This window comes from Rhodobacteraceae bacterium M385 (assembly GCA_025141835.1).
In the GTDB taxonomy this organism is placed as follows: domain Bacteria; phylum Pseudomonadota; class Alphaproteobacteria; order Rhodobacterales; family Rhodobacteraceae; genus Gymnodinialimonas.
In genome coordinates this window covers 170,235-285,577 of the sequence record CP081102.1, presented here as the reverse complement: position 1 = coordinate 285,577, position 115,343 = coordinate 170,235, and the positions used below count along the sequence as shown (strand labels likewise).

Annotated in this window: 102 protein-coding genes, 2 tRNA genes and 2 pseudogenes (1 of these 106 only partly in view); 52 read left to right on the top strand and 54 right to left on the bottom strand. The window is 59.7% G+C overall.

Annotated elements, in window-relative coordinates:
- A protein-coding gene (locus K3728_01360) for a thiamine/thiamine pyrophosphate ABC transporter permease ThiP (protein UWQ95920.1) crosses the window boundary here: on the top strand, window positions 1-1,002 show its 3' portion. It extends 564 nt beyond the left edge of the window; 1,002 of the gene's 1,566 nt are visible here — the last part of the coding sequence; its start codon lies beyond the left edge, outside the window; it ends in the stop codon at window positions 1,000-1,002.
- Window positions 989-1,678, top strand: a complete 690-nt coding sequence (locus tag K3728_01355) for an ATP-binding cassette domain-containing protein (protein UWQ95919.1) — start codon at window positions 989-991, stop codon at window positions 1,676-1,678. The genes K3728_01360 and K3728_01355 overlap by 14 nt, the downstream gene beginning before the upstream one ends.
- A gap of 104 nt (window positions 1,679-1,782) precedes the next feature.
- On the opposite strand, the gene K3728_01350 is transcribed toward K3728_01355, so the two are convergent.
- From K3728_01350 to dapF, 10 genes are all read right to left on the bottom strand, one after another.
- Window positions 1,783-2,580: a cytochrome c1 gene (locus K3728_01350; protein ID UWQ95918.1), complete on the bottom strand. Its 798-nt coding sequence runs from the start codon at window positions 2,578-2,580 to the stop codon at window positions 1,783-1,785.
- A gap of 14 nt (window positions 2,581-2,594) precedes the next feature.
- Window positions 2,595-3,944, bottom strand: a complete 1,350-nt coding sequence (locus tag K3728_01345; GenBank protein ID UWQ95917.1) for a cytochrome b N-terminal domain-containing protein — start codon at window positions 3,942-3,944, stop codon at window positions 2,595-2,597.
- Between the two features lie 14 nt (window positions 3,945-3,958).
- Window positions 3,959-4,534 carry a ubiquinol-cytochrome c reductase iron-sulfur subunit gene (gene petA, locus K3728_01340; protein ID UWQ95916.1) on the bottom strand — a complete coding sequence of 192 codons (576 nt, stop codon included), beginning with the start codon at window positions 4,532-4,534 and terminating at the stop codon, window positions 3,959-3,961.
- A gap of 232 nt (window positions 4,535-4,766) precedes the next feature.
- Complete coding sequence (locus K3728_01335) at window positions 4,767-5,315, bottom strand: pyridoxamine 5'-phosphate oxidase family protein (GenBank protein ID UWQ95915.1); 549 nt, start codon at window positions 5,313-5,315, stop codon at window positions 4,767-4,769.
- Window positions 5,316-5,393: 78 nt separating this feature from the next.
- Window positions 5,394-5,810, bottom strand: coding sequence for a GNAT family N-acetyltransferase (locus tag K3728_01330; GenBank protein UWQ95914.1), 417 nt, complete (start codon window positions 5,808-5,810; stop codon window positions 5,394-5,396).
- Complete coding sequence (locus K3728_01325) at window positions 5,807-6,406, bottom strand: glutathione S-transferase (GenBank protein UWQ97404.1); 600 nt, start codon at window positions 6,404-6,406, stop codon at window positions 5,807-5,809. The genes K3728_01330 and K3728_01325 overlap by 4 nt, the downstream gene beginning before the upstream one ends.
- Complete coding sequence (locus K3728_01320; protein UWQ95913.1) at window positions 6,406-6,687, bottom strand: hypothetical protein; 282 nt, start codon at window positions 6,685-6,687, stop codon at window positions 6,406-6,408. The genes K3728_01325 and K3728_01320 overlap by 1 nt, the downstream gene beginning before the upstream one ends.
- A gap of 30 nt (window positions 6,688-6,717) precedes the next feature.
- Window positions 6,718-7,371 carry an FMN-binding negative transcriptional regulator gene (locus tag K3728_01315; GenBank protein UWQ95912.1) on the bottom strand — a complete coding sequence of 218 codons (654 nt, stop codon included), beginning with the start codon at window positions 7,369-7,371 and terminating at the stop codon, window positions 6,718-6,720.
- 278 nt (window positions 7,372-7,649) lie between these two features.
- On the bottom strand, window positions 7,650-8,924 hold the full coding sequence (mtaB, locus tag K3728_01310) for a tRNA (N(6)-L-threonylcarbamoyladenosine(37)-C(2))-methylthiotransferase MtaB (protein ID UWQ95911.1): 1,275 nt from the start codon (window positions 8,922-8,924) through the stop codon (window positions 7,650-7,652).
- Complete coding sequence (gene dapF, locus K3728_01305; protein UWQ95910.1) at window positions 8,921-9,769, bottom strand: diaminopimelate epimerase; 849 nt, start codon at window positions 9,767-9,769, stop codon at window positions 8,921-8,923. The genes mtaB and dapF overlap by 4 nt, the downstream gene beginning before the upstream one ends.
- 88 nt (window positions 9,770-9,857) lie before the next feature.
- On the opposite strand from dapF, the gene K3728_01300 reads away from it, so the two are divergent.
- Together K3728_01300 and K3728_01295 are read left to right on the top strand one after the other, a co-directional pair.
- Window positions 9,858-9,933: transfer RNA gene (locus K3728_01300), tRNA-Lys, on the top strand.
- A 583-nt stretch (window positions 9,934-10,516) separates the two neighbouring features.
- Window positions 10,517-10,762, top strand: coding sequence for an HNH endonuclease (locus K3728_01295; GenBank protein UWQ95909.1), 246 nt, complete (start codon window positions 10,517-10,519; stop codon window positions 10,760-10,762).
- A gap of 109 nt (window positions 10,763-10,871) precedes the next feature.
- Here the strand turns inward: K3728_01295 and K3728_01290 are convergent, their stop codons facing one another.
- The 3 genes from K3728_01290 to K3728_01280 all read right to left on the bottom strand — a co-directional run bounded on the left by K3728_01290 (window position 10,872) and on the right by K3728_01280 (window position 13,751).
- Window positions 10,872-11,705 (bottom strand): sulfotransferase domain-containing protein, encoded by an 834-nt coding sequence (locus K3728_01290; GenBank protein ID UWQ95908.1) that lies wholly within the window; start codon window positions 11,703-11,705, stop codon window positions 10,872-10,874.
- Between the two features lie 134 nt (window positions 11,706-11,839).
- A complete protein-coding gene (locus K3728_01285) occupies window positions 11,840-12,646 on the bottom strand; it encodes a putative rhamnosyl transferase (GenBank protein ID UWQ95907.1) in 807 nt (268 codons plus the stop codon).
- Between the two features lie 97 nt (window positions 12,647-12,743).
- Window positions 12,744-13,751, bottom strand: coding sequence for a tyrosine-type recombinase/integrase (locus K3728_01280; GenBank protein UWQ95906.1), 1,008 nt, complete (start codon window positions 13,749-13,751; stop codon window positions 12,744-12,746).
- A gap of 103 nt (window positions 13,752-13,854) precedes the next feature.
- Between K3728_01280 and K3728_01275 the strand changes: the two genes are divergently transcribed.
- A complete protein-coding gene (locus K3728_01275) occupies window positions 13,855-14,046 on the top strand; it encodes a hypothetical protein (protein UWQ95905.1) in 192 nt (63 codons plus the stop codon).
- Window positions 14,047-14,143: 97 nt separating this feature from the next.
- On the opposite strand, the gene K3728_01270 is transcribed toward K3728_01275, so the two are convergent.
- From K3728_01270 to K3728_01260, 3 genes are all read right to left on the bottom strand, one after another.
- Complete coding sequence (locus K3728_01270) at window positions 14,144-15,298, bottom strand: hypothetical protein (GenBank protein ID UWQ95904.1); 1,155 nt, start codon at window positions 15,296-15,298, stop codon at window positions 14,144-14,146.
- A 468-nt stretch (window positions 15,299-15,766) separates the two neighbouring features.
- Window positions 15,767-16,522 carry a hypothetical protein gene (locus tag K3728_01265; protein UWQ95903.1) on the bottom strand — a complete coding sequence of 252 codons (756 nt, stop codon included), beginning with the start codon at window positions 16,520-16,522 and terminating at the stop codon, window positions 15,767-15,769.
- Window positions 16,519-17,703, bottom strand: a complete 1,185-nt coding sequence (locus K3728_01260) for an integrase arm-type DNA-binding domain-containing protein (GenBank protein UWQ95902.1) — start codon at window positions 17,701-17,703, stop codon at window positions 16,519-16,521. The genes K3728_01265 and K3728_01260 overlap by 4 nt, the downstream gene beginning before the upstream one ends.
- A 368-nt stretch (window positions 17,704-18,071) precedes the next feature.
- On the opposite strand from K3728_01260, the gene K3728_01255 reads away from it, so the two are divergent.
- Both K3728_01255 and K3728_01250 read left to right on the top strand, forming a co-directional pair.
- Window positions 18,072-19,484 (top strand): L-serine ammonia-lyase, encoded by a 1,413-nt coding sequence (locus tag K3728_01255; protein ID UWQ95901.1) that lies wholly within the window; start codon window positions 18,072-18,074, stop codon window positions 19,482-19,484.
- A gap of 115 nt (window positions 19,485-19,599) precedes the next feature.
- Window positions 19,600-20,172, top strand: coding sequence for a YdeI/OmpD-associated family protein (locus tag K3728_01250; GenBank protein UWQ95900.1), 573 nt, complete (start codon window positions 19,600-19,602; stop codon window positions 20,170-20,172).
- Here the strand turns inward: K3728_01250 and K3728_01245 are convergent.
- The gene (locus tag K3728_01245) at window positions 20,169-21,155 is read right to left on the bottom strand and encodes a LacI family DNA-binding transcriptional regulator (protein UWQ95899.1); all 987 of its coding nucleotides are present in this window, start codon (window positions 21,153-21,155) and stop codon (window positions 20,169-20,171) included. The two genes, K3728_01250 and K3728_01245, sit on opposite strands and share 4 nt — an antisense overlap.
- A gap of 142 nt (window positions 21,156-21,297) precedes the next feature.
- On the opposite strand from K3728_01245, the gene K3728_01240 reads away from it, so the two are divergent.
- A tRNA-Arg gene (locus K3728_01240) sits at window positions 21,298-21,374 on the top strand.
- A 919-nt stretch (window positions 21,375-22,293) separates the two neighbouring features.
- Here K3728_01240 and K3728_01235 read toward each other — a convergent pair.
- Both K3728_01235 and K3728_01230 read right to left on the bottom strand, forming a co-directional pair.
- Window positions 22,294-22,443, bottom strand: a pseudogene (locus K3728_01235) (IS5/IS1182 family transposase).
- A gap of 935 nt (window positions 22,444-23,378) precedes the next feature.
- Entirely contained in the window at window positions 23,379-24,638 is a 1,260-nt protein-coding gene (locus tag K3728_01230; protein UWQ95898.1) for a glycosyltransferase family 4 protein, read from the bottom strand.
- A gap of 117 nt (window positions 24,639-24,755) precedes the next feature.
- Between K3728_01230 and K3728_01225 the strand changes: the two genes are divergently transcribed.
- Complete coding sequence (locus K3728_01225) at window positions 24,756-25,601, top strand: NAD(P)H-binding protein (GenBank protein UWQ95897.1); 846 nt, start codon at window positions 24,756-24,758, stop codon at window positions 25,599-25,601.
- 25 nt (window positions 25,602-25,626) lie between these two features.
- Here K3728_01225 and K3728_01220 read toward each other — a convergent pair whose 3' ends face one another.
- Window positions 25,627-26,181 carry a sugar transferase gene (locus K3728_01220; protein UWQ95896.1) on the bottom strand — a complete coding sequence of 185 codons (555 nt, stop codon included), beginning with the start codon at window positions 26,179-26,181 and terminating at the stop codon, window positions 25,627-25,629.
- Window positions 26,182-26,552: 371 nt separating this feature from the next.
- On the opposite strand from K3728_01220, the gene K3728_01215 reads away from it, so the two are divergent.
- The 16 genes and pseudogenes from K3728_01215 (at window position 26,553) to K3728_01140 (ending at window position 42,868) form a co-directional block, all read left to right on the top strand.
- Window positions 26,553-27,407 carry an aldo/keto reductase gene (locus K3728_01215; GenBank protein UWQ95895.1) on the top strand — a complete coding sequence of 285 codons (855 nt, stop codon included), beginning with the start codon at window positions 26,553-26,555 and terminating at the stop codon, window positions 27,405-27,407.
- A complete protein-coding gene (locus K3728_01210) occupies window positions 27,404-28,300 on the top strand; it encodes a Gfo/Idh/MocA family oxidoreductase (protein ID UWQ95894.1) in 897 nt (298 codons plus the stop codon). The genes K3728_01215 and K3728_01210 overlap by 4 nt, the downstream gene beginning before the upstream one ends.
- Window positions 28,300-29,058 (top strand): SDR family oxidoreductase, encoded by a 759-nt coding sequence (locus K3728_01205; protein UWQ95893.1) that lies wholly within the window; start codon window positions 28,300-28,302, stop codon window positions 29,056-29,058. Before K3728_01210 ends, K3728_01205 begins: the two co-directional genes overlap by 1 nt.
- Window positions 29,052-29,765, top strand: coding sequence for an acylneuraminate cytidylyltransferase family protein (locus tag K3728_01200; protein ID UWQ95892.1), 714 nt, complete (start codon window positions 29,052-29,054; stop codon window positions 29,763-29,765). The genes K3728_01205 and K3728_01200 overlap by 7 nt, the downstream gene beginning before the upstream one ends.
- Before the next feature lie 2 nt (window positions 29,766-29,767).
- Window positions 29,768-30,853, top strand: coding sequence for a UDP-2,4-diacetamido-2,4,6-trideoxy-beta-L-altropyranose hydrolase (gene pseG, locus K3728_01195; GenBank protein UWQ95891.1), 1,086 nt, complete (start codon window positions 29,768-29,770; stop codon window positions 30,851-30,853).
- Window position 30,854: 1 nt separating this feature from the next.
- A complete protein-coding gene (locus tag K3728_01190) occupies window positions 30,855-31,394 on the top strand; it encodes a GNAT family N-acetyltransferase (GenBank protein ID UWQ95890.1) in 540 nt (179 codons plus the stop codon).
- A complete protein-coding gene (gene pseI / locus K3728_01185) occupies window positions 31,381-32,427 on the top strand; it encodes a pseudaminic acid synthase (GenBank protein UWQ95889.1) in 1,047 nt (348 codons plus the stop codon). Before K3728_01190 ends, pseI begins: the two co-directional genes overlap by 14 nt.
- Before the next feature lie 83 nt (window positions 32,428-32,510).
- Window positions 32,511-33,710 (top strand): hypothetical protein, encoded by a 1,200-nt coding sequence (locus K3728_01180; protein ID UWQ95888.1) that lies wholly within the window; start codon window positions 32,511-32,513, stop codon window positions 33,708-33,710.
- An 81-nt stretch (window positions 33,711-33,791) separates the two neighbouring features.
- On the top strand, window positions 33,792-35,180 hold the full coding sequence (locus K3728_01175; GenBank protein UWQ95887.1) for a capsular biosynthesis protein: 1,389 nt from the start codon (window positions 33,792-33,794) through the stop codon (window positions 35,178-35,180).
- A gap of 11 nt (window positions 35,181-35,191) precedes the next feature.
- Window positions 35,192-36,364 carry a UDP-4-amino-4,6-dideoxy-N-acetyl-beta-L-altrosamine transaminase gene (pseC, locus tag K3728_01170; protein ID UWQ95886.1) on the top strand — a complete coding sequence of 391 codons (1,173 nt, stop codon included), beginning with the start codon at window positions 35,192-35,194 and terminating at the stop codon, window positions 36,362-36,364.
- A gap of 13 nt (window positions 36,365-36,377) precedes the next feature.
- A complete protein-coding gene (locus K3728_01165; protein ID UWQ95885.1) occupies window positions 36,378-37,385 on the top strand; it encodes a polysaccharide biosynthesis protein in 1,008 nt (335 codons plus the stop codon).
- Between the two features lie 3 nt (window positions 37,386-37,388).
- A complete protein-coding gene (locus K3728_01160) occupies window positions 37,389-38,504 on the top strand; it encodes an NAD-dependent epimerase/dehydratase family protein (protein ID UWQ95884.1) in 1,116 nt (371 codons plus the stop codon).
- Window positions 38,501-39,832, top strand: a complete 1,332-nt coding sequence (locus K3728_01155; protein UWQ95883.1) for a hypothetical protein — start codon at window positions 38,501-38,503, stop codon at window positions 39,830-39,832. Before K3728_01160 ends, K3728_01155 begins: the two co-directional genes overlap by 4 nt.
- Before the next feature lie 80 nt (window positions 39,833-39,912).
- Window positions 39,913-41,067: a UDP-N-acetylglucosamine 2-epimerase (non-hydrolyzing) gene (wecB, locus tag K3728_01150; protein UWQ95882.1), complete on the top strand. Its 1,155-nt coding sequence runs from the start codon at window positions 39,913-39,915 to the stop codon at window positions 41,065-41,067.
- Between the two features lie 77 nt (window positions 41,068-41,144).
- Window positions 41,145-41,444 (top strand): transposase, encoded by a 300-nt coding sequence (locus K3728_01145; protein UWQ95881.1) that lies wholly within the window; start codon window positions 41,145-41,147, stop codon window positions 41,442-41,444.
- 378 nt (window positions 41,445-41,822) lie between these two features.
- Window positions 41,823-42,868, top strand: a pseudogene (locus K3728_01140) (site-specific integrase).
- A gap of 77 nt (window positions 42,869-42,945) precedes the next feature.
- Here the strand turns inward: K3728_01140 and K3728_01135 are convergent.
- The 8 genes from K3728_01135 to K3728_01100 all read right to left on the bottom strand — a co-directional run bounded on the left by K3728_01135 (window position 42,946) and on the right by K3728_01100 (window position 51,387).
- Window positions 42,946-43,686 (bottom strand): FkbM family methyltransferase, encoded by a 741-nt coding sequence (locus tag K3728_01135; protein ID UWQ95880.1) that lies wholly within the window; start codon window positions 43,684-43,686, stop codon window positions 42,946-42,948.
- On the bottom strand, window positions 43,679-44,725 hold the full coding sequence (locus K3728_01130; protein UWQ95879.1) for a glycosyltransferase family 4 protein: 1,047 nt from the start codon (window positions 44,723-44,725) through the stop codon (window positions 43,679-43,681). The genes K3728_01135 and K3728_01130 overlap by 8 nt, the downstream gene beginning before the upstream one ends.
- Window positions 44,722-46,245, bottom strand: coding sequence for an ABC transporter permease subunit (locus K3728_01125; protein ID UWQ97403.1), 1,524 nt, complete (start codon window positions 46,243-46,245; stop codon window positions 44,722-44,724). Before K3728_01125 ends, K3728_01130 begins: the two co-directional genes overlap by 4 nt.
- A 29-nt stretch (window positions 46,246-46,274) precedes the next feature.
- Window positions 46,275-47,054, bottom strand: coding sequence for an ABC transporter ATP-binding protein (locus tag K3728_01120; GenBank protein UWQ95878.1), 780 nt, complete (start codon window positions 47,052-47,054; stop codon window positions 46,275-46,277).
- Between the two features lie 3 nt (window positions 47,055-47,057).
- Window positions 47,058-48,047, bottom strand: coding sequence for an ABC transporter substrate-binding protein (locus K3728_01115; protein ID UWQ95877.1), 990 nt, complete (start codon window positions 48,045-48,047; stop codon window positions 47,058-47,060).
- A gap of 63 nt (window positions 48,048-48,110) precedes the next feature.
- A complete protein-coding gene (locus K3728_01110; protein ID UWQ97402.1) occupies window positions 48,111-49,043 on the bottom strand; it encodes a flippase-like domain-containing protein in 933 nt (310 codons plus the stop codon).
- Window positions 49,043-50,662 (bottom strand): sulfatase, encoded by a 1,620-nt coding sequence (locus K3728_01105; protein UWQ95876.1) that lies wholly within the window; start codon window positions 50,660-50,662, stop codon window positions 49,043-49,045. Before K3728_01105 ends, K3728_01110 begins: the two co-directional genes overlap by 1 nt.
- Entirely contained in the window at window positions 50,659-51,387 is a 729-nt protein-coding gene (locus tag K3728_01100) for a CDP-alcohol phosphatidyltransferase family protein (protein ID UWQ95875.1), read from the bottom strand. The genes K3728_01105 and K3728_01100 overlap by 4 nt, the downstream gene beginning before the upstream one ends.
- Before the next feature lie 105 nt (window positions 51,388-51,492).
- Between K3728_01100 and K3728_01095 the strand changes: the two genes are divergently transcribed.
- Window positions 51,493-52,038 (top strand): cytochrome b, encoded by a 546-nt coding sequence (locus tag K3728_01095; protein UWQ95874.1) that lies wholly within the window; start codon window positions 51,493-51,495, stop codon window positions 52,036-52,038.
- Between the two features lie 199 nt (window positions 52,039-52,237).
- Window positions 52,238-55,186 carry an error-prone DNA polymerase gene (locus tag K3728_01090; GenBank protein ID UWQ95873.1) on the top strand — a complete coding sequence of 983 codons (2,949 nt, stop codon included), beginning with the start codon at window positions 52,238-52,240 and terminating at the stop codon, window positions 55,184-55,186.
- Between the two features lie 48 nt (window positions 55,187-55,234).
- Here K3728_01090 and pip read toward each other — a convergent pair whose 3' ends face one another.
- A complete protein-coding gene (gene pip / locus K3728_01085) occupies window positions 55,235-56,224 on the bottom strand; it encodes a prolyl aminopeptidase (protein ID UWQ95872.1) in 990 nt (329 codons plus the stop codon).
- Between the two features lie 97 nt (window positions 56,225-56,321).
- On the opposite strand from pip, the gene ubiG reads away from it, so the two are divergent.
- Window positions 56,322-57,074: a bifunctional 2-polyprenyl-6-hydroxyphenol methylase/3-demethylubiquinol 3-O-methyltransferase UbiG gene (ubiG, locus tag K3728_01080; protein UWQ95871.1), complete on the top strand. Its 753-nt coding sequence runs from the start codon at window positions 56,322-56,324 to the stop codon at window positions 57,072-57,074.
- Between the two features lie 9 nt (window positions 57,075-57,083).
- On the opposite strand, the gene K3728_01075 is transcribed toward ubiG, so the two are convergent.
- From K3728_01075 to K3728_01065, 3 genes are read right to left on the bottom strand one after another with little or no spacing between them, the layout of a single operon-like run.
- A complete protein-coding gene (locus K3728_01075; protein UWQ95870.1) occupies window positions 57,084-57,530 on the bottom strand; it encodes a MarR family transcriptional regulator in 447 nt (148 codons plus the stop codon).
- 57 nt (window positions 57,531-57,587) lie between these two features.
- Window positions 57,588-57,848, bottom strand: coding sequence for a glutaredoxin 3 (gene grxC, locus K3728_01070; GenBank protein ID UWQ95869.1), 261 nt, complete (start codon window positions 57,846-57,848; stop codon window positions 57,588-57,590).
- 38 nt (window positions 57,849-57,886) lie between these two features.
- On the bottom strand, window positions 57,887-58,615 hold the full coding sequence (locus tag K3728_01065; GenBank protein ID UWQ95868.1) for a ComF family protein: 729 nt from the start codon (window positions 58,613-58,615) through the stop codon (window positions 57,887-57,889).
- Between the two features lie 48 nt (window positions 58,616-58,663).
- Between K3728_01065 and K3728_01060 the strand changes: the two genes are divergently transcribed.
- Together K3728_01060 and hemH are read left to right on the top strand one after the other, a co-directional pair.
- Window positions 58,664-59,539, top strand: coding sequence for an SAM-dependent methyltransferase (locus tag K3728_01060; GenBank protein UWQ95867.1), 876 nt, complete (start codon window positions 58,664-58,666; stop codon window positions 59,537-59,539).
- Window positions 59,540-59,549: 10 nt separating this feature from the next.
- Window positions 59,550-60,605, top strand: coding sequence for a ferrochelatase (gene hemH, locus K3728_01055; GenBank protein ID UWQ95866.1), 1,056 nt, complete (start codon window positions 59,550-59,552; stop codon window positions 60,603-60,605).
- A gap of 76 nt (window positions 60,606-60,681) precedes the next feature.
- On the opposite strand, the gene K3728_01050 is transcribed toward hemH, so the two are convergent.
- From K3728_01050 to K3728_01035, 4 genes are all read right to left on the bottom strand, one after another.
- Entirely contained in the window at window positions 60,682-60,822 is a 141-nt protein-coding gene (locus K3728_01050) for a hypothetical protein (protein ID UWQ95865.1), read from the bottom strand.
- A gap of 119 nt (window positions 60,823-60,941) precedes the next feature.
- Window positions 60,942-61,340 carry an 8-oxo-dGTP diphosphatase MutT gene (mutT, locus tag K3728_01045; GenBank protein UWQ95864.1) on the bottom strand — a complete coding sequence of 133 codons (399 nt, stop codon included), beginning with the start codon at window positions 61,338-61,340 and terminating at the stop codon, window positions 60,942-60,944.
- On the bottom strand, window positions 61,337-62,584 hold the full coding sequence (argJ, locus tag K3728_01040) for a bifunctional glutamate N-acetyltransferase/amino-acid acetyltransferase ArgJ (GenBank protein ID UWQ95863.1): 1,248 nt from the start codon (window positions 62,582-62,584) through the stop codon (window positions 61,337-61,339). The genes mutT and argJ overlap by 4 nt, the downstream gene beginning before the upstream one ends.
- Before the next feature lie 21 nt (window positions 62,585-62,605).
- Window positions 62,606-63,445, bottom strand: a complete 840-nt coding sequence (locus tag K3728_01035; protein ID UWQ95862.1) for a peptidylprolyl isomerase — start codon at window positions 63,443-63,445, stop codon at window positions 62,606-62,608.
- A gap of 224 nt (window positions 63,446-63,669) precedes the next feature.
- On the opposite strand from K3728_01035, the gene secA reads away from it, so the two are divergent.
- The 3 genes from secA to K3728_01020 all read left to right on the top strand — a co-directional run bounded on the left by secA (window position 63,670) and on the right by K3728_01020 (window position 69,092).
- Complete coding sequence (secA, locus tag K3728_01030) at window positions 63,670-66,369, top strand: preprotein translocase subunit SecA (protein UWQ97401.1); 2,700 nt, start codon at window positions 63,670-63,672, stop codon at window positions 66,367-66,369.
- Window positions 66,370-66,526: 157 nt separating this feature from the next.
- Window positions 66,527-67,528 carry a hypothetical protein gene (locus K3728_01025; GenBank protein UWQ95861.1) on the top strand — a complete coding sequence of 334 codons (1,002 nt, stop codon included), beginning with the start codon at window positions 66,527-66,529 and terminating at the stop codon, window positions 67,526-67,528.
- A 22-nt stretch (window positions 67,529-67,550) separates the two neighbouring features.
- Window positions 67,551-69,092: a substrate-binding domain-containing protein gene (locus K3728_01020; protein ID UWQ95860.1), complete on the top strand. Its 1,542-nt coding sequence runs from the start codon at window positions 67,551-67,553 to the stop codon at window positions 69,090-69,092.
- 89 nt (window positions 69,093-69,181) lie between these two features.
- On the opposite strand, the gene radC is transcribed toward K3728_01020, so the two are convergent.
- From radC to sfsA, 4 genes are all read right to left on the bottom strand, one after another.
- Entirely contained in the window at window positions 69,182-69,955 is a 774-nt protein-coding gene (gene radC / locus K3728_01015; GenBank protein ID UWQ95859.1) for a DNA repair protein RadC, read from the bottom strand.
- Window positions 69,956-70,007: 52 nt separating this feature from the next.
- Window positions 70,008-70,703, bottom strand: a complete 696-nt coding sequence (locus K3728_01010) for a hypothetical protein (GenBank protein UWQ95858.1) — start codon at window positions 70,701-70,703, stop codon at window positions 70,008-70,010.
- Between the two features lie 61 nt (window positions 70,704-70,764).
- Window positions 70,765-71,574: a type I methionyl aminopeptidase gene (gene map, locus K3728_01005; protein UWQ95857.1), complete on the bottom strand. Its 810-nt coding sequence runs from the start codon at window positions 71,572-71,574 to the stop codon at window positions 70,765-70,767.
- A 91-nt stretch (window positions 71,575-71,665) separates the two neighbouring features.
- Window positions 71,666-72,391 carry a DNA/RNA nuclease SfsA gene (sfsA, locus tag K3728_01000; GenBank protein ID UWQ95856.1) on the bottom strand — a complete coding sequence of 242 codons (726 nt, stop codon included), beginning with the start codon at window positions 72,389-72,391 and terminating at the stop codon, window positions 71,666-71,668.
- Between the two features lie 48 nt (window positions 72,392-72,439).
- On the opposite strand from sfsA, the gene K3728_00995 reads away from it, so the two are divergent.
- The 3 genes from K3728_00995 to K3728_00985 are packed head-to-tail and all read left to right on the top strand — an operon-like array spanning window position 72,440 to window position 74,871.
- A complete protein-coding gene (locus K3728_00995) occupies window positions 72,440-73,168 on the top strand; it encodes a competence/damage-inducible protein A (protein ID UWQ95855.1) in 729 nt (242 codons plus the stop codon).
- A gap of 9 nt (window positions 73,169-73,177) precedes the next feature.
- Window positions 73,178-73,915: a GNAT family N-acetyltransferase gene (locus K3728_00990; GenBank protein UWQ95854.1), complete on the top strand. Its 738-nt coding sequence runs from the start codon at window positions 73,178-73,180 to the stop codon at window positions 73,913-73,915.
- Window positions 73,912-74,871: an OmpA family protein gene (locus K3728_00985; protein ID UWQ95853.1), complete on the top strand. Its 960-nt coding sequence runs from the start codon at window positions 73,912-73,914 to the stop codon at window positions 74,869-74,871. The genes K3728_00990 and K3728_00985 overlap by 4 nt, the downstream gene beginning before the upstream one ends.
- A gap of 196 nt (window positions 74,872-75,067) precedes the next feature.
- Here the strand turns inward: K3728_00985 and K3728_00980 are convergent, their stop codons facing one another.
- Window positions 75,068-75,973 carry a LysR family transcriptional regulator gene (locus K3728_00980; protein UWQ95852.1) on the bottom strand — a complete coding sequence of 302 codons (906 nt, stop codon included), beginning with the start codon at window positions 75,971-75,973 and terminating at the stop codon, window positions 75,068-75,070.
- 206 nt (window positions 75,974-76,179) lie between these two features.
- Here K3728_00980 and K3728_00975 point away from each other — a divergent pair, with 206 nt between their 5' ends.
- The 8 genes from K3728_00975 (at window position 76,180) to K3728_00940 (ending at window position 81,763) form a co-directional block, all read left to right on the top strand.
- Window positions 76,180-76,905 (top strand): class II aldolase/adducin family protein, encoded by a 726-nt coding sequence (locus K3728_00975; GenBank protein UWQ95851.1) that lies wholly within the window; start codon window positions 76,180-76,182, stop codon window positions 76,903-76,905.
- Window positions 76,906-77,021: 116 nt separating this feature from the next.
- Window positions 77,022-77,753 (top strand): monofunctional biosynthetic peptidoglycan transglycosylase, encoded by a 732-nt coding sequence (gene mtgA / locus K3728_00970; GenBank protein UWQ95850.1) that lies wholly within the window; start codon window positions 77,022-77,024, stop codon window positions 77,751-77,753.
- Window positions 77,754-77,808: 55 nt separating this feature from the next.
- Complete coding sequence (locus K3728_00965; protein UWQ95849.1) at window positions 77,809-78,474, top strand: glutathione S-transferase family protein; 666 nt, start codon at window positions 77,809-77,811, stop codon at window positions 78,472-78,474.
- Window positions 78,471-79,502, top strand: coding sequence for a tRNA epoxyqueuosine(34) reductase QueG (queG, locus tag K3728_00960; GenBank protein ID UWQ95848.1), 1,032 nt, complete (start codon window positions 78,471-78,473; stop codon window positions 79,500-79,502). The genes K3728_00965 and queG overlap by 4 nt, the downstream gene beginning before the upstream one ends.
- Entirely contained in the window at window positions 79,499-80,347 is an 849-nt protein-coding gene (locus tag K3728_00955) for an SDR family oxidoreductase (GenBank protein ID UWQ95847.1), read from the top strand. The genes queG and K3728_00955 overlap by 4 nt, the downstream gene beginning before the upstream one ends.
- Before the next feature lie 60 nt (window positions 80,348-80,407).
- Window positions 80,408-80,890, top strand: coding sequence for a L,D-transpeptidase family protein (locus tag K3728_00950; protein UWQ95846.1), 483 nt, complete (start codon window positions 80,408-80,410; stop codon window positions 80,888-80,890).
- A gap of 296 nt (window positions 80,891-81,186) precedes the next feature.
- Window positions 81,187-81,372 (top strand): hypothetical protein, encoded by a 186-nt coding sequence (locus K3728_00945; GenBank protein UWQ95845.1) that lies wholly within the window; start codon window positions 81,187-81,189, stop codon window positions 81,370-81,372.
- Between the two features lie 205 nt (window positions 81,373-81,577).
- Window positions 81,578-81,763: a hypothetical protein gene (locus tag K3728_00940; GenBank protein ID UWQ95844.1), complete on the top strand. Its 186-nt coding sequence runs from the start codon at window positions 81,578-81,580 to the stop codon at window positions 81,761-81,763.
- Between the two features lie 100 nt (window positions 81,764-81,863).
- Here K3728_00940 and rlmN read toward each other — a convergent pair whose 3' ends face one another.
- The 3 genes from rlmN to K3728_00925 form a co-directional block, all read right to left on the bottom strand.
- The gene (gene rlmN, locus K3728_00935; protein ID UWQ95843.1) at window positions 81,864-83,054 is read right to left on the bottom strand and encodes a 23S rRNA (adenine(2503)-C(2))-methyltransferase RlmN; all 1,191 of its coding nucleotides are present in this window, start codon (window positions 83,052-83,054) and stop codon (window positions 81,864-81,866) included.
- A gap of 84 nt (window positions 83,055-83,138) precedes the next feature.
- Window positions 83,139-83,660 (bottom strand): invasion associated locus B family protein, encoded by a 522-nt coding sequence (locus K3728_00930; protein UWQ95842.1) that lies wholly within the window; start codon window positions 83,658-83,660, stop codon window positions 83,139-83,141.
- 7 nt (window positions 83,661-83,667) lie between these two features.
- Complete coding sequence (locus K3728_00925; protein UWQ95841.1) at window positions 83,668-84,195, bottom strand: invasion associated locus B family protein; 528 nt, start codon at window positions 84,193-84,195, stop codon at window positions 83,668-83,670.
- Between the two features lie 174 nt (window positions 84,196-84,369).
- On the opposite strand from K3728_00925, the gene K3728_00920 reads away from it, so the two are divergent.
- Complete coding sequence (locus tag K3728_00920) at window positions 84,370-85,383, top strand: asparaginase (protein ID UWQ95840.1); 1,014 nt, start codon at window positions 84,370-84,372, stop codon at window positions 85,381-85,383.
- Here K3728_00920 and K3728_00915 read toward each other — a convergent pair.
- Window positions 85,344-87,509 carry a response regulator gene (locus tag K3728_00915; protein UWQ95839.1) on the bottom strand — a complete coding sequence of 722 codons (2,166 nt, stop codon included), beginning with the start codon at window positions 87,507-87,509 and terminating at the stop codon, window positions 85,344-85,346. The genes K3728_00920 and K3728_00915 overlap by 40 nt on opposite strands.
- A 167-nt stretch (window positions 87,510-87,676) precedes the next feature.
- On the opposite strand from K3728_00915, the gene K3728_00910 reads away from it, so the two are divergent.
- On the top strand, window positions 87,677-93,085 hold the full coding sequence (locus K3728_00910) for an alpha-2-macroglobulin family protein (GenBank protein ID UWQ95838.1): 5,409 nt from the start codon (window positions 87,677-87,679) through the stop codon (window positions 93,083-93,085).
- Complete coding sequence (gene pbpC / locus K3728_00905; protein ID UWQ95837.1) at window positions 93,082-95,121, top strand: penicillin-binding protein 1C; 2,040 nt, start codon at window positions 93,082-93,084, stop codon at window positions 95,119-95,121. The genes K3728_00910 and pbpC overlap by 4 nt, the downstream gene beginning before the upstream one ends.
- A 90-nt stretch (window positions 95,122-95,211) precedes the next feature.
- On the opposite strand, the gene K3728_00900 is transcribed toward pbpC, so the two are convergent.
- The 4 genes from K3728_00900 to K3728_00885 all read right to left on the bottom strand — a co-directional run bounded on the left by K3728_00900 (window position 95,212) and on the right by K3728_00885 (window position 100,233).
- Window positions 95,212-96,387, bottom strand: a complete 1,176-nt coding sequence (locus K3728_00900) for an acetyl-CoA C-acyltransferase family protein (protein UWQ95836.1) — start codon at window positions 96,385-96,387, stop codon at window positions 95,212-95,214.
- Window positions 96,388-96,459: 72 nt separating this feature from the next.
- Window positions 96,460-98,055: a phosphoglycerate dehydrogenase gene (gene serA, locus K3728_00895; GenBank protein ID UWQ95835.1), complete on the bottom strand. Its 1,596-nt coding sequence runs from the start codon at window positions 98,053-98,055 to the stop codon at window positions 96,460-96,462.
- Window positions 98,056-98,142: 87 nt separating this feature from the next.
- Window positions 98,143-99,300, bottom strand: coding sequence for a phosphoserine transaminase (locus tag K3728_00890; protein ID UWQ95834.1), 1,158 nt, complete (start codon window positions 99,298-99,300; stop codon window positions 98,143-98,145).
- A gap of 162 nt (window positions 99,301-99,462) precedes the next feature.
- Window positions 99,463-100,233 carry an alpha/beta hydrolase gene (locus K3728_00885; GenBank protein UWQ95833.1) on the bottom strand — a complete coding sequence of 257 codons (771 nt, stop codon included), beginning with the start codon at window positions 100,231-100,233 and terminating at the stop codon, window positions 99,463-99,465.
- A 102-nt stretch (window positions 100,234-100,335) separates the two neighbouring features.
- Between K3728_00885 and K3728_00880 the strand changes: the two genes are divergently transcribed.
- The 4 genes from K3728_00880 to serB all read left to right on the top strand — a co-directional run bounded on the left by K3728_00880 (window position 100,336) and on the right by serB (window position 105,459).
- Complete coding sequence (locus tag K3728_00880) at window positions 100,336-101,004, top strand: ABC transporter ATP-binding protein (GenBank protein UWQ95832.1); 669 nt, start codon at window positions 100,336-100,338, stop codon at window positions 101,002-101,004.
- 3 nt (window positions 101,005-101,007) lie between these two features.
- Complete coding sequence (locus tag K3728_00875; protein UWQ95831.1) at window positions 101,008-103,398, top strand: ABC transporter permease; 2,391 nt, start codon at window positions 101,008-101,010, stop codon at window positions 103,396-103,398.
- A complete protein-coding gene (locus K3728_00870) occupies window positions 103,398-104,450 on the top strand; it encodes an iron ABC transporter permease (protein ID UWQ95830.1) in 1,053 nt (350 codons plus the stop codon). Before K3728_00875 ends, K3728_00870 begins: the two co-directional genes overlap by 1 nt.
- Before the next feature lie 133 nt (window positions 104,451-104,583).
- Window positions 104,584-105,459: a phosphoserine phosphatase SerB gene (serB, locus tag K3728_00865; GenBank protein ID UWQ95829.1), complete on the top strand. Its 876-nt coding sequence runs from the start codon at window positions 104,584-104,586 to the stop codon at window positions 105,457-105,459.
- A 349-nt stretch (window positions 105,460-105,808) separates the two neighbouring features.
- Here the strand turns inward: serB and gltB are convergent, their stop codons facing one another.
- The 4 genes from gltB to K3728_00845 all read right to left on the bottom strand — a co-directional run bounded on the left by gltB (window position 105,809) and on the right by K3728_00845 (window position 113,327).
- The gene (gltB, locus tag K3728_00860; protein UWQ95828.1) at window positions 105,809-110,344 is read right to left on the bottom strand and encodes a glutamate synthase large subunit; all 4,536 of its coding nucleotides are present in this window, start codon (window positions 110,342-110,344) and stop codon (window positions 105,809-105,811) included.
- A gap of 11 nt (window positions 110,345-110,355) precedes the next feature.
- Window positions 110,356-111,009 carry a DUF4328 domain-containing protein gene (locus K3728_00855; GenBank protein UWQ95827.1) on the bottom strand — a complete coding sequence of 218 codons (654 nt, stop codon included), beginning with the start codon at window positions 111,007-111,009 and terminating at the stop codon, window positions 110,356-110,358.
- Between the two features lie 3 nt (window positions 111,010-111,012).
- On the bottom strand, window positions 111,013-111,753 hold the full coding sequence (locus tag K3728_00850; protein ID UWQ95826.1) for a hypothetical protein: 741 nt from the start codon (window positions 111,751-111,753) through the stop codon (window positions 111,013-111,015).
- A 137-nt stretch (window positions 111,754-111,890) separates the two neighbouring features.
- Window positions 111,891-113,327, bottom strand: a complete 1,437-nt coding sequence (locus K3728_00845; protein UWQ95825.1) for an NAD(P)-dependent oxidoreductase — start codon at window positions 113,325-113,327, stop codon at window positions 111,891-111,893.
- Window positions 113,328-113,531: 204 nt separating this feature from the next.
- Between K3728_00845 and K3728_00840 the strand changes: the two genes are divergently transcribed.
- Window positions 113,532-114,335, top strand: a complete 804-nt coding sequence (locus tag K3728_00840; protein ID UWQ95824.1) for an undecaprenyl-diphosphate phosphatase — start codon at window positions 113,532-113,534, stop codon at window positions 114,333-114,335.
- Window positions 114,336-114,341: 6 nt separating this feature from the next.
- On the opposite strand, the gene K3728_00835 is transcribed toward K3728_00840, so the two are convergent.
- Window positions 114,342-115,325, bottom strand: coding sequence for a complex I NDUFA9 subunit family protein (locus tag K3728_00835; protein ID UWQ95823.1), 984 nt, complete (start codon window positions 115,323-115,325; stop codon window positions 114,342-114,344).
- Window positions 115,326-115,343 lie beyond the last annotated feature (18 nt).

Below are 115,343 nucleotides of genomic sequence, written 5' to 3'. Positions count from 1 at the left end.
ACCCTTCCCGGTGCGGCCTTGGTGATTTTTCTGATCTGCACCACCAGTTTCGCCGTCGCCCTGATCCTTGGCGGAGGCCCCGCCGCCACCACGATCGAGCTGGCGATTTACCAAGCCTTTCAATTCGACTTCGACCTTGGCCGCGCGGCCCTTCTGGGGATGGTCCAAGTGGCCATCTGCGTTGGCGCGGGGTTGATCGTGTGGCGTTTTGCCAATGCGACCGAATTCGGCGGCGGGCTGGATCGCCCGGCAATGCCGTGGCCCGGTGACAGGCCGCTGTCGCGCGGCATCGACGCAGCCGCGCTGATCCTTGCGGGCGCGTTCCTTCTGTTGCCGCTGGCCGCTGTCGCCGGGCAAGGCATCGGCGCGGTCACGGGCCTGCCAATCTCGACGTGGGAGGCGGCGCTGCGCTCGGTCCTGCTGGCGCTGGCCTCCACCGCTCTGGCGGTGACGCTGGCCCTGCCCATCGCGCTGTTGATCGCGGGCAAACCCACCCGCGCGGGGTTGGAGGGCGTGGGTCTTCTGTCCATCGCCGTGTCGCCCCTGGTGATCGGGACGGGCCTGTTCCTGATCGTCTTTCCCATCGCTAACCCGGTGACGCTATCGCTGCCCATCACCGGCCTTGTGAATGCGCTGGTGGCGCTGCCTTTCCTTTTGCGGGCCCTGATCCCTGCCGCAAAGCAGGCAGAGGCCACACAGGGCCGCCTTGCCGACGCCTTGGGGATGCGCGGCATGGCCCGCCTGCGCCACGCGATCCTGCCGCGTCTGCGCCGCCCCTTGGGCTTTGGCGCGGGGTTAGCCGCGGCGTTTTCCATGGGAGACCTCGGGGTGATCGCTTTGTTCTCGGCCCAAGGGCAAGAGACGCTTCCGCTGGAGATGTATCGCCTGTTCGGCTCCTACCGCACCAATGACGCGCAGGGGGCGGCGGTGCTGTTGATGGCTCTGTCCTTGGGCATGTTCTGGCTATTTGACCAAGGGGGTCGCGCCAATGCTGCATCTTGAGAACATCCGCGTGCGCCAAGGCAGCTTTACGCTATCGGCGCATCTTACAGTGCCCGAGGGGGCGCGGGTCGCATTGATGGGCGCGTCGGGCAGCGGCAAGTCCACGCTGCTGTCCATGTTGTCGGGGTTCCTCTGGCCCGATGAAGGGCGCGTGTCGATGAAGGGCACAGACGTGACCAGATTGCCGGTGGCGGATCGGCCCGTCTCGATCCTGTTCCAGGACGGCAATCTGTTCCCGCATCTGAACGCCTTTGACAACATCGCCCTTGGGATTGCTCCGAACCTGAACCTGAGCGCGGCGGACAAGGCGCGGGTGGAGGGGGCCTTGAAGAAGGTCGATCTGGATGGAATGGCGGGGCGTATGCCTGCGGAATTGTCCGGCGGTCAACAAAGCCGCGTCGCCCTTGCCCGGATGCTGCTGCGCGACAAACCTGTGGCGCTTCTGGATGAGCCGTTCTCGGCCCTCGACCCCGGCTTGCGGCGCGAGATGTTGGGGCTGGTGCGGACCCTGTGCGACGAGACCGGCCAAACGCTGATGATGGCGACACACGATTTGCGCGATGCGGAACGCCTGTGCGACCGGGTGCTGCTGCTGGAAGCGGGAGAGGTGGCGTTGAACGCTGATTTGGGCGAAGCGATCGCGGATAAGGCGCCGGCCTTGCAACCTTGGATGTAGGGCACCCTGTCACGAGCGGGTGGCGGGCAAATGCCCGCCCTACTGCCCAAACGCAAAACGCGCCCCGAAGGGCGCGTTGCAATCTTTCATCGACGCGAGGCGTCTTAGCTGGCTTTTGCCCGCGCCTTGACCGGTGCCCAGAGGCGCTTGTTGGTCAGGTACAGCAGGACCGAGAACAAGCCGAGGATGATGAACGCCACAAAGCCCAACTGTTTCCGGGCCATCAGGTGAGGTTCCGCCGTCCACATCAGGAACGCTGCCACATCTTCTGCCATCTGCTCTACCGTTGCAGGGGTGCCATCGGCATATTCCACTGCGTCGTCATAAAGCGGGGGCGCCATAGAGATGTAGCCGCCCTCAAACGTCTCATTCTCATAAAGAATGCTGCCGAACTGCTCCTGCTCTTCGCCGGTGTAGTGGGTCAGAAGCGACGCGATGTATTCAGGACCGCCGATGCCGTAGATGAACTGGTTGATGCCAAGGCCGTAGGGGCCATGGAAACCAGCCCGTGCCTTCGCCATCAGGCTCAGGTCGGGGGCGCCAACGCCGTCATTTGCGGGGAAGTTGTCGTTCGGGGTTGCCGCACGCCAGTCCTGCAAATCGTCGTCGAATACCTCGATGAAGTTCTCATCGATGTAGGCACGCACTTCGTCTTCGGTCCAACCGATGCCGCCGTGATCGGCCAGCGTCCGCAAAGGGATATACTGGAGACCGTGGCAGCCCGCGCAAACCTGCGTATAGACCTGAAGGCCGCGCTGAAGCTGGTCCTGATCGAAGGTGCCGAAGGGCCCCTCGAACGAGAACGCATAGTTTTCAACGTGACCACCTTCACCAGCCGCCATTGCGCCGCCGGTGGAGAGGGACAGAGCCGCGATGGCGCTGATTGTAAGTTTCCTGAGCATTGTCAGATCCTCTCTCATTCAGCCGGGGTCGACGCAGAGGTCGAACCGGATGCGCCATGGCCTTTGCCATAGTGCTCGTTGAAGTCATCCTCGATCGTCTCGGGCTGTGGCAGCGGTTTCTCGATCACGCCAAGAAGCGGCAGGATGACGAGGAAGTACGCGAACCAATAGGCCGACGCGATCAGGGCGATGTAGGGATAGATCCCCTCGGCCGGGCGTGCGCCCACCCACATCAGAACCATGAAGTTGAAGGCGAAGACCCAGAACCACCACTTGAACATGGGGCGATAGCGGCCCGACCGAACAGAGGACGTATCCAGCCAAGGTGCCAGAGCCATCACAAGGATAGCGCCGAACATGGCGATCACGCCGAAGAACTTCGCATCGACGATGCCGCCGGTCAGGAAGTTCGCCGCGATCACGACCCAAACCTCGCCGTCGAACGCCCGCAGGATCGCGTAGAACGGCAGGAAGTACCATTCAGGAACGATGTGCGCGGGGGTCACCAGCGGGTTCGCCTCGATATAGTTATCGGGGTGGCCCAGATAGTTTGGCATGAAGCCGACGACCGCAAAGAAGATCACCAGGATCACGGCAAGCGCGAACAGATCCTTGATGACGAAGTAGGGCCAGAACGGCAGCGTGTCCGCCTCGGCTTCTTTCTTCGAGGTGCGACGCACTTCAACACCCGATGGGTTGTTGTTGCCCGTGGTGTGGAAGGCCCAGACGTGGACGATCACCAGGCCCAGGATCAGGAAGGGCAGCAGGTAGTGCAGCGACAGGAAGCGGTTCAGCGTGGCGTTGTCCACGGCGGGTCCGCCCAGAAGCCAAGTCTGAATGCCTTCACCGATGAACGGGATGGCGCCAAACAGGCCGGTAATCACGGTCGCGCCCCAGAAGGACATCTGCCCCCAAGGAAGAACGTAACCCATGAACGCGGTGCCCATCATCAGCACGTAGATCAGCATGCCGATGATCCATGTGACTTCGCGGGGCGCCTTGTAGGAGCCGTAGTAAAGGCCGCGGAAGATGTGCAGGTAAACGGCCACGAAGAACAGCGATGCGCCGTTCATGTGGATGTAGCGGATAGCCCACCCGCCGTTCACGTTACGCATGATGTGTTCAACCGACGCGAACGCCAGATCAACGTGGGGCGTGTAGTGCATGACCAGCAGCACACCGGTCAGGATTTGCATCACCAGACAGAACACCAGCACAATGCCGAAAATCCACATCCAGTTGAGGTTCTTCGGCGTCGGGATCATCAATGTGTCGTACATCAAAGCAACGACGGGCAAGCGGCGGTGAAGCCACTTCTCTGGCCGAGACTTTGGTTCGTAATGGTCGTGGGGAATACCACCCATGGTTCAATCCTCCCTTAACCGAGCAAAATTGTGGAATCGTCGAGGAACTCTGCTGGCGGAACCGGCAGGTTTTCAGGCGCAGGACCGCGACGAATACGGCCGGCGGTGTCGTAGTGCGACCCGTGGCAGGGGCAGAACCACCCGCCGAAGTCACCAGCGCCGTCACCAATTGGCACGCAGCCAAGATGCGTACAAACGCCCTGCATCACCAGCCATTCACCGGTGTTCTCGCCATCGGGCGTGACCAGCGTACGGTTGATATCTGCGGCATCTTCACCGGCGGCGTTGGCGTTTCGCGCGTCGGTATCGACAAGCTCGCTCATCTCTACGGCGCGGCCAGCTTCAATTTCTTCTTCTGTGCGGCGACGGATGAAAATTGGCTTACCAAGGAACAGCACGGTCAGCTGAGTGCCCGGCTCTACCCCCGACACGTCAACGCGCAGCTGGCTGGCAGCCTGCACATCAGCGGAAGGGTTCATGGAGTTCACCAGCGGCCAAGCGGCCGCACCTGTAACAACAACACCAGTACCAGCGGTGGCGTAGTACAGAAAATCCCGGCGGTCGCCGGACGGATCCTGTGTATCTGACACGAGCTCTGCGTCCTTTCTCTCTGGGTCCAAACGTCTTCAGACCTGGAAACGTCTAGTTGCGGCGACGGAATCCCTCCGCCCCCAAGCTGCTGTTGCTGTTACTGTTTGACGGTTTACGCGTCCAGCGGACAAACGCGCACACGGGGGCCGAAATGTCGCATATTTTCGCTCCGATCGCCCCACTGACGGCGATTCCCTTAGAAATGTCTGGAAATCACCGTTGCGCGAAGGGCTAATCCTCAAACAAAGCAGTGTCGTGGCCGTCGATGGTTTCCAAGTTCTTGCGGCGCCAGAAATCCTTGGTGCCATCTTCCCCCAAATCTTCAAAAAACGGGATCATTTCAACGGCGGAACGGTCCGATTGGTACGCCATGAAGGGCACGCCCGACCCGCAAGACATGTTCACGGAGTCGATCTGCATATCGAAAATCTGCCGGGTTCCGGCCATCTTGGGGAAGCGTGCGGCGGCCTCTGACCAAGCGTCATCACGCGGATGGATCGCCTTGGCTGTGCCATAGAGCCGCAGAATGAGCGCATCGCCCTCAAACGCGCAAAACATCAGGGTCATGCGGTCCGATTGCAGCAGATGGCCTGCCGTCTCATTGCCGCTGCCCGAAAGATTGAGCCATTGCACATGGGTGTCGCTTAGAATGCGCAGGCTGTCGGCCCCTTTGGGCGACATGTTCACCCGCCCCGTGGGCGCGGCGGTGGCCACAAAGAACATCTGCTGGCGCTGAATGAAGGCACGCAGCGTTCCGTTCAGTTTCGTTCCAAGAGGCATGGCGCAGGCTCCTTTTGGCGGAACATAGCGCGAACGCCCGGCCCTGCATAGCCTGCGCTGTGACGAGAATCCCTGCGACTACAGACCCGCGCGCATCAAGCGGTGCAGGATGCCCGAGCCGTCGTCGTATTCCGGCCCCTCCGCCACAAAGCCCAAGCGTTCATAGAACGGGATCGCATAGACCTGTGATTCGAGCTCGGCGGCGGTGAAACCACGCCCCTTGGCGTCGTCCATCAACGCCTGCATGATCTGCGCCCCAAGGCCCGTGCCCCGGTGGGCTTTCATCACCGCGACGCGCCCGATCTTGGCGGTGTCGCCCCGCGCGATGATCCGAGCAGTTCCCGCGCCGTCCCCCGCCAGATAATGCAGGCAGGTCGCATCATGGGCGTCCCATTCCTCGGCCTCGGGGATTTGCTGTTCTTCGATGAAGACCGCGCGGCGGATGTCGAAACAAGCCTGCCGCGCGGCGTCGGTGTCAGCGAGAGCGATCTTCATTCGGGCGCGGTATCAGCCATTGAGGGGCGTTCCGCGAAGCCTTTGTACCACGCCGCCAAAGCGTCGCGCCCTGTCCGCCAATCGCGGTCCTTATGGCGCAGGTCCAGATAGCCAAGCGCACAGGCGACACTGATCTGGCCCATATCCACGGGACCATAAAGATGGCTCATCCACTGGCGTTCCAACGCATCCAGGGACCGTGTGACCTTTACCCATTGGGCGTCGAACCAGTCGTTCCACCACAGCTCTTCTGGACGCAGGCGCTTTTCGTAAACGATGCCCACGGCGGCTTCCATGATACCGTCGCCTGTGGCCTCAAGCGTCAGACACTCCCACAAACGGCCCGCGGGGTAGAGGCCCGCTTGCGCACGATCATCCAGAAAACGGCACACAACGTTGCTGTCATAAATCGTTGGCCCGTCTTCACGCACCAACGCGGGGATTTTGCCCAAGGGATTGGCCGAGTTCAGGCGGTCTTCCCCACCCATAGGCGTGGCCGTTACCTGCACATAGGGCACATCCGTGATGCCTGCCTCTGCCACCAAAACACGCGCTTTGCGCACGAACGGAGAGGCATCAGAGCCCAGAAGTTCAATCATATCAGTCGCCTTATTCTCAGACGCGCTAGCGCCGTTCCATCGACACGGAAACGCGGACCAAACCGCCCTACCCGCAGTATTCTTGTGATTTTCGCGGCCGCCGCCAATTGCCCCGGCGCCTTGCACATCTGCACGCCCTCGGGGGCGGCATTCATTTCAGCCTCTACCGCAGGCGACAACCGCCCACGGGGGGCAAAACGCGCGGCGGCAAAACCCGCAGCGGCGAAAGCGCCGTAACGTAGCGCGATGAACGCCATTGGTGGAATGTTCAAAGCCATCCAGGTCATCCCCTTTGAAAGAGTGATGTCCTAGATGTAGGTCAGCGGCGCGTCCTTATCAATCGACGGAACGCCACCGGTCATCAGCGCGCTGAGCGTTTCAACCTCATGCCCGATGGGAGATTGCTTGATCGCCTCAGCCGCATTCTGCCGGGCGCTGTCGGGTTTGTTCTGGTTCAGCTTCCACGTCCCCTCCACTTCTTGGACCTCAAACCGGAAGGAGATGATTTGCCGTTGCAATTTCTCCAACAGGTCTGCCGACATCTTTGCCGTCGTCCACGGCTTTTTGGGGGCAAGGCGGTCCTCAAAATGGCCAGAGAGCCTGTCCAGATGAACGCGCGTTTCTTCAGGGGCCATCGGATGCAACAGGCCGCGCATGTGGACGGCTACGTAGTTCCATGTCGGCACCTGATTGGGGATGCTGTACCAATCCGGGGAGACATAGCTATCGGGTCCATTCACGGCGATCACCGCAGCGGTCGCGTCCTTCACCGCCCGCGCAATCGGGTTGGAGCGCACCAGATGAAGCTCTGCCGTGTCGCCGGCGTCATTTAGGAAAAACGGTACATGGGCAATCATCGGCGCGGGGTCGCCGTTGAGGCAAAGCATCCCAAAGCCCCGCTTTCGGCAAAGGCCGATGTTGGTGAAAGCAGGTTCTTGGCGAAAAGCCGGATTCGGATGCATGGATAGTCCCCATAGAATGAGTATGCGGCGCCACAAGCGGGCACGCCGTCAGCTTAACGATACAAAAGTTAACGAACTCGCCAAGCGGTTGATCTCTGACAAAAAAGAGATCGATGCACCTGCTCGGTTGCTGCAACACCGGGCTTTAAATCCGACTGTTGTGCTTTTGACCTATCCCTTTCGACAGGTGCCAGAAGGATCGTGTGTGTTGTGCAAACAAAGGGGCCGGAGCAGGCCATCTGTTTACTTCAAGGTTCAATGAATAAGTCGCCCCGGAATCACCCTTGGGCGCACAGGCTGTTCCCTTCGACGCCCGCAATTCTTGCGGTCACGATCTGCCCTTCCGGCTGTTCGCTGGCAAAGCGAACCTCGGTAAATTGCTCGGTCCGGCCCATGTGCGGGTTTTCCATCAAGATGCGGTGAACCTGCCCGACCTGCTTTTCGAGATGCGCAGTTACGGCGGCTTCACCGGCATCGCGCAACTGCTTGGCCCGCGCCTTGATGGTCGGGCCATCGACGGCGGGCATCCGGGCGGCAGGCGTGCCTTCACGGGGCGAATAGGGGAAGACGTGCAGCCACGTCAGGTCACATTCTTCCACCAACTTCAGGGAATTGGCGAAATGGGCGTCAGTCTCGGTCGGGAAGCCCGCGATAATATCGGCGCCAAAGGTGATGTCGGGGCGCAGGCGACGGGCCTCTTGGCAGAAGACAATCGCATCGTCGCGCAGGTGACGGCGTTTCATGCGCTTCAGGATCAAGTCATCGCCGTGCTGCAACGATAAATGCAGATGAGGCATCAAGCGCGGCTCTGTCGCGATGGCCTGCATCAGGTTTTCGTCCACCTCGATACTATCAATCGAGCTGATCCGCAGGCGCGGAAGGTCCGGCACCAGCTTCAGGATACGCATCACCAGATCGCCTAGCTTCGGCTCCCCCGGCAGGTCCGCCCCCCAAGAGGTCATATCAACCCCGGTCAACACCACCTCGTTGAAGCCGCGATCCACGAGGCGCTTGATCTGATCCACCACAACGCCCGCTGGAACAGAACGAGAGTTTCCCCGACCGTAGGGGATAATGCAGAAAGTGCACCGATGGTCACAGCCATTTTGCACCTGCACATAGGCACGGGACCGGGTGCCGAAACCATCGATCAAGTGCTCGGCCGTCTCAGTGACCGACATGATGTCGTTGACGCGCACCTTCTCGGTCTCGCCGATAAAATCAGCGGCCATGCCGGTCCATGTTTCGGGGTTCATCTTCTCGGTATTGCCAAGGACAAGGTCCACCTCTCCCATTGCCTCGAACGTGGCGGGCTCGGTTTGGGCGGCGCAGCCGGTGACGATCAGCTTGGCATCGGGGTTGTCGCGCTTCAGCTTGCGAATCTCTTGGCGGGCCTTGCGCACAGCCTCGGCCGTGACGGCGCAGGTGTTGACGACCACAGCGTTCTGCAAGCCGGCGGCGTCGGTCATTTCGCGCATCGCCTCGGTCTCGTAGGCGTTCAGGCGACAGCCCAGCGTGTGGAACACGGGCGGCTTATGGTTGGGCAAGCTCATGTCAGCGCATCAAGGAACGCGGGCGTCAAAGTCGCCGTGAACACATGGGCCGTGGGGCCTGTCATCCAGACGCCATCCTCGCGCCAATCAATCGCGATCTCTCCGCCGTCCAGCGTCAGGCGCACGCGGCGCCCGGTCAGTCCGCGACGCGCCGCGGCCACAGCCACGGCGCAGGACGAAGAACCCGACGCCAGGGTAACCCCAACGCCCCGTTCCCACACCCGCATCCGCAGATGATCCGGCCCGATCACATGGGCGAACTGGACGTTCGTGCGCTCAGGGAAAAGTGGGTCATGTTCGAAGCGCGCGCCAAGGCCTTCCAGATCTACAGCGTTGGCATCGTCCACGAAGAAGGTGCAATGGGGGTTGCCCATGCCCGTCGCCACCGGCGTGCCGTCAATCGGCAAGTTCAACGTATCGCAGGCATGGGCCAGCGGCACATCCTGCCATTCCAGAAGCGGCGCGCCCATGTTGACCGAGGTCAGCCCATCGCCCGCATCAACCGCCTCCAACAGCCCCCGCTCGGTTCGGAGCGTGATGCGGTCGCGCCCCGTCAGCTCCATCTCGCGCCGGGCAACACAGCGGGTCGCGTTGCCGCAAGCCCCGGCAACGGAGCCGTCGGCGTTCCAGAACGTCAGCCGCAGGTCACTATCATCGCCCGTTTCAATCACCGCCAATTGGTCAAACCCGACGCCGCGATGACGATCCCCCAAGCCTTGCGCCAACGCAGGCGTCATCACGCGATCACCGTCGCGGGCATCAATGACCACAAAGTCATTGCCAAGGCCGTGCATCTTTAAAAACGTCAGACCGGAAGGAGAAACAGGATCAGGCATTCGCCGCATATACGAGAACCCGGCGACAGTTCAAAGACCCCACGGGGATTTTCGCTTGACGCGCCCCGGAAGCGACCCTAGTAAGCGCGACTTGAGCGGGCCCTTAGCTCAGTTGGTAGAGCAGTTGACTTTTAATCAATTTGTCGCAGGTTCGAATCCTGCAGGGCTCACCATTTCACCTTATTTATCAGATATTTAAGCGCGAGACTTGGTGCAAGTTGTGCGAGCTCCCAATTCTGGAAGCATGGCGGAAGCAGCAGCACACGGATTCAAAGCGTGGTGAGGCCGCAACATACAAGCGTTTCTCGTGATTCGATGCCAACACGTGAGCAGGCCGCACCTACCCTCACTCCGCTCGGCGCGTCTATCGCGCGGGATGTCGGCCCACCATCTAACGGGACACCATGAGGCAACCCCGAGGGGACCATTCGCCATGGCCCCCTTCTCGATCCCCCTAGGCACTGCCCGATAGGGTAAGGGCGACTATCCAGCTCTAGTTGACACAAGCGTGTCAAATTCGATACCGTAGACTTCACTATCCAAGCCGAGCCAAAGGCCGGTTTGTCCGAACTGCGTTGCCACGAAAATCGGGTCACGCGCGAGCTTTAGCTTCCTGTCGGGGGGTGCCGATTCCGGCATCGCGCATTCGCTTCTTATGAAAATGAGAGGAGACCTGAAACTATGAACTCTCTAGTCAGAATACGTCGTGCCAAGATGCTTTCCCAAGGTGGGAAGTGTTTCTATTGCGGCAAACGCATGTGGGACAAAGCGCTCGACGCAACGGATTGCACTACACAGAAACGACGAACAAAGGCTCTTCAGTGTACTGCAGAACACTTATGGGCGCGCTCGGATGGAGGGTCAAACAATCCCGAAAACATCGTTGCGGCTTGTCGCTACTGCAACACCACACGGCACAAATGCAAAAAACCGCGTTCGCCGGAGAGCCACCGCGCTCACGTAAGACGACGCCTGAACCAAGGACGCTGGTTCAGCAGCTAATTTTCACTTAACTGTGGCTTTCGGCCCAAACCAGACGTTCGTTAGAGTCACAATTGCTGCAATGCGGCTCATCCAATTGAACGTTTGTTCTCAGTAACGCTAAGCCTGATCATGTGTCGCGTAGGCGCTCTACCCAAGTCTGGTCAATTTCATATCCCAGTTTTACCAGCGCGTGACCGAACTGCTTTGCGTACAACTGTGCAAATTCATAAGGGAGTTCTGATTTCCAACGGTGCAATTGACCAGACAAAATGTGCTGTGACGACTGCGCCGTTCTGGATCTACTTCCGAAAAGGCTCTCTTCTCGAAAAGCTACACTCATGTCCTCTATAGCTTTTGCCTCGTATCCTAGTTGCTGGAGCATTCGTGCAAACCGTATCATTTCCACATCGTTCATCATGTCTTCGTATCGCCACGCGATGTTCCGATGGTCGGAGTAGTCCCAGGCCAGCATTTTCTTCACGGTACGACTGTGAATGTGGGTCATTTCGAAACGAAGCTGGGCGAGCCGATCAGGCAAACTCCGAAGCTTCTGTTGATAGGTTAACCCACCAAAGCGATCTCTCGGGGTGTGAATGATTGCTTCGGGCGATTTCGGCGTGGGAGAGTGCAGTAGGTGGTAATTTAATCCGGAAAGTAAGACATCTCGGGGATCACGCACCGAGTAAACAAATCGCATGGTTTCACAATCATCCAACACCTTCGGTCGAACGCCGTTTCCGGCGAATAGAAAACACGTTCCATCTTCAATCAACGCCCGTATGCTGTCAGCATCTTCAGGGCGCTGTGCAAGGTGCAGTTGCTTTCCTTGAGTGCGCGCAACCGCTTGAAACACCCGTCTGAGCCAAACTGTCCCGGTCTTATGATTGGTAATGACGCAAAGCGATTTTGCCGCCAATTTTCTGCCTTTCAAATCAATGCCACGCACGCTCAACCGGTCCATGAACCATGTCCAACGCTCAATTGGCACCGAACAGTCAACACGGCGACGTCAGCAGTCGGGTCAATCAAAACTTCGGGGAATACGCAACTTCCATTGATTGTCCGCGGCCTTCTCTTGCATGGTTTCGTTTCAACTCAGCACTCGATGTTCTCAAGGTTGATCGTAGGAAAGCGGTGGCCCATTAGGTCGATCTTTTCGTCTTCAGTTAATTTTCGAGCATTCGGCCTTGATGTCGCGTTACTTACATTGCTTTCGTGAAGGAGCCTCAGAAACGCGGGGCCGCCCCTATCGCAAATGGTGGGAAGATGCTGCGCGACATGGCGATGTGGTCCCAACTGGTAGACCGTGGGGAATCTAGCTGCGGCCAGGTCATCAACTGCTAGTAGCGCAAGTCCCGCACCTGAGAAGGGACGACCATCGACTGTCATTACGCCCTCAGAATCTTTCTGCAGCGAGTATTCTACTCCCCTGTTGAAAGTAAGCGCGGAGGTCTCATTGACTTTTTTGAGGTGCGACCGAACTCTGGCTATATAATCAGCCGCGAGCGCATCATCATCATCAATCCTGAATGTCGCCCACCTTCCTGCATCCGGGGAAATCGCCGTTTCCAATGCTACTTTACATCCGAACCGAAGCATTCGACTGGGTGGCACCGGAACAATAAAGGCTTGTGGGAAGCCGCTAAGCAGCCGTTTGAGTTGACGTAAATATGATTCAGGAATGTTCGTCGTGATCAAAACTGCAAGGCGAAAATCGAAATCAGTCTGTGCTCGCAGCGAGGGAAAAAGAAGCGTTTGAAGCAGGTGCAGTCGTTGCTCCATGCGCTCCTTTGCAAAGATGAGTTCGCACCGGTCCTCGTAAGACTGATCTACCAATGCAGGGAATCCTCTGTTGGTTTTAAGAACCATAGAGAAACGTAAGATACCTAGAACTTCCGGCATGACTGCCAAACCTTTCACAATGCTCCGCAAGCCAAGTGCCGTCTTAGGCAATACTTGGTTCGTGTGGGCACCACTGTCACTTTATCTGTCTATGAACTCAACCTATGTGACTTCCGTCAGCCATCGCAGCCTCTTGCTCAAACGCCTCTGCAACCTGCGCCGCAGCAGATTGGCTGGCAAGAATTCGGCGTCCATATCGGGCCGGCATCTCCGGGGACCGCCAGCGGCCTGCCACCATGATGGACGAAAGACTGCAATTTAACCGAAAGGCGTCGTGGACGCCCCCTACACGCATACTGTGCGACGACACATCCTTGCGATCAAAACGACGTTTCATAATCCGAGATACAGTTGCCGGAGACAACGGCTTCCGAATTGCATGGCATTGTGACTTGGTGAAGATGGGATCATCGGTCTTCAGCTCTGCCACTTCGATCCACTTTAGAACGGCACTTGATGCTCCCTTGGATAGGAAAGCGTAGTCCCCTTTTGCAAACTGATCTGTCTTCGAACGCCTCACAAATAGTAGACTCGAACCGTCATCTTGACGTTCTAGGTCGCACACTTTGAACGCTACAAGCTCTGAAACCCGGCACCATGTATCAGAAGCGGCCCAGATCAAGGCACGATCGCGCAATTCCTGCCTGCTCGTTCCCAAAGCGGCGACCACCTTTAGCACTTCTGCTTTTGCAAGTGGGGGCGCCTGTCGCGTAAAGGCTCCATACTTTCTCTTCACGGCTTTCAGAGCGAGTTCGACGAGCCTATGGCGGCACGGCGATGGAAGAAAAAGCGCTCGATGGTGCTCGCTGATTGCCCAAAGGCGAGTTGCAATCGTGTTCGCGCTTAACTTGCCACCCATCGCTTCGATGTACTCAGCGACAATCTGTGGCTGGACAGGAGGGGTAGCCTCGTAGCCCCGCTCGCTGCACCACTCCGAAAAAGCCTTTTTAATTTGCCTCAGATTTCTGAGCGTCTCAGGAGCGAAAGCTTCCAACGAACGACGCTCATACTCCTCTATAATCGCTTGGCGCTTTTGTTCAGACTGGCTTGTCAAAACTGTCAGCACTTCTGCTCTCTCAAACTCTCGATCAAACACGGTCGTCATTTGAACCCTCCTCCGTAGATGCATGGACGTTGCAAGGATGGGCATTAATCAATCGTTAATACATTGCTCCTATACTTTAATCATCGAATATATGGGTACCAGCATGTCGAAAGATGATGAGTTGAGTCGGGTCGAAAAATTAGAAAATGCACTGCTCGAGTATGTTGCTCGCTACGGCGCAACCGACCTAGCGGTCGATGCATTTACTGACGCAAAAGATCCTGAAAAGCGGATCAAATCGATTGAAACTCACCCTGAGAAGGGTGAGCTGAGATTTACCTTCAAAAGCAACTAAATGGTCATTGAGCCGCGTCTTAATGGTAGTGTTGATACGTTCTTGCTGGCTATCTTGCGTTTGCAGCGAACGGCAGTTCTCCGCCCTTCCTACCTTCCTACCTTCGAACCAACGCTCCATACTTCTCTGCGGCTTCGCTCATCCGTTTCCCTAGATCACGCTTATGTTGCGCCAAGAAATCTTCCACCCGCGACGGCATTTCTTCGAGGAATTCGGGCACGTCGGCCTCTTGCACGCCTTCAAGGTACGCCAAGGTCACGCTATGGGCAGCGATCGATCTAAGAAATTCAAGCTGCTTCTGTTGAAGGTCGGCAGCGTGAACGAGCTCAGGTGCCACTTGGACATCATGTGAAAACAGCCCTGCTTCGACCACGGCGTTCGCGGTTTTCCAAAGGGGATGCAGCGGCCAACGTGAGCGGTTTGTATCCCCGATTGGAACATGGAGCGAGACATCGTGTGAAAGACGCGCCATCTCAGCTTCTAACTCTTCGTAGAACGAGACCCAGCCACGAATGTTTGTTCGGTTGCGGAGCGCTGTTTTGGCAAGCCTTAGCTCGACACGCCAGACTTGGCTGGTTTCTCTTCGTGTCATGTCGAGCGGCGATAGTCCGAGACGAGTTGCGGCTTCCTGCCAGATCAGGGGCCATTCGTGTTTGTGCTCTTTCAGGACCTCTTCACGCTTGTCGTAAACAATCGCTTGGCGACCGGGCATCTTACCAATGGTCACGGAGGTGATGCGTCCTGAGCGGGATTGTGTAGTGCTGGCCGCAAGATCCATGTGTGTCTTGAGCATGGTCCGCGAATGCACAACGAAAGCGTTGGGGTCGAGCGAAAACGTCGGATCGAGGATATCAACGGCGAAATCTACGCGTCCGATGCTGATACCGTCAGGAGGAACACGAAAGCCCAATTTCTCACACGTAGCCTCAAGATCGTGCCGTACCTTTTCCAATCCGTACAGGGCCAGAGCGCGAGACCTGATCGAGACATGTACGCCCCACGGGTCGGAAGCGTTTGGTTTCTTGACCGCCCAGATCGCGCCCTCAGCCCCGGTATTAAACGTGTAGGTGTAACCGCCCTGTCGCCCCGACGAGCTGATGTAGATTTTGACACCGTTGAAGGTTGTGTAGGCTTCATGTTGACGTTCGGTGGCAAAGGTCTTGCCCGCTTCCAACTTTTCTACCAATTCAGGTGGGGCGTGAGCTTTGATTGCCAAATCGAGACCGTCGAAGCCAGAATAGAGGACATGCATAGTGTTTTCCTTTCGATGTATTTCTAGGAGGGGGTGCTACAAAGACCCCCTTTAGGAACCTTCAGAAGCACGCTCGCCCACACACCGCGCCCGCCGCCTGACGGCGGCCATGCACGGTAGCGCGGTCGAGTTGAGCTTGAATTGCATTCGTCATTGGGACGTGTGCGCCTTCCGACGCGCATCAACCCAATTCAAGACGTCGCAACGGCGATATCGCACAGAACGTCCGAGCTTAAAGTATTCGGGACCCTGCCCGGTCACGCGCCATTTCTGGATTGTGCGAACTGAGTGGCAGATCAAATCAGCCACTGCGTGTTCATCGAGAAGACCTTGCAGGTCCAAATTAGTATGTGAAACGGTGTTCCCATCCATGTAACGCTCCATTGCTTTTGCGATGGGACATTCCTAGTGGGTGCAATTTCGGAAATCGCTTGAATCCATAGACAGGGTTATTTGGCCAAGTGGCCACTAAATATGTAAGTCTTTGTTTTTACGATCGTATTCTAGAAAGCTTCGCAACTTCTTGATGGTCTCTTCTTCCGTATGCCTGGTATCTAGAGGCCCAAAAGCTGCCCAGCAGAACCGCGCTGCGTCAGAGACCGCCTTACCCTCGATCACATCATACGTGAATTCTCGATCAAACGTTCCGCACCAAATTATCCGGATCTGGCGGACCCAATCGTTAAAAGCCGCGTCTCTCTTTGGGCCGCGCTGGCCAAACAAATGTCCGTCCATTTGTTCGACTACAAAAGCGCGTTCCGACAGTGCGTCCAGCATTGCAACGATCTCTGAAATACTGGCCCTGCTAGGACAATGCCTTGGGCCGATCTCGGCAGAGATCGTGACTTCACTGTATGCCTCGTCTTCAAGTCTCGCGCGATGCACCAGATAATCGTTGGGAGCATTATCAGGCTCTTGGGGCGCTTCCCCAATATCGCGCCACACTTCATCCGGCATCGACCTCATCTTTTTGGTCGTGGCGCTTAAGCTTTTGCTCAGGTCTTTAAGTGCTGCTCTCGTATCACCAACATTAACTGGCCCACGTTGGCGACAGACAGACCATCTTCTTGCCGCATGCTCCAAATGCGCTGCGAACTGACCCAACAGTTCCGATCGCACACCGAATTCGGATGCAATTTCATGCACTTGCACCTCAGTATAGAACTCTCTTTTGCTCGCCTTTTCTTCCGCACTGGCGGTCCTGTCTAGGTACTGTCCAATCATTGCACGACCCGCAGTTTAGTCATCGTAGACCGCCGCCCCAGAGCACCCGCCAGCTTACCCGCGACCGACCCTGCCGCCTGTTGCACGGCTTCATCCGCAAAGTGCGAATATCTCAGCGTCGTCTGCAAATTTTTATGGCCCATGATTTCTTTAAGCAGGAACGGATCAATCCCACTCATAACCGCAACGCTGGCATAAGTGTGGCGCAGGTCGTGCATTCGAACGTCTTCTAACCCTGCCAGCTTTCTGATGCGCAGCCACGGGCTGTTGAGGTTCACCAAATGCCCGTGATCCGTCACGCCGAGGATCACATAGGGGTTCCCAGCCCTACGCGGCAGCGATGTGATGATGTCATAGGCCTCGCGCGGCAGAGGGATGCGGCGACGCCCTGTCTTGCTGTCTGGCAGCTCGAGGTGCCGTGGTGTGACGTACTCCCACTTGAGGGACAGGATTTCGCCCAACCGGCAACCCGTAAGAACCAGCAGAGAAATAGCCGCCACCGCGTATTCCGTTTCTTGCCCCGTCGCCAATACATCTTCCAAGACCTGCCCCAACCGGGCTTGTTCGTCATCTGACAGATACCGCTTCTTTTCTTCCTCTCGGTACTTCTTGATCCGACGCGCCGGGTTTGAACCTTCGTTACGCAACCCCCAATCTTCCGCGAGGTTAAACATGCGCGAGAGCATCGCGACAGCCCGGTTCGCGGTATAAGGACGGTCGCGCAGGTCGTGATGGAAGGCGACCACATCGGCACGGGTCAGATCCCCAATCTTGCGGCTTCCCAAGCGGGGCCGAACGCAAGTTTCGATATAGGTGCTGTACCCGTTAAACGTCGAAGGCTTGCAGTGGAGAGACACATACTCGCTCAGAAACCGATCACATAACGAGGAAATCGTCGGCTCTCTAAGTCTGCGCTGGCGGTCCTCAGCTGGGTTTTCGCCGCGAGCTACATCACCTAACAGTTTACGTGCTTCTACCCGCGCTTGATCCGCCGTTAAAACACCGTGCTGACCAATGGTCTTCCGCCGAGACCGTCCACCTGCGCGGTACTGAATGAGGTAGGACTTCCGGCCAGATGGCATCACGCGAACGCCGAACCCAGAGAGTTCACTGTCCCAAACAAAGTAATCTTTGTCGGAAATCGCAAGCTGATCGATAGAACGTTTCGTTAACTTCAACATGTTCAAGACCTCCTCTAAACCGTCCATTTTCTGGAAGCACTGCGGCAGCACCAGAACCGAAAACATGGCGTAACAGGTGCAACAGCAGCGTAGAGAAGATCAAAGAAAATCGTTTCGTTGCATGAATTTACCGCAACACAGCGCAATTGAGCGAAGACCGAAGAAATCGCACTTTCACAGCTTTTAATCAATTTGTCGCAGGTTCGAATCCTGCAGGGCTCACCATTTCCCCTCAGGATATTGCTGTTCCCCCCGATCCGCCGGGGTTGAGGCTTTGTGGACTGAGGTTTCTTTCCAGCGTCGCTATTGGTGTGTAGCAAGTCGGTGCTATCGCGTTGGAATCGCGTAGATCACGTTAGTTGGGGCCCATGTTTCTAAGTATCTTTGACATCTTCAAGGTCGGCATCGGCCCGTCTTCGTCGCACACGATGGGGCCTATGACGGCGGCTGCGCGGTTTTTGGACGACCTGCGCTCGGGCCGCGAGAAAGAGCCCGGCGCGGGAGAGCTTGGCGGTTTGGGATGCTCTCTCCATGGATCGCTCGCCTTTACCGGCAAAGGTCACGCGACGGATCGAGCGGCGATTCTGGGGTTTGCCGGGTTTGAACCTGCCACCCTTGATCCTGACCGAGCCGAACCGCTGGAGGCTGAGATTCGCGCCTCGGGCACGGTGGCCCCCGATGGTCTGCCACCCCTGAAATTCGCGCCCGACACCGACCTGATCTTTGACTACGACACCATCTTGCCCGGCCACGCCAACGGGATGGTGCTGCGCGCCTTTGACACCAACGGACACCTCTATCTGGAAGAGACCTACTATTCTGTCGGCGGTGGCTTTGTGGTCACGGCCAAAGAGTTGGACGCCCAGAACGATGGCCCCGACGCGCTTCACGCCGAAAAAGCCGACGCGGGCTTTCCGCATCCCTTCGGGTCAGCCATTGAGATGCTGGAGATGGGCAAAAAATCTGGCAAGACCATCGCCCAGATGAAGTGGGAGAATGAATCAGCGCTGGCCCCTCGTGCCGATGTCCGCCAACGGCTCGACACGATCTGGGCCGCGATGAACGATTGCATCGACCGGGGCCTGCGGATGGAAGGGGAATTGCCCGGCGGTCTGGCCGTCAAGCGCCGCGCGAAACACATCCACACGCAGTTGAAGGCCGAAGCGGGCACCAATCAGGCGCAACCTCACGTGGCGAACGATTGGCTGTCTGTCTATGCGATGGCCGTGAACGAGGAAAACGCCGCGGGGGGCCGCGTTGTCACCTCGCCCACCAATGGGGCGGCGGGCGTTGTTCCGGCGGTGCTGCGCTACTATCGCGACCATTGCATCGGCGCGACAGAAGACGGCCTGCGCGACTTCATGATGACTGCCGCCGCGATCGGCGGGCTGATCAAGCACAACGCCAGTATTTCCGGCGCAGAGGTCGGCTGCCAAGGCGAAGTGGGCAGTGCTTCGGCCATGGCGGCGGCGGGGCTGTGTGCCGCCCTTGGCGGCAACAACGCACAGATTGAGAACGCCGCAGAGATTGCCTTGGAACATCACATGGGCATGACCTGTGATCCCGTGGCGGGCCTTGTGCAAGTGCCCTGCATCGAGCGCAACGGCCTAGGCGCGATCAAGGCGGTATCGGCGGCGTCCCTTGCCCTGCGTGGCGACGGCAACCACTACATGCCGCTGGATAATTGCATCGAGGCGATGCGCCAAACCGGCATCGACATGAGCACCAAGTACAAAGAAACCTCGATGGGTGGTTTGGCGGTCAACTTACCGCAATGCTGAACCGCGCCGCGCAGTTGACGACAATGTGAGGCGCGCTTTCGATATGGGGGCCGCACCCCTCGCCCTTTGCGGCAAGGGCGCTATAGTCGCCCCGGCGATCGGGGGAGGATACGGAATGGCTGACCTAAAACGCGAAAGCGAGACCCACCAAAGTTTCGCCACCGCCGCCGAGTTGGAAAGCTGGCTGGCCGCACACTACGCGACAGAAACCGCGCTGTGGGTGCGTATCTACAAGAAGGGCTCTGGCGTCGCGTCGGTCACGTGGGACGATTGCGTGGTGGCCTGCCTGATCTGGGGCTGGATCGACGGCCAGAAGCGATCCTTGGATAATGAGTCCTACCTGCAACGGATCTCCCCACGCCGAGCGCGGTCCGGCTGGTCCCAGCGCAACGTGAAACATGTCGAGCGGCTGATGGCCGAAGGACGCATGAGGCCCGAAGGGTTGGCGCAGGTTCAAGCTGCCAAAGACAGTGGGCAATGGGAAAAGGCCTATGCCGGATCTGCGGACATGGAATTCTCGGCCGATTTTCTGGCGGCCCTGGCAGCGCAACCTGTGGCGGAGGAACGGTTCGAGAAGCTGACACGATCCAGAAAATTCGCGATTTACGCGGCGCTCACCTCGGCTCGGAAAGAGGAAACACGCCAAAGACGCATGGCCAAGATCATCGCAGAACTGGCGGCGCCTTAACCTTTGCGTACCGTATCGCCGGGCAGGAACTCTGGCTCTAGTCGCACGACTTCCTCGGTCAGCTCATTGGCGACCATCAGCTCCGCCGCCCGGCGGCCAATCGCTTCCCGCTGGCTATCCATCGTGGCGATGCGCATCGGTAATCCGTCCAGAACTTCAAAGGAATTGAACCCGGCCAGACCGATCTGGTTCGGAATATCCATCCCCTTTTCAAGGCAATAGAGCAACCCACCGGCGGCATTCATATCCGTGTTATAGTACAGAAAATCTAAATCGGGCGCCCGTTCCAGCAGAGCCTGAGTCATGTTGCGACCGGTCCCAAACCCCGAGGCCCCGTCGTAGAAAATGCTGTCCGTCAGGCTGACGCCTGCCTCGTTCAACCCGGCCTCAAACCCGCGAAACCGCTTCTGTGCGCGGGCATCGGCGATGGAACTGGACCCCAGGTAGCCGATTTTCTTGTAGCCCCGCGCGACGATCTCAGCCGCCATGGCGCGGCCTGCCGCCTTGTGGCTGATCCCCACGGCCGCCGCGACAGGGTCACCGTCCACGTCCATGACCTCTACCACCGGAACGCCCGCGTTGCGCATCATCGCACGGGCCGCTTCCGTATGCTCTAACCCCGCCACGATCAGCCCCGACGGCCGCCAGCTGAGCATCTCATAGATGACTTTTTCCTCTTGCTGCTGATCGTACTTCGACGACCCGATCACCGGTTGCAGCTCTGTCTCTTCCAGGGCGGCACCGATGCCGTGAAGCACATCCGGAAACACCATGTTGGACAGCGAAGGGATCACCACGCCCACCAGATTGACCCGATTGGACGCCAAGGCCCCCGCGATCTTGTTGGGCACATAGCCCAATGTCCGCGCCGCCTCGAACACCCGCTCGCGCGTTTTGTCCGACACATCCCCGCGGTTCCGCAACACCCGGCTGACCGTCATTTCACTCACCGAAGCGGCATCCGCCACGTCACGCAGAGTCATCTGCGGCTTGCCATCAAATGGATTCCGTCCGCGCAAGGGAATGTCCTTCAGTCGTGAGCGCTACCATTTCTTGATACGCCCCCGACCCGCCCCTGCGCAAGCGCTTGCAGGACCGGGCTAAATCGCCGAAAACAACGCTTCCGGCCCCGTGGCTCAACTGGATAGAGCAGCCCCCTCCTAAGGGGCAGGTTGCAGGTTCGAATCCTGCCGGGGTCACCAAAAACATTAAAAAAATATGGCTTATTTACAGGGCTTTGTGCAGGAGCTTGCAGAAAGTCCCGCGAGATCACGCATTATTTCTGTAGGAATGTCGAAAACCCAGCACAGGACTCAGAACTCTGCTGCAGCTTCCGGGAGCGACCTCCGGAATGCCTCGGCACGCCATTGGGCATTTGGCGCGCCAAGCAGAAGTGCGTAAATCATTATTATATATTCTAATCAAGATCTTACGTGGCACTTTTCTTCAACTAGTACCGTTCGGGCGAAATCTGGCTTTGATTCAGGAAATGGCGAATTCTAGGCCACCATCTCTTCTCCACCACTGGCGACAAGCCAGGCCGAAAGCGTTTTGCGCCGTTGTGCACGTGCATCACCCAAATAGCGCTTCAGCAACCTCTGCCCTCGCTCTGCCGCCTAATATTCCATTCTTTTTAACCGAATGAACCGACCAACTTCACTTTGCGTCATATTCCTATCGTTGCGTTCAAGTTCTCCAGACGCCCAGCCGTCAACAAAATCCTTGTTAGTAAGCATTACGCCCTTTCGCAAAGTCAATGGCATTCCCGCTTCGAAGTCGCGCAGAGACCTCTCTGCGGCGACCTATCGTGCTTCAGTTTGTGCAAGCAAGACCGCTCGGAAGCCGAGCTCATCACTCAGGATCAGGGCTTTCGGTGCGATCTCAGGTTCATCCAGGATAATCCTGAGCCAGGTAATGACGAGTGTTGGATCTGGACATGCCGTTGCACCTTGTCAACGCGCATTGCTCGCGACAATGGCCTTGCCGCGCGCCGTTTTTGGCCCAGTGCTCTTCGGCTTCTTTCTCATGGTCCACTCCTCAGTGGTTGCGATGAGCGACAAACCCTCTCTTAGAAAATAACCCTATTTGGACCCATAGGCGCTGACGTCAGACATTCAGGACTCATAACCAGAAGAGGACAGTTGCGGCGAGAGCGATGCCGGAGAGGAGGACGGTGGGTGATCTATCGTAGCGGGTTGCGACCCGTCGCCAGTCTTTGAGCTTGCCGAACATTCTTTCAACCCAGTTTCGCCTTTTGTAGCGCCGCTTGTCCACTGCCCGGCAATCGCTGTTTAACGCGATGAGAGGGTGTGACCGCATGCAGTTTGGTCCTTCTCGGCAGCATGGTTTGCATGCGCTTGCCAGGCAGTGGTTCATGCTCCCTTTGGTTTGACCCCTCTCGGGACATTGCTGTGCAATGCCCTGCCGGGCAAAGGATCAGGCGCTTGCTTCCTCCTTTTTAAACCGCCGGCTGGAAGCCGGACCCCTCTCACACATGCAAGCATGTGTTGCCGGGCAGCGGGTGCGCCTTGAGGGAAGTCGCGTCCATGGAGGTGGTCTTATGGTCCGGCGCCTCGTTGGCCAACTCCATCATGACCCGGGCAAAAAAATGTCGCTCCACCCTTTCTATTGGTGGTACAGGGTCTTTGGGGATCCCTACTCAGCGGGTGTGTAGCACCATCGTAACTCATTGCGGTTGATGAAGATAATCCCGCTCAGAACGCGTCGATTATCTACACGGCTGCGTCCTCTGCTCCTCGGGAAATACGGGCGAAGGCGCTCCATTTTCGCCTCGCTCAGCCAGTAAAGGTTGCTCATGATGTCGCCCAAACGATTGAGCTTTGGATCATGCGGTCAGGGGACGAGCAAACCAATTAATAGGTCCGGACCCTAGAGACGGTAATCGAAGCGGCCTGCTCAGGCTACCTATCGCTCAACACTGAGCTTGCTTGGAGATGATGGGCAACCGCCGGTCGCATGATCGAGCAAAGAAGGCTAGTAGTATCGTGCAAATACTAGTCACAGGCGCAAATGGCGTGAAACCAATTCACTTGACAGGCTTGTTCAAGGAACAAGTTGTAAAGCTCCGTTTAAGTGGCTGGGGCGAGAATTTAGTGGACAACTTGGCCTTGAAGGCTTCGACGTAACGAACAAGGCCACCGCGTACTGTTAATCGGCGGAGTCGCACACTTCAGCCTAAAGTGTGACTATTCTTTCAGCGTTGTCTTTTCCTGGGATTGCTGAGTCTGAGTCATATCCTGCAGCCACGTCTGGAGATTATCATAGACCTTATCGGCGGCATAGGTCTTCTCGAAAAAGTCTCGCCCTGCCTGGGCCATTCTCTGACGGGTTTGCGGCGACGCATCAACCATCTGCGTAATCGCGGAGACGAGTGCTTCGGGGCTCTGGGCTGGTGCACAGATCCCTGCACCAGACTGCGCGATGATACGGGCCCCTTCGCCAGAGAGCGATCCAACGATAGGTTTGCCGCAAGCCATATAACATTGCACTTTATAGGGCACCGTCATGCCGAAGATCGGGGTGTCCTTCAGCCCAACCAACATGGCATCTGCATGGGAGAAAAACTCGGGCATATCGGGTTCTGGGTGGCGGCCCAGGAAGTGAAACCGGCTCATCAAGCCGCGGCGCGCCACTTCCGATTCGACGCGAGAAAGGTCGCGGCCCGATCCGACGATCAACCAAGCTACATTGTATCCTTTCACTTCAAGGATACTGGCAGCATCCAGATAGGTGTCAAAGTCCTGACTTTCGCCGATGTTTCCCGCGAACATCAGCCGAAACCCCTCGTTTGGCATCATCCGACCGATGGTGCTTTCGGGATCGGCGGCCATTGGAAAATATGTGCCGGGGGCCGTATTGGGCAGCACACGGATCACCTCAGGATCAATTCCGAAGCGTTCAATCATCGGCGGGAAGGCCGAACTTTGCACCATTATCAGATCGGCGCGGCGGTAGATCCAGCCGCAAAACGCCATTAGCACCCAAACGACAAAGCGATTGCGGATATTGAGCGTCAGCAGCAAGCTTTCCGGCCAAATATCCTGGACCCAATAGACCAGTGGCGTCTTGTGCCGGTGCTTCTGGTATATCCCCGCGAGTGCCTGGGTCAGGGGGGACGGCATCGACACGAAACTGACATCTGCCCGGCCACCGACATGGCGTCTCATGGTATGGATTGCAGCTACCGGATAAGTGAGAAAGTTCTGGAGCAGCGTCCAGGCCGACTTGCCACGCGGCCTTGTCCAGGCGCGGTGGATGCGGACGCCGTTCCAACATTCCTCACGCCGTTCGGTGTTTGAATGGCCCTCCGAAAACACCCCTTCGGGATAGTTCGGCACGGCACAAACGACATCGACCTCATGACCCTGTTTAACCAGCCACGATGCAATTTCGTTGTTCGAGAACTGCTCGGGGTAGAAATACTGGCTAATGAATAGGATGCGCATGAATCTTATGGACCTTAAAAGTCGACTACTGCATTAGTGGCGCGTCTATTACTAGAGAACCGGTTCATGTCCAAGCTAATCGCAGTAACCGGAGCAACCGGATTCATCGGGTCCGTGTTGACGAAAGAATTGACCGAACACGGGCACCGCGTCGTTGCGATCAGCAGGGCAAAAAGCCTGCTGGCAGACACGGAATCCGTTCTTTGGCGCAGCGTTGCCGACTATGGCGACGTCGATGCCTTGCAGTCGGCTCTGGCAGGCGCTGACATCGTCATTCATCTGGCAGATAATCCAAGCCGTGAAGTCTACACACAAGGGTCAACCGCGTCCGGGGGCATCATCAACGCCGTGCTTGCAGCGATGGCGTCGTGCAAGATCACGCGCTTGATTGTGGCGTCCAGCGTGTATGCGCGGGCTCATGAGGCGGGTAATGAAACCGCTTACGGGTTCCACAAACATCAGATTGAGCAACTCGCGCTCAACCACGACGACGTCAGGGCGGTATGCGTCCAGTTTCCGCCGATTTATGGCCCCGGGTGCAAGGGGGGATTAGCGACGTTGGAGAAGCTGGTCCGCACAGGCCTGCCAATCCCGCTGGGGCGCGCAACCACGCCCAGATCCTACATATCGGTTGCGAATGCCGCACAAGCCCTGGGTGCCTTGGCCGCCGCCACACCGGACGCGTTCAGCAAGGTGTCCGGGCGGGCATTGTCAGTCACCGACGGAAAACAGTTTTCAACACGCGATGTGATCGAGATGATCGCTGAGACGATTGGCACACGTCCGAAATTGGTATCCGTTCCGACCGGGCTTTTGCGCCTGTTGGGCAAGGCCGCCAGAAAAGCGGAACTCGTCACTGGCGCATTGGATGCTTTGCCCGCTCCACATGATCCGGCGTGGTTGGACGACCTCGGGTGGGCGCCGACCGCAACGATGCCAGAGACGCTTTCCTATATGGCCTGACAGAACAGAGGGGCCAAACGATCCCTCAGTTCTTGGCGGCGTCTCCGCGTCCGCCGCCGATGGCAGTTTTCATCAGCAACGACATATCCTCGCCGAACGATTGCGTCTTGATATAGTCGGCGTCCGCCTGCGCTAGTTTGCGCGGTGTGGACATGTCGATCCCCAAAAGCTGCGCCGGGCCAGTCACGCCCGGCCGCACCAGGAAAACATCGCGCTCGGCGCGCTCGAAAATCAACTCGTGCTGGTTGGGTAGGCAGGGGCGCGGGCCGACAAAGCTCATGTCGCCCAACAGCACGTTCAGAATCTGCGGCAGCTCATCGATCTTGGTACGCCGCATGACGCGGCCCAGGGGTGTAATCTGTGCTGTCGAAATCTCGTGGCTAGCCTTTTGTGCCGTTCCGGGCAGCATTGTGCGCAGCTTATACAGCGTGAAGGGAATCTGATCCTTTCCCACGCGTGTCTGAGTGAAAATGCCTGTGCCCTCGCCCCGGATCCGGCAAAGGCATTCGTAGATCAAGGTGACAATCAAGGCGAGCGGTAGCAACAGGAGCGAGAGGATGATGTCGAAGAGTCTTTTCATTAGCTATGCTCCGGCAGGTGCGTTGACCTACCCTGTCTTGAAACCGTCGCAAGTGATACCGCGTCTTGGGGCAGCCTGTAGCTCTAATCGTAGGTCGCGCACAATCGCGAATGGCCTGAAGCGTTGATTAATCTAGTTGTAATTCGGGCTCGATCGTGAAAATCCCCACAACGGCATCGCTGCGGGGTATGATGATACTTGCCGTCATTCAGATAGGTCCTCTGCGATATTGGACCAATCTTGGGTCCGACGCGAAGTAGAAGCCTCAGAGACGACCATGACGCGATCACGCACAGCCACAAATATGCCAGGTGACGGATTTGCCCTCTGAAATTTCAACGAAGCCTCTATCATCTCTTGTTTTGGGGACGGTGCAATTCGGTCTAGCATACGGGGTCGCTAACCGTACGGGTAGGCCTGATATTGGGCGCACGCGCGACATCCTCGACCTGGCTTACACGTCGGGCCTGCGCACGCTCGACACTGCAGCGATGTACGGCGATAGTGAGCGTGTGCTTGGTGAGTGTGGCGTCAATCAGTGGTCGATCATTACCAAAGCACCCTCCCTTGAACGGATTGATGACGCGGAAATCGAGCGTAGCGTGCGCACGTCGGTTCACCGCTCGTTGGACCTGTTGCGTGTGGACGCCTTACATGCAGTTCTGGCGCATGACAGCCGTGATATGGTCGGCGATCGCGGACGACGCTTCCGTGATGCGCTGGCCGCCATGCGGGCTGACGGGTTGATCGGACGGATCGGCGTGTCGGTTTATCGCCCAGAAGACATGGCAGAGATTGAAGATGATCGCTCTCAGATCGTTCAAGCGCCGTTCAACGTTCTTGATCAGGGCTTCATCCAGTCGGGTCGGGCCGATTCTCTGCGGCGCGGCGGTGGCGAGCTGCATGTGCGCTCCGTCTTTCTTCAGGGTCTTTTGCTGATGAATGCCTCGGACAGACCCGCGCGCTTTGCCCGTTGGGCACCTACTCTTTCGCGCTTCGATGAACGGGTGCGCGACAGCGGGCTTACCCCTGCGGCGTTCTGCCTTGGCTTTGCGGCTCGGCAAGCGGACGTGACGCACTGTGTCGTCGGTGTTGACAGTGCGCAGCAGTTGTCAGAGTTGGTTGCGGCATTCAACGCGGGCCAAAGCGCTGATATTGGCGCCAGCGATCTGGGGTCGGACGAGCTGGGTCTGATCGACCCGCGGCATTGGAAGGATGACGCATGACGGTGCGCTTGGGTATCATCGGGATGTCGCCTGGAAACGGACACCCCTATTCGTGGTCGGCGATCTGCAACGGATATGATCCGGACGCGATGGCCGATTGTGGGTTTCCCGCCATTCCCGAATATCTGGCGCGACAAACATGGCCTGACGACCAGCTTCCCGGCGCGCGCGTAACCCACGTTTGGACACAGGATGAGGCGACATCCCGCAAGATCGCACAAGCGACGCGGATCGATACTGTGGCCGCACGACCCGAGGATATGATCGGACAGATCGATGCTCTGTTGCTGGCGCGTGACGACGCGCAAAACCATTCTCGGTTTGCTGAACCTTTTCTGGCTGCGGGCGTGCCTGTTTATATCGACAAACCCATCGCTTTGTCTGAGGCAACGTTCGACGCGCTTCACGCGATGCAACAGCGCCCGGGCCAAATTTTCAGCTGCTCGGCGTTGCGCTTTGCTCCGGAACTGAAGTTGGACGCCGATACGATCACCCGAATTGGCAACATCCGGCTTGTTCAAGCCATGACACCGAAGTTCTGGAACACCTACGCCGTCCATCTGATTGATCCGCTTCTCGTGATGCTGGGGCACGAAGCCCAGCCCGAGCGTCTGTTTGCGGGCCCGGTCGGCGCCGACGGTCGTATGTTGGGCCTACGCTGGCCAAGCGATGGACCGGATGTGCACCTGATGGCCGCGGGGACCGGCGTTCCATCGCCTTTGACGCTGCGCGTCGTCGGGGACAGCGGAGAGACGACGCTGGCGTTCCATGGCAGCTTCAACGCCTTCCGCAGTGCCTTGGCTGAATTTGTCGCCGGTGTGAACGAAGGCTGCTCGCGGCTGCCTGAGGCGTTCAACCGGCGCGTGGTACAGATAATCGAGTTGGGATTGTAATGACGCGAACAGCATTGATCACGGGCGCAACCGGGAAACTGGGCAGTGCCATTGCGCGCCATCTTGCACCATTGGGGTGGGATCTGGTGCTCACGTCTCGCAATGTTACGCGTTGTGATCCGTTGGTCGAAGAATTGCGCGCGGTGGGAGCGGGGGTTCATGCAGTAGAACTTGACCTGCTGTCACAAGAAAGCGCTGAAAGTCTGGCTGCAAGGATCGCGAACACGGGTGTACGGATCACGCATGTCGTCAGCAATGCGCGGTCTCTCGACACGCTGGCGGTAGAGGCGGACGGGACAACCCAACATTATAATTTTGTGGACGAATTCGCGGTCGAAGTAGTCGCGCCCTATAGAATGCTGATGCGGATAGCCAACGATCCTCGGCACGCGCTGAGCAGCGTCGTAACCGTGGGATCTCAATATGGCGTCGTGGCACCAAATCCTCAATTGTATGAGGGGGATCTAAGCCGGTCGCCAATTCAATACGGCGTCTCAAAGGCTGCCCTACACCACATGACGCGCGAGTTGGCTGTGCGGATGGCACCGAATGTACGTGTGAACTGTGTGGCCTACGGCGGCTTTGAGGGCCGGACCGATGCGGCGTTTCTGGAACGCTACGCCCAACTCGCGCCGCTTGGACGAATGCTGACCGTGGAAGAGGCTGGGGGCCCGGTCGCCTTCTTGCTGGACGACGCCGCCGCGTCGTCAGTGACAGGTCATGTTCTGGTTGCCGATGCAGGGTGGAGCGTATGGTGAGCAATATCGCAATCATTCCCGCTCGGGGCGGCTCGAAACGGATCCCGCGCAAGAACATCATTTCGTTTCAGAACCGTCCGATGATTGGCTGGACGATCGAGGCCGCGCTGCAAAGCGGCGTGTTCGAGCGCGTGGTGGTGTCGACTGACGACGCGGAAATCGCGGAAATCTCTCTCGCGGAAGGGGCGGACGTGCCGTTTCTCCGCGAGGTCCATGCAGATGATCAAAGTCCGGTCAGCGATGCCGTCATTAGTGCGCTGAAGCAGGCCGAAACCCACTATGGGACGCGGTTCGAAACCGTCACACAGTTGATGGCGAACTGCCCTTTGCGTGGAGGACGCGAGATCCACGCAGCCTGGGAGAATTTCCAAGGTGGTGCCCACCGGTTCCAGATTAGCGCGTTTGAGTTCGGTTGGATGAACCCCTGGTGGGCCGCGCGCATCAAACCCGACGGCCAACCCGACTGGATGTTCACCAAGGAACGCCAGTCGCGGTCCCAGGATCTTGAGCGCCTCTACTGCCCGACGGGCGCCATCTGGATCGCCGATTCAGAGGCCCTGACTGACTACGGCAGCTTTTACGGACCAGGCCATGTTTTGTGCCCGATGCCTTGGCAGGCAGCGGTCGATATCGATGATTGGCACGATTTCCAAATGGCCGAGGCACTTGCGCTTGTCGCCGCTCAGAACGCCGGTGCGGACGTTTGACAATGCGGGTAGTCTTTCGAGCGGACGCGTCAGTCATGATCGGGACGGGCCATGTCATGCGGTGCCTGACACTGGCCGATGCATTGCGCGCGCGGGGCGCACACTGCCACTTCGTGACGCGAGCCTTGGCCGGACACCCCGGCGCTTTGATCGAGGCCCGAGGCTTTGCCGTTTCGCTTCTTCCTGAGCCTTCAGATGACACCGAAATTGCCGGGCCACCGGCCCATGCCAATTGGGCCGGAGTCACTTGGCAACAGGACCTCGAAGAGACCCTCGACGTGGTTTCCACGGCAGACTGGTTGATCGTCGACCACTATGCTTTCGACGCGCGCTGGCAACGCGGCTTCGCCGGCCGTATCGCGCGGGTCATGGTGATTGACGATCTAGCCGACCGGCCGCATCACGCGGCGTTGTTATTGGATCAGAACCTTGGCAGTGCGGCTAGCGATTACCGCGGTCTGTTGCCCGTAGACTGTAGCTGTTTGATCGGGCCACGCTTTGCCCTCTTGCGGCCCGAGTTTGCGGCGCAACGTGCGGAATCGCTGGCGCAGCGTAAAGACCGCAAGCCGTCACATCTGATGATCACAATGGGCGGAATGGATGCCAATGATGCAACGTCAAGTGTTCTGCGCGTGCTTGCCGGGATCGCCTTGCCGACGGAAGCACGACTGAGCATCGTCATGGGCAGCCGCGCACCGGCGCTGGAGCGTGTGCAGGCGCTGGCCGCCGAGATGCCCTGGCCGAGTGAGGTATTGGTTGATGTCCAGAACATGGCAGAGCTGATGACGGGTGCCGACCTAGCCATAGCTGCTGCCGGCAGCACCACATGGGAATTGTGCTGCCTGGGCGTGCCATCGGTCCTGGTTCAAACAGCCGACAACCAAGCCGGTGCCGTCACTGCAATGAGTAAGGCAGGCGCGGCGCTAAGCCCGGGTGATTTGAGTGATCCAACCTTTGGAAAACAGCTGGCCGAGACGGTAGGTGAGTTGCTCAATCGGGAGACTAACCTTAGAATTGCGGCGAACGCTGCAAAGCAATGCGATGGCAACGGCGCACAATGCGTTGCCGCAAGCCTTTGGGAGTACTGAAATGGACGTGAGTATCCAGCCGCTCAAGGTCTCTGACATCAACGATGAGTTCGTGTCGTGGCACCAGAATACGGATGGTCATCTGGACTACTACACGGGAAGCCAAAGAAGTATCTCAAAGGACGATCTGATCGCATGGGTATCGACCGCAAAGTCGAAGAACACCTTTTTTTACATGATCATGGTTGATGGAACGAACCCCGTGGGGACGGTAAAGATCGGTCCGGTTGACACGAAAAACAAGACATCAGATCTGGTCTGTCTGATAGGCAGTCGCAGCTACCTTGGCAAAGGTCTTGCATCGCGCGCGATCACTATCGCCAACAATGAAGCGTTCGAAAACCACGATATTCGTCGGCTACACGGCGGGATGTATGAGGACAACATCGCCTCTATCAAAGCCTATTGCCGCGCCGGATGGGTTATAGAAGGCCGCATGAGCGGCTTCTATTGGGTCGACGCAAAGCCGATGGACAGAGTCTGCGTCGCATGTTTCAACCCCAAGTACTTTCCCAGTAAGGCAGACCATGAAAATCAATAATAGAAGCATCGGCCGCGGTCATCCACCCTATATTATAGCGGAACTGTCGGCCAACCATAACGGCAACCTCGGCACTGCATTGAAAATCATCGAAAAGGCCGCCGAGTGCGGAGCGGATGCCGTAAAACTGCAAACCTACACCGCTGACACGATAACGCTCGACTGCGACAAGCCGGAATTTCAAATCAAGGGCGGGCTCTGGGACGGGCAGTCGCTCTATCAGCTCTATGAGGGCGCCCACACACCATGGGACTGGCACGAACCGCTGTTCGCCCATGCCCGTAAGGTTGGGATCACAATCTTTTCGTCCCCCTTCGACAACACAGCTGCGGATCTACTGGACGAGTTGGGAGCACCGGCGTTCAAGATTGCGTCGTTTGAGGCCATCGATCTGCCACTGATCCGATACGTGGCCGGCAAAGGCAAACCAATGATCATCTCGACCGGGATGGCCGATCAAGACGAGATCGCCGAAGCGGTGCAGGCCGCGCGCGACGGCGGGTGTGAGGATCTGGTGCTGTTGCATTGTGTTTCTGGCTACCCTGCCCCCTCGGCGGATTACAAACTGGCCACCATGGCGGATATGGAAACGCGTTATAACGTGCCCGTCGGGCTATCGGATCATACTTTGAACAATGTCAGCGCCATTACTTCAGTCGCTTTGGGGGCGTCCGTGGTCGAAAAGCACTTCACGCTCGACCGTAACGGCGGTGGACCGGATGACAGTTTTTCGCTTGAGCCCGCAGACCTCGAACAGTTGTGCCGCGATGCGCACATCGCTTGGGAATCCATCGGATCGGTGGACTACGGCCTCAAATCCAGCGAACGGTCCAACAAGGTATTTCGGCGGTCGATCTATGCCGTGCAGGACATCCCCAAAGGCAGCGTGATCACTACCGAGCATGTCCGGTCGATCCGGCCCGGCTATGGCCTGCCGCCCAAGCATCTGGATACGGTCATCGGATCGGTCGCGCGCGAGGATATCGCCCGCGCAACGGCAATACAGTGGGACCTGATCGAGACCAAGGCATAGCGGTGGGGCAGCAGGTCGGAGGCCACAGCAATAGGCTTCAACACCTTTTGTCCAGCTACCCCCTGCACCGCGCGTTGGTCGCAGTGATTAGCTTTGGTGTGGCGATCATTGGGGCGCGGGTTCTTCCGCCCGAACAGTTCTCGGCGCTGATAACTGCGGCCTTCCTGGCCAAGTTCATGCTGGTTCTCAATCTGGGCGCGACGGCCGGGTACTTTGTCAGCCGTTATTCCGCGCAGGGTCCGCTTGCCCAAAGTGATCCACGGTCCGAGCGGCAGTTTCTGAAGCTGTTTTTGGCGCAGATGAGCGGGCTTGGCCTGATTGTGCTCGGCGTGGCATCGATCTGGCTGCACGAATATATTGTCGGGGCGAGCGCATTTTTGTTGCTAGTGCCGCTCTTCGTGATCGAACCCGCATTGCGCTACCGACGCAATTTCTCGTTCTCTCTTGCACCGGAATTCATCTTGTCGCTTGCGTTGCTATCGGTGCTAGCGGCCTATTTTTGGGGCGTTGCCGTAAACATGTTGCCAGTGGTTTATCTGTTGGCGATCGGCCTTCTGACGGTCGCGCTCTCGGGTCTCGCCTTGGGCCCGCGCGTGAGCGAGTTTCAAGGCGGATCTGGCGCGTTCGGGCAACGCGAATTTGCTCGGGTCGTCGCACTCGGAGGACCGGTGTATCTGGGAACGGCCCTGTTTCTGGTCGCGTCATCGATCGACAGGTTGTTGCTACCGCTTTACGGCACTGACGAGCAGGTCGCGACATACTTTTTGGCACATCAGCTGACGGTCGGGTCGATGATCTTCGTTACGGCAATCAATTTCGTGAATACGGTCAATTTAGGCGAGGCCCGTTTGGAAAAAGCAAAAATTGACCGGCGCATGGTCGCCAGCAAGTTACGCATGGCAGCGCTGGTTGCACTAGGCAGCTACCTGGCCCTGATCCTAGGGGTGGCCGCTCTGGAGATCGGCTTTCTGCCGGATGATTTCAGCGGTATCACGCTCATTGTCAGCATTCTTGGGGCCGGTTTTTCCGTGTTCTATATCTCCAATGCCGTAACACCGCTTGTTGCATATTACCGCCGACAGATGCCGTTGACGGCTTTCATGGGGGGGGTGGCAATCGCCCTCCTGGCTAACAATGCCTTTGTTTACTTAAATGAACTAGGTGCCATATGGCTAGCGTCTGGCACCGCCGTTACCCTTACCGTCAATGCGGTTCTCGCAATCTGGTACACGTTTTTCGTCTTGAAAGAACAAGACCAAATCGACACCGAGCTTAACATTTGATCTCTAGGCCGTTGTGGGTGTAGAGGGTGCAATGCGCACAGGCATCTTGTATTGGCGAGCGAATGGGAAAGGCCGTTTTTGATGACCAACCCGAATTCTATTTTGGTGTATGTGCGGCCTTGGAACCTCTCCCAGATGGCGCATTTGGCGCGCGGAATCTGGGGCGAAGACGCGTCCCTATCCATAACCAGTGAACATCACACCGTCGATCAGTCTGGCTTGGTCGCGACCTTCAACGCGGCTCATTCTCAAGCGCGCGTTGACGCCCCGCTCCGCCACCTAAGTGAGGAAGAGGCCGCTGACATCACCCTACGCTGCCGACTGTTGCGCAGCATTGGCAAAGTGCGAGCACGTCACCTGCTGTGGGCGATGGAGCACGCGGTCGATCAGGTCCTGACGGAAACGAAGCCATCGGCCATGCTGTCGCTTACCGTCGACAGCTACGTGATGGATATCTTTGCAGCATTGTGCGCGAAGCGAGGGATTAGGTTCATTGGTTTGGTTCCTAGCTTCATCAATGAACATTTCCGCATCTCTACGCGTGGCGAACATAACGACAGTCGCGTTGTGTCGGACGCGGACATCGACGCTGCATTGTCTACCCTGATCGTCAAGGATTACCGGCCGGATTTCCTCGTCCAAACCGACACAGAAATGCGACGGCAAATGTGGCGCCTCTGGATGCGCAACTTGCCCAAGCCGCTATGGTTCGCGCTACGCCGGATGAAGCCAGCCAACCGGCTAAACTATCACTATTGGGCGTCTCAAATCATCGCCGCGCAGTACTGGGCCCTTTGGCCGCGTATGCCGAAAGGCATTAGTGGCCCCGCTCTGAAAGCGGTCGCGGAAGATGATGGCTTGCCGCGGATCTACCTGCCGTTGCAGATGTCGCCCGAGGCGACGATCGATTACTGGAGTTCGGACACGCGCTGGATCGACTACGAGCAGCATGTCCTCGACCTGATCCAGCGTTACCGCGTCAAGTGGCGCTTCTTCGTCAAGGAGCATCCCAACCTGCTCGGCTATCGTTCGCGTGGCTTCTACAAGCGGCTGGAGGCGGAGCCGAATTGCATCATGGTCGCGCCTAGCGTTCCGTCCAATGATCTGGTCACGCTTTGCCAAGGCGTGCTTGTATGCACGGGCACGGCTGGGTTCGAAGCCGCGCTGCGCGGTAAACCGGTTCTCAGTGACAGCGAGCCCTACTACGCCCCACCCGGCACGTTGCTGCCGATTGAGACCCTGACCGAAGATCTGCCCGACCAGATCGCGGTCAGGGAAAGACAAAACTTGCTGGCGGGCCATGTGCTGCGCGGGACATTATCGGGGCGCTTCCTAAACAATGGCAAGTGGTGCGCGGACAACCCGACGCACAGCGGCTGGAGTGACACCATGGCAGCATCGATCCGAAGCTATCTGGACTACGCCGACACCCAATATACCGCGACACCCAAGACAATGTCAGATAGGTAGACGAGTCAATAATGATACCCTACGGCAAACAGAATATCTCTGAGGAAGACATCAAGGCTGTTGTCACAGTCCTACGGTCCGACTTCATCACTCAGGGCCCTACGTTGCCCCGATTTGAGAAGGCGATTTCCGACCATGTCGGCGCGGCGCACTGCATTGCAGTCAATAGCGCCACGAGTGCGTTGCACATTGCGATGTTGAGCCTCGACGTGGGCCCCGGAGACACGGTGTGGACAACGCCAATAACCTTCGTCGCCACCGCGAACGCGGCGCTCTATTGTGGTGCAGATGTCGATTTCGTCGATATTTGTTCTAGCACGTTCAACATGGATATGGCGGCACTTGAAGCCAAACTGAAAACTGCCGAGGCAGAGGGGCGTTTGCCGAAGGTCGTGGCCCCCGTTCATTTGACGGGCCGCAGCTGCGATATGAAGGCGCTTGACATCCTGCGCAAGAAATATGGCTTTCGCGTCGTCGAGGACGCATCGCATGCAATTGGCGCGCAATATGGCGGTCAATTCGTCGGCTCCTGTCCCTACAGCGATCTGTGTGTGTTCAGCTTCCACCCGGTCAAGATCATCACCACTGGCGAGGGCGGCGCGATCACCACCAACGATCCGGCACTGGCCCGCAAGCTGGCGTCTTTTCGGAGCCACGGCATCACGCGCGATCCTGTAGAAATGGAAAGCAACGACGGACCTTGGTACTATGAGCAGCAAGAGCTTGGCTTCAATTACCGGATGACCGAATTGCAGGCGGCTTTGGGCCTTTCTCAAATGTCCCGCTTGGACGCCTTCGTCGCGCGTCGGCGTAAGCTAGCAGAGCGCTACGACCGGCTACTGAGCGGCAGTGACATTCTGCGCCCGGTGTTGGATAGCGACGAAAACCAGTCGTCGTGGCATCTTTATGTGATGCGCCTTGCCGAAGGCAGCACCCCCCTTGCGCGGCGCCACTTGTTCGAAAAATTGCGCTCCCACGGCATCGGAGTGAATGTGCATTACATCCCGGTTACGAGGCAGCCCTATTACCGCGCGCTGGGCTTCGATCCGTTGCAATTCCCTGTTGCCGAAGCCTACTATGATCGCTCAATCAGCCTGCCGCTCTACTTTGACATGACCGAGAGGGAGCAGGATACAGTGGTCAAATGCCTGCTTGAGCCCGCTGGATACCAAACTATTTTTTGAAGTGAGACACACGATGTTCGAGGGCAAAACCCTATTAATTACTGGTGGCACCGGTTCATTCGGATCAACGGTATTAGACCGATTCATTGACAGCGGCATCGGAGAAATCCGCGTGTTCAGCCGCGATGAGAAAAAACAAGAGGATCTTCGACTTAAGTACAACTCGGATAAGTTGCGATTCTATATCGGCGATGTGCGCGACATCAGCTCGGTTGCTTCGGCGATGTCGAGTGTCGATTATGTGTTTCATGCCGCGGCCCTTAAACAGGTGCCATCGTGCGAATTCTTTCCCATGGAAGCCGTCAAAACCAATGTTATGGGCACCGAGAACGTTTTGACCGCAGCGATCGCGGCGGGCGTGTCGCGTGTCGTTTGCCTAAGCACCGACAAGGCAGTCTATCCGATCAATGCCATGGGCATTTCGAAGGCGATGATGGAGAAAGTTGTCGTCGCAAAGGCGCGTGATAGCGCAGACACGCGTATCTCGATCACGCGGTATGGTAACGTTGTAGGCTCCCGCGGATCTGTGATCCCGCTGTTCATGCAGCAGATACTGGACGGCAAGCCCATGACTGTCACGAAGCCAACAATGACGCGCTTCATGATGACGCTGGAACAGTCGGTCGATCTAGTTCTTTTTGCATTCGAACACGGCTCGCGCGGTGACGTTTTCGTGCAGAAGGCTCCGGCTGCACCGCTTACCACGCTGACGGAGTCCGTCAGCAGGTTGATGAACCGCGCCGACGTCCCGGTGAAGGTGATCGGTAAGCGGCACGGGGAAAAGGACTATGAGGCTCTGCTTAGCGTCGAGGAGCTTGCGCGTGCCGAAGATCTCGGCGGGTTCTTCCGTGTTCGCCAGGACGGTCGCAACCTGAACTACGACAAGTTCACTGTAGATGGCGTGGATGGGGAGCAGGAAAGCGATCTGATGCGGGAAGGCTATCACTCCAGCAATACCGAGCAACTCGATGTCGATGGCGTGTGCGACCTGCTGCGTTCAACTGCGGCATTGGAATTCTGAACGATGGCGCGCGTCCTTATCACGGGTGCTTCCGGATTTGTGGGCCAAAACCTGGTTCTGGCGCTAGAAAACCGTACGGATCATGAGGTGATCCCCCTGACCCGCGAAAGTTCGCTCAAAGACTTTCACGGCACCCAGGTCGATCATATCATTCACCTCGCCGGGGCGAATAGGCCCGCGACGGATGACGGATTCACAATGGACAATGTCGACTATGTCGACGACATTTTGGCCTGTTTTCGTCCGCGTAGCCCATCGTCCAGCTTTCACTACGCCTCTAGCAGCCGGTACATGCGCGACGACCCCTATGGGCGCTCCAAAAAGGCGGGCGAGGAACGGGTCGTGCAACTTGCGCCACAGGCGGGTTGGTCCACGGCGATCTGGCGACTGCCCAACCTGTTCGGGAAATGGTGCAAGCCCAATTATAATTCCTTCATTGCGACTTTCATAGATCAAGCCATAAGGAATGAAGAGTTTAGCATTAATGACCCAGCAGCGAGCGTCGATCTTCTCTATGTCGACGACTTGATTGATCTGTACCTTGGGGCGCTTGCCACAGGCACGTCGCCGGGCGTCCAATTTGTTGAAACATTCGCGACCACCCGAACGACGGTGGGTGAAGTCGCTGAAATGATCGACAGCTTTCGCCGGGACAGCCAAACGACCCTCATACCGGATGTCGGCAATGACCTACGTAAACAGCTTCATGCCACCTATCTGAGCCATCTCGATCAGGACGCAAGGGTCTTCAACTTGAACCGGATCACCTCGGACACGGGCAGCTTTTGCGAGCTTTTCAAGGCCGATAGCTACGGTCAGGTGTCCGTCCTGACCATTGAGCCCGGTGCAAGCCGTGGAAATCATTTCCACGACACGAAATGCGAGAACTTCCATCTGGCGCAGGGCCGTGTCGAGTTGATCGAACGTGACGTCCGCGGCGGTGAGACCCTTACGCGGGTTGTCCAGACCGGTCAGTCCTTTTGGACAAGGCCCGGCTGGATACACACGCTCATCAACGTAGGAGATGGCACAGCGGTCTTATTGATCTGGGCCAATGAAGTGTTTGACGAGGAGCGGCCCGATACGTTCAGGCTTCGTGAGGCGCGCGAAAAGGAATGAAAGCAAAAGAGAATAGTGAATTCGCTTTAACCCATACGGTTGAAGTAAAGCATAGAGCATTGAAGTTAGTCATTCAAGCTTACTTCATGCCATTGTTGTGCTCAATATTCCTTCTTCAGATAACGCTGTTCTTCTCCTATCCGCCACTCGGAGCAGAAATGTGGATTATTACTATTCTTTTCTCACTCCCGATTTCATTTTTCGCTTTTATTTACCTTCTTCACCCAAGGCCCCAGCCTCTCGAGGTGGAACGAATGCAAAATAGAAATTTCTTTTTTGGCAATAGATCCTATCGGCTATTCATTGCCCTATCAATTGTCTATACCCTATCTATGGTATATCGTTACATTTTTGTTGGCGCAGTATTAACTGACGGGATTACTGGAGCGCGGTATGTCGAAATTGCAGAGGGTGCTGGGCAGGGTGGCGTTATTACTGGCGTTACCACACTGACATCTGGTGCACCTGCATTCTTGCTACTAGCAATAATTGAACGCCTTGGGTTGCAAAAAAAGGTTAATCCGATGGTTGTGGCGCTTACAATTCTTGGTATATTTTCTTCATTCCTAAGCGGAGGAAGAAATTCATTTCTTATTTGTCTTGTATTCATCTACATGGCTGGACTTATTTGGCCGACCCTCTCCGTGAAGGCTGCGTTAAGTGGGCGTAGCGCAAAGACAGTTATCGTGAAAACATTGCTCTATTCAGCTCTGGCTCTTGCAATTTTCTATTCTCTATACGTTTTTATTGAAAGGGGATTACTGAGAACCGATGACCTTATCTATCGAGCAATACTTACAGCAACTGAATCAGGGTACATTTTTGATAGTAGCAAGGTTCCTACATGGATGGGAGACGGAGTGTATTTTGCACTTGCCAATTTACACAACTATTTCACGCTAGGGTTAGTATATTTTGATCGATTGCTGGAAGTTGGACTGCCAAACGGGCATCTTGGTGGATCATATAACTTTTATGTATTTTTCTTGATATTTGAAAAACTAACCGGACTATCGATTGTTGCGGATCTTTCTACCGACCTTCCCATTAATGGCGCGTATTATACTCTTCCTGGCTCGATTTTTGTTGACTTTGGGATCCTCGGCGTTGCGATTTTTGCGATTTTTCTGCCAGTAGCGCTACTAATAGTTATAAGCAAGGCGCTTCGTGGGACTCGAAGAGTCTTGCCGCTTGCCAGCTTGGGCCTAACTATATTAGCGATGGCTCCCTTATACAATGCAGCTTCCGTAGGCGCCGGTCCCTCCTTGTTGTTCATATCTCTTCTTTTCATACTCGTTGGCGATCGAAAAATAAAAAAATGGGTGTAGTATTACTGGTTTTGTAAGGATTTACCTTGCCTCGTATAATTTACTCTTCCACAAATAGATCTCGAAAGTTCAATCTGAATATGACCAAACTCAAAGTACACACGATCCTTGGCACCCGTCCGGAGATCATTCGCCTGGCTCGGATCCTTCCTCGGCTTGACACTTTTTGCGACCATAAGATCGTCCATACCGGACAAAACTGGGACCATGCCCTGAACGAAGTCTTTTTTGACGATCTGGGTCTGCGTAAGCCCGACTATTTTCTTGGTACGGGCGGGGGCTCCCTAGGTGAGACACTAGGCAAAATCCTGATGGAAACAGAAAAAGTGCTGCTAGCTGACCGCCCCGACGCAGTTTTGATCCTTGGTGACACGAATTCGGCAATCTCAGCGATCATCGCGAGGCGGCTGAAAATCCCAGTCTATCACATGGAAGCGGGCAACCGTTCCTACGACCGCAATGTTCCGGAAGAGACGAACCGCAAGCTGGTCGACCATATCGCTGACTTCAACCTGGTCTATACCGAACACGCAAGGCGCCATCTTCTGTCAGAAGGCATTCAACATCGTCGGATCTATTTGACCGGGTCGCCGATGCGCGAAGTGCTGGATCATTTTCGGGACCGGATTGAGGCGTCCGACGTCCTTTCGCGTTTAGACCTGACGCCGCAGGGTTATTTTATCGTATCTCTGCATCGTGAAGAGAACGTGGATAATTCTGTTCGCTTGAAGGCGTTAGTCGATACGCTGAATGCGCTGACAAAAAAATACAACATGCCGGTGATCGTTTCGACCCATCCACGCACACGCAAGCGGCTGGATGCGCTTGAGGGCTGCACGCTTGATAGTCGGGTGCGTTGGATGACTCCATTCGGTTTCCACGACTACAACAAGTTGCAGAAGAACGCGTTCTGCGCGATCTCCGATAGCGGCACGATTTCCGAAGAAAGCTCCATCCTTGGCTTTCCAGCGGTTACTCCAAGGGATGCGTTTGAACGGCCCGAGGGGCTAGACGTCGGCTGCATCATCCTGACAGGGCTAGATCGCGACGCGATAATTAACGGTGTAGACGGTGCAACACAAATGTACGCCGAGCGTGTTGAGGCTGGCGTGGCAAACCCAATTCCGACCGATTATTGCATCAGCAATACGTCGGAACGAGTGGTTTCCTTAATCTTAGGAACCGCACGGTTGTCGAATGCTTGGGATGGCATTAGGAGCAACGACCTTTCTTGACTGAAGCGGTTCTTTTGCACAAATTAGCTGATTGCTGAGGTGTGAAGGGGTCCGGCAAAACTGGACAGCGTGCTAAGATGTATCCAAACTTGAAGTTAGGATACACAAATGACCAAGAGACGCAGTTTTCTGACAAGTTCAAAGCTACCGTAGCGCTAGAAGCGCTGCGTGGCGACAAGACGGCTCAAGAGATCGCGGCGAAGCACAAGATCCACCCGACGCAGGTCACAACTTGGATGCGGCAGGCTATTGATGGCCTTACGGGCGTATTTTCTGACAAGGTCAGGAAAGTCGAGGACAATGAAGCCGAGTTGAAAGAGCTTCCTGCAAAGATCGGGAAGTTGGCGGTCGAAACCGATTTTCGTCACAAGGGCTGAAGAGATGAACCCGAGCGAACGAAAATCGATGCTCAAGCTTGATCGCACAGAGCTGGATCAAAACTAAAAAGCTCTATCTTTTATTCAATCTCATCACTTCCGATGGTGCTGGACAAGCGACTTCACAAGGTTCGCTGATCGAGGCTCATTGTGAAAGGCAGTTCAAAAATGTCTGATTTCGGGACACCGGAAGGCTCTAAGATCCTGGGGTCGGGCAAGACACCGGCTCAGTGGGTTGAGTTCATGAAGGTCTGGGCGTCGATATTTCCGAACGCTCGTTGCGAGACCGCGCCAATGCAATGGGCGCATACTATCGCCTAGGGCGAACCATGCTCATCACGCACCACAGATCGATACTATTTTCGAAAGAGGTTCATCATGCCGCTCGAGACCTACAAACGTGGGAATTTTTTCTGGGCAAGGGGCTGAATCGAATACATCGGCAGGCCAATCGCCGGTCCATACCGGTGCAGCACTAAGTCATTTAAAGAGGCAAACGCGCGGGACTGGATAGCGTTCGAAACGGAGAATCAAGTTCGCCGGTATGTTGTTGGGGACGAGGCAAGTACGACGTTCGCAGATGCCATAATGTTGTATAACGCATCGCCGAAAGTCGCGAAGCAACTCATTCCGATCGTCGCAGAAATCGGACTTCTGTCACTTAGCAGCATAACCGGTGCACGACTAAAAGCGCTTGGCCCGAAACTAAAACCTAACGCTTGTACCGACACTTGGTGGCGCGAAATTGTAACGCCCGCGCAAGCAGTTATTAATAATGCCCACGAGCTGGAACGAACGCCGCTCATTCGAGTGAAAGCATATGACAAATTCGAACGGATCGCGCAGGACAAGGCGCGGGGCAAGCAAAGCCGTGTCGAAAGAAGGCCTTCGGACAAATCATGGGTAGAAGCGTTCTGCGGCGTCGCCGATCCCTATAATGCTTCGCTGCTGCGGTTTATATTCGAAACCGCATCCCGTATCGATCAGGCGGTGTCCCTCGAACCGAACGACCTGTGCCAGGCCGATAACCAAGTTCGGCTAAAGGCACAGAAGGGTCATCCGGATGACTGGATCACCGTCTCGCCGCAAATGATGCAGGAGATGTGCGCATTAGCGCCCAAACGTCCAAAAAACCGCAAGACAGGTCGCTATATGTCCGCCCGCGTGTTCGGCTACGGCAGCCCAACGGGGTACACGAAGCGTTGGCAGATATCTGTAAGCGCGCAGGTATACCATATTTGTCTGCGCACCGAGCAGGTCGGCATGGATTCTTTACCGAACTCGTGGTGCGCCAAGGCGTCGACCCAGTGACGGCCGCAAAGGCCGGGCGGTGGTCGGATCCCAATCTTCCCATGCGGATCTATGCCCACGCCGAGTCAGACGAGGCTGACGTACGCGCGCTATTTCGAACAGGTAATGTTTAAGGTGGCCCTCCTACCACTGTCCATTAACAGCTACTCTCAGAACCCTTTAGAGCAAGGTACACCGCAGACCCGAATTCTTACAAATCACCCACACGCAACCGCCCATACACATCCCCAGAATTTGCCGCATCGGGAAGCTGCGCGATCTCGGTGGTCATCGCTTCGGCGCTGATCCAGTCGGCGTGGCGCAAGGCATGTTCTTCTCCGAGGCTCAGGTTGAACTCATATGCGCCAAGCTTGGCAAGCCGCGACAGGCAGGCGAAAGCGACTGCGCGTTGGATTGTTGTCACCTCGAACGACAGCGCTTTCACGGGGGCAGATAGCCCTGCAAGAACCGCGGCCTCATGTCCCTCCACGTCAATCTTGATGAACGCGGGCGTGCCGTGGGTGGCAATCAAGTGGTCAAGCGTCACAACCGGTACTCGGATCGTCTCGTCCCAAACCTGCCCGGCCCATTCCCGCGCACTGGGGGCAGCCTCTATCAACTCGGTCGAGGCGGTGGAGACTGTAGGGTTGCGGGTGTTGAGGTGGAGGGCGACTTCTCCCATTGCGTCGCCCACGGCCTCGGGCCGAAGGGTCACTTGGGCATCGCGTCCGTGGATCAAGCGCAGCGCACGAAAGACGCGGGGCTGCGGCTCTAACGTGACCACTTTTGCGCTTAGGCGACGGAAACTGGCGGTCCGGTCCCCCACATGGGCGCCCACATCAAAGACGAGCTCGCCCGGCCTCACGAAGCACGCATTCAGGCGATCCATCCGCGACGTGCGGGCAGCGTCGCGGTAGTACACATCCAGCGAATGCCCAATCGCGCTACCCATCGAGTTGATCCAACACGCCCCCGGCCACGGCCGCTGTGTCCTGCCATGTGGGCAGCGCTGCCCCCGCTTTCAGGGCCGCGCGCGCCATGCGTTTGCGCAAGGGGACATCGGTCAACAGCCGGCCCAACGCCCCCGCAAATTCGCCTGCGCGCTGCGGGGTTACCAAGAGGCCAGCGACCTTGGGCACCGTGTCCGGCACCGCACCGGTCGCACATGAAACTATCGGCAATCCCCAAGACAAAGCCTCATCAAAGACCATGCCATAACCTTCATACCGCGTCGCCAGCGCGAAGATGGAGGCCGTTGCGTAAAGGCCATCCAAAACGTCTTGTGGCACGCGGCCCATCATGGTGACCCTGTCGGAGAGGTCCAAGTCCGTGACCAAGCGGGCCAAAGCCTCGGCATGGGGGGCGTCGTGGATCGACCCGACGATGGCCGCCCGCCACGGCAGGTCGCGCACCTCGGCCAAGGCGGTGATCAACACGTCATGGCCCTTGCGTGGGTGTTGCAGCCCCACCGACAGGATAAGCGGCGGATCAACGGGCGCAGGCGTGCCGCCGCTCACTTCCGTCCCCGGTTGCGCGATGGTGATCTTATCGCCGGGAACCGCATACTTGCCGCGCAAGGTCGCGGCGGTGTGGGGGCTTGGGACTAAGACCCTTTGTGCCATCGCCAGATTGGCCTTTTCAGTCGCAAACAGATGCTCACGCATGGCCGGATCAAGGCCGGTTTCCAGCGCCAAGGGGTGATGAATCATCGCCACAATCGGCGCCTTCACTTGGGCCAGACCTTTGGGATCAATCGCGCCATAGACCAACCCATCAAGGATCAGGGCGCGGTTTGGGTCCAACGCGGTCAATTGGGCAATGGCATCGTCCATATCGTCATGCGTGGGGTCAGGAAAAGACGCGCCCAACTCAATGTGGGTCACGTCATGGCCAAGGCGGCGAAGCTCCTCCAGCAAGCGGCGCTCGTAGATGTAGCCTCCGGTGACAGTGTTGATATCACCGGGAATGGCGAAGGCGGCAGATCGTTTCATTGCAATTGCTCCGGCGCATAGGTGGCCAATACGCGACGTTCCAGCCAGCCGACGCCTGCGTAACCTAGCGCAGATAGGATCGCGACCAGCACCACGGCGCTCCATAGCATGTCGTAATCCGATTGCGACGCAGACAGTGCCATCAGACTGCCGATGCCGTTACCCGTGGCCAGCCATTCCACCACCGTCACCGCAAGGACGGAAGCCGGGACATTCATGCGAGCCGCTGCAAAGAAGGCGGGCAACATGGCGGGCACCTGAACGCGGGTCAGCACGGTCAACGGGCGGGCGGCATAGCTTCGCATCACGTCGATCACCCGCCCCGGCGCTTGGCGCAATCCGTGAAGGCAGGCCACAAAGGTGGGAAAGAACACCATGATCGCGACAAGGGTGATGGTCCCCACCGCGCCGCGCCCCGTTACCAGAACCACAAGCGGCGCCGTTGTGATGATCGGCACCGAGCGGAGCGCGATGGCCAAGGGCATCGCCGTGCCTGCCGCCCTCGGCACCAAGACGATGAGCATAGCAAGCAACGCGCCCGCCCCGAGCCCGGCGACGTAGCCGGGAAAAAGGAACACCGCAGTCTCTGCCAGTGACGTCCCCAGCGTCGCCCGCACCAACGGCGCGTCAGGGGCAAGAAACAGCGCGTCAAAAACCTCGACCGGGCCTTTGGCGAAGAACGGGCTGATGCCCAGCACCTTCAACCCGCCCCACCAGATCAACAAAAGCACTGCCACGATCCCCAGAAGCGTCAAGAAGGCATTCCCGCGTTTGTCCGCCTGTGGCGGTGACAGGATCACCGGAGGCTCCCCTTGCATGAACTGCCGTGCGATCCAGCCGATAGCCCAGAACCCGGCGACAGCCACCGCCGTGGCCACCACGGCCAAGGCCCATGTCATCTCTACATTCATGTCGCGCATGGCGCGGATCGTCAGCACGCCCATGCCGCGTTCAGCCCCGGTGAACTCGCCTACCATGGCGCCCAAAAAGGCGGCGGGCGCGGCAATCTGCAATCCGGCGACAAAGTACGGCAAAGCCGCCATGGCCCGCACATGGACCAGCGTGGCCCAACCGCCGCGCCCATAGCTGCGCACAAGATCAAGCCACCCCGCAGGCACCGCCCGCAATCCCACCAACAGAGGGATCAGCGTTGTGTAATACACGGCCAACGCCGCCAGCACGATCTGCGGCCCGTCCCCCGGCCCGAAAGCGACCCGTAGGATTGGCCCCGTTGCCACCAGCGGCAAGCAGAACACCACCAAGGCCAAGCCCCGCACCATAGCGTCGCTACGCGGCCAAACCGTGGCGATTACGGCCAGCAGCACCGCCGCCAGGTTCCCGATGATGAACCCCGCCACCGCATTGCCCAAGGTCTCGGCCAAGGCGCGGCTAATCAGGCCTGCGTTGTCATAGAGGTAGCCGAGAATGGCCGTAGGCCCGGCCAGTACGAAGGTATCGGCAAGGACGTGGGCAAGCCCCTCCCACACCAGCACCGCTATGATCGGCCCGAGCCACGGCATGTTTGGCCAATGGGCCGCGCGGCTTCGCGTCATTGGGCGGCCTTGGGCATCGTTTCCGCCATGCCACCCGACAAGGCGTCATAGATTCTTTCGACGATCCTCGCAAAGGCCGGCGTGTGCCCCACGTCCAACGGGCGCGGGCGAGGCAGATCGACGGAAATGTCAGCCACCACACGGGCCGGGCGCGGCGACAGAACGATGACGCGGTCGCACAGGGTTACCGCCTCGCGCACGGAATGGGTGACCAGCACCGTGGTCGTCCCCCGCGCCTCCCAAATGCCGGGAAGGTCGTTGGCGAGTTGTTGCCTCGTCAGCTCATCTACTGCCCCAAAGGGCTCGTCCAGCAGCAACAAGTCTGGCCGCGTCGCCAGCGCCCTCGCCATCGCGGCTCTCTGGCGCATACCACCCGAAAGCTCTGCCGGGCGCGTGTCGGCAAAGCCGTTTAGACCCACAAGATTGATAAGTTGGTCCACCTCTCCCCGGTCCACGGGCTTGCGGGCCAACGTCAGGGCTAGCTCGATGTTCCCCCGCACCGACCGCCAAGGCAGCAGGGATGGATCTTGGAACGCCACCGACAGCCCCGCTTTTTGCAGCGTTTCAGCGGGCGGCGCGCCGCCGATGGTTACCGTTCCGGCAGAGGGCGGCTCTAACCCCGCAATGATCCGCAACACCGTGGACTTGCCGCACCCCGACGGGCCGACAAGGGCCGTGGTTTGGCCTGCCTTGAAGGACAGGTCTAACGGGCGCAGAGCCTCTACCCCGCCGGAGTAGGTCTTTGCCAGATCGGTGCAGATAACCTCGGTCGACATGGGTTAGCCGTGCACCTCTTCCAAGATCGATCGATCCCATAGGTCGGCTGTAACCTCTCGGTCCAACAACGCCAATGTCTCGATGTTCGCGGCGACGGTTTCCTCCGTCCACCAGCCAAAACCATTCGCGTCGGTCAGGTCCGAGAACATCAACGGCACCTGCCGCGCGGCCTGCAATAGCTGAGTTTCCCGGTCCAGCCCCGCATCGGGGAACATCCGCAAGGTCAGGTCAGTGGCCGCCTCGGTGTCGGCACGGTACGCGTCCCAACCGGCGACTTCGCCAGCCATCAAGGCCACGATATCAGCCCGGCGGTTGGCAATGCTGTCCTCGGTCGCGATGTAGGTTTGCGAATGCACCGCATAGCCGTGGTCGGCCAGCAACATCGTGGTATTGTCGATGCCCTGAACCGTCAGGGCGACGGGAAGATCGGTTTCCCAAGACAAAAGACAATCAACCTCTCCTGCCACAAGGGGTTGCGGCGAATACTGGGTAGGGATCACCTCAATCGCATCGAAATCCACATCGTTCAGGGTGCACAAAGCTCGCAGAACAGGCGTGTTCGCCAAGGCCATGCCAATGCGCTTGCCCTCCAGATCGGCGGGCACATTCACCGGGTTGGACGTCAGCGAGGTGATCGCGAAGGGGTTATTCTGCATCGCCACGCCGATGATCTTGAACGGCGCGCCCTCGGCCACGGCGGCAGCCGTGTAATCGGCGGCAGAAATCCCCACCAATGCGGTGCCGGCCACAACGGGCGGCTCTACCGGGGCGTTAGGTCCGCCGGGTAGCAGCGAAACCTCAAGCCCCGCATCGCGCCATAGGCCACGGTCAAGCGCGATATAGCTGCCTGCGAATTGCGTCGAATGCAGCCACGACAATTGCAAGCTCACCTGTGACTGCGCCATGGCCGCGCGAGGCAGAAAACCCATCGCGCCAGCCGCGGCACCAGAGGCAAGGATATGGCGGCGGGTCAGGCCGTTGAAAGGGGGCATCACAATCTCACTTTTCCAAATTCGGGCGGGGCGCTTGCCACACCGCATTGTTAACCATTTAGCTCATCGCCGACCAAGCACAGGCGCGATTGGTCGCAACCACGTCAGTAAGAGTCCGGGAATGACGGTGCACAGGAACACGAGGCCAAAGGCAACACTCGTCGCCAGCCCCGCGCTCATCGATGCACCGATCAGGGGGAACAGCACCGCCGCCGCCCCTTCCCGCAACCCCCAACCACTGATCGACAAGGGTAGGACCATCGCGAACAAAATCAACGGCACCAAAGAGATAGCTGCGAGAAGTGGCAAAGCCACGCCGAGGGCAACGGCACAAAAGCCGAAGGCGGCAATGTTGCACAATGCAGTGCCAAGACTAAGCGCCGCTTGCTGGCGCCAGACAGGCGGCGCGGTAACGGCGTAGCGGAAACTGCGCAGACCGCGCCCCAACGCCGTATCCGCCCGCGCCTGCCACAACAGCCCAAGCGCCGTGATGCAAAGCGCCGTCGCGCCTATTACAACGGGCACGATTAGCCACATGGGCCACGCCATGCCTGTCGGCACGATCAAGGCCACCAACAGCCCGACGCCTAAAACCGCCAGCAATCCCAGCTGTCCCGATAACCGCTCGAACACTACCGCTTGGCCCGAGGCAACGATACCCGCCTGCCCCCTTGCCCGCATTGCGCGGCTGGCGTCACCCACGACGCCGCCCGGCAGCGATTGGTTCACGACCTGCGATAGGTAATATTCGCCCAGAGCCTCGGTCACCGAGATTTCTATCCCCAACCGAGCCGCAGTGATCCGCCACCGCAAGGCCGACAATATCGTTTGCAGCGTAAGCGCCAACGCCGCCACCGCCAGCCATCCCGGCTGCGCACTTCGCATTAAGACAAGCGCCTCTGCCCAATCCACAGCGCGCCACAAGAGCCATAGGATCGCTGCCAAGATGGTCATTTTCAAGGCTCTAATCAGCCATTTAGAGCCTGTTTTTGTCATCATTCCGAAGGCCCAGCCTGCGCGGCGGCCTGAAAGGCGCTCAGCACAATATCGCGCAGCTCATCCATTGCCAAAGCCGGCGATCCGACGTCTGGCACCAAGCCTTCAAACGGGGCGATTTGTTCAAGTGCCGAGACTAAATGCCCGGGTCCGATCACATGGACCGGCACCTCGCGTCTGTCATCCAGACCAATGAAGCTCGCCGCTTGGTGATCCCCGATCACGATCATCAACGGCGGGTCTTCCGCATGTATTCGGGCGTAGTCGAACACCACTTGCAGGGCGTAATCCACGGCCAACCGGTATTGGAACCGCACCCTTTCCCGGTCTCTCCAAACGACCTCGGGCGTATCGCCAGAACTGGCCACCTCGTTGAAAACCGTACCGTCGCCGATGTCGTCCCATGCAATCAGCTCGGGCACAGGCACCCAGGGCGCGTGGGACGAAATCAGCGCTATTTGCGCGAACAGGTGCCGCGTGTCCCCCCTCTGTCGCAACCGACGGTCCATCATGGAAAGCGTGTACTGATCGGGCATGGTGACCCAGTTGAACGGCAACCCGGCGTAGCCCAGATCATCGGCGCTCAGGATCGTTTCGAACCCCATCGCGGCGGCCTCTGGCCAATCAAGGGTGATCGCAGGCATCACCGCAGCAGTACGCAGCCCGGCATTGCCCGCATAGTGAAATAACGTCTCTCTTCCGCTGGTTAGAGCCGCGCCGTAGCGCACCTGGTTGTCGATCCACATGCCGTTGGAAACTGTCGAATGCGCCAGCCAACTTTGTCCCCCATGGGTGGGAGAGGTCAGAAACCCCGACCGCATGGAAAGGCCCCGTTCACGCAGGATCGCTTCATAGGCCGCAAGGGTTTCGCCATGAACCTCCGCGTAATAGGGCGTGTCGAAACTGGTTCGCCCATAGCTTTCCACGAACAGGATCAACACATCCCGATCGATGAGCTCAAACAGACCCGACGCGCCCGCATAGGGATCGCTGGCGACCTCCTCTCGGAACTCGCGCAACTCGGCCAAGGTCTGGCGCACGGTGACCACACGCTCGACCCCGACGCGAGCCGTAAAGGCCGTTCCCGGCATGCGGACGGGGGCGTTCCAAACGGCCATGGTATCGCCGACTTCAGCCACGACAACCGCCGTCGCCACCAGCGCAGCGACCCCGGCCCCACGCGCCCAGAGGGGCCGCACCGCGATCCCGGCCCATACGCCCATCGCCCACCAAAGCGCCCACGCCAGCATCGCCACGCAAAGCACCACAACCACGAAGGCTCCCGCCGCCAGCAGCCCCCCAAGCGTGCCCGACACAAACCGGAACAAAGCCGCCACCAAAGGGAAATCCGCCACCGGGTTAAACCCCCGTGACAGCGTGTTGAAGCTGACGAAATCGGCGCCTTTAAGCACCACAATCACAGTCAGCAAAGCCGTCAAAACCGCCCTGACAACCAGCCCTACCCGGCCCCTCCCTAGGGCTACCATCGCCAAAACGATTGCAGGCAGCTCCAGCGGAAAAACCCGCAATGCGCCCCATGTCATCGCTTCGGGGTGGTTGGGCTGCACCAACACCAGATGCAGGATTGCCGTCGCAAGGATCAGCCGCAGGGCGCTCATCCCCTTGCGCCGGATAGGTTCCGGACATCCACCCAGAACGACCAGATCAAAGCAGCAGCAGCCACGCCCACGAAAACGCTCGCAACCTGCGCCGGCACCAAGGGGCATAGCGCCGCGATCAGGGCCGTGATTTGCACCACACATACGACCTTGCGGCTAAAGCGCTCCGGCAAGGTGCCGTTCAACCATGGGAAGGGAAATTGCGCGGCCCAAAAGGCGTAGCGAGGCAAACCGAGGATCACCACGTAAGCGCCAACTGTGCCGCTCTGCCATGCCAACAATGCCAGAACCAGCGCAAGGAGAGAGTCGACCTCCATATCGAACCGCGCTCCGAAGGCCGAGGCGCGACCCTCTCGCCTTGCCAGCCACCCGTCCACACCATCGAGTGCGAAGGCAACCACGGCCAAGCCAAACACTGCCCACGAAAGCGCGTATCCCGACAAAAGGACAGCAACCAATACGGAAACCAACGCAAGCCGTGCAATCGTGGCCCCGTTGCACAGGCCAATGGTTCGGTGCGCAAACCCCTCTCGCACCCCGTTAAGGGCCAGCGCTATCACGACCCCATAAAGGCACATGCCCCCCAGAATGCTTGGGGAATTGCCAAGCAGAATCCACGCGGTACCAGCGGCGAAGCAGGCCCCGATCAGGCCCATCACAGTAAATTGCGCCACCACAGAAAACCGCGCCGGCCCCATGTCAGAGGATTTGTCCAAGTTAGCCATGAGTTGCTTTGTCGACACCGATCTGCTTCGCTTTAAGGCATTAAAGGTAATTTGGTCCGATTTCCGCGAACCACAATTGATAATGCAAAACAGGGTAAGGCGAAAATGACAACTCCGACAGATACATACCGTGCGCCCGCGCGGTGGCTCCACTGGCTGATGGCGCTTTTGATCATCCCGATGATCATCTGCGGCTTCACCATGATCCAAGAAGGCCTGCCCCGCTCCTTTCAGGACACGCTGTTCATCTCCCACAAAAACGTCGGCTCGCTCCTCCTGCTTCTCATCGTTGTGCGCCTGATCTACCGCTGGCGAAATACCCCCCCGGCAGAACCCGCCCACTTGCCCGCTTGGCAAATCAAGATCGCGGGCCTCACCCACTTCGCCCTCTATGCTTTGCTTCTGATCATGCCGCTCGCGGGCTACATCCGTGTGCGCGCCGGTGGTTTCCCAATCGAAGCCCTAGACGCCATGGGCATCCCTTCCCTCGTCCCCCGCTCTGATGCCTTGGCCGCCGTGGCAAAATCCATCCACTTCTATGGCGCTTGGGCCCTCGCAATCCTCTTGGCGATGCACATCGGCGCGGCGCTTCAACACGGCCTCATCAAACGTGATGGCGTCTTCTCCCGCATGTGGCCCCGATCCGGCTAAAGCGCCTCCCCGACGCCTCTCAAGGTATATCAATAGTATATCAATCCACCCCCTTCATCTTTTCAAAAATATCGTCAGGGGGGTCCGGGGGGATGAAATCCCCCCGCTTGCCCCTCCACTTAATCGCCGCGCAATGCGCGGCGATATCCCTCAACTTTCCAGACTCCCCAAAAAGAACAAAATATGAACATATACTCCCATGGGATTCGCAGAACTAACCATTACCTCCAACTTCACCTTCCTCACCGGCGGCTCCCACCCCGAGGAATACGCCCGCCGTGCCGCGATCCTTGGCATCGACGCCATCGCCATCGCCGATGAGAACTCCGTTGCCGGCATCGTTCGGGCGTGGTCCGAGCTGCAAAAGATCCAGGCCGAGATCGACGATGCCAAAATCGCGGCTCTCGACCCTATCGGGCCACCTAAACCTGCCCACATCCCGGCCGCGCCCCGTGCCAATATTGACCACGTCCCTCGCCTTCTGCCCGCGTCCCGCCTGATCTTCTCCGAAGGCCTCCAGATCACTGTCCTGCCCCGGGATCGTGCCGGTTGGGCCAGCCTTTGTCGCCTTCTCTCCACCGGGCGTCTGCGGGCCGAGAAGGGGGAATGCATCCTCCACCTCGAAGACCTTCTGGCGCGACATGAGGGGTTGGAGCTTCTCCTCCACGCCCCGCGCCGTGCCACCAAGGGCTGGCTCAATGCCGCCCACCGCATCACCCCCTTGTCCCCCTGGCTGTGCCTCTCGCCTCAATACGACGGGCAAGACAGCACCCGCTTCACCGCCCATGCGCGTCTGGCCGAAACCCTTGGCTTGCAGACCATCGCCTCGGCCCGTCCCCTGATGCACCACGGCACGCGGCGCAGGTTGACCGATGTACTCACCTGCATTCGCCAAGGCATCAAGGTCGAAGATCTTGGCACCGCCGCCCAAGCCAATGCCGAACAACGCCTGCGCGGTCTGGCTGAGATGCAGCGCATCTTCCAAGGCCACGAGGCGGCGCTGGCAAATACCCTTATCGTGGCCGATCGCTGCCAGTTCGACATCGCCAGCCTGCGTTACGAATACCCCTCGGAGATCGCCGATGGGGAAACCGCCGCCGACAGGTTGCGGCGCCTTGCCCAGGACGGTTTGAACTGGCGCTATCCCCAAGGCGTGCCGGAGAAAGCCACCAAACAGCTCAGTCACGAACTCTCTCTCATCGCCAAACTGGGGTACGAGCCTTATTTCCTGACCGTCAACGACATCGTCGCCTTCGCCCGGTCGCGCAATATCCTGTGCCAAGGACGAGGCTCTGCGGCCAATTCCATCACCTGTTACGCCCTTGGCGTCACCTCTGTCTCGCCCGAGATCGGCACCATGGTGTTCGAGCGTTTCGTGAGTGAGGCCCGTAATGAGCCCCCCGACATCGACGTCGATTTCGAACATGAGCGCCGCGAAGAGGTTATCCAACACATCTATGAACGCTACGGCCGCCACCGCGCGGGCCTTTGCGCCACGGTCATCCACTACCGCAGCAAACGTGCCGTGCGTGAAGTGGGCCGCGCCATGGGCCTGTCCGAGGATATCCTTTCAGCCCTGTCATCCCAAATCTGGGGATCATGGTCTAACGCGGGCCCCGAGGTTGCGCGCTTGCGGGAAATCGGGCTCGACCCCTCCAGCCCGCGCCTTGTTCAGACCCTTCAGCTGATCCAGGACATCATCGGCTTCCCCCGTCACCTGAGCCAGCACGTGGGCGGCTTCGTGATTACCGAAGGGCGGTTGGATGAACTGGTGCCGATTGAGAACGCCAGCATGGACGCGCGTACCGTGATTTGTTGGGACAAAGACGACATCGACGCCCTTGGCATCCTGAAGGTCGATGTCCTCGCACTGGGCATGTTGACCTGCATCCGAAAGGCGTTTGATCTTCTGCAAACCCACCACCAGACCGATTACACACTGGCCACCCTGCCGCCCGAAGACCCCGAAACGTACGATATGCTGTGCAAGGCCGATAGCCTTGGGGTGTTCCAAGTCGAAAGCCGCGCGCAGATGAACTTTCTGCCCCGGATGCGGCCCCGGTGCTTCTATGATCTGGTGATTCAGGTGGCCATCATCCGCCCCGGTCCCATTCAGGGCGATATGGTGCATCCTTTCATCCGGCGTCGGAACGGCGAGGAAGAGGTCAGCTTCCCCTCGGACGCCTTGGGTCAGGTCTTGGGCAAAACCCTTGGCGTGCCGCTGTTTCAGGAACAGGCGATGCAGATCGCCATTATCGGGGCGGGGTTCTCACCTGAAGAAGCCGATAAGCTGCGCCGCGCGCTTGCGACGTTCAAGAAGCACGGCAACGTCAGCGAGATGCGCACGCGCTTTCTGCGCGGGATGCGTGACAACGGCTATGACGATGACTTCGCCGAGCGGTGCTTTAGCCAGATTGAGGGGTTCGGCGCCTACGGTTTCCCGGAATCCCACGCCGCCAGCTTTGCTTTGCTGGTCTATGCCTCCAGTTGGCTGAAACGCCACCACCCCGGCATCTTCGCCTGCGCCCTGCTTAACGCGCAGCCCATGGGGTTCTACGCCCCCGCCCAAATCGTGCGCGACGCCCGTGAACATGGGGTAGAGGTGCGGCCGATCTGCGTGAACCGCTCCCATTGGGATAACGTGATGGAACGCACCGAGCGTGGCGATCTTGTCCTGCGCCTTGGGTTCCGACAGATCAAATCCATGCAGGAAGACGAGGCCGAATGGCTGATCGCCGCCCGTGGCAATGGCTATACGTCGGTGGAAGATGTCTGGCGTCTGGCCGGGGTGGAGGCCAAGATGCTTACGATCCTGGCCGAAGCCGATGCTTTCGCCGCCCTTGGGATCAGCCGCCGCGATGCCCTTTGGGCCGCCCGTGCCCTGACCCCGAAGCAGGAACTGCCCCTGTTCAAGGGCGATCTGGACGGAGAGGGGATTTTCGAGCCCGCCGTCGCCCTGCCGCAGATGACCGAGGGGGAAAACGTGGTGGAAGACTACGTCTCCATGCGGCTTACCCTGCGCACACACCCCGTAGCGCTGATCCGCGACCGCCTGAGCCCCGGCATCGACCCTCGGCTCCTGACAGCCCCCGCCCCGCGCGCCGCGCAAAAGCCTTGCAAGGCTTTTGACGCGCCTTCAGGCGCGTGACAGCTTTTTGCAAAAAGCTGCTAAGGCCCTTGCAAGGGCCTTCCCCCCTCACAATCCGTACTGCGTCGCTTTTCCGCCGACCATGCGCATCACGCGCACCAGTTCTTGGCTGATCCCCTGCTCGCTCAGGGCGTGGCCCGCGTTACGCACCATATGCAGCCGCCCTCCCGGCCATTTCGACGCCAGCGCATGGGCCGAAATCGGCGGGCAAATCATGTCATAGCGCCCCTGCACGATCGTACCGGGGATATGCGCGATCCGATGCGCATCTCGCAGGATTTGGCCGTCTTCCTCCAGAAAGCCCTTGTTGACGAAATAGTGGTTCTCAAGCCGGGCAAAAGCGCGGGCATATTCCGCCGGACTTTCGCCGCCATGCCCATCGCTATTCATCGACGCCAGGGCATTTTCCCACGCGGCCCAAGACCTGGCAAAGCGGGTTTCCAGCATCAGATCGCCCGAGAACAGGCGGCGGTTGTAGGCGGCAATGAAATCGCCCTGCTCCTCTTCCGGCACAAGGCTGACGAAGCGTTGCCATTGCTCGGGCCAGAACTGCCCGGCCCCGCCGCCGTAGAACCAGTCCAGCTCTCTCTGCATCGACAAGAACACGCCACGCAGCGCCAGATAAGCAACCGATTCCGGGTGCGTCTCGGCATAGACAAGCCCCAGCGTCGCGCCCCAGCTGCCGCCGAACACCGCCCATCGCTCAATCCCAAGGGTGTTCCTGATCTGCTCGATATCCGCCACAAGGTGCCAGGTCGTATTATCCGACGTCGAGGCATGGGGCCGCGACCGTCCACAGCCGCGCTGATCAAACAGGATGATACGCCAGACCTCAGGGTCAAAATACCGTCGCATCGCCGGACTACAGCCGCCACCGGGGCCGCCGTGCAACACCACCACGGGCGCGCCGCGGGGATTGCCGCATTGCTCCACATAAATGTGATGTCCATCGCCCACATTCAGAACCCGCTGATCGAACGGGTCAATCGGCGGAAACAAATGCGAAGCTGTGCTCTTTTGGCCCGAGAACTTATCCATATCCGTCCTATATAGAACGTGACGTTGGAAACGACACGACGAGATTTTTGCCGACCCCGGCTCGTGCCAAGATTTGCAAAGGATGTAGGGGATGTCCATGACAGCTGCGCCCGTGAACACCGTTGATGACAGCGAAGTCGCTAAATTTGAGGCCATGGCCGCTGAGTGGTGGGACCTGAACGGCAAATTCAAGCCGCTCCATATGCTCAACCCCACGCGGCTCGATTACATCACCCAGCAGATCGCGGCAGAGTTTGGTCGTGACCTGAAGACTGAGGCCCCATTTGCCGGGCTCCGTATCCTCGATATCGGCTGTGGCGGTGGCCTATTAGCCGAGCCGATGGCCCGTTTGGGCGCCGATGTGGTGGGCGCCGATGCGGCCGAAGGGAACATTCCCGTTGCCCAAGTCCATGCCGCGCAATCAGGGCTAGAGATCGACTATCGCCACACGACCGCCGAGGCGATGGCCGACGCGGGCGAGCAATTCGACGTGGTCCTGAACATGGAAGTGGTGGAGCATGTGGCCGATCCCTTGGGCTTCCTGACCGCCTGCCAACAGCTTCTGAAACCGGGCGGGCTGATGGTCTGTTCGACCCTGAACCGCAACCCCAAGAGCTTTCTGATGGCGATCATCGGGGCGGAACATGTGATGCGCTGGTTGCCCAAAGGCACCCACGAATGGTCCAAATTCATCACCCCGGACGAGCTTGTCGCGCTGATCGGCCAAGCGGGTCTCGACCCGGTGGATCGAAAGGGCTTCGTCTTCAATCCGGTGCTGTGGACTTGGGGGATCAGCGCCCGTGATCTGAGCGTGAACTACGTCACCGCCTCGGTCAAACGGGCCGCCTGAAGGTAGCGCCTAAGCGCCATCGCCTTCCAGCTTGCGGCGCACATCGCGCAGAAGCGGCAAGGCGTCGCGGACCTTTCCGGGGCCAATCTCGGCCACGGCTTCGGTCAGGATCGGCACAATCGCGGCAATCGCCACCTCTCGTGCCCGACGCCCGGCGGGACTGATGGAGATCATCTTGCGCCGCGCATCGTCCCAATCGGGCCGCACATGGATATGCCCGGCCCATTCCAGCTTGTTCAGCGTGTTGGTCATCGCCCCGCGCGTCAGGTGAAACGCCCGCGCCAGTTGCGCGGGTGATTTCTCATCCTGAGTAGCCGCCAGATGGTTCAGCACGGAAAAGTGGCTCAACTCCATCCCCTTGGGCAAGGCTTTCGACAGCCGAGCCCGTGCCAGCTGGTCGATCATGAAGACCTCGCTGAACAGCGCAACAGAGAGAGGATCGTCGTGCTTGGACATAGCGCGGAGTAAAGCGCCGCAGCGCAGCAATACGCAAGGGGAATAGCGCTAACCGGGTCAGTCTGCCGCGAGCAAGGCGTCCAGCTTACCGTTCCGCTCCAACGTAGCCATGTCGTCGTAGCCGCCCACATGGGTGCCGCCGATGAAAATCTGCGGCACGGTGTGGCGACCATTGGCGCGGCTCAACATCTCTTGCCGTTTGGCGGGCTCTGCTGCCACGTCGATCTCGGCGTAGCTCACGCCTTTGTCCGTCAGCATCCGCTTGGCGGCGTGGCAGAACCCGCAGAGCGGAGAGGTATAGAGCGTAACATTGGCCATGACAGAGCGCTTTCCTGGAAAACAGTAGAAGTCCCTATCTAGATGTCTCCCCCCACACGCGCTAGGGCCAAGACAGACACTTTTTCGGCACCGGCGCGGCGACAGGCCTCGGTCGCGATGGCAAGGGTCGCGCCAGAGGTCATGACATCGTCGATCAACAGCACATTGCGCCCCTCCAACGCGCTGCCTTTGCGGGGGTGGGGAATAATCGCCTCGTCCACATTCTGGAAACGGGCATCGCGCGACCGCCCCTCCTGCGAGGGGGTCGGGCGCAGGCGGAGCAGTGCCATCGGCTCAACCTCGGCCGTGCACTGGCGCGCCAATGACCACGCCAGCAGGGCCGCCTGATTAAAGCGGCGGCGGGCAAGGCGGGTCCAATGCAGGGGCACCGGGACAAGCAATGGATCATCCTCCAACAAATCCGCCGCCGTCCGCGCCATCCAGGGGCCCGCGGCCCGCGCGATATCGGTTCGGTCCCCGTGTTTCAGAGCCAAGACCAGCCTTCGGCCCACCCCTTCATAGGCAAACACCGCCCGCCCATGGTCCCAAGCGCGGGGCACGCGCTGGCACTCGCTGCAAATCAACGCTTCCCCCTCGGCCGCGGTTTGGCCGGGCAACCCGGTGCCGCAAAGATCGCAAGCTGCCCCCAGAATGAACGGCGTATCGCCCCAACAGGTGCCGCAAATCGCAAAGGCATCTTCAACCCGTGCCGAACAATTGAGGCATTCAGGCGGAAACACCGCATGCAGCATGGTTTGCAATCTCATACCTGTCCCCTAGATACCGCGCAGTGATCCCCTGCGCAGAGCCTCAACTTGCAACAGCCACAGCCCCGCCTGACCGACCAAAATGCGCTTGCCGAGCACCGCGCCCGTGCGACCCGAACCGCCCGTATTGCAGACGCGCGGTTTCTTCACGACGAGGCCATTGCTGAGCTTCAGGAAAGACTCGAGGACGTTAATAGAAGGTTTACGGACCCGGTAATTGTGAGCGATTTCCCCAAAATTTGGTGCGAATTGATTCCAGATGCCCCGATCATCCCCATGACCGAAGCGCTGGATCTGGAACCGGGTGCCCATGATCTGGTGGTTCATGCCATGGGCCTGCATTGGGCCGATGATCCTGTGGGCCAAGTGGTGCAATGCGCCCGAGCGCTGCGGCCCGACGGGTTGTTCCTGTCCGCGGCCTTTGGCGGCAGCACCCTGACGGAGCTGCGACAAGCCCTGGCACAGGCCGAAAGCCAAGTGATGGGGGGCCTATCGCCCCGCGTCGCGCCCATGGCCGAGGTCCGCGATATGGGAGCGCTGCTGCAACGGGCAGGCTTGGCCTTGCCCGTGGCAGATACGCTTAGAAAAACAGTGACTTACGGTAATGCCATCGCACTAATGCACGACCTGCGGGCGATGGGGGAAACCAACGCTTTGGCGGGCCGTCACAGGGCCACGCCGCCGCGCGCCCTGTTTCCCACCGCCGCCGCGATCTACGCGCAGATGTTTCCAGCAGATAGCGACCGCATCAGCGCCAGCTTCGAGCTGGTCTTCCTGACTGGATGGGCGCCCCACGATAGCCAGCAAAAACCCCTGCGCCCCGGTGCGGCCACGTCACGTCTGGCGGATGCGTTGAAAGTGCCCGAGTTTGACGAAGACGCAAAGCCCGTCCCCAGCCGCCCGCTAGATGATAGCCAAGATTGAGATAGCCCCGATGCAAGACACCCAAGCCCCCGCCCTGCCCCACGCGCCTGCCGACCACCCGAAGGTGAAGCGCGGCAAGGTTGGCGTGCTTCTGGCCAATCTTGGGACGCCGGACAACTACGATTACTGGTCGATGCGCCGCTACCTGAGCGAGTTCCTGAGCGATAAGCGCGTCATCGACTACCCGGCGTGGAAATGGCAGCCTTTGTTGCAGCTGATTATCCTGTCGAAAAGGCCCTTCACCTCGGGTGCGGCGTATAAATCCATCTGGAACCATGAGGCGGGCGAATCGCCATTGGCCACGATCACCAAGGATCAAACGGCGAAGATGAAGGCGCTGATGGCGGCGCGCTACGGCGATGATGTGATCGTCGATTACTGCATGCGCTACGGCAACCCTTCGACCCAATCCAAGGTTGATGCGCTGGTCGCCCAAGGCTGCACCAAGATCCTGTTTTTCCCGCTTTATCCGCAATATGCCGGGGCCACGTCGGCCACCGCTTGCGACCAGTTCTTCCGCGCCTTGGAGACGGTGAAATGGCAACCACAGGTGCGCACGACCGAAGCGTATTTCGACAACCCCCTCTATATCGACGCGCTGGCCCAAAGCATTGAGCGGGCCTATGCCGCGATGGAGAAAAAGCCCGATATCCTTGTCGCCAGCTATCACGGCGTGCCGCAACGCTACCTGACCGAGGGCGATCCCTACCATTGCCACTGCCAGAAAACGACGCGCCTGCTGAAAGAGCGTCTGGGGTGGGACGACACGCAGATCATCACCACCTTCCAGTCCAAATTCGGCCCCGAGGAATGGTTGCAGCCCTACACCGTGGAAGAGGTGGCGCGACTGGCGGAGCGCGGCAAGAAGTCCATCGCCGTATGTGCGCCTGCCTTCTCGGCCGACTGCATTGAAACGCTGGAAGAGATTAACGAAGAGATTCGTGAAAGTTTTGAGGAAGCGGGCGGCGAAAGCTTCACCTATATCCCCTGCCTCAACGACGATGACGCCCATATGGAGGCGCTGGCCAGCGTGGTGCACAACAACCTGCGCGGCTGGCTGGACTGAAAGCCGCGCCCAAGTACGACAAAAGCGGGCCCTAGGGCTCGCTTTTAATCATAAAGTCAGAGGTCTGGCGCTTCGCTTATGCGGCCTGCAATTCAGACACCGGACGGCCTGTAAACGTCTGCTCGCCCACGCGTACAGTGACCATGCCACTGGCCAGACGTTTCACGAAATTTCCCTGAATGGACACGCATGTCCCGATAATAACGGTGGTTAGCACAGTTCATCTCCCCAGATACTGTGCCCACACTTTAGACAAATAGGTTAACAAATCACTTAAAAAATCGCCATTGTTGAAAGATTTTCTAAAATTCGTCGAAAATCTCCGTAAATACTGGCCTAAAGCCAATCCCTCAGGATCGGGATCAGCGGGATATCGGCGGGCGGCATGGGGTAATTGCGCAGCTCAGTCGGGCGCACCCACTTCAAGGCTTGCCCTTCACGGGATTGGGGAATCCCCTCCCACTTGCGGCAGGCGAACAGCGGCATCAGCAGGTGGAACTTTTCATAGGCGTGGCTGGCGAAGGTCAGCGGCGCGAGGCAGGAGGCCCAGGTGTCGATGCCCAGTTCTTCCTGAAGTTCTCGGATCAGGGCCTGTTCCGGGGTTTCGCCGTCCTCGACCTTGCCGCCGGGAAACTCCCACAGGCCCGCCATCGACTTTCCTTCGGGGCGCTGCCCCAGAAGCACACGGCCATCGCGGTCGATCAGCGCGACAGCGGACACCAGAAGGACGCTCATGACCGGTAGTCGGCGTTGATCTGGATATAGCCGTGGGTCAAGTCGCAGGTCCAAACCGTGGCGGCCCCGTCGCCAAGGCCAAGGTCAACGTCCACCAGCAATTCCTGCTGCTTCATATAGGTCGCGCCTGCGTCCTCGGTATAGCTTTCCGCGACCCAGCCGTTTTCGGCCACAAGGATATCGCCGAAGCGGATTGTCAGAAGATCCCGGTCCGCCTTGGCGCCGGATTTGCCCACGGCCATGACGATCCGCCCCCAGTTCGGGTCCTCGCCCGCGATAGCGGTTTTCACCAACGGAGAATTTGCAATGGAACGCGCGACGCGGGTGGCGTCATCGTCGCTATCGGCCCCGCTCACGCGGACCTCCACGAACTTGGTGGCCCCTTCGCCGTCGCGCACGATTTGGTGGGCGAGGTCTTGCATAACCGTCAAAAGCGCGGCCTGAAAACCGGCGTGGGGGGCGATGAGCGCCGCGTTGCCAGCGCGGCCCGTGGCGGCCATCAATACGGTGTCAGAGGTGGAGGTATCGCTATCCACCGTCACCGCATTAAAGCTTTGCACGTTACAGGCCGACAGCATCGCTTGCAGCGCATCGGGCGCAATGGCGGCATCGGTGAAGATATAGCCCAACATCGTCGCCATATCCGGCGCAATCATGCCCGAGCCTTTGGCGAACCCCATGATGGTCACTGGCGTGCCATCAAGGTCGAGCGTGGCCACGGCACCTTTAGGGAAGGTGTCCGTTGTCATGATGGCACGGGCAGCGGGCTCGGTCGCGTTGGCATCAAGGCTGGCGGCAATCGTGGGCAAAGCGTCGGTGATCTTGGTGGCGGGAAGCGGCTCTCCGATCACACCGGTGGAGGATGTGAAGACGTGCGAGGCGGGAATGTTCAGCGCCTCGGCAGCAGCAGCGGCGATCAGGTCAACATCGGTGACGCCGCGCTTGCCGGTGAAGGTATTGGCGTTGCCGGAGTTCACGACGATGGCAAAGCCCTCATCGCCCGACAGTCCGGCCAGCTTCGCCTGACAGTCCAACACAGCGGCAGAGCGCGTGGCAGATCGGGTGAACACCCCCGCAATCGACGATCCCGGCGCGATTTCCGCCAGCATCACATCGACGCGGTTGGCTTTCTTGATGCCAACAGCGCCCGCCGCAAAGCGGACGCCGTCAATCTTGGGAAGTTCAGGAAAGCTGGCAGGCGCCAGTGGAGAGACGGTTGGCCCATCTGTTTTAGGGGTAGTCACGCGCGTCTCTCCTTGCTGAGCTTATTCCGCGATCAGGTCTAGGTTGCGGATCATGGCGGGGTCAATCTCCACTTCTGCGCGGGAGACATCGGCCGCCGCGGTCAGCTCTTCCAGTCGGGCATCGACGCGGGCGCGGCGCACGGCCTCTTCCAGCTCGGCGCGGACATCTTCAAGCGTTGGGGCAGCTTGTTCACGAGTCTCGTTCAGCAGCACGACGTGCCAGCCAAATTGTGTCTGCACAGGGGCGGAAACTTCGCCCGGCTCCAACTCAAACACGGCTGCTTCAAATTCGGGCACCATCATACCAGCGGTGAACCAACCCAACGCGCCGCCGTTCGGACCCGAGGGGCCAATGGAGTTTTCAGCCGCAAGTTCCGCGAAATCCGCGCCTGCTTCCAGCTCGGCCAGCATGTTTTCCGCATCTTCCTGACCTTCCAGAAGGATGTGGGCAGCGTTGTATTCGGTGGTAGGCTCAACCGAACCGTAGGCCTCATCATAGGCGGCTTGCAGTTCTTCGTCGCCCAGATCGGCCATGGCGACATCGTCCATATACATCGCAGCAAGGAAGGCACGGCGTTCGTTTTCCAGCCCCAACTCCATCGCGCGGGTGACATTGCCTTCGGCTTCATCGGCCAACACTTGTTGTTGGATCAGCTGTTCCAGCATGCCTTCAAACAGCACCTCATCGGGCAGTTGCTGGTATTCGGCTGGCAACATCTGACGCATGGCGATCAGGTGGCCCACGGTGATGTCATTGCCGTTCACGGTGGCCAAAACGGTCTCGGCGCTGTCATGACCATCGGCATAGGCCGGAGCGGCAAGAGCTGCGACAAGGCTGACCGAGGCTAAAAGCTTCTTCATAGACGAAATTCCTTTGTGTGGAGCGACCATCCCAAAAGGCAGGATCGCCTTACGTTGACTATCATCAGGCCGCCCCTTATCTCGCTTACGGGTTACACGAGCCCCGGGATTGACCGTTGGCGCTATAGGTAGACCGCGCCGCAGGGTCTAACAACCCGAGGGGCCACACGAATTGTTCAGACGGCGACGACCCGCCTTAGAGGTCGTGATAGAGGTTGATGACTATGCTCGGACTGGGAACGATTGCGAAAAAGGTGTTTGGATCGCCAAACGACCGCATGGTGAAAGCCGTCCGACCGATCATCGAGAAGATCAATGAGATGGAGCCCGAGTTCGAGGCGCTGGACGACGCCGGCATCATCGCCAAGACCGATGAGCTTCGTAACCGCGCCCTGAACGGCGAAAGCCTTGATGACCTGCTGCCCGAAGCCTTTGCCAATTGCCGCGAGGCTGCCAAGCGCGCCTTGGGTCTGCGGGCCTTTGACGTGCAGATGATGGGCGGTCTGTTCCTGCATCGTGGCAACATTGCCGAGATGAAAACCGGCGAGGGCAAGACTCTTGTGGCCACTTTCCCCGCCTATCTGAACGCGCTGACCGGCGAAGGCGTCCACGTGGTGACGGTGAACGATTACCTCGCCAAGCGTGACAGCGAATGGATGGGCAAGGTCTTTACCGCGCTCGGCATGACCACTGGCGTAGTGTACCCGCGCCAGCCCGATGCCGAGAAGCGCCAAGCCTATGCCTGCGATATTACCTATGCGACCAACAACGAGTTGGGCTTTGATTATCTGCGCGACAACATGCGCGGTTCGATCGCTGAAATGGCGCAGCGCGGTCACAACTTTGCGATTGTGGATGAGGTTGACAGTATCCTGATCGACGAGGCGCGGACGCCGCTGATTATTTCGGGCCCGACCCAGGACCGGAGCGATTTGTATCTGTCCATCGACAAGATCATCCCGCTAGTCCGCGAAGAACACTACACGCTGGACGAAAAGACCCGGCAAGCGACCTTCACCGACGAAGGCAACGACTTCCTTGAAGAAACGCTTTCCGCCGCAGGTATCCTGCCTGAAGGCCAGTCGCTTTATGATCCCGAAAGCACCACCATCGTCCACCACGTGACCAACGCCCTGCGGGCGCACAAGGTGTTCTCGAAAGACAAGGAATACATCGTCCGCGATGGCGAGGTTGTTCTGGTTGATGAATTCACCGGCCGCATGATGCCCGGACGCCGCATGTCCGAAGGCCTGCACCAAGCGATTGAGGCCAAGGAAGGCTGCAAGATCCAGCCCGAGAACGTGACGCTCGCCTCGGTGACGTTCCAGAACTACTTCCGCCTGTATAAGACCCTCGGCGGCATGACCGGCACGGCCACCACCGAGGCCGAAGAATTTGCCGACATCTACGGCCTTGGCGTTGTGGAAATTCCCACCAACCGCGGCGTTGCACGGATTGACGACGACGATGCCGTCTATCGCACCGGGGCCGAGAAATACGCCGCCATCGTGGAAACCATCCGCGAAGCCCACGCCAAGGGCCAGCCGGTTCTGGTCGGCACTACCTCGATCGAGAAATCCGAGATGTTGGGCCAGATGCTGACCGAAGCGGGCCTGCCCCATTCGATTCTGAACGCGCGTCAGCACGAACAGGAAGCCAAGATCGTTGCCGATGCAGGCAAACTGGGCGCGATCACCATCGCCACGAACATGGCCGGCCGCGGCACCGATATTAAACTGGGCGGGAACCTCGAATTCCAGATCATGGAAGCCATCGCCGCCAATCCCGATGCCGATCCCGAAGAAATCCGCGAGCGGATGGAAGCCGAACACGTGGCCGCCGAACAAGCGGTGAAAGACGCGGGCGGCCTCTATGTTCTGGCCACCGAGCGTCACGAAAGCCGCCGCATCGACAATCAGCTGCGCGGTCGTTCCGGTCGCCAGGGCGACCCCGGCCAATCCAGCTTCTTCCTGTCTTTGGAAGACGACCTGATGCGTATTTTCGGCTCGGAACGGTTGGACAAAATGCTCAACACGCTTGGCATGAAAGAGGGCGAGGCGATCGTTCACCCTTGGGTCAACAAATCGCTGGAGCGTGCGCAAGCGAAGGTCGAAGGCCGCAACTTCGATATCCGTAAGCAACTGCTGAAGTTCGACGACGTGATGAACGACCAGCGCAAGGTCGTGTTCGGCCAGCGCCGGGACATCATGGGTGCCGATGACATCGCCGAAGTCGCCAAGGACATGCGCGATCAGGTGATCGAAGACATGATCGACACCTACATGCCACCCAAATCCTATGCGGACCAATGGGACGTACAGGGCCTGAAAGAGGCCGCGCAAAAGGTGCTTGGGCTCGATCTGCCGATCGAGACCTGGGCCGACGAAGACGGCGTTGACCAAGAAGAAGCGATGGAGCGTTTGGAACGCGCGGCGGACGAATATATGGCCTCCAAGGCCGCGCAATTCGGCCCCGAGCAGATGCGTAACATCGAGAAGCAGATTCTGCTGCAAACCATCGACCAGAAGTGGCAGGAACATCTACTGGCGCTGGAACATCTGCGGTCGGTCGTGGGGTTCCGGGGCTATGCGCAACGTGATCCGCTGAACGAATACAAAACCGACAGCTTCACGCTGTTCGAATCCATGCTCGACGGTCTGCGTGCCGATGTGACGGAACGTCTGGCCCGCATTCAACCTCTGACGCCTGAGCAGCAAGAACAGTTGATGGCACAGCTTCGCCAACAACAGGCCACCGCCGCCGAGGCTGCCGCGGGTGCGGGGGCTGAACCTGCCGCTTCGCCCAATGCCAAGCCCGGTTTTGTTGAGGATGACCCGAGCACATGGGGCAACCCCGGCCGCAACGATGATTGCCCCTGCGGGTCTGGCAAAAAGTTCAAACATTGCCACGGACGGCTTTCATAGTCGCGAATCGGTGCCGCAGGGGGCTGTTCCGCCCTTTGCGGCAAAACTGAGAAGACTTCGGGCAATCCGCCCCGGATTCCGTGCAATTCCGGCACAATGATGCCCCAGTGATAAACGATACCCACCTCTGGAGATTTTGAGGTGGAGTGTCTTTGAGATGCTGAATTCCCTAGTTATTCGTGTGGCCGCAGGCGGCACTATGGTTCTTGGCGGTGCCTTATACGCGATGGAATCGGGCTGGATTGAAGGCCCTGATCCATCCCAAGAAATTAATCATTTTGTTGAAGAACAGACGTTAACCTCGTCTTCGCGCCCTGCCCGGTCGATGGCCCCGCAATTACCGGTGATCGAGCAAAGTGACGTGACCCTGCCGATGGCAGAGCAAACGCTTGCCCCCGAGGCGACGGTTATCCCGGCCTCTTTCGACGACCCATTGCCCACGCCCAGTGCCCCGATCACTGAAGAGACAGAGCTTAGCCCCCTCGGCCTGCCCTGCGATGTCTCGGTCAGTGCAACCGCAATGCCAGCGGCCATGGTGGCGTTGGATGTGATGGCCCCCTGCCGGACTGATGCAGCGGTCACGATTGAACACTCTGGCTTGCAGTTCATCGCCAACACCGATGCCCTTGGCCTGCTGACTCTTGATATCCCCGCCTTTGAGACGCCTGCCTTCTTCTCGGTCAGTTTTGAAGATGACCTGACAGAGACCGTCCTGGTCGGCCTGCCTGATCTGCGCGACTATGACCGGATCGGGCTAAGCTGGTTGGGCGACATGGGGTTGGAATTGCACGCGATGGAATTCGGCGCCGCCTTCGGAGAGCCGGGCCACGTTTGGCAAGATGCCCCCGCAAGCCCCGAGGCTGCGACTTCCGGCGATGGCGGCTTTCTGACCACGGTGGATACGGGCGTCAGTGTTGCGCAGATCTACACCCTGCCCCGCGCCACCCTGCGCGAAGGCGACAGCGTACGCTTGTCGATTGATGCGCCCGTGACGCAGGCCAATTGCACCCGCAACGTGCTGGCCCAGACCCTGCGGGCCGAGGCGGGCAATCCTGTTGATGTGACCGAGCTGACCTTCACCGTTCCCTCCTGCGACGCCGTCGGTGACGTTCTGGTCTTGCAAAACTTGCTGGACGACCTGAGACTCGCCTTGAATTGAGGCCATTGCACCGGGTTTTCGCATGTCGAAGCATCTTTGGGCGGTCCTTGGGGCCGCCCTTTTTTCATGCCTGATCGGGCCTGTCGCCGCACAGGATGTGGAATTGCGCTCGCTGGACGGGTCGGTAGAGCTTGAAGGCAACCTGATCTCTTACGACGGGGCGTTCTATCGCTTGGACACGGTCTATGGCGCGTTGACCGTATCGGCAGAAGGCGTGTCCTGCGCCGGACCGGGGTGCCCGGATTTGACCAACTTCGTGGCCGAAGCCCGCGTGGCAGGCACCGCAACGGTGGCCGAGGGGCTGTTGCCGGAGCTGTTAGAGGCCTTCGCGCAATCCCAAGGGATGCAGATAGTGGTGGAGGACGGGCCGATATACGTCTTGCACCGCGCCGATGGATCTGCGGCGGCGCGCTTCGCTGTGACGCCGGGCAGCACCGATGACGGGTTTCTGGCGCTGCTGAACGATGAGGCGGATATCGCGCTGGCCCTGCGCGAGCCTTCCCGCGCCGAAGTGGCCGCCTCCGAGGCCGCGAGCCCTGACGACCCGCCACTGGACGACCGGGTGCGCGTTTTGGCACTGGATGCGCTGGTGCCGGTGGTCTCTCCGCAGAACCCGATCGACGCGTTGTCACTGCCAGATGTGGCGCGGTTGTTTTCGGGAGAGGTGGTGAACTGGCAGGAATTAGGCGGCCCCGACGCGCCGGTCGCCTTGCATATGCTGGCCCCCGGCTTGGGCCTGTCGCAAGCCTTTGAGACACGGGTGCTGTTGCCCTCGGACGCCGAAGCGGGGCCAGAGATCATTCGCCACGACAGCGCCGAGGCCTTGGCGATTGCCGTCGCCCACGATGCCTATGCGGTGGGCATCACCGCGCGATCTGGCGTGGGCGCGGCCCGTGCGGTGCCGTTGGTCGGGCAATGTGGCTTCCCGCTCAGCGCCAGTGTCGATGCGGTAAAGGCCGAAGATTACCCCCTGACGGCACCGGTCTACATGTACCTTGCGCCCCGTCGCCTGCCGCTGCTGGTGCGGCAATTTCTGGCGTTTACGGAAACCGAACTGGCCGAAACCCATGTGGCGGAGGCGGGATTCGTGAACCAATTGCTGACCCGCACGCCGCTGGCATTGCAGGGAGAGAGGCTTGGCAACGCCATCCGCGCAGCGGGAGAGGATGTGGAACTGGACGATCTCCAGCATGTGATGGAGGTGTTGGGCACGGCTGAGCGCTTGTCCACGACACTGCGGTTCAACCCCGGCGGGGCGGAGTTGGACATTCAGTCCCGAGCCTCGGTCGGGCGGTTGGCTGCGGCGGTGGAGCGCGGGGTGTTTGACGGGCGTCAGCTGATTTTTGCGGGCTTCTCGGACAGTGACGGACCATCGGTGGTGAATGCACGGCTATCGCTGCGCAGGGCTGGGGTTGTGAGGGATGCTGTTGTGGCCGCAGGGATCGCGGGGAGCGAGCGGGTCGAGATGGTTTCCGTGGGCTTTGGGGAAGCGATGCCGATGGCCTGCGACGACACCGATTGGGGCCGAGCGGTGAATCGGAGGGTCGAAGTGTGGTTGGATTAGAGCGGGCGTTCCATGTGGTGTGAGCGGCGGACTGGGGCGCTGCCCCAGACCCCGGAGGTGTATTTGCCAAGATGAAGGAGGGAGCCGCGTTAGAGGTAACCTTCCGCCCGGAAGCTGAGTTCACGGGCTTTGCCGATAACGAGGTGATCGTGGATGGCGATGTTGAAGACACCGGCAGCATCGCGCATGGCGAAGGTCATTTGCACGTCAGCCTCGGAAGGAGTTGGGTCGCCTGAGGGGTGGTTGTGCACGAGGATCAGGGCCGTGGCGTTAAGTTCCAGGGCGCGTTTGACGACCTCACGGGGGTAGACGGGGACGTGATCAACGGTGCCGTTGGCTTGCGCCTCGTCCGCGACGAGGACGTTCTTACGATCCAGATAGAGGACGCGGAATTGTTCCAGATCGCGGTGGGCCATGGCGGTTTGGCAATAATCTAGCAGCGCATCCCAGGACGACAGGATTGGCTTCTGGATCACCTTGGCACGGGCCATGCGGTGGCCTGTCGCCTCGATCAGTTTGAGTTGGAAGATGACTTTGGCGCCGACGCCGTCCACCTCTTTCAGGCGAGCCTCGGGCGCGGCGAGGACGTGGTTGAGGTCGCCGAACTGGGCGATGAGGCGTTTGGCAAGCGGTTTGGTATCGCCCCGCAGGATTGCGCCGTAGAGGATCATTTCCAGCAATTCATAATCCGGCACGGCATCGGCGCCGCCTTCAGTAAAGCGCGCGCGCAGGCGATCGCGGTGTTTGAGGCGGTGATCTTCGGCCCCTTTAGAGGGGCCTGCGGCCTTGCGAGGCGCCACCGGGGCGGCGTCAACGAACCGAGGCGATGCCTCATCAAAGGAGAAGGTGGGTTGATCGGACATGGGCTTAGCTTGCAGCCAAATGGTTAACAGATCGTTAGCCCTACGAGTGCGCTTATTGGAACTGCCAACTGGACAACAACTGCCCGGTTAAGGTCTGAGCGAGAGACTCGGGGTTGGTGACGGGCACCAGATCGAGGTTGATGCTGGCAAGCGCCATGTACCCCGAGATGCGGTCCGGGTGCGGCAGGATGACCGCGCGCAGCATCATGTTATCGCCTGCGTCCTGATCATAATATCCCGCCACAAGCTGAAGCGCGCCCACCGCGTTACCCAGCTCAATCGCTTCAATCGCATAGATTTCAGCCTGCTCAAAGCGGCTTGCCCATTGCGGAAAGAGCTCTGTTTCCAAATAGCTGGCCGCGTAGATCCGACGCGCGTGGACCGGATTTTCGGCGTCTTCAAAAAGCGGCAGGCCGAACCCGGTGATCTGAATATCTTCCAGATAGGCACGAGGTTGCGACTGGGTCGCCTCTTGGTGGAAGCCAAAGACAACGGTGGCCCCAGTGCTTGGCGCGGCATCGCTGGCGACATGTAGACCGAAGTGCCCCGGCACGAGGAAGGTGACGGGCGTTCGCACGTCCACGCCGTGGGTCTCGGCGAAAAATTGATCGAGAGTGTAGGGCGCCATCTCGTCAAACGCCGCTATGGTCAGCGGGTTGAACGCGCTTCCCTCAGCACCCAATTGCACGGATTGGGCACTCGCAGGACCGGTGAGGCAAAGGGTGGCGAGCAGAACTGCAATGCGCATAAGAATATCCTAGGGTTTGAAGGCTCAAATCCTAGGGCAGGTCAGCGATCTGCGTCAAACCTTAGCCGTAGGTCGGGTGGAACCGGCCTGACGGAGAGAGGGTAAAGATCTCGAACCCGTCCGCTGTGACGCCGATGGAATGCTCGAACTGCGCGGACAGGGATTTGTCCCGTGTCACAGCCGTCCAATCATCGGACAGCACTTTGGTTTCCGGGCGCCCGAGGTTCAGCATCGGTTCAATGGTGAAGAACATGCCCTCTTCCAGCACGGGGCCCGTGCCGGGACGTCCGTAGTGCAGAACGTTGGGCGGAGAGTGGAACACCTGCCCCAGACCGTGGCCGCAGAAGTCACGCACAACGGACATGCGCTTGCCTTCGGCGAAGGACTGAATCGCGTAACCGATATCGCCAAAGGTCTTGCCGGGTTTCACCACTTCGATGCCTTTGAACAGCGCGTCATGGGTCACCTGGATCAACCGCTCGGCCTTGCGAGGCAAATTGCCCGCCACATACATCCGAGAGGTATCCCCGAACCAGCCATCCACAATCACCGTCACGTCGATATTCACGATATCGCCGTCCTTCAGCTTCTTTTCGCTAGGGATGCCGTGGCACACCACATGGTTGATGCTGATGCAGCTGGCATGCTTATAGCCACGATAGCCGATGGTGGCGGATTTGGCCCCGGCTTCATTCACCCAAGCCTCGATCTGCGCATCAAGGGCGGCGGTCGTGACACCGGGCACGACCAAAGGCGCGATCCGGTCCAGAATGTCAGCCGCCAGCGCACCCGCCTGGCGCATGCCGGCGAAATCTACGGTTTGGTGAATGCGGATGCCGTCCTTCGTCAGGCGGCCTTTGAAATCGTCCAAGGGAAGTCTCCATCGCCCGTGTCTTGGCCCTAAATAGGCCCGCTTTTCGCAAATTGCCAGTGATGGCTTAGGGCAAGCGCCCGCAGGTGCCTTAACCGGGGAATTGCCGGGCCGGATCAACGGGCATCGGGCCTGTCAGGGTGATGCCTTCGGTCGTGATATCGGTGCCGTGGCAGATAACCTCTACCCCCGCATCGCGGGCCGCGTCAAAGGCCTGCGCATAGGCCGGGTCCAAATCAGGGGCGAGGCGGAAGCGGCTGCAATCGGTGCGTTGCACCACATAAAGCATCACGGCCCGCCCCCCGGATTGTGCAATTTTCGTAAGCTCGCGCAGGTGTTTGGCCCCCCGCGCGGTCACGCAATCGGGAAACTCGGCCCAATCGCCCTCGCGCCGGAGGTGGCAATTCTTGACCTCCACATAGGCATCGGGGCGGCCCGGTTCCGACAAAAGGAAGTCGATCCGAGAGCTTTCATCCCCGTATTTCTGTTCCGGCTTAATGCTGGAGTAGCCAAGAAGCGCCTCAATCCGGCCCTCGGTCAGCGCTTCTTTCACCAAGGTGTTGGATAGGCCCGCATCGATGCCCGCAAAGTGCCCGTCGGGAAGCTCCACCAGCCGCCAGCCGTATTTCAGCTTCTTCTTTGAGTCGTCATTGGGCAGCAGCCAAATTCGCGCGCCGTCGTCCTTCAGGCCCAGCATTGCGCCGGGGTTGGGGCAATGGGCGGTGATCTCGGTCCCGTCGTCCAACACCGCATCAGACAGAAACCGTTTGTAACGGCGCAGAAGGCGGGCAGGAACAAGGGGGGATGGAAAGCGCATGAGGGGGGACGTATACCCACAGGCAACACAATCCAAGGGACTTGGAATATGGGCAACCCAACCGCCGCTATGCTTGTGATCGGGGATGAGATCCTTTCGGGCCGCACGCGCGATAGCAACATGCACCATCTGGCGCAGGCCTTGACGGATCACGGCATCACGCTGGCCGAGGCACGGATGATTAGTGACGATCACGCAGGCATTGTGCGCCATGTGGCCGAGCTGTCCGCCGCTTTCGACCATGTCTTCACCTCAGGCGGGATCGGGCCGACCCATGACGACATCACGGCAGAGGCTGTGGCCGAAGCAATGGGGGCCGCTTGCGGTATCCGCGACGATGCCCGTGCCATTCTGCAAGCCCATTACGACCGATCCGGGCAAGAGCTGAACGAGGCCCGCTTGCGCATGGCCCGTATCCCCGATGGGGCCAGCCTGATCGATAACCCGATCAGTGCCGCGCCGGGGTTCACCCTTGGCAATGTCCACGTCATGGCGGGCGTACCCACGATCTTCACCGCGATGCTGGCGGGGCTCTTGCCGTCGCTGACGGGCGGCGCGCCGATGGTCAGTGCCTCCTTGCGGGTTGAACGCGGCGAGGGCGACATCGCGGGGCCTCTGGGTGATTTGGCAGAGGCAAACCCGGACGTGTCCCTAGGCTCTTACCCCTTCACCCGGAACGGCATTCACGGCTCTAACGTGGTGGCCCGTAGCCAAGACGCGCAGGCCGTTGATCGTGTGATGGCATCCTTGCGTGCGCTGTTCCCCGAGGCGACCTGAGCAACCCCCATGAACATCACCGATATCCTTCCCGTTCTAGCCACCACTTGGCCGTCGGCCGAGACGCGCAGCGTTGGCCCTTTCACCGTTCCCTCCCCTGATCCTGGCGGCAACCGGGTCAGCGCCGCCCGCCTGACCGATCCAACTGCGAGGAGCGTCAGCGAGGAGGCGTTGGCCGACGCAGCCGCGGCGATGGTGGCCGAAGGCCGCGCGCCCTTGTTCCAAGTGCTCGATACGCAAGCCCCGCTGAACGCCATACTCGATGCGCAGGGCTATGCCGCCCGTGACCACACCGTCGCCATGGTCATCCCCGCCGCCGATCTTGCAGCCACACCGCCCCCCGTCACTGCATTTGATATCTGGCCGCCCCTCGCCATCCAGACCGAGATTTGGGACGCCGGTGGTGTTACGGCACCGCGCCGCGCCATCATGGAGCGCGCCGATTGCCCAAAGACGGCGCTGTTTGGCAGGGTGATCGACAAGCCGGCGGGCGTTGCCTACGTCGGCATCCATGGAGAAATCGCCATGCTTCACGCTCTAGAGGTCGCCCCCGTGGCGCGCCGCAAGGGAATGGGGGTTCACATGATGCGCACAGCGGCCAAATGGGCGGCAGACAATGGGGCGACGTGGCTTTCCATCCTCGTGACGCAACAAAACAAGGGTGCGCAACGGCTTTACACTTCCTTGGGGATGCAACCTGTGGGAACCTACGTCTATCGAGAGAAAGTAGGCGGAACAGCCCAGTGATATCTTCTCGCCCGTTCAACCGTCGCAACGCAGCTGTGCTGTGCATGGGGTTGGCTTGCCTACCGTCCTTGGCAAACGGGTTTGAGCTGGCATTTCCCGGCACCGCCGAGTTGATCACCTCCACCAGCGTGGCCGATGGGCGCCACCCCATCGCCTTGGGGCCTTGGTCCGAGGCCGGCTTGCCGTCCCACGATGCGCTTGGGGTCGTGCAACAGTTCACTTGGCAGGTGTCTGGCGCGGATATCACCACCGTTGCCCTGCTCTCTTCCCTCCGAGATCAGATCGAAACGCAGGGGTTTGAGACACAATTCACTTGCTTTGCCCGCGCCTGTGGCGGGTTCGATTTCCGCCATTCACTGCCCGTAGGGTCCGCCCCAGAAATGCATGTCGATCTGGGGGATTTCCACTACCTCTCGGCCACCTCCGATGATGGCGCATCCGAGGTTGCTTTGATGATCTCTCGTGGCGGATCAGTCGGGTTCGTGCATTTGGCCCTGATCCAGCCCCCGTCCGAGGCCGAAGACCCAGTTGTCCAATCCTCTCGTGGGCCTGATGTCGCCATCAGTGACGTCGCCCCCGACGCCCTGATTGCCCGCCTTTCCAGCGTCGGCTCTGCGCCATTGGACGATTTGCAGTTTGAAACCGGGGCCTCGCAGTTAAGCGGGGATGACTACGCCTCCCTGGCCGCGCTTGCGGTATATCTGGCCGAGAATCCCGCGCTTCATGTCGTACTTGTGGGACACACCGATGCGGCGGGCTCTTTGTCGGGCAACATCGCCCTGTCACGGGCCCGCGCGCTGGCGGTACGGACCTATCTGACCGAAGATCTCGGCGTTAACCCGGCGCAGGTCGAGGCGCAGGGCATCGGCTACCTCGCGCCCCGCGCCACCAATGCCACTCCAGACGGGCGCGAAGCCAATCGCCGCGTCGAAGTGGTCATCGCTGATCCTCAATAACAGGCTCTAACGTGCATGTTAGAGCCTGTTTTCAGACGCAAGCTCACCTGTCAGAACAGTCTCGATCCAAGTAGCCCTTCCCTTTCCCTTCCGAAACAAAAAATCCCGGAGGATGCACAGGGCATCCACCGGGATGAGTTGAGCTATCGGGGAGTAAGTTTGCAGAACGTCCCCAAACAGCGCGGCAAAAGGGGGATCACCAGTCTTCGGGGCCTTTGTCACGGAAGGCTTCGACGAGGTAATCAATGAAAGAGCGAACCTTTGGCTGGATGTAGCGGCCCGGTGGGTACACGGCGTAGACGCCTTGGACGTCCGTCGGCAGGTCCGGCATGGCGTCAACCAGCAGGCCCTGACGCATGGGTTCGGCATAGAGGAAACTGGGAAGGTAAGCGATGCCAAGCCCCCCCACAGCAGCATTCAACAGGCTTTGACCGTCGTTGACCGTCAACCACCCGGCGGTGCGCACCTGGCGCTGCTCACCCGAGGGGGCGGTCAGTTTCCAGACGTTGCCCGATGAGGCGTTGGAATAATGCAGCAGCTTGTGTTCGTTCAGGTCGTCGATCCGTTCGGGCCGGCCATATTCCTCGAAGTAGGAAGGGGCGGCGATCATGCGGCGCTGGGTCTCGCAAATCTTGCGGGCCATGAGCGAGCTGTCTTCCAACTCTCCCACGCGGATCGCCATGTCGAAGCCTTCTGAAATCAGCTCTACATAGCGGTTATTGAGGACCATGTTCACGGTAATTTCCGGGAAAGCATGGAGAAATTCGCCCAGAATAGGCGAGACATGATTAACGCCGAAATCTGTCGCAATAGAGACCCGCAGCGTGCCCGAAGGGGCGCTTTGCATGGCCGTCACAAGGGCATCTGCCTCACCTGCGTCGTTCAGAACACGGCGGGCGCGGTCATAGTAAGCCAGACCAATTTCCGTGGGACTAACCCGCCGGGTCGTGCGGTTCAACAGACGTGCGCCAAGGCGCGCCTCGAGAGAGGACACGTGTTTCGAAACAGCCGATTTAGAGATCCCCATTTTCTTGGCGGCATCTGTAAATCCACCTTGGTCCACCACGGTGGCGAAGGCTTCCATTTCTGTAAGACGATCCATACTCGTTCTGCCCTTATACTTGTTGTCAGACGTTCTGGCGTTGAATTGGGGCAAAAAAGGGATGGGGCTTTGTTCAAAGCGCGATTATTCCGCGGATCGTTCAAGGCACGGCAACAAAGGTTTACTCATTGTTTACGATTGCACCCGGATCACCGGTGGCATTAGCGTTCCGACAACAATCATCCGCAACAATCAGAGGGTTCACGATGAACTATGCTCTTGCCCGCGCTGAGATGGCCGCCGCTTTCCGCCTTACTGCCCGCGAAGATATGCACGAGGGGGTGGCGAACCACTTCTCCTTGGCGGTGAACGATTCGGGCACACAGTTCCTGATTAACCCTAAGAAACATTTCAGCGTGATGAAAGCGTCGGATCTTTGGGTGATAGATGCCGATGACCCCTCGACTATGGAAGGCGACGATGCGCCGGATCAGACGGCTTGGGGGCTGCATGCCTCCCTTCATCGGCGCGTGCCCCATGCACGCTGCGCGATGCATGTGCATTCGACCTATGCGACCGTCCTGGCGTCCTTACAGGATTCGCGGCTGCCCGCGATCGACCAGAACTCAGCCATTTTCCATAACCGACAGGTGGTGGATGAGAACTACGGCGGCCTGGCCCTGGAAGAAGAAGGGGAGCGCTGCGCAAGGTTGTTCCAAGACCCCAGCATCCGCACGATGATCATGGGCAACCACGGCGTGTTGTTCATCGGAGAGACCGTGGCCGAGACCTTTAGCCGGATGTATTACTTTGAACGCGCCGCAAGGAACTACATCATCGCGCTGTCAACCGGACGGGCGTTGAGAGAGTTGCCGGAAGAAGTGGCCGAGCTGACCGCACGCCAGATGGAGGCGGACGTGGGTGCGGACCAAGACGTGTTGGACGGGATGCGGGCCGTGCTGGACGCCGAAGGGTTGGACTACGCGGCTTAAAGGCGGCGAGTGCGGCGGATAGGGCGCGTATCAGAGCAGATGTTCCGGGCGGGGCTGGTGTTGGAGCCTCCGGCGGGAGTATTTTTGCCAAGGTGAATGAGGGAGCGTGGAGCACTTTGGCGAAACGGGCAGTGAAAAAGCGAACGGCGTCAAAGAAGACGGAGTCGCGCGCGCGTCGGTGGGCAAGGGTGTTTCGACGCTGGTTGCTGCGGGGCGCGTTCGGGCTGGCCGCGCTGATGTTGGTGTGGATCGTGCTATACGCCTTCGTGCCGGTGCCGACGACAATCTATATGCAGCAAGAGCGGGCGCGGTTGGGCGGGGTCGAGCGCGATTGGGTGGCGATGGAGGAAATCGCACCGGTTCTGGCGCGGTCCGTGGTGGCCGCGGAGGACGCGAATTTCTGTCTGCATTGGGGATTTGATATGTCCGCAATCCGCGATGCCATCGCCGAAGGTGCTGCCCGAGGCGGGTCTACGATCAGCCAGCAAACGGTGAAGAACGCGTTTCTGTGGCACGGGCGATCATGGGTGCGCAAAGCCTTGGAGGCGGCGATCACACCGGTGATGGAATTGCTTTGGCCTAAGCGGCGCGTGTTGGAAGTGTATCTGAACATCGCCGAATTCGCGCCCGGCGTATTCGGGGCAGAAGCTGGCGCACAACATCATTTCGGCGTCGCCGCAGCGGATTTAAGCGCCCGCCAAGCGGCATTGATGGCCGCGGTACTGCCGAACCCACAGCAGCGCAACGCCAGTGCCCCGTCGGACTTCGTGAGCCGCCGCGCGCGATCTATTGCAGACGGAGCGGCTACAATCCGCGCTGATGGCCGTGCCGATTGCTTTGCGAATTGATTTTTCCTGATCCAGATTGCAAAGACAGCAGGAACGCGAAAAAGAGCAGCCCCCCATGAACCGCCTCTATCATTTCCCATTGTCTCCGTTTTGCCGGAAGGTTCGTCTGATCCTTGCGGAGAAACGCATTGAGGTGGAGCTGGTGGATGAGAAGTATTGGGAGCCCTCCAACGAATTCCTGCGCCGCAATCCAGCAGGCAAGGTGCCGGTCCTGAAGATCGACGGGCTGACCTTGAGCGACAGTTCAGCCATCTGCGAATACATCGAGGAAACGGTGCCAGAGCCGTCTCTGATGCCGCGTGATCCGGTCGCAAGGGCCGAGGTGCGCAGGCTGGTGGCGTGGTTTGACGACAAGTTCTACAAGGAAGTCACCTGCAATCTGGTGCACGAGCGGGTCCACAAGAAGCTGATGCGGGGCGGGTATCCCGATGGCCGCGCGGTGAAGGCCGGGGCGCAGAACATCAAGTTTCACATTCACTATATGAATTGGTTGCTGGATCAGCGGCGCTGGCTGGCGGGCGACAAGATGACGATGGCGGATTTCACCGCTGCCGCGCATCTAAGCTGTCTCGACTACATATCCGATGTGGATTGGAGCCTGAGTGAGCCGGTGAAGGATTGGTACGCGACGATCAAATCTCGGCCCGCGTTCCGCTCGATCCTGGCGGACCAGATTTTTGGCTTCCCGCAGCCGCCCCACTACGCGAACCTCGACTTTTGAGCGCCTTGAAAGACGCCCTTCTGGCCGAATCCGTTGCGGCGGGTTTTGCCAAGATGGGTGTCTGTCGCCCCAATGCAGTGCCGGAAACCGCGGAACGCCTGAAGGCATTTGTGGACGCCGGATATCACGGGCAGATGGGCTGGATGGCAGAACGGATGCATTGGCGCGGCGATGCCAGCGCGCTTTGGCCCGAGGCGAAGTCGGTCATCATGCTGGCCGAGCCCTACGCGCCGGATATTGACCCGTTGGAGCCCCTGAAGGCGCAGGATTGCGCCACCATCAGCGTTTACGCTCAAGGGCGCGATTACCACGATCTGGTGAAGAAGCGCCTGAAGCGTGTGGGGCGCTGGCTGCTAGAGCAAGCGCCGGGGGAGCAGATTAAGGTGTTCGTGGACACCGCCCCCGTGATGGAAAAGCCGTTGGCACAGGCGGCGGGGCTTGGGTGGCAGGGAAAGCATACCAACCTGTTGGGGCGCGATTTGGGAAGCTGGTTCTTCTTGGGTGCGATCTTCACCACGATCGATCTGCCCGTCGACACGCCTGAGGCCGAGCATTGTGGCAGTTGCACGGCCTGCCTTGATATCTGCCCGACCGATGCCTTCCCCGCGCCCTTCCAACTGGATGCGCGCAAATGCATTTCCTATTTGACGATCGAACATAAAGGCCCCGTTGACGAGGACCTTCGCGCCAAGATGGGCAACCGGATATACGGCTGCGATGATTGCCTTGCCGCCTGCCCTTGGAACAAGTTCGCCCAGGCGGCGCGGGACATTCGCTATGCTCCGCGCGAGGGCATTCAATCGCCGCCACTGGCAGAATTGGCGACGCTGGATGATGCAGGCTTTCGGGAGCGATTCTCGGGCTCTCCGATCAAGCGGATTGGGCGGGATCGCTTTGTGCGCAATGTGCTTTATGCGATTGGCAACTCGGGCGATGCGGCGTTGGCGGCAGCGGCGAATCCCTTGGTGAATGATCCCGATGCGGCGGTGGCAGATGCCGCCCGGTGGGCAGTGGAGAGGTTACAATGAAGCTTCTGATATTCGGCTACGGGTTTTCGGCCAAAGCCTTCGCCAAGGCCGCGCCCGATGATTGGGAGATCATCGCCACCACGCGCTCGGCGGAAAAGGCGGCCCAAATGCAGGGCGTCACGCCGCGCATCTTCCCCGGCGATGACCTACGCCAGGATGTGGCAGAGGCGACCCATATCCTGATCTCTGCCGGGCCGCAGGACGGGCGTGATCCGGTGCTGGCCGAACTGCGTGATGCCTTCGCGGCGGCCAAGCCCGAATGGGTCGGCTACCTGTCCACTACGGGCGTCTACGGCGACCATCAGGGGGGCTGGGTGACGGAAGACACGCCGCTGACCCCCACCAGCGTCAGGGGTGAGGCTCGCGTCGCGACCGAGGGTGAATGGCTGGAGCTCTACCGAGACCACGGGTTGCCAGTGCATATCTTCCGCCTTGCGGGCATCTATGGGCCGGGGCGCGGGCCGTTTGCCAAGGTGCGCAGCGGCAATGCGCGGCGGGTCGTGAAAGAGAATCAGGTGTTCAGCCGCACCCATATCGACGACATCGCGCAGGTGCTTCTGGCCTCTATCGCGCGGCCCAACCCCGGTGCGGCCTATAACGTTTGTGACGACCAACCCGCCCCGCCCCAAGACGTGATCGCCCATGCGGCCAAACTACTGGGTCTGCCGATTCCCCCGGAGGTTGCCTTTGAAGACGCCGAAATGACGCCCATGGGCCGCAGCTTCTATTCCGAATCCAAGCGGGTCGATAACACCCGAATTAAGGAGGAATTGGGGGTAAAACTGCTCTACCCTGACTACGACACCGGACTAACTGCGCTTCTTTCCGCTGAACGCGAAGGCTAACCCTCGCATCGGGCGCGGACTTCGGGTTAACAGGGGCAAACCCCGATAGGTGAACAAACCATGCGTTTCATTTTGATTGCTATTCTCACTCTGGCCGCCCTGACGGGCTGTTCACGGTTCATCGAATATGATGGACCAGAGGTGACGCGCATTGTCGTCTATAAGAACGACCGCATCATGTTCCTGATGCACAACGACGAAATCCTTGAAACCTACGAGATCGAGTTGGGCTTTGCCCCCGAAGGTCACAAGCTGGAAGAAGGCGACGGCCGCACGCCTGAGGGTGAATACATCATCGACCGACGCAATCCGAACAGTCAGTGGTATCTGTCCATTGGGATCAGCTACCCCAATGCCGAAGACATCGCTCAAGCCCGTGCCCGTGGCGTCAGCCCCGGTGGGGATATCTTCATTCACGGCACGCCACGCCCGTTCCGGCGAACCGATGATTGGACCGTGGGCTGTATCGCCGTGACCAACGCCGAGATGCGCCAGATTTATGCGATGGTGGATAACGGAACACCGATCTCCATCTATCCGTAGATCTGCCGTAAGAATCACCCCCCAGCGGCTTGATTCGGCGGCCTTCTCCGGGCGTAAAAGCGCCATAGAATGCGCTCATTCGGGCAGAAATCGTGCCAAAAACGCCTTTAGTTAAAGGGCGATGGGTAGAAGTGTTGCTAATTTGACGACATGGCCCGTTTCCGATGGTGGCGGGAATTTCGCCAGCATTGCAATCAAACCGGGTTGCTGCTTAAAGAAAAGTACGAGGTACAGTCTTGGGTGCCCCAACCTGCGCATAGTGCGCAAAAGGGGCGTATCTTATAAGGATATTTACTATGAAAAAACTCGCTCTCGCTGCTGCACTGTCTGTTGTCGCCACTGGCGCATTCGCAGGCGGTTACGTTGCTCCTACGGTCGTTGAGCCCGTAGTCATCGTTGAAGACACTGGTTCTTCCGCTGGCGGCATCTTGGTTCCAGCCATCGCAGTTCTGCTGCTGGTTCTGGCACTGCACCACTCCTGATCCGCGGATCAGAACTTACGATTTGAATTGGCGCTGCCTTCGGGTGGCGCCTTTTCTTTTCTGCAACACCTTTAATTTCTGTTGCAGAGAATATTGAACAGCCTGTTGCAACACTGGGGGCCGAAAGGCTAATCATCTTGCCAAGGTCTTAAATATATCTGCCCAACCTACGCATACTGCGTGAAACCGGGCTAAGGAGAATACTATGAAAAAACTCGCTCTCGCAGCCGCTCTTTCCGTTGTCGCAACTGGCGCATTCGCTGGTGGTTATGTTGCCCCTACGGTTGTTGAGCCCGTAGTCATCGTTGAAGACACTGGTTCTTCCGCCGGCGGCATCCTGGTTCCAGCTATCGCAGTTCTGCTGCTGGTTCTGGCTCTGCACCACTCCTGATCCGCGGATCAGACACGAATTTGGAAAGGCGCGACCCGCAAAGGTCGCGCCTTTTCTTTTGCGATAACGGTATCTTAGGTGCGTTCAGCCGGGACGGTGCTTACAGACCGGCCTCGGCCTCAATCTGTTTACGAGACTTGCGCGCGCGCTCGGTCGCAGACTTCAACTGACCACAGGCGGCCATGATATCTTCCCCGCGCGGCGTGCGGATCGGAGAGGCATAGCCCGCCTTGTAGACGATATCGGCAAACGCCTCGATTCGGGCCCAATCGGACCGCTCGTAGGGGGCGCCGGGCCATTCGTTAAACGGAATCAGGTTGATCTTGGCGGGGATGCCCTTGATCAGCTTCACCAGACGCCGGGCATCTTCATCGGTGTCGTTCACGTCCTTCAACATCACATATTCAAAGGTGATCCGCTCACTGTTGGAGACCTTCGGATACTCCCGCAGAGCGCCCAAAAGCTCTTCAATATTCCAACGCTTGTTGATCGGCACCAGCTTGTCGCGGACCTCATCGGTGGTGGCATGGAACGACACGGCCAGTTGGCAGCCGATCTCCTGCGCCGTCTTGGCGATCTCGGGCACAACGCCCGAGGTGGAAAGGGTGATCCGGCGGCGGGACAGGGAAATCCCCTCGGGGTCCATCGCAATTTTCATCGCGTCGCGGACATTCTCGAAGTTATAAAGCGGCTCTCCCATGCCCATCAGCACGATGTTCGACACCAGACGCGGCTTGGCATCGCTGCCTTCGCCTGTGGGCACCCATTCGTCCAGATCATCGCGGGCCAGCATGACCTGACCAATGATCTCTCCAGCGGTCAGGTTACGCACCAACTTCTGGGTGCCTGTGTGGCAGAACGAGCACGTCAGGGTGCAGCCCACCTGGCTGGAAATACACAGCGTCCCCCGATCCACTTCGGGGATGTAGACCACCTCAACCTCATGCCCACCAGCGATGCGCACCAGGTACTTCCGTGTGCCGTCGGCGCTAACCTGCTTGGACACAACCTCGGGCACATCGGCCACAAAGGTCTCTGCCAGCATGGCGCGGTAATCTTTGGAAAGGTTGGTCATCTGCGCAAAGTCGCGCACGCCCTTCTGATAGAGCCACTGCCAAATCTGCCCCATCCGCATCTTTGCCTGCTTCTCTGGGGTTCCCGCCTCGATCAATGCGGCACGCAAGCCATCCCGGGTCAGTCCGATCAAGTTGACCGGCCCGTCGGGCAGTTTACGAGGGAACGTGCGAACGTCCTGCGTGATAGGGGCGTTGGCAGAAACAGGGGCAGTCATGACGACACTCCTTTGAGGAACGGTCTTTCAAGAAGCGCCTTCCATATAGGAGGCCGCCCCTCCGCGCAAATCAATCACGGCACGTCAGTTACTGGAGGCGCACCGAACCGAGGCGTCATCCATCGCGCGCGAAAAACCCTGAAGGTCGAAGGTATCCACAACCTCTGTGCCGCGGGTGGAGGTGGCGGTTAGCACCGCTTCCGCTCCGTCACGCATGGCGGCGATGATCCGCGCATCGTCGTCTGGCGACCCGGCCCAAGCCATCGGGCCTTCGGTGAACAGCGCAAACGTCTGATCGCCCACCACGACAGTCACATCGCTGCCGGCCGCGAATTGATACCCGCCAGTGTAGCTGATTTCACCCAGCCGCCCATCTTCAGGCCAATAGGAGACGAACATCAGAACCGTGTCACGGCTGATGTTGCCCGACACATCCGTCCCGTTGCGCGAGGCGGTCGTCCCCGAGGGAGGCGACACAACCCAGCAACGCGCCGGATCTTCCTGCACATAGACAGGCCAAGGGGTATCAGTGGTTTGCGCAAACCCGGGAATCGCCGTGCAAAGACCCAAGGCCAGCACGATCACGCCGCTCACTCCAGTTTTCATGGCGATGTCAGTTCCCGCAACGTGTCTCGGCGTCTTCTACCGCAGCCGTGAAGCCCAGCAGGCTAAACGTGTCCTGCGTCTGGGTGCCCCGCGACGAGCGTGCCGTCAGCACAGCCTCTGCGCCCCGCTTCATGGCGGTGATGATCCGGTCATCGTCCTGTGGCGACGCCGCCCAAGCCATTTCGCCATCGGTGAACAGCTCAAACGAGGTGCTGCCGATCGACATCGTCACGGTGGAGCCATCGGCGAATGGATAGCCGCCCGTGAAGCTGACTTCGCCCAAACGCTCTTGGCCGGGCCAGAACGACACGAACATCAGGATTTCGCCGCGCCGAACCGACACCACACGGCCGTCGCGTGTGTTCACTGTCTCAGACGGCGTGGAAACGACCCAGCACTGCGTTGGGTCATCTTCGACGAACACGGACCAATCGGTCTCGGCGTTCACCCGGTTAGTTGATTCGTCCTGCGCAAACGCGCCTGTGGCCGAAAGGGCCAGTGCGCCCGCCAGAATACCAGCAAGATATGTCTTCATGAGTAAGAGCCTCCAGCCCCTTCGCTGCCTCTGGTCGGCGCCCGTTTTTTAGGTCATCACAAAAGATGGGGCGTCCGACCGTAATTGCCCGTTAACGTAGACGAAAGACGCGGTTGAAAAAAGCCCCGTGTGCGGAAATTCGCCGGGATGTGAACGGAGTAGGAGCAAATGACGATGACAAAGAACGCAACCGAGGTGTTGGTCGAGGTTCACAGAGGCCCGATTCTAGAATGTTCGCACCAAGGACACGTCGCAATTTGGCGTCACGGAGAGGGTCTAATCGGGGGAATCGGTGACACGGAAGCCCGGATTCTCCCGCGTTCGTCCTCGAAAATGATCCAGGCCCTGCCGCTGGTGGAAAGCGGCGCTGCCGATGCGCGAGGATTGACCCCGGAACATCTGGCGCTGTCTTGCGCATCCCATCAGGGGGCCGCGATCCACACCGACCGCGTGAGCGCTTGGCTTGCCGATATTGGCATGTCCGAATCTGATTTTCGGTGTGGCGTGCAATGGCCCAACGATGTGCCCGCCCGCGACGCGCTGATTTGTTCCCAATGCGGGCCGGACCAACGGCACAACAATTGCTCGGGCAAACACACAGGGTTCCTGACCTATAGCCAGCATGTGGGCGCGGGGCCGGAATACATCGACCCGTCACACCCCCTTCAAGCCGCCATTAGCGAGGCTTGGGACGACCTGACCGATGAACCCAACCCCGAATTCGCCATCGACGGCTGTTCCGCCCCGAACTTTGCCACACGCCTGTCAGGCCTTGCCCGTGCCATGGCGGCATATGCCGCTGCCACCCCCGATGGCGGTACGCGCCAAGCGGCGATGGTGCGTCTGCGTGAAGCGATGATGTTGCACCCCGATCTGGTCGCCGGAGAGGGCCGCGCTTGCACCCGCCTGATGCGCGCCATGGGCAAGCGTGCCGCAATCAAGACCGGGGCCGAGGGCGTTTTCATCGCCATCATCCCCGAGCTGAAAATCGGCGTCGCCCTAAAGATTGCCGATGGTGCCACCCGTGGGTCCGAGGCGGCGATTGCCCACATTCTTGGCACGCTTGGGGTTCTGGACCCGCAACACCCCGAGGCGCTTGCCTTCACCCACGGTCCGATCCGCAACTGGAACGGGATTGAGACAGGTCACTACCGCATTGCCGACGCGCTGACTGGGTTGCAGCTGTAACCATCAGCAAAAGCCGCCTCGATCTTGCTGTGGATCACATCCTTTTTCAGGGGCTTGGTGATGTAGTCATCAAGCCCCGCGGCAAGTATACGCTCCCGGTCGCCCTCTACGGCATGGGCTGTCATGGCGATGATTTGCACCCTTGGTAGACCCTGTTCCGCCTCATAGGCTCTGATTTGTTGCGAAGCTTCCAGCCCGTCCAACTTGGGCATGGAGATATCGGTCATCACCAAATCCGGCACGTCGCGTTTGTAGGCATCAACCAGTTCAACGCCGTTGTTGGCGATTTCCAGGTCCAGTTCCAACCCCTTCAACATCGCTTTGAACACAAGCTGGTTGGTCTTGTTGTCTTCCGCTGCCAGAAGCCGCAGCGGCTTGGCTCGCCTTTGTTCTTTTCTGTCTGCCACGATATTTGCGGCGTCAGGCGGTTCCCACAATAGCTGCCTCCGAAACGCGGCAAGCCCTTCATGCATTGCGCAACTCTCGAATCCCTTGGGGGTGTTTTCTGCCGGTTGCACACATAGACGCGGGCCGTTGAAACCGCCCCCGTCCAAGGCGGCGCTGACCTGTTCTGCGCCGATGCTCTGGTCGCACAGCACCACCGCAGCCGTCCCTTCCAGATCGCGCGGTGTGGGCAGCCGCCTGATCTGCGTCGTTTCTGCGTGAAGCCGCCCAAGGGCGGCGAACAACTGCGCCTCAAGGTCAGCGCATTGCCCGATCAACAGCACCCGCGATTTTTCCAAGGGCAGGCCCGCAACTGGCCCTTCCTCCCCCTCCGGGTCGGCCTTCAACGCGATTTTGAACCCGAAGGCAGAGCCTTTTCCAAGCTCGGATTCCAACCACATCTCTCCGTTCATCAGATCAATGAGCCGCTTGGTAATCGCAAGGCCAAGCCCGGTGCCGTCGTGGCGGCGGTTCTGGTCATCTTCGACCTGATTAAACTCCCCAAACACATGGGCCTGCTTATCCGCTGCAATCCCCGCGCCCGTGTCTTCAACCACGACAGACACCTCCAGCGTGTCACCGGGGTCGAACGAGGGCATCGCCATAACATGGACCGTCACATGGCCCTTTTCGGTAAACTTCACGGCGTTCCCGATAAGGTTGATCAGAATCTGCCTGATCCGCCCCGGATCACCGATCAACCGTCGAGGCAGGAAAATGTCGTAGTCCAGCACAAGCTCCAGCTCCCTTTCGCCAATGCTGGGTTCCAACAGGCGGAAAATCTCACGCAGTAGGGCGTTGAGGTCGAAGCTTTCTTCCTGAAGCACGAGCTTACGTGCTTCGATCTTCGAGAAATCAAGGATGTCGTTGATGATCACCAACAACGCCTCCCCCGAACTGCGGATGGTATTGGCAAACATCTGCTGTTCTTCGTTCAACGGCGTTTCTTGCAGCAGTTCCGCCATCGAGACGACGCCGTTCATCGGCGTTCTGATTTCATGGCTCATGTTGGCGAGAAAATTGGATTTCGCCCGATTCGCCGCCAATGCGGCATCGCGCGCCTCGGCCAGTTCCCGTTCGCGGCGAATGTTGCCAGTAATATCGACCGCCAAAGACACGAAATCGCCTTGCGGGGTCTGTTTGTCGTTCAGCCGAATATAGGCGCCGTTCCACAGTTTAATATCGACCTTAGGGATCGGGTCCATTTCCCAACGGGCAATCATCTGGTCCACCCAGTCTTCCGGGTCTTCGCCTTGCAGATCAACGATCCCCTCTTCCACCCCGATGCGAAGAATCGCCTCGTAGGTGGCGCCCTCCGTCACATCGGCGACACCATCAAAAATCGAAAAGAAGGCCGAGTTTGCCGCGACCAGACGCCAATCGCGATCAAAGATCGCAAAGCCATCTTCCGTTGCTGTCAACGCATCCCACAATCGCCGCTGCGCCGTGACCGCCCGTTCAGTCGCCACCTCTAACTGCGCTTCGGTCTTTACCGACAAACCCTTGAGCGCTGCATTTTCTTCACGTTGTTCAATGACTTGCGTAGACAGCGCCGTGGCGTGTTCCGCCAGCTTTCGGTTTGCTGAATAAAGCTCCTCCGACCGTAGGGCGAGCAGTTGCTCGGCCTGTAGGCGGGCACGCCTTTCCTGCGCCATCTTGTCGTTGAAATCTCTCGCCGCCATCGGGTGAAGTCCTGCACGTTTCAGACCCGCCCGTTTTGCGGCAACTTGCTGAACATAGCGTTAATCCGCCATTGCGCGGGCCCTTGCTAGGGGAATCATCGACAGACTCCCCGGCCCCGTGCCACCCTTGCCCCATTCAATTTTGCATATTTTTGTTTGAGGTCCGTATGACGCGCTTATTCGCTGTTGCTGCCGGTATCTTTTTTCTTCTGACCGGGGCTGTGTTTGCTCAGGAAGTTTTGCCCGACCGGACGCTGATAATTGCCCGCGATACCGACCTTCCGGGCAACGATCTGCGCCCGATTCTCGACACCACGCTGACCGATTGCACCGCCGCTTGCCGCGCCGATCCTGAATGCGCGGCGTTCACCTTCAACAGCGCCAATAACCGCTGCTTCCCCAAGACCGCCGCGGGCGAGGGGCTGACCTACGCCGGCGCCATTTCTGGCATCTTTAGCGTCACGCCAGAGCCCGCCCACCGTCTTGCCGCACAACGGCGCATTGATCTTGCCTTCCTGCGGGACGCGGATTTCTCCGCTGCGCGCGACCAGGCCGCGGGGCTAGGGCTGGTCCATTACGCCGGGCAATTCCCCGCCAGCGATTGGCGACGTAGCGCTCAAAACGCTTTTGCGGAGGGGAACATTGAAGGCGCAATGCGCCGGATCGGGGCCGCTATCACAGCAGGAGACATGGCCGAGGATTGGGCGACCTATGCCACCTATCTGCTTGCGATAGAGCCTGAAAACCGCTCGGAAGGACAACGGCTAGAGGAACGCGCCATGCTGGCCGCCCTGAACGCCACCCTCAGGGCCAATGACGGGGCACCCCTTGCCGCCGCACTGGATACGCTGGCCGAGGCGTTGGAGCGGCGCGGGCGCGGGCGCGACACCATCCCCACCCTCCGCCTTGCCGTGTCCCATGAAGATACGCCCGCCCGAGACGAGGCGTTGAGCCGTGTGCTTGGCCTTTATGGCTTCCGCGTCACCGATACCCGTGTGGATATCGAGTCGGACTTTCCCCGCATCTGCGCCATCTTCTCGGAGCCCCTCGCGGCGGGGGGCGTGACCTATGGCGACTTCGTGCAAACCACGGCGTCAGACATCGCGGTCGAGGCCGATGGCCGCCAGCTTTGCCTGTCCGGCGTGCGCCATGGGGGGCGGTATGAATTCACCCTTCGCGCGGGTCTTCCCGCCGCCTCGGGCGAGGTGCTGCACGCCCCCATCTCTCTGCGCCAATACGTGCGCGATCGGGAGCCTTCGGTGCGTTTCGCCGGGCGTTCTTACATCCTTCCGGGGTCATCAAACGGCACTATTCCGCTAGTTGGGGTCAATACAGAGCTTGTGGATCTTCGCCTGTTCCACGTGGCGGACCGCAATATTCTGCGGACCTTGCAGCAGGATTACTTTGGCCGCCCGCTGGCTGAATGGCAGGTGGATCAATTCGCCGAAGAGATCGGCGAAGCCGTCTGGCAGGGGGAGGCAGAAGTCGCCCAAGAACAAAACCGTAGCGTCACCACGCGCCTGCCGATTGGCGAGGTCTTGGAGGGCCGAGCCCCCGGTCTTTATGCTCTGGAAGCCCGTGTGGGCGGCGCTGGCACGGCTGAAGGTGGCGCGACCCAGTGGTTCCTTGTCAGTGACCTAGGCATCAGCGCCATGAGCGGCACAGACGGCGTCCACGTCCTTGTGCGATCCCTTGCCACGACACAGGCCCATGCTGGCGCGACGGTTGAGTTGATCTCGGAATCGAACCGGGTTTTGGCCACGTTAGAGACAGATCAAGACGGCTACGCCCATTTCCCCGCGGCCCTTGCTGCTGGCGAACAGGGCGCTTCCCCGGCGCTTCTGACGGTGCGCCAAGGCGACAACGACCTCGCCTTTTTGTCCCTGCGCGATGCCGAATTTGACCTCTCGGATCGGGGGGTTGAAGGCCGCGCCCCCGCCGGGCCGATTGATGTGTTCCTGACCACCGATCGCGGCATCTACCGGGCGGGCGATACGATCCACCTGACCACCCTTGCCCGAGACCCTCAGGCGCAGGCGATCACCGGGTTGCCTCTCACCGCCATTCTCACGCGGCCCGATGGGGTCGAATACACGCGGCACCTGCTAGTGGAATCCGGCGCAGGCGGTTTCATCGCCTCCCTCCCACTTGGCGCGGATGTGCCGCGTGGCACCTGGCGGTTGGCGATCCACGCGGATCCCAACGCCCGCCCCCTGCGTGATACGCGGCTGTTGGTGGAAGATTTCCTGCCTGAACGCCTCGACCTCAGCATTGATTTAGACGCCGACGCAGGCACCGCGCAGTTTCAGGCCGATTACCTTTTCGGAGCGCCCGCCGCAGACCTTGCGATCACAGGCCGCCTCGCCCTGCGCCCCCGCAATACCCTGCCCGACTATCCGGGCTTCCGCTTTGGCCGTTACGATGCCCCGCCGGAACCCGCGTTCACCAGCCTCGACACTCTCACCACCGATGCCACCGGGGCCGCCTCTGCCATCCTGCGCCTGCCCCGCTTTGACGGCATAGACCATCCGGGTGAGCTGACCCTAACCGCAGAAATCACCGAAGGCTCTGGCCGCCCGGTGGAGCGTTCTGCAACGGCCACCATCCTACCCGACGCGCCCCTGATCGGCATTCGCCCCCTCTTTGATGGAGGCTTGCCCCAAGGGGTAGAGGCCCCCTTCCACCTGATCACGACGGGCGCTGATCCCATGGCAGTCCGATGGACCCTCAACCGGGTAGAGCGGCGCTATCAATGGTACCGGCAGAACGGCAATTGGACGTGGGAGCCGATTACGACGCGCCAGCAAATCGCCATTGGCAACGCGACACTGTCAGCAGAGCCCACCGCCCTTTCCCTTCCCGTAGAATGGGGCGAATTTGAACTGCGCATTGAAAGTGATGAAGGCGGGTTTGCCCTGTCCTCGGTCAGCTTCACCGCCGGGTGGTATGGGGCCAGTGACGGCACCGATACGCCCGACGCGCTAGAGGTGTCCTTGGATGCCGAAGCCTACCGCCCCGGCGACACCGCAACCTTGCGGATTGTGCCCCGCACCGGCGGCCTTGCCTTGGTGCAGGTGGTGACAGATCGGTTGATCGACCAGCAGATCATCGAGCTAGGCGATGACCCCACCGAAATCGCCCTGCCCGTGACCGATGACTGGGGGGCCGGAGCCTATGTTACTGCGACCCTAATCCGCCCGTTAGAGACTGTTTCTGGCCCCACACCTACCCGTGCCATTGGCCTTGCCCATGCTGCTGTCGCCCCCGGTGATCGGGCGCTGAGTGCCACGCTTGAAGTGCCAGAAACCATGCGCCCCCGTGGACCGCTCGACGTGGTGCTGCGGGTGGAAGGCGCGCGGGCGGGCGAGGTTGTGCACGCCACCATCGCCGCCGTTGATCTGGGTATCCTTAACCTCACCGGTTTCGATAGCCCCGATCCCCAAGGTCACTACTTCGGCCAACGCCGTCTCGGCATGGCGTTCCGTGATATCTATGGCCGCCTGATTGATAGCCGTGACGGCGCAGAAGGGCGCATTCGCCAAGGCGGCGACGCGGGTGCGGGGTTGCGGATGCAGGCTGATCCCACGTCCGAAGACCTCGTTGCGCTGTTTTCTGGCCCGCTGACCGTTGGCGCAGATGGCACCGCCCGCGCCAGTTTCGACATGCCCGCCTTCAACGGCACGATTCGCCTGATGGCCACCGCCTGGAGCGATACCGGCGTCGGGCAGGCCGAGGCGGACGTGATTGTTCGCGATCCGGTCGTTGTCACGGCCAGCCTGCCTCGCTTCCTCGCCCCCGGCGACAGTGCCGCGCTTATGCTGGAGATCACCCATGCCGAAGGACCGGTTGGAGAGATGCCGTTAACCATCTCTTCCTCACCCGAGTTCCAGATTTTCGGGCAGATTAGCCCCGCTGTCACGCTTGCCGAAGGGGAAGCGACCCGCCTGCGCATTCCCTTCATCATGGCCGACCGCTCCGGGTTGGCGGAACTGACCGTCACGCTGACCACACCGGACGGCATCGACATTGTTCAGACCCTGACGATCCCCGTGCAAGCCAATGACCCCGAAGTGGCGGAAACCACGCGCTTCACCCTCGCACCCGGCGAAAGCTTCACCCTTGATGCAACGGCCTTTACCGGATTCCATCCTCAAGGCACCCGCGCGATTCTGTCCGCCGGGCCTTTGGCCCGCTACGATGTGGCCGGGCTGTTGCAACGGTTGGACCGCTACCCCTACGGCTGCACCGAACAAACGGCGAGCCGCGCGATGCCGCTTTTGTATCTGTCAGCGGTTGCGCAGGCGCTGAATCTTGGCACCGCCGACGACTTGGCGACGCGGATCGAGGGGGCCATCGCCTCGGTCCTGACGAACCAATCGGCCAACGGCAGCTTTGGCCTATGGCGCGCCTCCTCTGGCGACCTGTGGCTGGATGCCTATGTGAGCGATTTCCTCTCTCGTGCGCGGGCCGAGGGGCACGAGGTGCCGGACATTCCTTTCCAGAACGCTTTGGACAACTTGGCGAACGCTGTCGCCTCTCATCCCGACTTCGAGAATGGCGGAGAGGGGCTGGCCTATGCCCTGATGGTGCTGGCCCGTGAGGGTCAGGCAAGCATGGGCGACCTGCGCTATTATGCGGATGTAAAGGCGCAGGATTTCGGCACCGCTCTGGCCCTTGGGCAATTGGGGGCGGCGCTGGCGATGTATGGCGACCAACCCCGCGCCGATGCGATGTTCATGGCAGGGTTTGCCCGGCTTTCCCTGCCCGCCCTGTCCGAGGACACGCGCCGCTGGCGCGTGGATTACGGCAGCCGCACCCGGGACGCCGCAGGACTTGTGGCCCTTGCCACCGCCGCCGGATCGCAAGCGGGGAACCTGAACGCTGCGGTGCTGGAGATCGCGCCGCCCGTCGCTGATGCCTCTACCCAAGAGGCCGTCTGGGCGCTTCTGGCCGCCCATGCCTTGATCGACAATCCCGCAACCAATGGCTTGCTTCTGGACGGGGCGCCGGTTGTTGGGCCATTGGTGCAGGTGCTAGAGGATGTGAGCCTAACCCGTAGGTTAGAGAATGTTGGGGAGCGCGATGAGGTCGTCACCCTCACCCGCTTTGGCCGCCCCGAAGGCGCGACAGAGGCGTTTGGCAATGGCTACCACATTGGCCGGGAGTACCTTTCACTGGAGGGTGAACCCATTGACCCGGCAAGCGTCGCCCAAGGCACGCGGCTGGTCACGATCTTGACCGTCACAAGTACCGGTGCGCCGGAAGGAAGGCTGATGGTGAATGACCCGCTCCCCGCCGGGTTCGAGATCGACAACCCCAACCTTCTGCAATCGGGCGATATCCGTGCGCTAGATGGGGTAAACGTGGCGATTGGCACCGAGATGACAGAATTCCGGGCCGAAAGGTTTCTGGCCGCCGTAGACATGCGCGGCGGGCAGGACAGAGTGCGCTTGGCCTATATCGTGCGGGCGGTGTCGCCGGGGGACTTCCACCATCCTGCGGCATCGGTCGAGGATATGTACCGTCCTACCTATCGGGCGCAGACGGCCTCTGGCCGGATAAGCATCCTAGAATGATACGCGCCCTCGCGATCACCTTCAGCCTGCTCCTCGCTGCGCTCCTCGCCGGCGGGCTGTTGTGGCTGGACCGTTGGGTTGATGAGACAGAGCTTCCGCCACTAACGCTGGAAACCGGGGTGGAGGTTCTGGACCGTAACGGCGACCTGTTGCGGGCCTATACCGTGGAAAATGGGCGCTGGCGCTTGCCGGTGTCCTATGACGCGGTCGATCCCGCCTATATCGACATGCTTGTTGCCTATGAAGATCGCCGATACTGGACCCACCCGGGCGTTGATCTGCGCAGCTTTCTGCGGGCCGGGTGGCAGCGGCTTACCACGGGGCGCATCGTCTCTGGCGGCTCGACCCTGACGATGCAGGTGGCGCGGTTGTTGGAGGATTCTGGCACCGGCGCATGGGGCGGAAAGATCCGGCAAATCCGCCTTGCTTTGGCGTTGGAGCGGCGGTTATCGAAGGAAGACATCCTTACGCTCTACCTCCACCTGGCTCCCTTTGGCGGAAATATCGAAGGGGTACGCGCCGCGACGCTCACGTGGTTTGGGACTGAGCCCCATCGTTTGACCGCCGCGCAGTCTGCCTTGCTTGTCGCCCTGCCCCAAGCGCCGAACTCTCGCCGCCCGGACCGCTTTCCAGAGGCCGCGGAAATCGCCCGCAACCGGGTGTTGACCCGCGCGGTGCAATTCACCGACCTGACCGAAGCGGAAATCGCTTGGGCGCGGGAGGAGCCTATTCCCACCGAACGGCGAGATTTCCCCGCCCTCGCCGCGCATCTGGCGGACCGGGCGATTACCGGCAGACCCACGCAGGGGACGCATCACCTGACGCTCGACGCGAGCCTGCAACGGCAGATGGAGCGTCTCGCGACGCGCGCGATCGGTGATCTGGGGCCACGCATGTCCGCCGCGATCATGGTGATGGACCACGGCAGCGGAGAGGTCTTGGCCTCTGTCGGATCGCCTGATTACACCGATACCGCGCGAGAGGGGTTCGTGGATATGACCCAAGCCGTACGCTCTCCGGGATCGACGCTAAAGCCGCTGATCTATGGTCTCGCCTTTGACGCAGGACTGCTGCATCCGCAAACCATGATCGAAGATCGCCCGATCTCTATCGCAGGCTACGCACCGCAGAATTTCGACGCCCTGTTTCGGGGAGAAGTCACGGCAACACAGGCTTTGCAAACGTCTCTGAACATACCCGCGGTGACACTTCTGGAGGCAATCGGTCCGCACCAAATGCTTTCGGCGATGGGTCGAGCGGGAATGGCGGTTCACTTGCCAGAAGGGGAGGAACCGGGCCTGGCCATTGCCCTAGGCGGTTTGGGCACGTCGATGCAGGATCTGATGGCGCTCTATGCCGGGATTGCGCGGGGCGGAGTGGCCGCGCCCCTGCACTGGCGGGAGGGGGAAGCGGAGGAAGGGCAGCGCATCGTGTCGGACACGGCGGCATGGTACCTGGGCGATATATTGGGAGGGGTTGCGCCCCCGCCCAATGCGCCGCGCATCGGGTTGAGCTACAAGACGGGCACCAGCTACGGGCACCGGGATGCCTGGGCGTTCGGTTTTGATGGGCAGCATGTGGTGGGCATCTGGATGGGCCGCGCTGATGGCGCATCGGTGCCCGGAGCCTTTGGGGCAGAGCTTTCTGCACCACTACTGTTCGAAGCCTTCTCCCGCATCAGTGACGAAACAACGCCGCGCCGACCGCCCCCGCCGGGTGCTTTGACCCTCACCACTGCGCAACTGCCCGAAACCCTGCGCCGCTTTGGCCCCTCCCCCACGTCCGGTGGAGACGCCGGCCCCGCCATCACCTTCCCCCCCGAAGGCGCGGTTCTGGCCTATCAACCTGGCCTGCCGCTTCTGGCGCGGGTGGCGGAAGGAACGCCGCCGTTCACTTGGCTTTGGAACGGCGCGCCGGTGGCCACGCGCATATACGACCGCGAAATAGCACTAGAAGCCGAGACCGGCTTTGCGGAACTCACCGTCATCGACGCCACAGGCCAAGCCCAGCGCCGCCACGTGGAAATCGAAAACTAGCCCCCGCCACCCCAGTCTTTTGCAAAAGACTGGGGCAGAGCCTTGCAAGGCTCTGGTAGAGACTTTTGCAAAAGTCTCTACCCCTCCAGATCACGGGCGTTCGATAGCAAGCGCGATGCCCTGCCCGCCGCCGATGCACATGGTGATCAGGGCGCGTTTGCCGCCGATCCGCTCCAGTTCATACAACGCCTTCACGGTGATGATCGCACCGGTCGCGCCGACCGGGTGGCCAAGGGCAATCGCGCCGCCGTTGGGGTTCACCTTGGCCGGGTCGAGGCCGAGCCCTTTGTTCACCGCCAGCGCTTGCGCGGCGAAGGCTTCGTTCGATTCGATCACGTCAAAGTCGCCGATGCTCAGGCCGGTCTTCGCGAGCAGGTTTTCGACCGCTGGCACCGGGCCGATCCCCATGACTTCGGGCCGCACACCGGCGTGGGCGTAACCCAACACACGGGCACGGGGGGTAAGGCCAGCGGCTTCCGCCGCCTCAGCTCGCGCCAGCACCAGCGCCGCCGCGCCGTCGTTGATTCCGCTGGCGTTGCCCGCTGTCACGCGGCCGTCTTTTTGGAAGACGGCTCGGAGACCGCCGAGCGCTTCGAGTGAGGTCGCCTTAGGGTGTTCATCCACCTCAAACGGCACCATGTCGCGCTTCACGCGAACCTCTACCGGTACAATTTGCTCGGCAAAGTACCCCTGGGCAATCGCGTTTGCTGCGCGCTCTTGCGAGGTCATGGCAAAGGCATCCATCTGCGCCCGGGTCACGTCGTGTTCATCGGCGACGTTTTCCGCTGTGACGCCCATATGGCCGGTTCCGAAGGGACAGTTCAGCGCCCCCAGCATCATGTCCAGCGTCTTCACGTCGCCCATCTTCTGCCCGAACCGCGTAGCCGAAGAGATATAAGGCGAGCGCGACATGCTTTCCGCGCCGCCAGCGAGCCCGAAATCCGCATCCCCCATGGCGAGAGACTGTATCGTGCTGACAATCGCCTGCGCTCCAGATCCGCAGAGGCGGTTCACGTTCATCGCAGGGGTTGTCTCTGGAATACCTGCCTGCATCGCCGCGACGCGAGATAGGTACATATCGCGGGGCTCCGTGTTGATAACATGGCCAAAGACCACATGGCCGATCTGGCCGCCTTCAACGCCCGCGCGTTCCAGCGCGGCTTTGGCAACGGTCGCGCCTGTGTCGATCGGCGCTGTGCCCGCCAATGCCCCCCCAAACGTGCCGATTGCTGTACGTGCGCCTGACAAGATGACGATATCGTCCATAAAAAAACCCTCCGCGATGTGTCACGGAGGGTTAGAGCCTAGTTACAGCGCTATGCCAATGCGCCGCGCGGATTACACCGCGTCAAATTGCAGAGGCATGACCGACTGGAACAGGCCCGTGTCCATCAGTTTCTGCAACACTGCCGCCGGTGGCTGTTCGTCCAGGTACAACAGCGCAATGGCCTGACCGTCAGGGCCAGAGCGCCCAAGGGTGAAGTTCGCGATGTTCACGCCGTTCTCCCCCATCGTTTGACCCAGGGCACCGATGATGCCGGGAACATCGTTGTTGGTGGTGTAGAGCATATGAGAGCCAATCTCGGCATCAATGTTGATGCCTTTGATCTGAATGAAACGCGGCTTGCCATCGCTGAAGACCGTACCAGCAATCGAGCGTTCACGCTTGTCGGTTTTCACCACAAGGCGAATGTAGCCGTCAAACACACCGGACTTGTCTTGGGTTGTCTGCGACAGTTCAATCCCGCGCTCTTTTGCGATGACAGGAGCCGACACCATGTTCACGTCAGGGTTGCTGGCCTTCATCACGCCCGCAATTGCCGCACAATCCAAAGCCTTCAGGTTCATGCCCGTTACAACGCCATTGTAGACCACGTCGATGGAGTTGATCGGCTCATCGGTGAGCTGCCCGATGAAGGCACCGAGGTGTTCGGCCAGTTTGACCCAAGGCCCCATGATTGCGGCTTCTTCCGCCGTGACCGATGGCATGTTGAGCGCGTTGGTGACAGCGCCGGACAGCAGATAATCCGACATCTGCTCAGCCACTTGCAGCGCCACGTTTTCCTGGGCTTCCGTGGTGGCCGCGCCAAGGTGTGGCGTCACAACGACGTTGGGCAGATGGAACAGGGGGTTTTCCGTGGCAGGTTCCTGCGCGAACACGTCAAAAGCGGCACCGGCGATATGACCGGATTTCAGAAGCTCGGCCAAGGCTGCCTCATCCACCAGACCGCCCCGGGCACAGTTGATGATACGTACGCCCTTTTTGGTCTTGGCGAGGTTTTCTGCCGACAGGATGTTCGCCGTCTTCTCGGTGAAAGGAACGTGCATGGTGATGAAATCGGCGCGGGACAGAAGTTCATCCAGCTCGACCTTCTGACAACCGATTTCCTTGGCGCGTTCTTCGCTGAGGAAGGGGTCATAGGCGATGACCTTCATCTTCAGCCCGAGGGCGCGGGAGATAACGATGGAGCCGATGTTACCCGCGCCGATCACGCCGAGGGTTTTCGCGGTCAGTTCGACCCCCATGAACTTGGATTTCTCCCATTTGCCGTCATGGGTGGAGGCCGAGGCTTCGGGGATTTGACGGGCGACCGCAAACATCATCGCGATGGCATGTTCTGCCGTCGTGATGGAGTTCCCGAAGGGCGTGTTCATCACAATGATGCCCTTCTTGGACGCGGCTGGGATATCGACGTTGTCGACACCGATCCCGGCACGACCAATGACCTTGAGGTTGGTCGCGGCAGCGATGATTTTTTCAGTGGCCTTGGTGGCCGAGCGGATGGCGAGGCCATCGTATTGGTCGATCACGGACAGGAGTTTTTCTTTGTCCTTGCCAATGGACGGATCGAAGGTGACGTCGACGCCACGGTCACGGAAAATTTGGACAGCGGTTTCCGAGAGCTTGTCGGATACGAGAACTTTGGGGGCCATGATGTGGCGCTCCTATAACGGGGCCTGCGCTTGGGGCAGGCTTGGGGATTGAGTTGTATTTACCAAGATGAAGAGGGGAGCGAGGCGTTAGGCCTGCGCTTCGATCTCTGCGTGGAAGGCCCAGTCGAGCCAAGGAAGCATGGCCTCGATATCCGAGGTTTCCACGGTGGCACCGCACCAGATGCGAAGACCCGCAGGGGCATCGCGGTAGGCGCCGATATCCAGAGCGACGCCTTCATCGGAGAGCCGTTTGGCAACGGCTTTGGCGAAGGCGGCCCCGTCTTGGATACGGGCATCGGTGAACTTCAGGCAGACGGACGTGTTGGAACGTGTTGCCGGATCATCGGCGAGGTTCGCGATCCAGTCACGGGCGTCGGTGAAGGCGTGGATGGCGTTGGCGTTGGCATCGGCGCGTTGCATCAGGCCAGAAAGGCCGCCGATACTGTCGGCCCAGTTCAGGGCAAAGGCGTAGTCTTCAACGGCCAGCATGGAGGGCGTGTTGATCGTGGCACCTTTGAAGATGCCATCGATCAGCTTGCCGCCTTTGGTCAGGCGGAAGATTTTCGGCAGGGGCCAAGCCGGTGTGTAGGATTCGAGGCGTTCTACCGCGCGGGGGCTGAGGATGATCATCCCGTGGGCCGCTTCGCCGCCCATGACTTTCTGCCAGGAAAAGGTGGTCACATCCAGCTTGTCCCAGGGCAGATCCTGGGCGAAGGCCGCGGATGTTGCGTCGCAGATTGTCAGGCCAGCGCGGTCCGCCGGGATGGCGTCGCCGTTCGGCACGCGGACGCCCGAGGTGGTGCCGTTCCAAGTGAAGACAACGTCTGTGTCGAAATCGACCTCGGCCAGGTCCACGATCTGACCGTAGTCTGCGGTTTTCACCTCGGCATCGAGTTTCAGCTGTTTGACAACATCCGTGACCCAGCCCGCGCCGAAGCTTTCCCAAGCCAGCATGGTCGCTTTGCGCGCGCCCAGAAGGGACCACATCGCCATTTCCATAGCGCCAGTGTCCGAGGCCGGGACGATGCCGACACGGTAGCCCTCGGGCAGGCCCAGAATGCGGGCGGTGTCGTCGATCACGCCTTTCAGCAGGTCTTTACCCACTGCCGCACGGTGCGAGCGGCCAAGGGGCGCATCTTTCAGCGCGTCTACTGTCCATGTCGGGGGTTTGGCGCAGGGGCCGGACGAAAAGCGTGCGTTCACGGGTTTCGTGGTCGGGCGTGTGCCCGGTGTCTCAGTAACCATCACTGGTATCCTCACAGATATGCGCCCTTCGTTGGGGAAGGGTGTCCCACCGCCGGAGATACGGAGATACCTGCCCCCCCACAAGACGGAAAAGGACGGCAATTGGTCGGAAAGCGCACTTTTATGCCGGGGCTGTTCCCTATCGGAAACTTTCCCGAAGTGTCATGTCAGAAGCAGTTTGGTCAGCGGGCCTCGGGTGCTTTCGAGGCCTGCGATGATGGAGAAGTGGTTTTCGCCGGGTAGTTCTATCACCTCGGTCACAGCACCTAGGCCGAGCCAGATATTAGCCAAAAGCGCGTTCTGGCGGCGGAACTCGGGCCGTTCCTCTGCGCCGACAACACAGGTCAGGCGTGCGCCGGGAAGGGGCGTTTGCAAGGCAGGGCTTTCTGCTGCGGCCTCTTCTTCGGTCATGCGTAGGGTGAGGTTCATCTGCGTGCGCAGCAGGGGGCGCAGGTCGTGGACGCCCGAGATTGAGAGGGTGTGAACCACGCGGGCGGCGACATCCTCTGGCAGCACCCCTTCGCAAAGCATCCGGGTTACCAGATGGCCGCCGGCGGAATGGCCTGTCAGGCGGATCGGGCCATCAATGCGCTGGGCGGCGGCGGTGATGGCACGGGCGACCTCTGCGGTGATTTCCGCGATCCTTGCACGAGGCGCGAGCGTGTAACTGGCCATCGCAACGGCCTGCCCGGCGGCACGGGGCCCAGCGGCCAGATGGGCGAATTCACGGGCTGAAAACGACATCCAATAGCCGCCGTGGACGATTACGGTCAGCCCTTGGGGTGTCCCTTCTGGAAGGTAAAGATCGGCGCCGGGTAAGGAGTCGTCCGGGGTCATCAGAGCAGACCGCGCCTCCCAGCCAGAGGTGATCTCGTGCAAGTTCTCTACATATACGCCGTTGGAATAGGCGTCGTCCCAATCTGTAATCTGCATGGCATCCTCCGTTGCGCCACTTTGGGGCAAATCAGCGGGCGGCGCATCCGAAATACACGCCGGGGGGTGTTCGTGCCGCCGCTCCCTGCTACATCTTTGGCCATGGAAACGCCTTTGCTTGATCTGCGTGACATTCGCAAAACTTACCCCTCCGATCATGGCCCTTTGCGGGTGCTTGATGGGGTATCTGTCACCTTGAGCGCGCGGGAAACGCTGGCGCTGACCGGGGAAAGTGGATCGGGGAAATCCACGTTGCTGCATCTGTCGGGCGGCCTTGACCAACCCGATAGCGGAGCGGTCGTTCTGGACGGCCAGGACATTGGACAGCTTGACGACGCGGCCCGTGCCCATGTGCGGCGGATGCGGATCGGGCTGATCTTTCAACAATTCAACCTTGTGCCCTCGCTATCGGTCGGGGCGAATATCGCGCTTCAGGCGCGTCTGGCGGGGCGCCATGACAGGGCTTTTGCCGCTGAACTGGCAGAGCGTTTGGGGCTGAGCGCCTTGCTGTCGCGCTACCCGGAACAGCTTTCGGGCGGCCAGCAACAGCGCGTTGCCATTGCCCGTGCCCTTGCTCCTCGGCCTGCGCTTTTGCTGGCCGATGAGCCCACCGGCAACCTTGATGAGGAGACCGGCGATAGCGTTCTTACCCTGTTGCTAGAGCTGGTGGCCGAAACCGGCGCGGGGCTTTTGATGGTCACCCACTCCCCCCGGCTGGCGGATCGTTTGGGGCGGCGTGTGCATCTGTCTCGTGGTGGGTTGGGCGGATAGAACATGCTCTACACCGCCCTTTTGAGCCTAATTTCCCATTGGCGCCGCCACCCCGGCCAATTCGCGATGCTGGCCCTTGGACTGGCCTTGGCCACCGCCCTTTGGTCCGGTGTGCAAGCCATCAACGCCGAGGCGCGATCTGCCTATGACAGGGCCGCCGCCACCCTTGGGCAGGATCAGATCGCCCGGTTGGAACGCCCCGATGGGCAGCCGATTGACCCCGCCGACTATGTCGCCCTTCGCGCGGCGGGATACCTCGTATCTCCGGTGATCTCGGGCGAGGTGCGGGACGCCAATGGCAGGTTGCGCCTGCTGGGGATTGATCCGTTGACCCTGCCACCCGATGCGCAGGGCCCTGCCTTGGACGGCGGCCTGGATCTTGTCGGGTTTTTTACCGCGCCGGGTGTGCTTTTGATGGGGGAGGCGACGGCCAACGGCGCGCTTCCGGCCGACCTTCCGCCGATCCAGATCAGCGATACGGTACCCCCCGCCGCCGCGATCACCGATATCTCGACAGCCGCGCGGCTGTTGGGCCACGCCGGGCCTTCTTATCTGCTGGTGAACCCGGTCCAGCCCCTTGGTTTGCCGCCCTTGGCTGAGGACACGACGCTAACCCTGCGCGCACCCGATAATGGCGGTGACATCGCGCGGTTGACCGATAGCTTTCATCTGAACCTGACGGCCTTTGGCTTCCTGTCGTTTGGGGTTGGGTTGTTCATTGTCCACGCCGCAATTGGGCTGGCGTTTGAACAGCGTCGTGCCATCGTGCGGACCTTGCGGGCCTTGGGCACGCCCCTTCGCACGATCCTTTTGGCGCTGTCACTGGAGCTTGCCGTGATCGCGCTTCTGGCCGGGGTGATCGGCGTCGCAATGGGCTATGTTGTGGCTGCCAGCCTGATGCCCGGCGTCGCTGGAACCCTGCGTGGACTTTATGGGGCCGAGATCGCGGGCGTGCTTCAGTTCAGTCCCTATTGGGCGCTTTCGGGTCTATTCATTACCCTGATTGGCACCGCTGCGGCAGCGATACAGGCGATGATCCGTACAGCGCGGATGCCGCTTCTGGCGCCCGCGATGCCGCGGGCTTGGGCGCAGGCCTCGGGCCGGATGATCCGCTTGCAGGCCCTCGCGGCGCTCGGGCTATTCGCCCTGTCGGGCGCGCTGGCCCTGTCGGGCGCGGGACTCATCGCAGCCTTCGGCTGCTTGGCGTGCTTGCTGATCGGCGCGGCACTGGCGTTGCCAGCTTTGATGACCGGAGCGCTGTCGTTGATCCGCCCCAAGGGCGCTTTCGCGGAGTGGGTCGTGGCCGATACGCGCCAGCAAATTCCCGGCCTGTCGCTGGCGCTTATGGCGTTGCTGCTGGCGCTGTCGGCAAATATCGGGGTCTCCACCATGGTTGGCTCGTTCCGCGCGACGTTCCTCGGCTGGCTTGACCAGCGGCTTGCGTCCGAGCTTTACGTGACCGCTGCCACCCCGGACGAGGCGCAGATCCTCATGGCCGCCCTCGCCCCAGAGGTGGATGCGATCCTGCCCATCGTCTCCACTCCCCTGCGTCTCTTTGACCAACCGGCCGAGCTATTCGGCGTCGTCGATCACGCCACCTACCGCGCCGCTTGGCCGTTTCTGTCGCAAGCCTCGGACCCTTGGGGGCGGCTCGCGACGGGCGATGCGATCTTGGTGAATGAACAGATGGCCCGCCGTGAGGGCCTATCTGTCGGGGACACCGTAGACATCGCGGGCGGCTTGCCGATCGTGGGGATATACTCCGATTACGGCAACCCCAGCGGGCAAGCGATTGTGTCTCTGACCCGCCTGACAGAGATGTTCCCGGACCTGCGCCCCCGCCGCTTTGCCATCCGCATTGCGCCCGAAGCGGCCCCCGCATTAGCCACCCGATTGCGAGAGGACTTCAGCCTTCCCCCCGACGCCGTGACAAACCAAGCGCAGGTTAAAGCCTTTTCCGTCGCGGTCTTCGACCAAACCTTCCGCGTGACGGGCGCCTTGAACGTGCTGACCCTTGGCGTGGCGGGCATCGCCTTGCTGACCAGCCTGCTGACCCTCGCCAATTTGCGCTTGCCGCAATTGGCCCCGATCTGGGCCATCGGCGCATCCAGGGCGCAGCTTGCTTGGGTGGAAATGGCGCGAAGCCTGATCCTGGCGGCAATCACCTTTCTGGCGGCCCTGCCCGTGGGCCTCGCGTTGGCATGGGTGCTGCTCGCCCTGGTAAACGTCGAGGCATTTGGCTGGCGCCTACCCATGCGCGTGTTCCCCGGCGATTGGCTGCTCCTCGGCCTCTTGGCCCTGCTCGCCGCTGGCCTCGCGGCCCTAGGCCCGACCCTTCGACTTGCGCGGATACCCCCCGCGCGGCTCACCCAAGTTTTCGCACAGGAATGCTGATGATCCGCCCTCTCCTCGCTCTGCTTCTTCTCGCCTCCCCGCTTCATGGCCAAGGGTTCGCGGGCCTCGGCACCGCGGCCGAGGGCTTTGCCGTTCCCACCCCGAACCCCACGTTCTCCTTCCCCGCAGACCACGGCCCCCACCCCGATTACCGGATCGAATGGTGGTATCTTACGGCCACCCTGCAAGGGGCCGACGGCACCGATTACGGCATCCAATGGACCCTGTTTCGCTCGGCCCTATCGCCAGACACCTCCACCGACTGGACTGCGCCGCAATTGTTCATGGGCCACGCAGGCCTGACCACACCCGACGCCCACTATAGTGCAGAGCGCCTTGGCCGCGGCGGCATGGGTCAAGCAGGCGTGTCTACTATGCCGTTCAGAGCCTTTATTGACGATTGGCAGATGACATCCACCACTGCTTCCGGCGACGCGCTTGATGCGCTGTCCCTCACCGCGCGGGGCACAGATTTCGCCTACGATCTGGCGCTGCAAGCGGACGGCCCGCTGATCTTCCACGGCGCCGATGGCTTCTCCGTCAAAAGCGCCGAGGGGCAGGCGAGCTACTATTACTCGCAACCCTTCTACAGCGTCACAGGCACCCTCACCCTGCCCTCCGGCCCTGTGGCGGTCACCGGCGATGCCTGGCTGGATCGTGAGTGGTCGTCGCAACCGCTTTCGGACAGCCAAACGGGGTGGGAGTGGTTTTCCCTGCAACTCCCCGACGGCGCGCGGCTGATGGCCTTCGCCCTGCGCGATACGGCAGGCGCGCCCTTCACCTCTGCCACCTACATCGCCGCCGATGGCACGACCCAAGCCTATGGCGACGGCGCTGTCACACTCACACCCCTGACCATAAGCGACGTGGACGGGCGCGATATCCCCACAGAATGGCGGCTTCAGTTTCCTGAGCATGGGATTGATATCACCACGGTTGCCCTCAATCCAAATAGCTGGATGGACACGTCTTTTCCCTATTGGGAGGGGCCGATTTCATTCACCGGCACCCACGCAGGCCGGGGGTATTTGGAAATGACGGGGTACGACTGAACGGCTCTGCCATGCCTGTCAGAGCCTTCTGAGTATCAAGCCACATCGCTCTATCACCCATACCAGCACGTAAATACTGGCCCCCCGGCCCCTCCACCCCTAAAGTGCCGAAAAATGCAGGAGCCTTTCGCCAATGTTCACCGTCACACTCATGACAAACCACGCCATGTATCTCGACACGAACCTGGTGACGAACCTCCGCAATGCCATGGGCGGTGGCGATGCAACCTGGCTCGACCCCAACCATTGCGCCGAGTTTGACGCCCCGAAAATCCCTCGCAATATCCAGACGGTTTGGGAAAGCCTCAGCGCTGAGGGCGTCGATATGGTGTGGCAGAAGGCGGGCGATCGGAAGCGCAAGATGTTACTGGCCGACATGGACAGCACAATGATCCAGCAGGAATGTATTGACGAACTGGCGGATGAAGCAGGCGTCGGCAAACGGGTCGCCGAGATCACCGCCCATGCCATGAACGGCGAGCTGGATTTTGAGGAAGCGCTTCTGGAACGTGTCGGTCTGCTGAAGGGGCTACCCGAAGCGACGATTGCAACCGTTCTGGAAAAGCGCATCACCCTGATGCCCGGCGGGCCGACGTTGCTGGCCACGATGAAGGCCAACGGCGCTCACTGTGCTTTGGTCTCCGGCGGGTTCACGGCCTTCACGCAGGCCATCGCGGCGAAATTGGGCTTTGATGAACACCACGCCAATACGCTGCTTGCGGAAAACGGCGCCCTAACCGGCGATGTCACCCGCCCCATCCTTGGCCGCGAAGCCAAGGTCGAGGCACTTCACCGCATCACCAAGACCCTCAACATCAAACCCGCTGACGTGATCGCCGTGGGTGACGGCGCCAATGATCTGGGGATGTTGCAATTGGCGGGCACCGGCGTTGCTCTTCACGCCAAACCCACCGTGCAGGAACAGGCGAAACACCGCATTAACCACGGTGATCTGACGTCGCTTCTGTTCATCCAAGGCTACGCAAAGTCCGATTTCATCGCCGCGTGAGTCGGGGGACGGGTCAAGGATCGGCGCAGCCGACGGCCTTGGCCGCTTGTCCTTGAGGCGGCCCGCGACTCGCCCCAACCCTTGCACAGGCCTGTTTGTGGCAAACCTGCCCGCAAACGGCCTCTCAGCAAAATCCTATTCCCTCATAACAGACCCAAACCCGCCTGTTAGAGCGCACGTTCTACCCCTTAGTGGACATCTGCACCCGTCCACAAACGCGAGCCCGCGCGGACGTGCGAGCCTTTAGGCTCGCGCCCCGCGCGCCACGCCCAAACCAGTCGCGAAAGCTATGCTTTCGTCGTCTGGGCGGGAGAGCCCCCTTGCCGAAAGGCCGGAGCCCCGGCGGAAATCACTCCGCCGGAACAGCCGTTTCCTCGATCCCCAAGCCTACGGGGATCTTGTCCAGCATCTCTTTCGGGCAGACCTGCACGAAGTTGGCACGCTCGATATCCCAATGTTGCAGAATATCTCGGGCCTTCACGCTGTTGGTCTCTTCCGCGTGACGCTCCACCAAGCCGCGCAATTGCGCTTCCCAGTGATCGACCGTGACCGGGCATGTCACCAGCGTTTCCATGTTCATCTGCGGCAAGGCATCGCCGTCAGGGTCATACAGATACGCCATGCCTCCGGTCATGCCCGCGCCGAAGTTGGCGCTGATCGACCCGAGGATCACCACGACGCCGCCGGTCATGTATTCACAGCCGTTCGAACCACAGCCCTCGATCACCGTTTTCGCGCCCGAGTTCCGAACCGCGAAACGCTCTCCGGCGCGGCCAGCGGCGAACAGGTAGCCATCCGTCGCGCCGTAAAGCACCGTGTTGCCGATAATCACGTTGTCAGACGCCACCAGCGGCGATGCCATTGGCGGACGCACCACAATCGTGCCCCCCGACAGACCCTTGCCAACGTAATCGTTGCTGTCGCCAGAAACTTCCAGCTTCAGGCCCGGCGCCGCGAAGGCCCCAAGCGATTGCCCGGCGCTGCCCTTCAGCTTCACCGTCAGATGATCCGGTTGCAGGTCATTACGCATCCCGAAGTTCTTCACGATGTGGCTGCTCGTCCGCGTACCGATCGTGCGCAACGTGTTTTGCACCGCATAGGAAAGCTGCATTTTCTCGCCGTCTTCGAGGAAGCGGCTCGCGTCCTTCACGATCTGCGCATCCAGCGTGTCTGGCACCGCGTTGCGAGGCTTGTTGCGGTCGTAAACGATCCGGTCCGCGCCATCGACGGTGATTAGCATCGGGTTCAGGTCCAGATCATCCAGATGCGCCGCGCCCCGGCTGACCTGCGTCAACAGATCGGCCCGGCCAATGACCTCATCCAGCGACCGCGCGCCCAGCGAGGCGAGAATCTCCCGCACTTCTTCGGCGTAGAAGGTGATCAGGTTCACCACCTTATCGGCGTTACCGGTGAACTTGTCGCGCAGGGCCTCGTCCTGGGTACATACGCCCACAGGGCAGGTGTTGGACTGGCACTGACGCACCATGATACAGCCCATCGCAATCAACGCGGCGGTGCCGATGCCGTATTCCTCAGCGCCCATCATCGCGGCCATGACAATGTCACGGCCCGTGCGCAGGCCGCCATCGGTCCGCAGGGTCACACGGCCCCTCAGGTTGTTCATTGCCAGAACCTGATGCGCCTCGGTCAGGCCCATCTCCCACGGCAGACCCGCGTATTTGATCGAGGTCGCAGGCGACGCGCCCGTGCCGCCGTTATGGCCGGACACAAGGATCACATCGGCCTTGGCCTTCGCCACGCCCGCCGCAATCGTGCCAACGCCGGACGACGCCACCAGCTTCACCGTCACCTTGCAGCGCGGGTTGATCTGTTTGAGGTCATAGATCAGCTGCGCAAGGTCCTCGATCGAATAGATATCGTGGTGCGGCGGCGGTGAAATCAGCATCACGCCGGGGGTGGAATGGCGCAGACGGGCAATCAGGTCGGTGACCTTCATGCCGGGCAGCTGTCCTCCTTCGCCGGGCTTGGCACCTTGGGCGACCTTGATCTCCAGCTCTTCACATTGGTTCAAGTATTCCGCCGTCACGCCGAAACGCCCGGAAGCCACCTGCTTGATCTTCGCGCTGGGGTTATCGCCATTGGCCTCCGGCACGAAATGCGCCGGATCTTCACCACCCTCGCCGGAGTCCGACTTCGCGCCAATCCGGTTCATGGCCACGTTTAGGGTCTTGTGTGCCTCGGGTGACAGTGCACCAAGGCTCATCCCCGGGGTCACAAACCGCTTCCGGATCGAGGTGATGCTTTCCACTTCCTCAATCGGGACCGGCGCCCCCATCGGCTTGATATCCATCAGATCGCGCAAATGGATCGGCGGGTTCTGCCGCATGGCCGCCGAATACTGCTTCCACAATCCATAAGAGGCGCGGTTACAGGCTTCCTGCATCATATGCATGTTGGTCGCCTGCCAAGCGTGGGTCTCGCCCGAGCGACGCGCTTTGTAGAAGCCGCCAATTGGCAGCACGCTTTCGCCGCGCAAGAAGCCCTTGGTGTGGACTTCTTCCACCTTGGTTTGCAGACCGCTGACGCCGATACCGCTGATGCGGCTCAACATGCCGGGGAAATATTCCGCCACCATGGCGCGGGACAGGCCAACCGCCTCGAAGTTAAGGCCCCCGCGATAGCTGGAAATCACGCTGATCCCCATCTTGCCCATGATCTTCAACAGACCCGCATCAATGGCCGCGCGGTAGCGGGCCATCGCCTCGGTCAGGTTGCCGTCCAACAGGCCCCGGTCGATCCGGTCGGAGATGCTGTCTTGCGCCAGATAGGCGTTCACCGTGGTCGCGCCACAGCCCACCAGAACCGCGAAGTAATGGGGGTCGATACATTCAGCGGACCGCACGTTGAGCGAGCAGAAAGTCCGCAGTCCTTTCTTGGTCAGCCCCGAATGCACGGCGCTGGTGGCCAGGATCATCGGCATCGCAACACGGCCATCGCCTTGGCCTTGATCGGTCAGCACAATATGCCCCGCGCCCGAGCGCACAGCGTCTTCCGCCTCGGCGCGCAACCGCTCCAGCCCTTCGCGCAACGCGCCAGCTTTGCCGCCCGCGTCAAAGGTACAATCCAACGTCACCACGTTTTCGCCGAAATAGCTGACCATTTTGTCGAACTGCGCATTCGCCACAAAAGGGCTGTCCAGCACGAGGATTTCGGTCTGCGAGCTATCTTCGTCCAGCACGTTCTTCAGGTTCCCGAAGCGTGTTTTCAGGGACATCACCCGGTATTCGCGCAAGCTGTCGATGGGCGGGTTCGTGACCTGGCTGAAGTTCTGCCGAAAGTAATGGGACAGGGGCCGGTACTGCGACGACAGAACCGCGCTTGGTGTGTCGTCCCCCATGGAGGCGAGGGATTCTTTCGCGTCCTCCGCCATCGGGGCGAGGATCTGCTCCACCTCTTCAATGCTATAGCCCGCCGCAACTTGACGTTTGCGCAACTCTGCACCGCTGAACAGAGCCTGTTCCGTCAAGCCACTGGTCTCTTTCTCAAGGTCGGTGATCCGGTCCACCCAAGCGCCAAAATCGCGGCTCGCGGCCAGCGCGTCTTTGATCTCTGCGTCGTGGAATAATGCCTTTTCCTGCATGTCCACGGCAATCATCTGGCCGGGCCCAAGGGCGCCCTTTTCGACGACATTGGCGTCATCCACAGGGACCATGCCGGTTTCCGATCCGGCAATCAGCAACCCGTCACCGGTCACGACATAGCGCATGGGGCGCAGGCCGCTCCGGTCCAGACCGGCACAGACCCAACGACCGTCGGTCATCGCAAGGGCGGCGGGGCCGTCCCACGGTTCCATGACCGAGTTGCAGTAGGAATACATATCAAGCCACGGCTTCGGCAGTTCCGTCGCCGTCTGGCTCCACGCTTCGGGCACCAGCATCGTCTTGGCCATCGGCGCGGAACGGCCCGCGCGGACCATCACTTCAAACACCGCATCCAACGCGGCCGAATCGCTCGACCCGCCGGCAACGATCGGCTTGATATCTTCCGCCATGTCGCCAAAGAACCCGCTCGCCATGCGGATTTCGTGGGATTTCATCCAGTTCAGGTTGCCTTTCAGCGTGTTGATCTCGCCGTTATGGGCCAACATGCGGAACGGCTGAGCCAACCACCACTGCGGGAAGGTGTTGGTAGAATAGCGCTGGTGATAGATCGCAAAGGCGCTCTCGAACCGTTCATCCTGCAAGTCGGGGTAGAACTCGGCCACCTGCTCGGCCAGCATCATACCCTTGTAGATGATCGAGCGGCACGACAGCGAACACAGATACAGCTCGCGGATACCCGCGGCGGCGGCGGCCTTCTCGATCCGGCGGCGGATCACATACAATTCGCGTTCAAACGTCTCTTCATCGACGCCCTTCGCGTTCGAGATGATGATCTGCTCAATCTCGGGCCGGGTCGCGTTGGCTTTCTCGCCCAAGCACAGGACATCCACCGGCACATGGCGCCAGCCGTAGATGTAATACCCCATCCGCAGCACTTCGGATTCCACGATGGTCCGGCACACTTCCTGTGCGCCGAAATCGCTCCGCGGCAGGAACACTTGGCCCACAGCCATCAGCTCGCCGCGCATCTCGTGGCCGGTGCGCTTCACCTGCTCTGCAAAGAACTTGTAGGGGATTTGCACGTGGATACCCGCGCCGTCGCCGGTTTTGCCGTCGGCGTCCACCGCACCCCGGTGCCAGATCGCTTTCAACGCGGTGATGCCCGCTTCGACGACCGACCGAGTGGGCTTCCCGTCCACCGAAACCACAAGCCCCACGCCGCAAGACGAATGCTCGTCTTCCTCGCGGAACATGCCGTTTTCTTCCATCCATTTGCGCTTCGCCTCTTCGGCGGCGGCCCAGTTGGTATCGAATTGGGTCATGGTCATCCTCCTCAGGATTGAGAGCTTGCAGAGGCCTGCGCAGACGCGCGGGTCAATTGAAGAATTAGGTGTCTAAACAGCAATGCAGTGCCGATTGCGATGATGCTGGAGGCCACGTCGATCTGCGTCGATAGCCGGAAATCAGCGATGGAATCGGCGTTCATGTTGATCCGCATCGACCCTGTCGCAAGGGAGTTGCTCAATAGCCAGGCGAGCCACCAGATCAACGTCCAACCGGGCATCCCGTCGGTCAGTGATGGGTTGCCATGCAACCCGTTCCACGTCTGCCGCATCGCCCGGAACGGCATCACGAGGTTGGCGAACGGCACGAAGAACCAGCCAATGGACCAGCCCGGCGTGATCCGCCCCTCGGTGGGTGCAATCGCCTGCGCATTGGCCGCCGCGCGGTAAATCCACATGCCCGCCGCGATGTACGATCCCAACAACGCCAGCAAGAACAACGCACCAACCGCCGCGCCTGTCGTATCCACATCTGCTGCCGCTTGATCCATCTCAAGCTGATTCAGGTTTCCGGTCTCGATCAGTGTGTAGAAGCTGAACAGAGTCGAATAATGCCACAGCATCGCAACCTCTGCGACGCAGTAAAGCAGCAAGAACATCGCGGCGGCGTTGCCGGTTTTGCTTAGGTCATAGGGCAAATTCATCGCTCAGAACCTCGCCGGTAGAACGGTCGCGTCATTGCGCAGCCCGCTCATCACGTCGCCGCAGTCGTATTGCGGTTCCGTCGAAAGAAACCCCGGCTCTCCGGGCTCAGTGAATTCCATCGGGCTGTAATTGCCTTCGCGGACCTCGCCCGATGGGGTGGTGACTGTCTCTAACCCGCCGAAAAACAGGCCAAGGCGCGGGCTCACGAACTGGCTGCCCTCGGTCTCTCTCGGGCCAGCTTCGGTCTGCCATTGATAGGCGAATTCCGTGACCAGAAGCTCTTCCCCGTCCACGGTGACCTCTGCGCCGGTCAACGCGTCGAACCCGGTGTAGTCGCGCTGAAACACGCCTTCGGCCCGTTCTTCGCGGATCGAGAACACCATCGTGTCGCGGCCCGTTTCCAACAGCTCCGACATCGAAGCCGGGTCTTCCTCTGGCTCGATCAATGTGTCGGACGACCCACTGCGCAGGTTGAAGGCCCGCAACCAACGAAATTCCGTGTCCGTATAGCTCAGGTAGAACGCGCCTTCCTGATCCAACGTCACCCGCCAATGCGTCCCCTCCGGGTCCATTTCGCAGGTCCAATAATGCGCGATCAAGCAGGACCGAGATTGCACCGTCAGAAACGCCGTACACCCATCGGGCACCGCGAAGCCTTCGTTAACGCTCTGCGCCGTCACGGGCGTTGCGCAAAACGCGAACGCCAATGCAGTGTTAAGCATTTGGTAACGAATGGCGGGCATCAGGTCAGTCTTTCTGTCTTTGTTGGCCATCTTGGGCAGTTAAATTGATATACCATTGATATACGTGGCGCCGATCTGAGGGCGGGTGTTTTGGGTTCAAAATCGGAATTGATATACCATTGATATACCCGTTGGCGTCATTCCGCGGCGACCGTAGCCCCGGTGTGAACACGCTCCAGGATTGCTTCAGCGGCCTCTCGACCGTCCCGAATTGCCCAAACCACAAGGCTCGCGCCGCGGACGATATCGCCGACAGCAAAGACATTCGGCAGCACCGTTTCATGCCTGTGGTTTGCCTTTACAGTGCCCCAACGGGTCACTTCCAACTCGGGCGCGTCCCATAGAGTCGGGACATCCTCGGGCGAGAAGCCAAGCGCCTTGATAACCATATCCGCGTCTTCAACATAGTCAGCGTTTTCAATGACTTCGGGGCTTTGACGGCCCGTCTGATCCGGCGCGCCAAGGCGCATTTTCTGGACCATCACACCATTCACGGCTCCGACATGGTCGCTGAAGCCTTTGGGCGCGGAAAGCCAAACGAAATCAACGCCTTCTTCCTTAGCGTTCTGCACTTCGCGCATGGAACCGGGCATGTTCGCCTCGTCCCGGCGATACAGACATTTGACCGATGTGGCCCCCTGCCGCGTCGCGGTACGCACGCAATCCATCGCAGTGTCACCGCCGCCGATTACGACCACGCGCTTGCCTTCGGCGCTCAGCTCGCCGCTATCAAACTCGGGCACAGCATCGCCAAAAGACTTGCGATTTGAAGCAGTTAGATAATCCAACGCACGAATAATGCCGGTGCTACCGGAACCGGGGCCATCCAATTCGCGGGACTTGTAGACGCCCGTGGCGATAACAACAAAATCGTGCTTCTCGCGAATTTCCGCGAAGCTGATGTCGTCGCCGACATTGCAGTTGAGCACGAACTTCACGCCGCCATCTTCCAGCAATTGGTTGCGGCGCACGACCACGTTTTTCTCCAGCTTGAAGCCGGGGATGCCGTACATCATCAACCCGCCCGAGCGGTCGTAGCGATCGTAAACCGTCACCCGCAAACCGGCGCGGCGCAGCATGTCAGCGGCAGCCAAGCCACCGGGGCCCGCGCCGATAATCCCAACGGATTCAGACAGTTCCACCGCAGGCGCAATGGGCATGACCCAGCCGTTGTCCCATGCGGTATCGGTAATATATTTCTCGACCGAGCCGATGGTGACAGTGCCGTGACCGGATTGTTCGATCACGCAATTGCCTTCGCACAGACGGTCCTGCGGGCAGATGCGGCCGCAGATCTCGGGGAAGGTATTTGTCGCTTGCGAGATATCGTAAGCCTCCCGCAAACGCCCTTCCGCCGTCAGCTTCAGCCAATCGGGGATGTTGTTGTGCAAGGGACAATGGGACTGACAATAGGGCACGCCGCACTGGCTACAGCGCCCTGCCTGCTCCGCTGCTTTCGCAGTCGCATACTCGCCGTAAATCTCGGCAAAATCTTCTTTCCGCTGGTCCGCTTCCCGCTTTTGAGGCATTTCCTTGCCTACGGTCACGAACTTCAACATGGGTTGCTTAGCCACAACGCTTCCTCCGTCGATTGGAAGGCCCGTATAGCGGGGGATTCGGGGGATAAAAAGACAGTACTACTGACCTAAATTCAAGTGTTGCGCGAACAACAACTTCTAAGCGCGGTTAATAATTCGTAAATACGGCAGCATAGGTTACCTATTTAAGATTTAACCGTTTATATTCAATTTGTTACAATACTCACTCAGAGACGCGTCATGAGCCTCTACACTCTTCTCCTCCTTGCCCTTATCCAAGGTATCACTGAATTTTTGCCCGTTTCCTCCTCGGGTCACCTGATTCTTTTGCCGAATCTTCTCGGGACCGAGGATCAGGGACAGGCCATTGATGTGGCGGTTCACGTGGGCACTTTGGGGGCCGTGATCCTCTACTTCTGGCAGGACGTGAAAGCCGCCATTCTGGGCACACCACGCCTTCTAACCGGGCGCATCGACACGCCCGGCGCGAAGCTGGCATTTTTGCTGGTGATCGCGACGGTGCCGGTGATCGGGTTCGGCCTGTTTCTGGAGATTACGGGCATTTACGACAGCCTGCGCTCCATCGCGGTGATCGGCTGGACCATGCTGATTTTCGGCCTCGTGCTATATTGGGCCGACCAGAAGGGCAGCCACGAAAAGCGTAGCGAAGACTGGAACTTACGAGACGCCATCGTCATGGGCCTGTGGCAGGCCATCGCGCTGATACCCGGCACGTCCCGGTCGGGCATCACCATCACGGCGGCGCGGTATCTGGGCTATGATCGCGAAAGCGCGGCACGGGTGGCGATGCTGATGTCGATCCCCACGATCATCGCCTCGGGCGTCTTCGCAGGTGTCGAGGTGATCGCCACCGCCGACGCGCAAACCGCTCGCGACGGGGCTATTGCCGCGGCGCTGTCTTTCGTCGCGGCGCTAGGGGCGCTGGTTCTGATGTTCAAACTTCTGCGCAGCGTCAGCTTCACGCCCTATGTGATCTATCGAGTGATCCTGGGCGTGGTGCTGTTGATCGTCGCGTATACCTGAAAACGCTTAGGTTTCCCGCAGGTTCTTGGCGCTATCTTTGATGTCCGAGAACTGGCCCGAGGGACGGTAGGGCCAAAGGTAATCCTCCAACACAACATCCATCGATGTGGCGTGAATGCCCAGATCGGCCAGTGTTTGGGCATCATCCGCCACAACCGAATCTGTCTGCAAGCTACGCACCTGATCGCGGGTCAGGATGCTGTTACGGAAGAGTCCGCCCGTCATTTTTGACCCGAAATCGAGGGCAGAGCCCATAATCCCAGCCACAAAAAACGGGATATTCACGATCAAGCGGCGGCGGCGCACCACGTCCAGCATCTTCTGCATCAGCTCGCGGAAAGTTGCCGCCTCTGGCCCGCCAAGTTCGAACGTGCCGGTGGCTTCACCCTTCACGCCAAGAACGGCGGCTTGGGCGACATCGTCCACATAAACAGGCTGGAACCTAGTCTCTGCCCCAGCGATGGGCAGAACAGGTGTATTGCGCGACATGGCGGCGAAGCGGTTGAAGAACGCATCCTCTGGCCCGAAAATGATCGACGGGCGCAGGATCATCGCGCTTGGGAAGGCCTCCAGCACGGCGGCTTCGCCTTCACCTTTGGACTTGGCATACAGGCTTTCGCCGTCTGCATCCGCGCCAATGGCCGAGATGTGGACCAAGGATGTCGCACCCTCTTCCGCCGCTACTCGGGACACAAGCGCTGCGCCATCGTGCTGCACCGCTTGGAAATTGTTCTTTCCGCCCGCGTCGAACGTGCCGACGCAGTTAACCACCGCATCCGCCCCCCGGATCGCCGCGCGCACGCTGGCTTCATCGCGGATATTGGCAAGAATCGGCTCGACCTGTCCGACAACCCCGTAGGGCTTCACAAACAGAGCTTCATTTGGGCGGCGCACCGCAACGCGCACGCGCCAGCCGTCTTTGGCCATGCGGCGGGCGATATAGCGGCCGACAAAGCCGGAACCGCCGAAAATGGTGACGAGTTTAGCCATGGTCAGGCTCCTTCATTC

What these genes read in the sequence shown, in the direction of transcription:
- K3728_01355 (UWQ95919.1), top strand. Translation starts at nt 989, where the DNA reads ATGCTGCATCTTGAGAACATCCGCGTGCGCCAAGGCAGCTTTACGCTA.
- K3728_01350 (UWQ95918.1), bottom strand. Translation starts at nt 2,580, where the DNA reads ATGCTCAGGAAACTTACAATCAGCGCCATCGCGGCTCTGTCCCTCTCC.
- K3728_01345 (UWQ95917.1), bottom strand. Translation starts at nt 3,944, where the DNA reads ATGGGTGGTATTCCCCACGACCATTACGAACCAAAGTCTCGGCCAGAG.
- K3728_01335 (UWQ95915.1), bottom strand. Translation starts at nt 5,315, where the DNA reads ATGCCTCTTGGAACGAAACTGAACGGAACGCTGCGTGCCTTCATTCAG.
- K3728_01330 (UWQ95914.1), bottom strand. Translation starts at nt 5,810, where the DNA reads ATGAAGATCGCTCTCGCTGACACCGACGCCGCGCGGCAGGCTTGTTTC.
- K3728_01320 (UWQ95913.1), bottom strand. Translation starts at nt 6,687, where the DNA reads ATGGCTTTGAACATTCCACCAATGGCGTTCATCGCGCTACGTTACGGC.
- K3728_01315 (UWQ95912.1), bottom strand. Translation starts at nt 7,371, where the DNA reads ATGCATCCGAATCCGGCTTTTCGCCAAGAACCTGCTTTCACCAACATC.
- mtaB (UWQ95911.1), bottom strand. Translation starts at nt 8,924, where the DNA reads ATGAGCTTGCCCAACCATAAGCCGCCCGTGTTCCACACGCTGGGCTGT.
- dapF (UWQ95910.1), bottom strand. Translation starts at nt 9,769, where the DNA reads ATGCGGCGAATGCCTGATCCTGTTTCTCCTTCCGGTCTGACGTTTTTA.
- K3728_01295 (UWQ95909.1), top strand. Translation starts at nt 10,517, where the DNA reads ATGTGGGACAAAGCGCTCGACGCAACGGATTGCACTACACAGAAACGA.
- K3728_01290 (UWQ95908.1), bottom strand. Translation starts at nt 11,705, where the DNA reads ATGGACCGGTTGAGCGTGCGTGGCATTGATTTGAAAGGCAGAAAATTG.
- K3728_01285 (UWQ95907.1), bottom strand. Translation starts at nt 12,646, where the DNA reads ATGCCGGAAGTTCTAGGTATCTTACGTTTCTCTATGGTTCTTAAAACC.
- K3728_01280 (UWQ95906.1), bottom strand. Translation starts at nt 13,751, where the DNA reads ATGACGACCGTGTTTGATCGAGAGTTTGAGAGAGCAGAAGTGCTGACA.
- K3728_01275 (UWQ95905.1), top strand. Translation starts at nt 13,855, where the DNA reads ATGTCGAAAGATGATGAGTTGAGTCGGGTCGAAAAATTAGAAAATGCA.
- K3728_01270 (UWQ95904.1), bottom strand. Translation starts at nt 15,298, where the DNA reads ATGCATGTCCTCTATTCTGGCTTCGACGGTCTCGATTTGGCAATCAAA.
- K3728_01265 (UWQ95903.1), bottom strand. Translation starts at nt 16,522, where the DNA reads ATGATTGGACAGTACCTAGACAGGACCGCCAGTGCGGAAGAAAAGGCG.
- K3728_01260 (UWQ95902.1), bottom strand. Translation starts at nt 17,703, where the DNA reads ATGTTGAAGTTAACGAAACGTTCTATCGATCAGCTTGCGATTTCCGAC.
- K3728_01255 (UWQ95901.1), top strand. Translation starts at nt 18,072, where the DNA reads ATGTTTCTAAGTATCTTTGACATCTTCAAGGTCGGCATCGGCCCGTCT.
- K3728_01250 (UWQ95900.1), top strand. Translation starts at nt 19,600, where the DNA reads ATGGCTGACCTAAAACGCGAAAGCGAGACCCACCAAAGTTTCGCCACC.
- K3728_01245 (UWQ95899.1), bottom strand. Translation starts at nt 21,155, where the DNA reads ATGACTCTGCGTGACGTGGCGGATGCCGCTTCGGTGAGTGAAATGACG.
- K3728_01230 (UWQ95898.1), bottom strand. Translation starts at nt 24,638, where the DNA reads ATGCGCATCCTATTCATTAGCCAGTATTTCTACCCCGAGCAGTTCTCG.
- K3728_01220 (UWQ95896.1), bottom strand. Translation starts at nt 26,181, where the DNA reads ATGAAAAGACTCTTCGACATCATCCTCTCGCTCCTGTTGCTACCGCTC.
- K3728_01210 (UWQ95894.1), top strand. Translation starts at nt 27,404, where the DNA reads ATGACGGTGCGCTTGGGTATCATCGGGATGTCGCCTGGAAACGGACAC.
- K3728_01205 (UWQ95893.1), top strand. Translation starts at nt 28,300, where the DNA reads ATGACGCGAACAGCATTGATCACGGGCGCAACCGGGAAACTGGGCAGT.
- K3728_01200 (UWQ95892.1), top strand. Translation starts at nt 29,052, where the DNA reads ATGGTGAGCAATATCGCAATCATTCCCGCTCGGGGCGGCTCGAAACGG.
- pseG (UWQ95891.1), top strand. Translation starts at nt 29,768, where the DNA reads ATGCGGGTAGTCTTTCGAGCGGACGCGTCAGTCATGATCGGGACGGGC.
- K3728_01190 (UWQ95890.1), top strand. Translation starts at nt 30,855, where the DNA reads ATGGACGTGAGTATCCAGCCGCTCAAGGTCTCTGACATCAACGATGAG.
- pseI (UWQ95889.1), top strand. Translation starts at nt 31,381, where the DNA reads ATGAAAATCAATAATAGAAGCATCGGCCGCGGTCATCCACCCTATATT.
- K3728_01175 (UWQ95887.1), top strand. Translation starts at nt 33,792, where the DNA reads ATGACCAACCCGAATTCTATTTTGGTGTATGTGCGGCCTTGGAACCTC.
- pseC (UWQ95886.1), top strand. Translation starts at nt 35,192, where the DNA reads ATGATACCCTACGGCAAACAGAATATCTCTGAGGAAGACATCAAGGCT.
- K3728_01165 (UWQ95885.1), top strand. Translation starts at nt 36,378, where the DNA reads ATGTTCGAGGGCAAAACCCTATTAATTACTGGTGGCACCGGTTCATTC.
- K3728_01160 (UWQ95884.1), top strand. Translation starts at nt 37,389, where the DNA reads ATGGCGCGCGTCCTTATCACGGGTGCTTCCGGATTTGTGGGCCAAAAC.
- K3728_01155 (UWQ95883.1), top strand. Translation starts at nt 38,501, where the DNA reads ATGAAAGCAAAAGAGAATAGTGAATTCGCTTTAACCCATACGGTTGAA.
- wecB (UWQ95882.1), top strand. Translation starts at nt 39,913, where the DNA reads ATGACCAAACTCAAAGTACACACGATCCTTGGCACCCGTCCGGAGATC.
- K3728_01145 (UWQ95881.1), top strand. Translation starts at nt 41,145, where the DNA reads ATGTATCCAAACTTGAAGTTAGGATACACAAATGACCAAGAGACGCAG.
- K3728_01135 (UWQ95880.1), bottom strand. Translation starts at nt 43,686, where the DNA reads ATGGGTAGCGCGATTGGGCATTCGCTGGATGTGTACTACCGCGACGCT.
- K3728_01130 (UWQ95879.1), bottom strand. Translation starts at nt 44,725, where the DNA reads ATGAAACGATCTGCCGCCTTCGCCATTCCCGGTGATATCAACACTGTC.
- K3728_01125 (UWQ97403.1), bottom strand. Translation starts at nt 46,245, where the DNA reads ATGCCGTGGCTCGGGCCGATCATAGCGGTGCTGGTGTGGGAGGGGCTT.
- K3728_01120 (UWQ95878.1), bottom strand. Translation starts at nt 47,054, where the DNA reads ATGTCGACCGAGGTTATCTGCACCGATCTGGCAAAGACCTACTCCGGC.
- K3728_01115 (UWQ95877.1), bottom strand. Translation starts at nt 48,047, where the DNA reads ATGCCCCCTTTCAACGGCCTGACCCGCCGCCATATCCTTGCCTCTGGT.
- K3728_01110 (UWQ97402.1), bottom strand. Translation starts at nt 49,043, where the DNA reads ATGACAAAAACAGGCTCTAAATGGCTGATTAGAGCCTTGAAAATGACC.
- K3728_01105 (UWQ95876.1), bottom strand. Translation starts at nt 50,662, where the DNA reads ATGAGCGCCCTGCGGCTGATCCTTGCGACGGCAATCCTGCATCTGGTG.
- K3728_01100 (UWQ95875.1), bottom strand. Translation starts at nt 51,387, where the DNA reads ATGGCTAACTTGGACAAATCCTCTGACATGGGGCCGGCGCGGTTTTCT.
- K3728_01095 (UWQ95874.1), top strand. Translation starts at nt 51,493, where the DNA reads ATGACAACTCCGACAGATACATACCGTGCGCCCGCGCGGTGGCTCCAC.
- K3728_01090 (UWQ95873.1), top strand. Translation starts at nt 52,238, where the DNA reads ATGGGATTCGCAGAACTAACCATTACCTCCAACTTCACCTTCCTCACC.
- pip (UWQ95872.1), bottom strand. Translation starts at nt 56,224, where the DNA reads ATGGATAAGTTCTCGGGCCAAAAGAGCACAGCTTCGCATTTGTTTCCG.
- ubiG (UWQ95871.1), top strand. Translation starts at nt 56,322, where the DNA reads ATGACAGCTGCGCCCGTGAACACCGTTGATGACAGCGAAGTCGCTAAA.
- K3728_01075 (UWQ95870.1), bottom strand. Translation starts at nt 57,530, where the DNA reads ATGTCCAAGCACGACGATCCTCTCTCTGTTGCGCTGTTCAGCGAGGTC.
- grxC (UWQ95869.1), bottom strand. Translation starts at nt 57,848, where the DNA reads ATGGCCAATGTTACGCTCTATACCTCTCCGCTCTGCGGGTTCTGCCAC.
- K3728_01065 (UWQ95868.1), bottom strand. Translation starts at nt 58,615, where the DNA reads ATGAGATTGCAAACCATGCTGCATGCGGTGTTTCCGCCTGAATGCCTC.
- hemH (UWQ95866.1), top strand. Translation starts at nt 59,550, where the DNA reads ATGCAAGACACCCAAGCCCCCGCCCTGCCCCACGCGCCTGCCGACCAC.
- mutT (UWQ95864.1), bottom strand. Translation starts at nt 61,340, where the DNA reads ATGAGCGTCCTTCTGGTGTCCGCTGTCGCGCTGATCGACCGCGATGGC.
- K3728_01035 (UWQ95862.1), bottom strand. Translation starts at nt 63,445, where the DNA reads ATGAAGAAGCTTTTAGCCTCGGTCAGCCTTGTCGCAGCTCTTGCCGCT.
- secA (UWQ97401.1), top strand. Translation starts at nt 63,670, where the DNA reads ATGCTCGGACTGGGAACGATTGCGAAAAAGGTGTTTGGATCGCCAAAC.
- K3728_01025 (UWQ95861.1), top strand. Translation starts at nt 66,527, where the DNA reads ATGCTGAATTCCCTAGTTATTCGTGTGGCCGCAGGCGGCACTATGGTT.
- K3728_01020 (UWQ95860.1), top strand. Translation starts at nt 67,551, where the DNA reads ATGTCGAAGCATCTTTGGGCGGTCCTTGGGGCCGCCCTTTTTTCATGC.
- radC (UWQ95859.1), bottom strand. Translation starts at nt 69,955, where the DNA reads ATGTCCGATCAACCCACCTTCTCCTTTGATGAGGCATCGCCTCGGTTC.
- K3728_01010 (UWQ95858.1), bottom strand. Translation starts at nt 70,703, where the DNA reads ATGCGCATTGCAGTTCTGCTCGCCACCCTTTGCCTCACCGGTCCTGCG.
- sfsA (UWQ95856.1), bottom strand. Translation starts at nt 72,391, where the DNA reads ATGCGCTTTCCATCCCCCCTTGTTCCTGCCCGCCTTCTGCGCCGTTAC.
- K3728_00995 (UWQ95855.1), top strand. Translation starts at nt 72,440, where the DNA reads ATGGGCAACCCAACCGCCGCTATGCTTGTGATCGGGGATGAGATCCTT.
- K3728_00990 (UWQ95854.1), top strand. Translation starts at nt 73,178, where the DNA reads ATGAACATCACCGATATCCTTCCCGTTCTAGCCACCACTTGGCCGTCG.
- K3728_00980 (UWQ95852.1), bottom strand. Translation starts at nt 75,973, where the DNA reads ATGGATCGTCTTACAGAAATGGAAGCCTTCGCCACCGTGGTGGACCAA.
- K3728_00975 (UWQ95851.1), top strand. Translation starts at nt 76,180, where the DNA reads ATGAACTATGCTCTTGCCCGCGCTGAGATGGCCGCCGCTTTCCGCCTT.
- K3728_00965 (UWQ95849.1), top strand. Translation starts at nt 77,809, where the DNA reads ATGAACCGCCTCTATCATTTCCCATTGTCTCCGTTTTGCCGGAAGGTT.
- K3728_00955 (UWQ95847.1), top strand. Translation starts at nt 79,499, where the DNA reads ATGAAGCTTCTGATATTCGGCTACGGGTTTTCGGCCAAAGCCTTCGCC.
- K3728_00950 (UWQ95846.1), top strand. Translation starts at nt 80,408, where the DNA reads ATGCGTTTCATTTTGATTGCTATTCTCACTCTGGCCGCCCTGACGGGC.
- K3728_00945 (UWQ95845.1), top strand. Translation starts at nt 81,187, where the DNA reads ATGAAAAAACTCGCTCTCGCTGCTGCACTGTCTGTTGTCGCCACTGGC.
- K3728_00940 (UWQ95844.1), top strand. Translation starts at nt 81,578, where the DNA reads ATGAAAAAACTCGCTCTCGCAGCCGCTCTTTCCGTTGTCGCAACTGGC.
- rlmN (UWQ95843.1), bottom strand. Translation starts at nt 83,054, where the DNA reads ATGACTGCCCCTGTTTCTGCCAACGCCCCTATCACGCAGGACGTTCGC.
- K3728_00930 (UWQ95842.1), bottom strand. Translation starts at nt 83,660, where the DNA reads ATGAAAACTGGAGTGAGCGGCGTGATCGTGCTGGCCTTGGGTCTTTGC.
- K3728_00925 (UWQ95841.1), bottom strand. Translation starts at nt 84,195, where the DNA reads ATGAAGACATATCTTGCTGGTATTCTGGCGGGCGCACTGGCCCTTTCG.
- K3728_00920 (UWQ95840.1), top strand. Translation starts at nt 84,370, where the DNA reads ATGACAAAGAACGCAACCGAGGTGTTGGTCGAGGTTCACAGAGGCCCG.
- K3728_00915 (UWQ95839.1), bottom strand. Translation starts at nt 87,509, where the DNA reads ATGGCGGCGAGAGATTTCAACGACAAGATGGCGCAGGAAAGGCGTGCC.
- K3728_00910 (UWQ95838.1), top strand. Translation starts at nt 87,677, where the DNA reads ATGACGCGCTTATTCGCTGTTGCTGCCGGTATCTTTTTTCTTCTGACC.
- pbpC (UWQ95837.1), top strand. Translation starts at nt 93,082, where the DNA reads ATGATACGCGCCCTCGCGATCACCTTCAGCCTGCTCCTCGCTGCGCTC.
- K3728_00900 (UWQ95836.1), bottom strand. Translation starts at nt 96,387, where the DNA reads ATGGACGATATCGTCATCTTGTCAGGCGCACGTACAGCAATCGGCACG.
- serA (UWQ95835.1), bottom strand. Translation starts at nt 98,055, where the DNA reads ATGGCCCCCAAAGTTCTCGTATCCGACAAGCTCTCGGAAACCGCTGTC.
- K3728_00890 (UWQ95834.1), bottom strand. Translation starts at nt 99,300, where the DNA reads ATGGTTACTGAGACACCGGGCACACGCCCGACCACGAAACCCGTGAAC.
- K3728_00885 (UWQ95833.1), bottom strand. Translation starts at nt 100,233, where the DNA reads ATGCAGATTACAGATTGGGACGACGCCTATTCCAACGGCGTATATGTA.
- K3728_00880 (UWQ95832.1), top strand. Translation starts at nt 100,336, where the DNA reads ATGGAAACGCCTTTGCTTGATCTGCGTGACATTCGCAAAACTTACCCC.
- K3728_00875 (UWQ95831.1), top strand. Translation starts at nt 101,008, where the DNA reads ATGCTCTACACCGCCCTTTTGAGCCTAATTTCCCATTGGCGCCGCCAC.
- K3728_00870 (UWQ95830.1), top strand. Translation starts at nt 103,398, where the DNA reads ATGATCCGCCCTCTCCTCGCTCTGCTTCTTCTCGCCTCCCCGCTTCAT.
- serB (UWQ95829.1), top strand. Translation starts at nt 104,584, where the DNA reads ATGTTCACCGTCACACTCATGACAAACCACGCCATGTATCTCGACACG.
- gltB (UWQ95828.1), bottom strand. Translation starts at nt 110,344, where the DNA reads ATGACCCAATTCGATACCAACTGGGCCGCCGCCGAAGAGGCGAAGCGC.
- K3728_00855 (UWQ95827.1), bottom strand. Translation starts at nt 111,009, where the DNA reads ATGAATTTGCCCTATGACCTAAGCAAAACCGGCAACGCCGCCGCGATG.
- K3728_00850 (UWQ95826.1), bottom strand. Translation starts at nt 111,753, where the DNA reads ATGCCCGCCATTCGTTACCAAATGCTTAACACTGCATTGGCGTTCGCG.
- K3728_00840 (UWQ95824.1), top strand. Translation starts at nt 113,532, where the DNA reads ATGAGCCTCTACACTCTTCTCCTCCTTGCCCTTATCCAAGGTATCACT.
- K3728_00835 (UWQ95823.1), bottom strand. Translation starts at nt 115,325, where the DNA reads ATGGCTAAACTCGTCACCATTTTCGGCGGTTCCGGCTTTGTCGGCCGC.